99 protein-coding genes, 2 tRNA genes and 1 other RNA gene (1 of these 102 only partly in view) are annotated in these 112,645 nt (G+C 57.2%); 58 read left to right on the top strand and 44 right to left on the bottom strand.

The window, feature by feature from the left end:
* Positions 1-172 precede the first annotated feature (172 nt).
* The 5 genes from ACN0XM_RS14880 (at position 173) to ACN0XM_RS14860 (ending at position 5,444) form a co-directional block, all read left to right on the top strand.
* Entirely contained in the window at positions 173-1,642 is a 1,470-nt protein-coding gene (locus ACN0XM_RS14880) for a hypothetical protein (protein WP_417567719.1), read from the top strand.
* A 2-nt stretch (positions 1,643-1,644) separates the two neighbouring features.
* On the top strand, positions 1,645-1,908 hold the full coding sequence (locus tag ACN0XM_RS14875) for a hypothetical protein (protein ID WP_417567718.1): 264 nt from the start codon (positions 1,645-1,647) through the stop codon (positions 1,906-1,908).
* A 3-nt stretch (positions 1,909-1,911) separates the two neighbouring features.
* Positions 1,912-3,081: a zonular occludens toxin domain-containing protein gene (locus ACN0XM_RS14870; RefSeq protein WP_417567717.1), complete on the top strand. Its 1,170-nt coding sequence runs from the start codon at positions 1,912-1,914 to the stop codon at positions 3,079-3,081.
* A 117-nt stretch (positions 3,082-3,198) separates the two neighbouring features.
* Positions 3,199-4,464, top strand: a complete 1,266-nt coding sequence (locus ACN0XM_RS14865; RefSeq protein ID WP_417567716.1) for a hypothetical protein — start codon at positions 3,199-3,201, stop codon at positions 4,462-4,464.
* The gene (locus ACN0XM_RS14860) at positions 4,461-5,444 is read left to right on the top strand and encodes a tyrosine-type recombinase/integrase (protein ID WP_417567715.1); all 984 of its coding nucleotides are present in this window, start codon (positions 4,461-4,463) and stop codon (positions 5,442-5,444) included. The genes ACN0XM_RS14865 and ACN0XM_RS14860 overlap by 4 nt, the downstream gene beginning before the upstream one ends.
* A 13-nt stretch (positions 5,445-5,457) precedes the next feature.
* On the opposite strand, the gene ACN0XM_RS14855 is transcribed toward ACN0XM_RS14860, so the two are convergent.
* The 4 genes from ACN0XM_RS14855 to smpB all read right to left on the bottom strand — a co-directional run bounded on the left by ACN0XM_RS14855 (position 5,458) and on the right by smpB (position 9,114).
* On the bottom strand, positions 5,458-6,543 hold the full coding sequence (locus ACN0XM_RS14855) for a hypothetical protein (RefSeq protein WP_417567714.1): 1,086 nt from the start codon (positions 6,541-6,543) through the stop codon (positions 5,458-5,460).
* A 78-nt stretch (positions 6,544-6,621) separates the two neighbouring features.
* Positions 6,622-6,985: a transfer-messenger RNA gene (ssrA, locus tag ACN0XM_RS14850) on the bottom strand.
* Positions 6,986-7,075: 90 nt separating this feature from the next.
* Positions 7,076-8,494: a WS/DGAT/MGAT family O-acyltransferase gene (locus ACN0XM_RS14845; RefSeq protein WP_417567713.1), complete on the bottom strand. Its 1,419-nt coding sequence runs from the start codon at positions 8,492-8,494 to the stop codon at positions 7,076-7,078.
* A 140-nt stretch (positions 8,495-8,634) separates the two neighbouring features.
* Entirely contained in the window at positions 8,635-9,114 is a 480-nt protein-coding gene (smpB, locus tag ACN0XM_RS14840; protein WP_099617562.1) for an SsrA-binding protein SmpB, read from the bottom strand.
* A gap of 188 nt (positions 9,115-9,302) precedes the next feature.
* Between smpB and ACN0XM_RS14835 the strand changes: the two genes are divergently transcribed.
* From ACN0XM_RS14835 to ACN0XM_RS14825, 3 genes are all read left to right on the top strand, one after another.
* The gene (locus ACN0XM_RS14835; protein ID WP_417567712.1) at positions 9,303-10,928 is read left to right on the top strand and encodes a sodium-dependent transporter; all 1,626 of its coding nucleotides are present in this window, start codon (positions 9,303-9,305) and stop codon (positions 10,926-10,928) included.
* A gap of 74 nt (positions 10,929-11,002) precedes the next feature.
* Positions 11,003-11,449 (top strand): type II toxin-antitoxin system RatA family toxin, encoded by a 447-nt coding sequence (locus ACN0XM_RS14830; RefSeq protein WP_417567711.1) that lies wholly within the window; start codon positions 11,003-11,005, stop codon positions 11,447-11,449.
* The gene (locus ACN0XM_RS14825; protein WP_417567710.1) at positions 11,446-11,727 is read left to right on the top strand and encodes an RnfH family protein; all 282 of its coding nucleotides are present in this window, start codon (positions 11,446-11,448) and stop codon (positions 11,725-11,727) included. Before ACN0XM_RS14830 ends, ACN0XM_RS14825 begins: the two co-directional genes overlap by 4 nt.
* A gap of 2 nt (positions 11,728-11,729) precedes the next feature.
* On the opposite strand, the gene ACN0XM_RS14820 is transcribed toward ACN0XM_RS14825, so the two are convergent.
* Positions 11,730-12,056, bottom strand: coding sequence for an outer membrane protein assembly factor BamE (locus tag ACN0XM_RS14820; protein WP_417567709.1), 327 nt, complete (start codon positions 12,054-12,056; stop codon positions 11,730-11,732).
* A 122-nt stretch (positions 12,057-12,178) separates the two neighbouring features.
* On the opposite strand from ACN0XM_RS14820, the gene fur reads away from it, so the two are divergent.
* Positions 12,179-12,589 (top strand): ferric iron uptake transcriptional regulator, encoded by a 411-nt coding sequence (fur, locus tag ACN0XM_RS14815; protein ID WP_417567708.1) that lies wholly within the window; start codon positions 12,179-12,181, stop codon positions 12,587-12,589.
* 108 nt (positions 12,590-12,697) lie between these two features.
* On the opposite strand, the gene recN is transcribed toward fur, so the two are convergent.
* Entirely contained in the window at positions 12,698-14,377 is a 1,680-nt protein-coding gene (gene recN / locus ACN0XM_RS14810) for a DNA repair protein RecN (protein WP_417567707.1), read from the bottom strand.
* Between the two features lie 292 nt (positions 14,378-14,669).
* On the opposite strand from recN, the gene grpE reads away from it, so the two are divergent.
* The 7 genes from grpE to greA all read left to right on the top strand — a co-directional run bounded on the left by grpE (position 14,670) and on the right by greA (position 24,491).
* Complete coding sequence (gene grpE, locus ACN0XM_RS14805) at positions 14,670-15,269, top strand: nucleotide exchange factor GrpE (RefSeq protein WP_417567706.1); 600 nt, start codon at positions 14,670-14,672, stop codon at positions 15,267-15,269.
* Positions 15,270-15,359: 90 nt separating this feature from the next.
* A complete protein-coding gene (dnaK, locus tag ACN0XM_RS14800) occupies positions 15,360-17,285 on the top strand; it encodes a molecular chaperone DnaK (RefSeq protein ID WP_417567705.1) in 1,926 nt (641 codons plus the stop codon).
* A 79-nt stretch (positions 17,286-17,364) separates the two neighbouring features.
* On the top strand, positions 17,365-18,495 hold the full coding sequence (dnaJ, locus tag ACN0XM_RS14795) for a molecular chaperone DnaJ (RefSeq protein ID WP_417567704.1): 1,131 nt from the start codon (positions 17,365-17,367) through the stop codon (positions 18,493-18,495).
* A gap of 49 nt (positions 18,496-18,544) precedes the next feature.
* Positions 18,545-19,345: a 4-hydroxy-tetrahydrodipicolinate reductase gene (gene dapB / locus ACN0XM_RS14790; RefSeq protein WP_417567703.1), complete on the top strand. Its 801-nt coding sequence runs from the start codon at positions 18,545-18,547 to the stop codon at positions 19,343-19,345.
* Between the two features lie 233 nt (positions 19,346-19,578).
* On the top strand, positions 19,579-20,709 hold the full coding sequence (gene carA, locus ACN0XM_RS14785; RefSeq protein ID WP_417567702.1) for a glutamine-hydrolyzing carbamoyl-phosphate synthase small subunit: 1,131 nt from the start codon (positions 19,579-19,581) through the stop codon (positions 20,707-20,709).
* A 79-nt stretch (positions 20,710-20,788) separates the two neighbouring features.
* Complete coding sequence (gene carB, locus ACN0XM_RS14780; protein WP_417567701.1) at positions 20,789-24,007, top strand: carbamoyl-phosphate synthase large subunit; 3,219 nt, start codon at positions 20,789-20,791, stop codon at positions 24,005-24,007.
* A gap of 4 nt (positions 24,008-24,011) precedes the next feature.
* Complete coding sequence (greA, locus tag ACN0XM_RS14775) at positions 24,012-24,491, top strand: transcription elongation factor GreA (RefSeq protein WP_417567700.1); 480 nt, start codon at positions 24,012-24,014, stop codon at positions 24,489-24,491.
* A gap of 75 nt (positions 24,492-24,566) precedes the next feature.
* Here greA and yhbY read toward each other — a convergent pair whose 3' ends face one another.
* Positions 24,567-24,878 (bottom strand): ribosome assembly RNA-binding protein YhbY, encoded by a 312-nt coding sequence (yhbY, locus tag ACN0XM_RS14770; RefSeq protein ID WP_417567699.1) that lies wholly within the window; start codon positions 24,876-24,878, stop codon positions 24,567-24,569.
* 392 nt (positions 24,879-25,270) lie between these two features.
* Between yhbY and ftsH the strand changes: the two genes are divergently transcribed.
* The 13 genes from ftsH (at position 25,271) to pnp (ending at position 39,903) form a co-directional block, all read left to right on the top strand.
* Positions 25,271-27,214 carry an ATP-dependent zinc metalloprotease FtsH gene (gene ftsH / locus ACN0XM_RS14765; protein WP_417567698.1) on the top strand — a complete coding sequence of 648 codons (1,944 nt, stop codon included), beginning with the start codon at positions 25,271-25,273 and terminating at the stop codon, positions 27,212-27,214.
* Positions 27,215-27,309: 95 nt separating this feature from the next.
* The gene (folP, locus tag ACN0XM_RS14760) at positions 27,310-28,140 is read left to right on the top strand and encodes a dihydropteroate synthase (RefSeq protein WP_417567697.1); all 831 of its coding nucleotides are present in this window, start codon (positions 27,310-27,312) and stop codon (positions 28,138-28,140) included.
* Positions 28,140-29,483 carry a phosphoglucosamine mutase gene (glmM, locus tag ACN0XM_RS14755; RefSeq protein WP_417567696.1) on the top strand — a complete coding sequence of 448 codons (1,344 nt, stop codon included), beginning with the start codon at positions 28,140-28,142 and terminating at the stop codon, positions 29,481-29,483. Before folP ends, glmM begins: the two co-directional genes overlap by 1 nt.
* 75 nt (positions 29,484-29,558) lie before the next feature.
* Entirely contained in the window at positions 29,559-30,317 is a 759-nt protein-coding gene (tpiA, locus tag ACN0XM_RS14750; RefSeq protein ID WP_417567695.1) for a triose-phosphate isomerase, read from the top strand.
* A gap of 24 nt (positions 30,318-30,341) precedes the next feature.
* Positions 30,342-30,722, top strand: a complete 381-nt coding sequence (gene secG / locus ACN0XM_RS14745) for a preprotein translocase subunit SecG (RefSeq protein WP_417567694.1) — start codon at positions 30,342-30,344, stop codon at positions 30,720-30,722.
* A gap of 7 nt (positions 30,723-30,729) precedes the next feature.
* Positions 30,730-30,814: transfer RNA gene (locus ACN0XM_RS14740), tRNA-Leu, on the top strand.
* Between the two features lie 320 nt (positions 30,815-31,134).
* On the top strand, positions 31,135-31,596 hold the full coding sequence (rimP, locus tag ACN0XM_RS14735) for a ribosome maturation factor RimP (protein WP_099617543.1): 462 nt from the start codon (positions 31,135-31,137) through the stop codon (positions 31,594-31,596).
* Positions 31,597-31,650: 54 nt separating this feature from the next.
* Positions 31,651-33,144 (top strand): transcription termination factor NusA, encoded by a 1,494-nt coding sequence (nusA, locus tag ACN0XM_RS14730; protein WP_417567693.1) that lies wholly within the window; start codon positions 31,651-31,653, stop codon positions 33,142-33,144.
* 18 nt (positions 33,145-33,162) lie between these two features.
* Positions 33,163-35,721, top strand: coding sequence for a translation initiation factor IF-2 (infB, locus tag ACN0XM_RS14725; RefSeq protein ID WP_417567692.1), 2,559 nt, complete (start codon positions 33,163-33,165; stop codon positions 35,719-35,721).
* Entirely contained in the window at positions 35,721-36,146 is a 426-nt protein-coding gene (gene rbfA, locus ACN0XM_RS14720) for a 30S ribosome-binding factor RbfA (protein WP_417567691.1), read from the top strand. Before infB ends, rbfA begins: the two co-directional genes overlap by 1 nt.
* A complete protein-coding gene (gene truB / locus ACN0XM_RS14715) occupies positions 36,143-37,084 on the top strand; it encodes a tRNA pseudouridine(55) synthase TruB (protein ID WP_417567690.1) in 942 nt (313 codons plus the stop codon). Before rbfA ends, truB begins: the two co-directional genes overlap by 4 nt.
* Before the next feature lie 77 nt (positions 37,085-37,161).
* A complete protein-coding gene (rpsO, locus tag ACN0XM_RS14710) occupies positions 37,162-37,431 on the top strand; it encodes a 30S ribosomal protein S15 (RefSeq protein ID WP_099617538.1) in 270 nt (89 codons plus the stop codon).
* Between the two features lie 357 nt (positions 37,432-37,788).
* On the top strand, positions 37,789-39,903 hold the full coding sequence (gene pnp, locus ACN0XM_RS14705) for a polyribonucleotide nucleotidyltransferase (protein ID WP_417567731.1): 2,115 nt from the start codon (positions 37,789-37,791) through the stop codon (positions 39,901-39,903).
* 85 nt (positions 39,904-39,988) lie between these two features.
* Here pnp and ACN0XM_RS14700 read toward each other — a convergent pair whose 3' ends face one another.
* From ACN0XM_RS14700 to ACN0XM_RS14660, 9 genes are all read right to left on the bottom strand, one after another.
* A complete protein-coding gene (locus tag ACN0XM_RS14700) occupies positions 39,989-40,864 on the bottom strand; it encodes an alpha/beta hydrolase (protein ID WP_417567689.1) in 876 nt (291 codons plus the stop codon).
* Positions 40,834-42,699 carry a DUF4105 domain-containing protein gene (locus ACN0XM_RS14695; protein WP_417567688.1) on the bottom strand — a complete coding sequence of 622 codons (1,866 nt, stop codon included), beginning with the start codon at positions 42,697-42,699 and terminating at the stop codon, positions 40,834-40,836. The genes ACN0XM_RS14700 and ACN0XM_RS14695 overlap by 31 nt, the downstream gene beginning before the upstream one ends.
* Before the next feature lie 88 nt (positions 42,700-42,787).
* Complete coding sequence (locus tag ACN0XM_RS14690; protein ID WP_099617534.1) at positions 42,788-43,252, bottom strand: DUF3015 domain-containing protein; 465 nt, start codon at positions 43,250-43,252, stop codon at positions 42,788-42,790.
* A 241-nt stretch (positions 43,253-43,493) separates the two neighbouring features.
* On the bottom strand, positions 43,494-44,195 hold the full coding sequence (locus ACN0XM_RS14685) for an ABC transporter ATP-binding protein (protein ID WP_417567687.1): 702 nt from the start codon (positions 44,193-44,195) through the stop codon (positions 43,494-43,496).
* Between the two features lie 9 nt (positions 44,196-44,204).
* A complete protein-coding gene (gene livG, locus ACN0XM_RS14680) occupies positions 44,205-44,960 on the bottom strand; it encodes a high-affinity branched-chain amino acid ABC transporter ATP-binding protein LivG (RefSeq protein ID WP_417567686.1) in 756 nt (251 codons plus the stop codon).
* Positions 44,961-44,966: 6 nt separating this feature from the next.
* The gene (locus ACN0XM_RS14675; protein ID WP_417567685.1) at positions 44,967-46,238 is read right to left on the bottom strand and encodes a high-affinity branched-chain amino acid ABC transporter permease LivM; all 1,272 of its coding nucleotides are present in this window, start codon (positions 46,236-46,238) and stop codon (positions 44,967-44,969) included.
* A complete protein-coding gene (gene livH / locus ACN0XM_RS14670) occupies positions 46,238-47,161 on the bottom strand; it encodes a high-affinity branched-chain amino acid ABC transporter permease LivH (protein WP_417567684.1) in 924 nt (307 codons plus the stop codon). Before livH ends, ACN0XM_RS14675 begins: the two co-directional genes overlap by 1 nt.
* A 161-nt stretch (positions 47,162-47,322) precedes the next feature.
* A complete protein-coding gene (locus tag ACN0XM_RS14665; RefSeq protein WP_417567683.1) occupies positions 47,323-48,435 on the bottom strand; it encodes a branched-chain amino acid ABC transporter substrate-binding protein in 1,113 nt (370 codons plus the stop codon).
* Between the two features lie 75 nt (positions 48,436-48,510).
* Positions 48,511-49,419 (bottom strand): tetratricopeptide repeat protein, encoded by a 909-nt coding sequence (locus tag ACN0XM_RS14660; RefSeq protein ID WP_417567682.1) that lies wholly within the window; start codon positions 49,417-49,419, stop codon positions 48,511-48,513.
* Positions 49,420-49,584: 165 nt separating this feature from the next.
* On the opposite strand from ACN0XM_RS14660, the gene ACN0XM_RS14655 reads away from it, so the two are divergent.
* Positions 49,585-50,085, top strand: coding sequence for a MarR family winged helix-turn-helix transcriptional regulator (locus ACN0XM_RS14655; RefSeq protein ID WP_417567681.1), 501 nt, complete (start codon positions 49,585-49,587; stop codon positions 50,083-50,085).
* 23 nt (positions 50,086-50,108) lie between these two features.
* Here the strand turns inward: ACN0XM_RS14655 and ACN0XM_RS14650 are convergent, their stop codons facing one another.
* From ACN0XM_RS14650 to lon, 3 genes are all read right to left on the bottom strand, one after another.
* Complete coding sequence (locus ACN0XM_RS14650; RefSeq protein ID WP_417567680.1) at positions 50,109-50,450, bottom strand: c-type cytochrome; 342 nt, start codon at positions 50,448-50,450, stop codon at positions 50,109-50,111.
* Positions 50,451-50,514: 64 nt separating this feature from the next.
* On the bottom strand, positions 50,515-51,780 hold the full coding sequence (locus tag ACN0XM_RS14645) for a PQQ-dependent sugar dehydrogenase (RefSeq protein ID WP_417567679.1): 1,266 nt from the start codon (positions 51,778-51,780) through the stop codon (positions 50,515-50,517).
* 144 nt (positions 51,781-51,924) lie between these two features.
* Positions 51,925-54,375: an endopeptidase La gene (gene lon, locus ACN0XM_RS14640; protein ID WP_417567678.1), complete on the bottom strand. Its 2,451-nt coding sequence runs from the start codon at positions 54,373-54,375 to the stop codon at positions 51,925-51,927.
* A gap of 217 nt (positions 54,376-54,592) precedes the next feature.
* Here lon and trxA point away from each other — a divergent pair, with 217 nt between their 5' ends.
* Positions 54,593-55,456: a thioredoxin gene (gene trxA / locus ACN0XM_RS14635; RefSeq protein ID WP_417567677.1), complete on the top strand. Its 864-nt coding sequence runs from the start codon at positions 54,593-54,595 to the stop codon at positions 55,454-55,456.
* Between the two features lie 87 nt (positions 55,457-55,543).
* Here trxA and ACN0XM_RS14630 read toward each other — a convergent pair whose 3' ends face one another.
* A complete protein-coding gene (locus ACN0XM_RS14630; protein WP_417567676.1) occupies positions 55,544-56,908 on the bottom strand; it encodes a KamA family radical SAM protein in 1,365 nt (454 codons plus the stop codon).
* Between the two features lie 663 nt (positions 56,909-57,571).
* Between ACN0XM_RS14630 and aceE the strand changes: the two genes are divergently transcribed.
* Positions 57,572-60,235, top strand: a complete 2,664-nt coding sequence (gene aceE / locus ACN0XM_RS14625; RefSeq protein ID WP_417567675.1) for a pyruvate dehydrogenase (acetyl-transferring), homodimeric type — start codon at positions 57,572-57,574, stop codon at positions 60,233-60,235.
* Positions 60,236-60,245: 10 nt separating this feature from the next.
* Complete coding sequence (gene aceF / locus ACN0XM_RS14620; protein ID WP_417567674.1) at positions 60,246-61,916, top strand: dihydrolipoyllysine-residue acetyltransferase; 1,671 nt, start codon at positions 60,246-60,248, stop codon at positions 61,914-61,916.
* A 465-nt stretch (positions 61,917-62,381) separates the two neighbouring features.
* Here aceF and ACN0XM_RS14615 read toward each other — a convergent pair whose 3' ends face one another.
* Positions 62,382-63,503 (bottom strand): DcaP family trimeric outer membrane transporter, encoded by a 1,122-nt coding sequence (locus tag ACN0XM_RS14615; protein WP_417567673.1) that lies wholly within the window; start codon positions 63,501-63,503, stop codon positions 62,382-62,384.
* Between the two features lie 162 nt (positions 63,504-63,665).
* On the opposite strand from ACN0XM_RS14615, the gene ACN0XM_RS14610 reads away from it, so the two are divergent.
* From ACN0XM_RS14610 to astB, 6 genes are all read left to right on the top strand, one after another.
* Positions 63,666-65,138, top strand: coding sequence for an exonuclease domain-containing protein (locus ACN0XM_RS14610; RefSeq protein WP_417567672.1), 1,473 nt, complete (start codon positions 63,666-63,668; stop codon positions 65,136-65,138).
* Between the two features lie 99 nt (positions 65,139-65,237).
* The gene (locus tag ACN0XM_RS14605; protein ID WP_417567671.1) at positions 65,238-66,452 is read left to right on the top strand and encodes an aspartate aminotransferase family protein; all 1,215 of its coding nucleotides are present in this window, start codon (positions 65,238-65,240) and stop codon (positions 66,450-66,452) included.
* A 9-nt stretch (positions 66,453-66,461) separates the two neighbouring features.
* A complete protein-coding gene (locus tag ACN0XM_RS14600) occupies positions 66,462-67,481 on the top strand; it encodes an arginine N-succinyltransferase (RefSeq protein WP_417567670.1) in 1,020 nt (339 codons plus the stop codon).
* Between the two features lie 52 nt (positions 67,482-67,533).
* Positions 67,534-68,634, top strand: coding sequence for an arginine N-succinyltransferase (gene astA / locus ACN0XM_RS14595; protein ID WP_417567669.1), 1,101 nt, complete (start codon positions 67,534-67,536; stop codon positions 68,632-68,634).
* Positions 68,622-70,097 (top strand): succinylglutamate-semialdehyde dehydrogenase, encoded by a 1,476-nt coding sequence (astD, locus tag ACN0XM_RS14590; RefSeq protein WP_417567668.1) that lies wholly within the window; start codon positions 68,622-68,624, stop codon positions 70,095-70,097. The genes astA and astD overlap by 13 nt, the downstream gene beginning before the upstream one ends.
* Positions 70,098-70,111: 14 nt before the next feature.
* Positions 70,112-71,452 (top strand): N-succinylarginine dihydrolase, encoded by a 1,341-nt coding sequence (gene astB, locus ACN0XM_RS14585; protein WP_417567667.1) that lies wholly within the window; start codon positions 70,112-70,114, stop codon positions 71,450-71,452.
* Positions 71,453-71,474: 22 nt separating this feature from the next.
* Here the strand turns inward: astB and ACN0XM_RS14580 are convergent, their stop codons facing one another.
* On the bottom strand, positions 71,475-72,110 hold the full coding sequence (locus tag ACN0XM_RS14580; protein WP_417567666.1) for a TetR/AcrR family transcriptional regulator: 636 nt from the start codon (positions 72,108-72,110) through the stop codon (positions 71,475-71,477).
* A gap of 165 nt (positions 72,111-72,275) precedes the next feature.
* On the opposite strand from ACN0XM_RS14580, the gene ACN0XM_RS14575 reads away from it, so the two are divergent.
* Together ACN0XM_RS14575 and ACN0XM_RS14570 are read left to right on the top strand one after the other, a co-directional pair.
* Positions 72,276-73,355: an efflux RND transporter periplasmic adaptor subunit gene (locus ACN0XM_RS14575; RefSeq protein ID WP_417567665.1), complete on the top strand. Its 1,080-nt coding sequence runs from the start codon at positions 72,276-72,278 to the stop codon at positions 73,353-73,355.
* Positions 73,355-76,381, top strand: a complete 3,027-nt coding sequence (locus tag ACN0XM_RS14570; protein WP_417567664.1) for an efflux RND transporter permease subunit — start codon at positions 73,355-73,357, stop codon at positions 76,379-76,381. Before ACN0XM_RS14575 ends, ACN0XM_RS14570 begins: the two co-directional genes overlap by 1 nt.
* Here the strand turns inward: ACN0XM_RS14570 and astE are convergent.
* The 6 genes from astE to ACN0XM_RS14540 all read right to left on the bottom strand — a co-directional run bounded on the left by astE (position 76,341) and on the right by ACN0XM_RS14540 (position 81,420).
* The gene (astE, locus tag ACN0XM_RS14565; RefSeq protein WP_417567663.1) at positions 76,341-77,387 is read right to left on the bottom strand and encodes a succinylglutamate desuccinylase; all 1,047 of its coding nucleotides are present in this window, start codon (positions 77,385-77,387) and stop codon (positions 76,341-76,343) included. The two genes, ACN0XM_RS14570 and astE, sit on opposite strands and share 41 nt — an antisense overlap.
* Positions 77,384-78,106 carry an ABC transporter permease gene (locus tag ACN0XM_RS14560; protein ID WP_417567662.1) on the bottom strand — a complete coding sequence of 241 codons (723 nt, stop codon included), beginning with the start codon at positions 78,104-78,106 and terminating at the stop codon, positions 77,384-77,386. Before ACN0XM_RS14560 ends, astE begins: the two co-directional genes overlap by 4 nt.
* A gap of 3 nt (positions 78,107-78,109) precedes the next feature.
* Positions 78,110-78,814 (bottom strand): ABC transporter permease, encoded by a 705-nt coding sequence (locus ACN0XM_RS14555; protein WP_417567661.1) that lies wholly within the window; start codon positions 78,812-78,814, stop codon positions 78,110-78,112.
* A 67-nt stretch (positions 78,815-78,881) separates the two neighbouring features.
* Complete coding sequence (locus ACN0XM_RS14550; RefSeq protein WP_417567660.1) at positions 78,882-79,634, bottom strand: transporter substrate-binding domain-containing protein; 753 nt, start codon at positions 79,632-79,634, stop codon at positions 78,882-78,884.
* A 101-nt stretch (positions 79,635-79,735) separates the two neighbouring features.
* Positions 79,736-80,506 (bottom strand): ABC transporter ATP-binding protein, encoded by a 771-nt coding sequence (locus ACN0XM_RS14545; RefSeq protein WP_099617503.1) that lies wholly within the window; start codon positions 80,504-80,506, stop codon positions 79,736-79,738.
* Positions 80,507-80,661: 155 nt separating this feature from the next.
* Positions 80,662-81,420 (bottom strand): FCD domain-containing protein, encoded by a 759-nt coding sequence (locus tag ACN0XM_RS14540; RefSeq protein WP_417567659.1) that lies wholly within the window; start codon positions 81,418-81,420, stop codon positions 80,662-80,664.
* 373 nt (positions 81,421-81,793) lie between these two features.
* On the opposite strand from ACN0XM_RS14540, the gene dctP reads away from it, so the two are divergent.
* From dctP to ACN0XM_RS14500, 8 genes are all read left to right on the top strand, one after another.
* On the top strand, positions 81,794-82,819 hold the full coding sequence (gene dctP / locus ACN0XM_RS14535) for a TRAP transporter substrate-binding protein DctP (protein ID WP_417567730.1): 1,026 nt from the start codon (positions 81,794-81,796) through the stop codon (positions 82,817-82,819).
* 97 nt (positions 82,820-82,916) lie between these two features.
* Entirely contained in the window at positions 82,917-83,621 is a 705-nt protein-coding gene (locus tag ACN0XM_RS14530) for a TRAP transporter small permease subunit (protein WP_417567658.1), read from the top strand.
* Positions 83,618-85,153: a TRAP transporter large permease gene (locus ACN0XM_RS14525; protein WP_417567657.1), complete on the top strand. Its 1,536-nt coding sequence runs from the start codon at positions 83,618-83,620 to the stop codon at positions 85,151-85,153. Before ACN0XM_RS14530 ends, ACN0XM_RS14525 begins: the two co-directional genes overlap by 4 nt.
* 22 nt (positions 85,154-85,175) lie before the next feature.
* Positions 85,176-85,601, top strand: coding sequence for a GlcG/HbpS family heme-binding protein (locus ACN0XM_RS14520; protein WP_417567656.1), 426 nt, complete (start codon positions 85,176-85,178; stop codon positions 85,599-85,601).
* Positions 85,602-85,641: 40 nt separating this feature from the next.
* Positions 85,642-87,114, top strand: coding sequence for an FAD-linked oxidase C-terminal domain-containing protein (locus ACN0XM_RS14515; protein ID WP_417567655.1), 1,473 nt, complete (start codon positions 85,642-85,644; stop codon positions 87,112-87,114).
* Positions 87,107-88,174, top strand: coding sequence for a glycolate oxidase subunit GlcE (gene glcE / locus ACN0XM_RS14510; RefSeq protein ID WP_417567654.1), 1,068 nt, complete (start codon positions 87,107-87,109; stop codon positions 88,172-88,174). The genes ACN0XM_RS14515 and glcE overlap by 8 nt, the downstream gene beginning before the upstream one ends.
* Positions 88,175-88,176: 2 nt before the next feature.
* The gene (gene glcF, locus ACN0XM_RS14505) at positions 88,177-89,385 is read left to right on the top strand and encodes a glycolate oxidase subunit GlcF (RefSeq protein WP_417567653.1); all 1,209 of its coding nucleotides are present in this window, start codon (positions 88,177-88,179) and stop codon (positions 89,383-89,385) included.
* Positions 89,386-89,491: 106 nt separating this feature from the next.
* Positions 89,492-89,935 carry a DUF4124 domain-containing protein gene (locus tag ACN0XM_RS14500; RefSeq protein WP_417567652.1) on the top strand — a complete coding sequence of 148 codons (444 nt, stop codon included), beginning with the start codon at positions 89,492-89,494 and terminating at the stop codon, positions 89,933-89,935.
* A 12-nt stretch (positions 89,936-89,947) separates the two neighbouring features.
* Here ACN0XM_RS14500 and rhtB read toward each other — a convergent pair whose 3' ends face one another.
* A complete protein-coding gene (gene rhtB, locus ACN0XM_RS14495; protein ID WP_417567651.1) occupies positions 89,948-90,568 on the bottom strand; it encodes a homoserine/homoserine lactone efflux protein in 621 nt (206 codons plus the stop codon).
* A 3-nt stretch (positions 90,569-90,571) separates the two neighbouring features.
* Positions 90,572-91,540 carry a calcium/sodium antiporter gene (locus tag ACN0XM_RS14490; RefSeq protein ID WP_417567650.1) on the bottom strand — a complete coding sequence of 323 codons (969 nt, stop codon included), beginning with the start codon at positions 91,538-91,540 and terminating at the stop codon, positions 90,572-90,574.
* Between the two features lie 197 nt (positions 91,541-91,737).
* Between ACN0XM_RS14490 and ACN0XM_RS14485 the strand changes: the two genes are divergently transcribed.
* On the top strand, positions 91,738-91,893 hold the full coding sequence (locus ACN0XM_RS14485; protein WP_211285667.1) for a hypothetical protein: 156 nt from the start codon (positions 91,738-91,740) through the stop codon (positions 91,891-91,893).
* Between the two features lie 9 nt (positions 91,894-91,902).
* On the opposite strand, the gene ACN0XM_RS14480 is transcribed toward ACN0XM_RS14485, so the two are convergent.
* Positions 91,903-93,099, bottom strand: coding sequence for a hypothetical protein (locus ACN0XM_RS14480; protein WP_417567649.1), 1,197 nt, complete (start codon positions 93,097-93,099; stop codon positions 91,903-91,905).
* Between the two features lie 316 nt (positions 93,100-93,415).
* Here ACN0XM_RS14480 and ACN0XM_RS14475 point away from each other — a divergent pair, with 316 nt between their 5' ends.
* Entirely contained in the window at positions 93,416-93,856 is a 441-nt protein-coding gene (locus ACN0XM_RS14475; RefSeq protein ID WP_417567648.1) for a universal stress protein, read from the top strand.
* Between the two features lie 125 nt (positions 93,857-93,981).
* Here ACN0XM_RS14475 and ACN0XM_RS14470 read toward each other — a convergent pair.
* The 4 genes from ACN0XM_RS14470 to ACN0XM_RS14455 form a co-directional block, all read right to left on the bottom strand.
* A tRNA-Phe gene (locus ACN0XM_RS14470) sits at positions 93,982-94,057 on the bottom strand.
* A gap of 121 nt (positions 94,058-94,178) precedes the next feature.
* A complete protein-coding gene (locus tag ACN0XM_RS14465) occupies positions 94,179-94,451 on the bottom strand; it encodes an oxidative damage protection protein (protein WP_417567647.1) in 273 nt (90 codons plus the stop codon).
* 75 nt (positions 94,452-94,526) lie between these two features.
* A complete protein-coding gene (gene mutY, locus ACN0XM_RS14460) occupies positions 94,527-95,594 on the bottom strand; it encodes an A/G-specific adenine glycosylase (protein ID WP_417567646.1) in 1,068 nt (355 codons plus the stop codon).
* On the bottom strand, positions 95,594-97,756 hold the full coding sequence (locus ACN0XM_RS14455) for an AsmA family protein (protein ID WP_417567645.1): 2,163 nt from the start codon (positions 97,754-97,756) through the stop codon (positions 95,594-95,596). Before ACN0XM_RS14455 ends, mutY begins: the two co-directional genes overlap by 1 nt.
* A gap of 194 nt (positions 97,757-97,950) precedes the next feature.
* On the opposite strand from ACN0XM_RS14455, the gene ACN0XM_RS14450 reads away from it, so the two are divergent.
* The 5 genes from ACN0XM_RS14450 to hisF all read left to right on the top strand — a co-directional run bounded on the left by ACN0XM_RS14450 (position 97,951) and on the right by hisF (position 101,319).
* The gene (locus ACN0XM_RS14450) at positions 97,951-98,412 is read left to right on the top strand and encodes an SRPBCC family protein (protein ID WP_417567644.1); all 462 of its coding nucleotides are present in this window, start codon (positions 97,951-97,953) and stop codon (positions 98,410-98,412) included.
* 116 nt (positions 98,413-98,528) lie between these two features.
* On the top strand, positions 98,529-99,122 hold the full coding sequence (gene hisB, locus ACN0XM_RS14445) for an imidazoleglycerol-phosphate dehydratase HisB (protein WP_417567643.1): 594 nt from the start codon (positions 98,529-98,531) through the stop codon (positions 99,120-99,122).
* A 43-nt stretch (positions 99,123-99,165) separates the two neighbouring features.
* Positions 99,166-99,807: an imidazole glycerol phosphate synthase subunit HisH gene (gene hisH / locus ACN0XM_RS14440; RefSeq protein ID WP_417567642.1), complete on the top strand. Its 642-nt coding sequence runs from the start codon at positions 99,166-99,168 to the stop codon at positions 99,805-99,807.
* Positions 99,801-100,538, top strand: coding sequence for a 1-(5-phosphoribosyl)-5-[(5-phosphoribosylamino)methylideneamino]imidazole-4-carboxamide isomerase (hisA, locus tag ACN0XM_RS14435; protein WP_417567641.1), 738 nt, complete (start codon positions 99,801-99,803; stop codon positions 100,536-100,538). The genes hisH and hisA overlap by 7 nt, the downstream gene beginning before the upstream one ends.
* A 7-nt stretch (positions 100,539-100,545) precedes the next feature.
* Positions 100,546-101,319 (top strand): imidazole glycerol phosphate synthase subunit HisF, encoded by a 774-nt coding sequence (hisF, locus tag ACN0XM_RS14430; protein ID WP_417567640.1) that lies wholly within the window; start codon positions 100,546-100,548, stop codon positions 101,317-101,319.
* A 70-nt stretch (positions 101,320-101,389) separates the two neighbouring features.
* Here the strand turns inward: hisF and ACN0XM_RS14425 are convergent, their stop codons facing one another.
* From ACN0XM_RS14425 to gpmM, 4 genes are all read right to left on the bottom strand, one after another.
* Positions 101,390-102,205 (bottom strand): divergent polysaccharide deacetylase family protein, encoded by an 816-nt coding sequence (locus ACN0XM_RS14425; protein ID WP_417567639.1) that lies wholly within the window; start codon positions 102,203-102,205, stop codon positions 101,390-101,392.
* Positions 102,202-103,608 carry a S41 family peptidase gene (locus ACN0XM_RS14420; RefSeq protein ID WP_417567638.1) on the bottom strand — a complete coding sequence of 469 codons (1,407 nt, stop codon included), beginning with the start codon at positions 103,606-103,608 and terminating at the stop codon, positions 102,202-102,204. The genes ACN0XM_RS14425 and ACN0XM_RS14420 overlap by 4 nt, the downstream gene beginning before the upstream one ends.
* A 97-nt stretch (positions 103,609-103,705) precedes the next feature.
* Positions 103,706-104,839 (bottom strand): murein hydrolase activator EnvC family protein, encoded by a 1,134-nt coding sequence (locus ACN0XM_RS14415; RefSeq protein ID WP_417567637.1) that lies wholly within the window; start codon positions 104,837-104,839, stop codon positions 103,706-103,708.
* Positions 104,840-104,859: 20 nt separating this feature from the next.
* Positions 104,860-106,407, bottom strand: a complete 1,548-nt coding sequence (gene gpmM, locus ACN0XM_RS14410; RefSeq protein WP_417567729.1) for a 2,3-bisphosphoglycerate-independent phosphoglycerate mutase — start codon at positions 106,405-106,407, stop codon at positions 104,860-104,862.
* Between the two features lie 147 nt (positions 106,408-106,554).
* Here gpmM and ACN0XM_RS14405 point away from each other — a divergent pair, with 147 nt between their 5' ends.
* Positions 106,555-106,971 (top strand): rhodanese-like domain-containing protein, encoded by a 417-nt coding sequence (locus ACN0XM_RS14405; RefSeq protein WP_417567636.1) that lies wholly within the window; start codon positions 106,555-106,557, stop codon positions 106,969-106,971.
* A gap of 154 nt (positions 106,972-107,125) precedes the next feature.
* Complete coding sequence (gene secB / locus ACN0XM_RS14400) at positions 107,126-107,629, top strand: protein-export chaperone SecB (protein ID WP_417567635.1); 504 nt, start codon at positions 107,126-107,128, stop codon at positions 107,627-107,629.
* Between the two features lie 64 nt (positions 107,630-107,693).
* Here the strand turns inward: secB and trmL are convergent, their stop codons facing one another.
* The 5 genes from trmL to traF form a co-directional block, all read right to left on the bottom strand.
* The gene (gene trmL, locus ACN0XM_RS14395; RefSeq protein ID WP_417567634.1) at positions 107,694-108,158 is read right to left on the bottom strand and encodes a tRNA (uridine(34)/cytosine(34)/5-carboxymethylaminomethyluridine(34)-2'-O)-methyltransferase TrmL; all 465 of its coding nucleotides are present in this window, start codon (positions 108,156-108,158) and stop codon (positions 107,694-107,696) included.
* Between the two features lie 5 nt (positions 108,159-108,163).
* Positions 108,164-109,342, bottom strand: a complete 1,179-nt coding sequence (locus ACN0XM_RS14390; RefSeq protein WP_417567633.1) for an acetyl-CoA C-acetyltransferase — start codon at positions 109,340-109,342, stop codon at positions 108,164-108,166.
* Positions 109,343-109,458: 116 nt separating this feature from the next.
* Positions 109,459-110,205: a pteridine reductase gene (locus ACN0XM_RS14385; RefSeq protein WP_417567632.1), complete on the bottom strand. Its 747-nt coding sequence runs from the start codon at positions 110,203-110,205 to the stop codon at positions 109,459-109,461.
* Positions 110,206-110,214: 9 nt separating this feature from the next.
* Positions 110,215-111,336 (bottom strand): multifunctional CCA tRNA nucleotidyl transferase/2'3'-cyclic phosphodiesterase/2'nucleotidase/phosphatase, encoded by a 1,122-nt coding sequence (locus ACN0XM_RS14380; RefSeq protein WP_417567631.1) that lies wholly within the window; start codon positions 111,334-111,336, stop codon positions 110,215-110,217.
* 137 nt (positions 111,337-111,473) lie between these two features.
* Positions 111,474-112,645, bottom strand: the 3' portion of a protein-coding gene (traF, locus tag ACN0XM_RS14375) for a conjugal transfer protein TraF (RefSeq protein ID WP_417567630.1). It continues 85 nt past the right edge of the window; 1,172 of the gene's 1,257 nt are visible here — the last part of the coding sequence; the start codon falls outside the window, past its right edge; it ends in the stop codon at positions 111,474-111,476.

Here is a 112,645-nt window from a genome sequence, read left to right as displayed (position 1 = left end):
GGTGGCCTCGATTTCTCCGGTGAAATCACCGGCGTCATCGCCGTCGTGGGTGTTCTGGCCGGCTTCTACGTCGTGCGCAAGGGTGCCCGTCTCCTGCTGAGCATGATCAAGTAGGAGCGTGAATCGTGGCAGAGCTGTGGGATTGGACATTCTTCATGATGGGGGTGGCACTGTGCGTGTATCTCTTCAAAGATGTCTGATCCTGTGGCTCTGCCTGATGGTGTCGGCGCCTCTTCTGGCGGCGAAATCAACCATAGCCTCCCGTGTCTACTATGATCAGGGCACCTCCCCGGTAGCGTGTAACAGCGCGACGAAGTCTGAGGCGAGGGCGGTTGTTGAAGGTTTCATGGCGGCTGATTCATTGTGCAATCAGGACGGCTATTACTGCTGGATAGAAGATGCCCCCAATGAGGGCTGGTCTGCCTCGGACGGATGTTCCATACAAGCCGGGTATGTCACTGCTTATAGAGATACCGGCTCTTGCCCTGCCTATATTCATGAGAAAAACCACATCACTGGCGAACAGCCCGTTGGTGATTGCGGTTGTGAGGACGGTTGGACCGATGCGGGAGTGGGTGCAAATCCCCGCTGTGAACTGAACGACCAGCCTCCCGAAGAATGCAAAGAACACGGCCTCGCTCACGATCCCGTCAGTGGAATCTGCCAGCCTGAATGCGAACACGGCATGCTCAACGGCGCCTGCCTCCCGCCCCCCGAAGACGATAACGAATGCACTTCTGAAACGGACGACTATCGGGGCGAGATCGTCCTGGGTTACGGCAAACCGCCGGTGTCCTTCTGCGGGGATATCGACCAGTGCAGCGGCAGCGCCGACGGTCAGATTGGCATCGTAAATGGCAAGGTCCGTTGCCTGCCTAAGGACTATGGTGTCCCTGAGTGCAAGGGGGAATCCATTTCCGTAGTCGACGACTACGGCTTTGTCTGCGAACCCCTGACCAACAAACCGGAAGAACCGGACACCCCGGAAGCGCCCAACACCGACACAGACGGCGACGGCGAACCCGACGAATACCAGCGCGAAAATGACCCCGAATCGGTGGAGAAGGGCCTGGATAACGTTGAGAAAGCCATCAACGAAGGCAACGCCAAAACCGACCAGAGCAACGAGCACCTGGGTAAGATTGAAAACGCCGTCAAAAGCATCGCTGACAACGTTTCCTCCCTGGAACAGATGGGCAAAAACGGCGAACTGTCCGGCGGCGGTGGATCCGGTGGTAATGGCACCGGATTGGTGAATGACCAGGGCGAGGATTACCTGGGCGACCTGGCCGACATCAAGCAGAACACTAAAGACACCGCCGACACCCTGACGGAAATAAAGGACGGTCCGGACGACGGTTACTCCACCGACGGCCTCGGGGATGCGCCCACCTTCGCCGAAAGCAGCGAACGCCTGCAGCTGACCATCACCAACAACCCGACCATCCACGCGGTCACCACGGTCCCAAGCATTGCCAGCAACAACACCTGTCCAATCTGGACCATTCCTGCCACCGACTATTGGCAGGCCATGCCCATCGATAGCCACTGCCAGATCCTGGACGACCATCGAGGCCTGTTGTCCATGCTGTTCATCGCCGTGTGGACCCTGGCCGCCGTCTTCGTCTTCCTGAGGGCCTAACCATGATCCAGAAACTGATTGATGCACTGATCGATATTGTTCTGTGGATACCGCGCCAGCTCTACAGCCTCCTGGTCGATACGGTCGAACTCATGCTGAACTGGATACCGGAAATCGACATTGTCGACCTGCAGGGCATCTTCGACGGCCTTGGCGGCCAGCTCCTGTACTTCCTGACCATCTTCGAATTCGACTACGGCATCACGGCCATGATGACCGCCCTGATTGCCCGTTTCATTCTCCGCCGCATTCCGTTCATAGGCTAACCCATGTCCATCGTCGGTTACGCAGGTCTGCCCGGATCGGGAAAGAGTTACGGCGTTGTCGAAAACGTCGTCATTCCATCCCTCGAAGCAGGCCGACACATCATCACCAACATTCCCCTGAAGCTCGGAAGACTGGCCGACGACTACCCCCAGGGCAAAGTGACGATCTTCACCAATAAAGAAGCGGAAGACGACGCCACCTTCTTTGATATGGATCGCCACCCCGCCGGCGTCATCTGGATCATCGATGAAGCCTGGCGTTTCTGGAAAAGCGGCATGAAGTCCACGAACATTCCTCAGTGCCAGAAAGAGTTTTTCACCGAACACCGGCACAACGTCGGGGAAGACGGCCGAACCAATGAAATCGTGCTGGTCACTCAAGACCTTGCCCAACTCTGTGCGTTCGTCAGGGGCCTCGTGGAAGAAACCTACCGGGCCGTCAAACTCACGGCCATCGGCCAGAAGAACAAATACCGGGTCGATGTCTACATGGGAGCCGCCACCGGCCAGAAGCCCGGAAAGCCCATGCGCCAGCTCTACGGCTCCTACAAGCCCGACATCTACCAGTACTACAAGAGCCACACCCGGAACAAAACCGACTTCGCCGCCGGTATGGAAGAGAAAGCCGACGACCGCGCCAACGTCCTGAAACACCCGCTGATCAAGTACGGCATTCCGGTCTCGATTCTCATCATGGCGTTGGGAGTGTGGAAAGCGGTCGCTTACTTCACCCCGGAAGATCACACCGATGACCTCACGCCAGGAACGGCAACCGAACAAACAACACCAGGAACAAATCAGCAACCGGTCAGAGCCACCCAAAGCGCACAGACCGCCCAACGAACCCGGGCTGTCAAAGCCAGCTTAGAGGGCAGGGCACCGCACCAGGTCATACACGAAATAGAACCTGGCTGGCTGCCGCTCTCCAACAAGTGGCGGATCGTCGGGGAAGTGAATGAGGTCTATTGGATCTGGGGCGAAACCGGCACGAGAAAGATTCATTCCAGGAACTGCGCAACGTTCCTCAAAACGGGCGAACCCTTTTGTGTCATCCAGGGCCAGCTCGTGACCTATTACAGCTACCGGGAGCCGGAGAGGACAGAAGGGGACAAACAATCCCGGTCCTCCTATCTGCAAACAGCACTCCCCGAGAAGGAAGGCGACGGCGCGTGAGTGCGAGCGGAGCGACCACCACGCGCCGCGCAGCGGCTTGGAGACGTCCCTGTAACACGTCTCATAGAAAACGACGAAAGTCGTTGTTGAAACACATAGACCCACAGTGAGCCACAGATGAAAATCAGAGAATTCGAGCGCATCGATACCAACACCGGCGAAATCGGCAAAGGGGATCTCTTCATCGGTCCGGAAGGTCAACAGGTGAATCTTGATGGTGTAAATGTCCTCTGGACCGGCACCGACACGGTCCGACAACTCTTCCAGGGAAGACTGAAACCGGAAATCCTCGCCGAAATCGCCACCGAATATGAATCCGGCTACGACGCCACCCTCACCATCAGGAAAATCCCGTTCCGGCTCCAATCCGGCAGGAGAGGGGGCTTCAAGTACATCCTGCAGAATCGCGAATACGGCTTAACCATTCTCCTGCAGAACTTTTACGCCGAAGCCGACACACTGGGCACACACGTCAAGATAGAAACGTCCCCAAGGTGGCTCTATGAACGCTCCAGCCAGGAGATCCATGATGAGCTTGCCGAGTGGGGTATGTACTTCCTCACTAACATTAAGCCCGTTGGCATCGCGCTACACCTGGCCGTGGACGTCCAGGGATGGGAACCCCCGCAAGACTTTGCCCAGCAGTTCGTGACCCGGGCCCGAACCATCAGCGTCCATAACGGCATGAGCGACTTCCACTTCCAGGGCCTGGAAGGCTCAACCGTAAACGGTAGAGGTGAAACCTACACCTTCGGTAAGGCCAACAGCCTTCAGGTGTGTCTCTATGACAAATCCAAGGAAATCGACGTTTCTGACAAACGCGCCTTCATGGAATCCATCTGGGAATGCGCCAGCAACGAAGAGTGCTTCCCGGATACCTGCTATGACCCTGACAAACCCGTCTGGCGTCTCGAAATCCGATTCCATCACCGGATCGTGAACGAGATCTCCCAGGGCACACCCAACATGAACCCCATCTATACCTACATGGACGCGGTTCCTCACCTGACGGGCCTCTGGCAGTACGCTCTCCAAAGCAACCGCTACGAGGTCAAACGGGAATGGGTACACCCCATCTGGACCAAGCTCAGAGACGACATCGGCTTCGGCTACAGCGCCCCGGATCTGCTCTACAAACGCGCAAAAAAGGAACCCGGTTGCGGCAACGAAAAGAACGTTTCCCTGGCCTTTGGCAATCTCTTGTCCATTTATGCACGCAACCGTTTTAACCCGCGCCAGGCTTGGGACTGCCTCAAGAAATCCGGACTATGGGAGGATCTGTGCGCCTATTACCGACGACGGGAGATCTATGAAAACGAGCTCTTCCAGCTCGTCCAGGATGGGCTTATAAAACGACGACTACTGACCAAGGTGGCGGCATGATTCGCAAACTTCCATCAGGACGGTGGCAGGTAGATCTGCGCACGGATGGCCGAGGATCAAAGCGTATCCGTAAAAGCTTCGATTCAAAGTCAGAGGCGAAACGCTTTGAAACCTTCGTTCTGGCAAAGAGGGCAGAAGGGCGAGAGTGGAACCCGTCTAAAGCCGACAATCGAACCCTGAAGCAGTTGATCAAGCTTTGGTTTAACGCCAAAGGTGTCCACCTTAAAGACGGTGAACGCAGAAAGCGTTGTCTCGATGCGATGGCTGAATTCATGGGCAACCCAATTGCCAGGACCGTAACACCGGCGTCCTTCCTGGCCTACCGAGCCCATAAGATCCAGAAAGGGGCCAGCAAGAAAACGCTCAACAATCACCTTGGCTACCTCAACGCGGTCTATAACCAACTGAACCGGCTGAACGAAATCGAATTCGACAACCCGATCAGGAATGTTGAGATGATCCGTCTGGATGAAAGGGAGCTATCCTGGCTCACGGTCGAGCAGATTCGGCACCTTCTCAAAACCATCGAGGACTTCAGTCAGAATCCACACGTGCACCTTCTAACAAGGATTTGTTTGGCAACAGGTGCTCGGTGGGGAGAAGCTGAGAATTTGCAGCTACGCCACGTCCAGGAAGGAAAGCTTACGTTCGTGAACACCAAAAGCGGTAGGTCTAGATCCGTGCCCGTTAGCAAAGAGCTGTTTGGGGAAATCCGAAAGCACCTTAAAACGCATGATTGTTTTAGTTTTTCGCTCTCGGCTTTCCGGCGAGCGCTTGAAAAATCAGAGATCAAGTTGCCGTTAGGTCAGGCCGCTCATGTCCTCAGGCACACTTTCGCAAGCCATTTTATGATGAATGGAGGAGATCTGCTTGTCCTGCAGAGGGTGTTGGGCCATTCCAATATCCAAATGACCATGCGATATGCTCACCTGGCTGAATCCCACCTTGAGCAAGCGGTCAGGTTTCAGCCTTCTGTGTGATTGATAGCGATTGTTACGCCATTGCTGCTTGGATCGTTGCAGGGGCATTTTCCTTAAGCAGCCTCTGCTCTTTACTGTTGAAATAGTTAAAGATTACCTGTCTTAAGATCTCTGAGTCTGGTTGAATCCGTAGGTTCGTCTGCATCGCTGAAAGTCGTGACTTAAATCGGTCCTGAGCGCCGTCTTCATCGGCCTTAAATTTGTAATTTTTGTCGACATACTCGTCGAATGCCGCGCGGATCTCTTGATAGATACTCTGCTTGTGATGAAGGTTCTTGATAAGCGCTCCGTTGATTCTGTAGATTTCGACAATCCTTTCATAGTTGGAGGTTTCGGCCTTATCCATGTAATTTCTATGGAAGTTTGCGCAGTCAATAATCCCGTCTGCCACGACAACCGATTCCTTGAGCTTTCCAGCTACAATATTGAACAGCGCATGGTCTTTTAAAAGGTCTTCCCGGTTTGGTGGTTTTCCTGTGATTAATTGGAGCTGAACTTCGTAGCTATCTATCGCTTCCTCGCACTTATCGGATTTCAGCAGTATGTCGTTGCTATTGGCGGTTCCTTCGAGTTCTTCCTGAGCTGACTTGTTCAGTGCATGGACTTCTTCAAGCATCAAATCTATTTGCGCTTTGTCAGGCTCGAGTCCCCCATCGACAGCGCGAGGAAAGAGCTTCTCGTATAGCTTAGGAACGCTTATGTCTAGGTTGGTGAAGGGATTGAAGTCCTCGATGAACCTGAAAAAGTAGTTTCTGTGTTCGAGGTGATTGGAGAAGATATTCTGAGAATATTGCTCTTTTATCTGCCTGGAGGTTTGAACCGAACGGTGGATTGCTGCCGATAACGCGGCCAGGGGTATAGAAAGCCCCATCACCCCAAGTGGCATTTTGAAGTTTTTAATTATCAGGTTGTAAGCTTCAGGGGTGAACTGCCAGTAGACCTCGGCACATATCCCTGCATAGATCGCTAGTGATACTCCGCCTATCAATGGGGGCAGCAACAGAAGCCAGAAGACCACTGTTTTAATCAGATGTGTATCAGGTGATACCTCTCGATCTATTAGTCTTCTCATCCAACCTCGACGTCTCTCGGTGGACATATAGTGGACACCTTCTGCATTTCTGTTGGGCTGGAAACGAAAAAAGCCCCTGAAATCAGGGGCTTTCTGTTGGTTGTTTGGTGGAGACGGCGGGAATTGAACCCGCGTCCGCCAGCACTCAGCCTTGAGGTCTACATGTTTAGCGTCTCTCTATTGATTTAAGTTCAAGCGACCCGAGAGCCAGGGTGCAAGAACCGAGTTCTTTAAATCTTAGCCGCTAGCCAGTGAACTCTGGATAACGGAGCATCCCGTAAGCGATGACGTCCTGAGATGTAGCTCCGGGCTACGGGCGACCCGGTCAGGACGACTAGCAGCTTACGCTGCTAGTGCGTAGTTTTCGTCGTTTGCGACTATTGCGTTGCAGCTTTGGATTAACGAGATTCGCTGCCATCTCGACATGCACTCAAGGGATCGCCACCAGCGTCGAAGCCATGTCGTCCCCTTAGCTACAGTATATGTGTCCGGTTTGCCGGACTTCAAGGTTTGTTTGTTGCTGTTTTGTGTTGATGGGCCGGTAGATGTACCTACGGGCCTAGCTGGCCTTGCGTTCATGGGCGCCTTGCCGGCCGGCGAGGGCTGCGTGGCGCAGGGCCTCGAAGCTTTGCCGGAAATAGTCCATCACCGCATCTGGGTCGGCGTGGATGGCCTTGTCGACGGTAATGCCGAACTGAACGGTGCCAGCGTAACTGAGAATACTCATGCCAATGCCGATATTGCCGCTCTGGGGCACCCAGAACATGGGCTGGGTGAGTTTGCTGCCCGCAAGGTACAGGGCGTCTTTCGGCCCTGGCACGTTGGTCAGTACGGCGGAGGCTTTGTTGCTCAGAAGGTCCAGAGCCCGCCGTTCTATAACATCAGGACCTCGACCGAATATATCAAGCAGGCTGTAAGTGACCTGGGCCTGATAGGAGCGCTTTAGCCGGTTCATGTTCTCCTGTACCTGCCGGAAGCACATAAGCGGGTCTTTGACCTCCACCGGCAGGGTAACGAGAACAAGACCAAACTTGTTGCCGAGAGTTTCGATAGGCTGATCTAGAGGCCGGAGGTTAAACGGCACCGCCACACGGATTCCGCAATCGGGGATGGATTCCTTGTGTGCGGCAAAGTGACGCTGAAGCGCGCCGGTCACTGTACAGAGCAATGCATCGTTTATGGTGCCACCCAGAGCCTTGGCGCAGGCTTTTACGTCGGCAAGATCCAGAGGTTCCGCCCAGGCCACCTGCTTGCGCCCGGATAGTGGCTGCTTCAAACCGGTTTTGGGCTCAAATGGGGCCAGACCGAGTTTCAAGAGATCCATCGCCACACCACTGGCTGTTGAGGCCAGCTTAAGGGGGTAGTTAGGTTCTTCTCGAACGGACTGAATGAACAGCCTGGCCTGATGGCTGGCCGTTTGGGCGTTGTCTACAACACGGTGAAGCAGTCGTTGAATGGTGGATGTCTGGTGTACTTTTGGATGATGTTTTGAGGCGACTTTTTTCAGTCTGGGTTCGGGAGTTTTGTCCGTCAGAGACAGCATGACACGAACCAGCGATATGCCATCAGCAATGCAGTGATGGATACGAATCAGCAGTGCGCCACCACCATCGTAATTGTCTATGTAGTGCATTTGCCAAAGCGGTTGCCGGAAATCCAGTGAGGTACTGTTCATGTCGCTGACCAGTTTCTGGAGCTCCGCTTTGTCGGCCTTGCCCGGCAGTGCGATCTGGTGGAGATGGTTGTCCAGGTCAAACAGGGGATCCTCCTGCCAGTAAGCGCGGTCTCCTGTGTCCACAACCCGCTGACGGAACCGGCTGAAGCACAGGAATCGTGTCTCAAGTATGTTCCGCAGACGGCTCATGGAAATGGGGCGGTCCAGTGTCCATACGCCGCAGATCATCATGGGGTTTTGCGGGGTGTCCATGCGCAGCCATGCGCGATCAACGGCAGACATGGGTATCTGTTTAGGTGACATAAGCTCTCCCTTTGCCATGCACCGGGACTCCCGAGTATAGGCCTGTTGGATATCTGAACAAAGAGAGTGAGTATGCGACACACCGGTCGATCCTACCCATGACCGGTGTCAGTTATTCAGGAATTTGTGCGGAGCTGTGGTCAGATGTTGGTATCGCGCAGGATCCGCTGCTTCTGGCGGTTCCAGTCCCGCTCCTTCTCGGTGGCGCGCTTGTCGAACTGCTTCTTGCCTTTCACCAGGGCGATCTCGCACTTCACCCGGTTGTTTTTCCAGTAGAGTGCCAGCGGAATGCAGGTGTAACCGGCCTGGTTTACCTTGCCGACGATTTTGGCAATTTCCTTGGCGTGCAGCAGGAGTTTTCGGGTCCGGGTCGGGTCTGCAATAACATGGGTAGAAGCTGCGATCAGTGGCGTGATGTGAGAGCCGAGCAACCAGGCTTCGCCGTCCTTGAGGAGTACATAGGCATCAACCAGTTGGGCCTTGCCGGCGCGCAGGGATTTGACTTCCCAGCCCAGCAGGGCGAGCCCCGCCTCGAAGCGGTCCTCAATGTGATATTCGTGCTTCGCCTTCTTGTTCAGCGCGATGGTACTGCTCGGCGTTCCGGGCTTTTTCTTGCTCATGAATCAATAAATCCGGGGTCGGACGAATGAACGGGCCGGCGTTTGTGCAGCCGGAAAAAGGCGCATTGTAGCCCAGGAGTGCCGGATCGGTCACGAAATCAGCGACACGGCGCCTGTCCATTCGTGCGCAGCCGAATCCATCGGCTACAATACGGGGCCAGACTTGTTGAGGGGACTCAGGGGCTCGAATGCCTACGCCGTATCAGACACATGTCGGGTCCTTTACCCGAAAATCAACTTTCTTCTGGGCTGCGGTGGGTGCCACCGTTGGTCTTGCGAATCTGTGGCAGTTCCCGTATCTGGCCAGCCTGCACGGTGGCGGTCTGTTCATACTGCTCTATCTGGCGTGTCTGCTGCTGGTCACACTGCCGCTTATGGTTACAGAGGCCGCGCTTGGCCGTTATGCCCGCCACGGTATTGTGCTGGCGATGGACGGCCTGATTCGCAGTGCCAAACGTTCCCGTCTCTGGATGGCGGTAGGTCGGCTCAGCATTCTGGCGGCATTTCTGGTGTTGTCGTTTACGGCGGTGTTCGGTTCCATTGCACTGGCCTATGTGTTCTTTGGTGCATTGGGGCGGTTCTCCGGGGCGGGAAACTCTGAGGCAACGGCGATCCTGGCCGGGTTGGTTTCGGACCCTCGCGAGTACCGGATATTCATGGGCTGGCATATCTTTTTCCTGCTGCTGGTGATCTTGGTGTCAGCCCAGGGGGTGGTAAAAGGCCTTGAACGGACGCTGCGCGTCGTGGTGCCAGGAACTCTGGTGCTGATGCTGGTGTTGTTCGGACTTGCGGTCTGGTACGGGCGGATCGATGGCGCGGTTGGTCAGATTCTGGCGATGCACCCGGAAGACCTCAGTTGGGGGAGTCTGAGAGCGGCCCTGTTCCATGCGTTCTTCACCCTGGGGCTGGGTATGGGGGTCTGGGCCATTCTCGGCTCCTACACCACGCCTCATACCCGCCTCAAACGTTCGATTCTTGCCGTCGTCCTGATGGATACCCTGGTGGCAATCCTTGCCGGTCTGATGATTTTTGCCATCGCCACAGACGGCAACAGCTTTGATGGCGAGCGCGGATTCAGCCTGTTGTTCGTTTCCATGCCTGTGACTCTGGCTCAGTTACCGGCAAGCCAGTTCCTGATCGCTACCGTATTCCTGATGGTGGTGTTAATTGTCTGGACCACATCACTGAACCTGCTTGAGCCTGTTGTTGGCTGGTTCCGTGAATGGACGGGGGCGCCGAGGGGGCTGTCCGTGGTGCTGATCGGCCTGGCGGTATGGCTCGCCGGGCTGGCATCGCTGCTGTCCTTTAATCTGTGGGCACAGGAGCGTGTTGGCGGCGCCACCATGTTCCGGTGGCTGGAGTTGGTAACCGGTGGTTTACTGATTCCATTGGTCGCGATTCTGATCGCGTTGTTTACCGGCTGGTGCCTGACCCGTCATCTTGCCAGGACCATGCTGGGAGCGGCCCCGGGGCTGTTCGCCGGTATCTGGTTTTGGGTGATGCGGCTGGTGTTGCCACTTGTGGTCGCCTGGATTGGTGTTCAGTACACGGCGTTTTCACTGTCTAACCTTTGTGACAGCGGCAGCACAGCAGTGTGGTGCGAACAGCCTGCCACGCTGCTGTCGGGTGCCGGTGCAGATGCTCAGGAAGAGCCTGCAGATACCCCGCCATCGGGAGGGGCGTCCGGGGGTGGCTCCGAAGGCAATGAACCGGTGCCTGCTGTTGAACAGTTGCCGCCCGCAGAAAATAGCAGTAAAGGTAAGCCGGGCGAAAAAGCCCCACAAGAGGATGATATCCTTTATCATAGTGTGTGATTGAGACTGTCTTCCTTCTCAGAAGTCCGCAACCTTTTTTCGCAGCATGTTTGCAAGCAGGACAACCGGTTCCAATGCCCCATCAGATCGACAAAACAGCTTTGGTAATGCACTCGGCCGAGCGCATGTTTCACCTGGTAAACGACATCGCCCGTTACCCCGAATTTCTTCCCTGGTGTGCGGGCGCGGAGATTCATGAGCAGAACCCGGAGCAGATTACCGCTTCGTTGGAGATCTCCAAGGGTGGCATACGGCAAACGCTGACGACCCGGAATCAGCTGTTAATGCCCGAGGCGATAGAGATGAACCTGGTGGATGGTCCATTCCGCAATCTGACCGGTCGTTGGCACTTCAAGTCGCTGGACGACAATGCCTGCAAGGTAATACTGTCTCTCGAGTTTGAATTTTCCGGTTCCCTGTCCCGGATGACCTTCGGGCCGGTGTTCAGTCAGGCCGCAACCACCATGGTGGATGCCTTCTGCCGGCGTGCAGATGACCTTTATCGGAAGGAGGGCGCATGATTGAGGTGGAAGTAGCCTATGCCCGTCCGGACAGGCAGGCGATCGTTCCGGTGAAGGTTCCCGAGGGGACCACTGCCCTGCAGGCAGCGAAACTCTCAGGTATTACAGATATTTTCCCGGAAATTGATGTGGATGCCACCGATATGGGTGTGTTCGGGAAGGTGATCAAGGATCCTGCTGCCCATGAACTCCGGGACGGAGACCGGGTGGAACTCTACCGGCCGCTCAAGATCGACCCGAAACAGGCACGTCTGAATCGGGCGAACAAGAAAGCCTGATCTCAGTACGCCGGAGTTTCTTCCAGCAGCTGTGCTTCATAGTGGGCGTATTGATCGCCTTCGTAATAGACGATGATGCGCTGCTCCTTGATATCACCGCCTTCCCGTTGAAGCGTATACACGTAGTATTCCCGGGAGAGATCAACCGGGTTCAGCATGAGGGGGGTTCCCATTACTGCATGAACCTGGCTGCGGGACATGCCCTCGGACAGTTGCGACAGCTCCTCGTCGGTAACAATGTTTCCCTGCTGGACGTTGATTTTGTAAACGCCCGGGAAAACACAACCGGAGAGAACGAGAGTGAGAATGAGAGCTGTGAGCTTTTGCATCGCCGGGGGAAATCCTCTATCTTGAAATCGCCTGCCAGAGGCAGGTGTGACACGGGTTAACCGTTCAAAGGCGGCTTCATCATACCGGAAGCCGTGAGGCACACCAAAGAGTGAATAGTAACATGTCGTCTGAAAACGCCGAATTACGAAAAGTCGGTCTGAAGGTGACTCTGCCGAGAGTGAAAATCTTCAATATATTGGAGACGGCCGAGGAGCATCATCTCAGTGCCGAAGATGTCTACAAGAAGCTTCTGGAACAAGGCGATGACGTGGGGCTGGCGACGGTCTACCGTGTGTTGACGCAGTTTGAAGCGGCAGGGCTGGTGCTGCGTCACAATTTTGAAGGCGGTCATGCCGTTTTCGAAATGGCCGGAGATGATCACCACGACCATATGGTTTGCACTCAGACCGGTGAGGTTGTCGAGTTCTTCGATGAAGTGATTGAAGAGCGCCAGAGGAAAATCGCGGAAGAGCGCGGTTACGAAATCGTCGATCACAGCCTGATTCTCTACGTCAAGCCAATCAAATCCTGATTCGGTCTTGGCAAACTTGGATAAGGAAGCGGTAAAAAAGGGGCGGGCGATTAAGCCCGCCCTAACAGCTCTCAGGGTCGAGAGGGGTAGAGGTATCTTTGTTTCGGGTCAGTGGTGAGTTGCCTGCCCCTTAGAAAACATTTCTCTGGCATGAGCAATCGTATGGTCGGTCATGTCCACACCGCCCAGCATCCGTGCCACTTCACTGATTCTGCCCTGGTCGTCCAGCGCCTCGATTTTAGAGAAAGTGGCGTCCTGTTCTGTAAATTTGCTGACAAACAGGTGCTGATGACACTGTGCTGCTACCTGCGGCAGGTGGGTAACGCAAAGTACCTGACCATTGCTCCCTAACGTGCGCAACAGCCGGCCAACCACCTCGGCAGTGCCGCCGCCGATGCCCACATCCACTTCGTCGAAGACCAACGTTGGTGTGGTTGAGGTCTGGGCAACGACCACCTGAATCGCCAGGCTGATTCGTGACAGCTCACCACCGGAGGCCACCTTGGCCAATGGCCGTGCCGGTTGCCCCGGGTTCGCGCTGACCAGAAATTCAACCTCTTCCATGCCGTGGGCTGCAGGCTCTTCGCCAGCGTTGCGATTCAGGTGTGTGATGAACTGCATGTTGGGCATGCTTAGCTGGGCAAGCTCTGCCGCAACGCGCAGGTCAAGTTCGGTGGCAGCTTTGGCGCGTGAATCCGTCAGTTGGCCGGCCAGTTCATCGAACCGGCTGCGCTGGCTTTCAAGCTCGGCTTCCAGCTGTTCCAGGCTGCCTTCACCGCCGTCCAGTTCAGCCAGCTCGACGCTTAGGCGCTGGTGCAGCTCCGGAAGCTCTTCAGGGGTGATTCGGTGCTTCCGGGCCATCTGGTAGATCGCGCTCAGCCGCTCTTCGACTTCTGTCAGCCTGGCAGGATCAGCTTCGTAATCTTCGACAAAGTGGCGCAGGTTGTCACCGGCTTCGCTGACCTGAATCTGCGCCTCTTTTAGCATTTGAACCGTGTCGGCCAGTGCTGGTACGTCTACCGGCAGCTGCTCCAGCTGCTGCAGGGCCTGCCGGATCAGATCTGCAGCGCTGGTCTCGTCTTCGGTGCACAGCAGGGCGGCCTGATGGCTGTTGTGCAAAACTGTGTCTGCCTGACTCAGCTGCGCCTGCTCCTGTTCCAGTTGCTCCTGCTCGCCAGTTTCCAGGGCCAGGCGGTCTAGTTCTTCCACCTGGTAGCGTAGTAGCTGAAGCTTGGCTTCCGCTTCATTGGCATTCTGCTGCCGCTCGGTCAGGCGCTGGCGGATCTGGTTCCAGGCCTTCCACGCCTCCCGGGTATCGACGGCCAGGACCTCGACGGCGGCAAACTCATCCACCAGTTTGCGGTGGGTTTCCTTGCGCAGCAGGGACTGGTGCTGGTGCTGACTGTGGATATCCATCAGCACGCCTCCGAGTTCCTTGAGGTGATTCAGCGGGCAGGGTTGGCCATTGATATAAGCGCGGGAGCGGCCGTCTTTGCTGATAACGCGCCGGAGGATGCAGTTGTTGTCATCGTCCAGCTCGTTTTGGACCAGCCAGTCGCTCGCTTCGGCAATGTCGGAAACGTCGAAGGTCGCTGTTATATCTGCGCGTTTGGCGCCATGCCGAACCGCGCCTGCGTCGGCGCGACCGCCCATGGCCAGGCCCAGGGCGTCCAGTACGATGGATTTGCCGGCCCCGGTCTCGCCGGTAAGTGCCGTCATGCCTTTGCTGAACTGGAGTTCCACCCGTTCGGCGATGGCGTAATTGGAAACCGTGAGCTGGGTAAGCATGCAGATAACCTCCGCGACTTTCTGACAATTAGAGCTTCTGAAAACCTGTTGAGCAGTCTGGTCACTGCTCGATACTGTTGATGCATACAGTAACTGTGAATATATACAGGGTTTTTCCTGTTTGCAAACCTGCTGAGGTGAATTTCTGCAGGAATAAAGGTGTCGGTGGTTGAAACCTGAAAGCGGGACCCCATATCCGACCGCAACGACATTTTTCCGGCGCGCTGCGGCCGGGGCCCAAGTTCAACCGGCCACTGAAGAGTGGCCCGCTGACGACCAAGCAGGAGTAGCCATGAGCACTGACGAAAACCGCAACGAGCAAGAGGAACTGAACGAGGCCCTGGAGGCCGCCAAAGAAGAAGCTCAGTCTGCGGGCCAGGATGCTGGCGAGGGTGAAAGCTCTGAAATAGAAGCGCTGAAGGCGCAAGTCCAGGAGTTTCAGGAACAGGTGTTGCGTTCCCAGGCCGAGATGCAGAATGTGCGTCGCCGTGCCGAGATTGATGTGGAGAAAGCGCACAAGTTTGCCCTGGAGAAGTTCGTCAAAGAGCTGTTGCCAGTTGCAGATAGCCTGGAAAAGGCGGTTGAGAGCAGCGAGGGCCAGGAAAATTCCGGCGAGCTGTTAGTTTCCATTCGCGAAGGCGTGGAAATGACACTCAGCCTGTTCATGTCCAGTCTGAAAAAATTCAATGTTGAGCAGACCAATCCGGTGGGTGAGCCATTTGACCCCCAGCAACATGAGGCGATGTCCATGGTGCCATCCCCGGATGCCGAGCCCAACAGTGTGGTTGCCGTGGTACAGAAAGGGTATCTGCTGAATGGTCGTGTGGTGCGGCCGGCCATGGTGGTGGTCGCCAAAGCAGAAGATGCACCAAAAATTGATGAGCAGGCTTGAAAAGCCGATTAAAGCGCCAATATAGCCAGTAAATAGCAACAGCGGAGGTTTGGCCTCCGGAAAAGCATTCAGAAAATCTGGAGTGACTCAATGAGCAAAATTATCGGTATCGATCTGGGAACGACCAACTCCTGTGTGGCCATCATGGATGGTGACAAGGTCAAGGTTATTGAAAACGCTGAAGGTGATCGCACCACCCCGTCCATTGTTGCGTACACCGAAGATGGTGAAATCCTGGTAGGCCAGTCGGCCAAGCGGCAGGCGGTCACCAACCCGAACAACACTCTGTATGCCATCAAGCGCCTGATTGGCCGTCGGTTCGAAGACGACGTGGTCCAGAAGGACATCAAGATGGTGCCCTACAAGATCGCCAAGGCTGATAACGGCGATGCATGGGTGGAAGTGAAGGGTGATAAGATGGCGCCCCCGCAGATTTCTGCGGAAATCATCAAGAAAATGAAGAAGACCGCAGAGGATTATCTGGGCGAGAAAGTGACGGAAGCGGTAATCACCGTGCCGGCCTACTTCAATGACAGCCAGCGCCAGGCTACGAAAGACGCGGGCAAGATCGCCGGTCTGGAAGTCAAGCGCATCATCAACGAGCCGACTGCGGCTGCCCTGGCCTATGGCCTGGACAAGAAGAGCGGTGACCGCACGGTAGCTGTTTATGACCTGGGTGGTGGCACCTTTGATATCTCCATCATCGAAATTGCCGATGTGGATGGCGAGCATCAGTTCGAAGTGCTGGCTACCAATGGTGACACCTTCCTTGGTGGTGAAGACTTTGATATGAAACTGATCGAGTATCTCGCCGATCAGTTCAAGAAAGACAGCGGTATTGACCTGCGCGGCGATTCGCTGGCTATGCAGCGATTGAAAGAGGCGGCCGAGAAGGCCAAGATCGAGCTGTCCAGCAGTCAACAGACCGATGTTAACCTGCCATACGTAACGGCAGATGCCAGTGGTCCCAAGCACATGAATGTGAAAGTGACCCGCGCCAAGCTGGAGTCACTGGTTGAAGAGTTGGTCGAGCGCAGTCTCGCGCCTTGCCGTACCGCGCTGGATGACTCCGGCGTCAAGATCGGTGATATCGACGAAGTGATCCTGGTCGGCGGCCAGACCCGCATGCCGATGGTTCAGGAGAAGGTTAAAAACTTCTTCGGTAAGGAAGCCCGTAAAGACGTCAACCCTGACGAAGCGGTAGCCATGGGTGCTGCTATCCAGGCGGCCGTACTCTCGGGTGACGTGAAAGATGTGCTGCTGCTGGACGTGACGCCGCTGACACTCGGTATCGAAACCATGGGTGGTGTGGCGACCCCGCTGATCGAAAAGAACACGACTATTCCGACCAAGAAGTCGCAGACGTTCTCCACAGCGGATGACAACCAGACTGCGGTAACCATCCACGTGGTGCAAGGTGAGCGCAAGCAAGCAGCTCAGAACAAGTCTCTGGGCCGTTTCGATCTGGCGGATATTCCGCCGGCCCAGCGCGGTGTGCCGCAGATCGAAGTCACCTTCGACATCGATGCCAACGGTATCCTGAATGTGTCCGCCAAGGACAAAGCGACCGGCAAGGAGCAGTCCATCGTGATCAAGGCCTCTTCTGGCCTGAACGATGACGAAATCGAGAAGATGGTTCGTGACGCCGAAGCCAACGCTGACGAGGATCGCAAGTTTGAAGAACTGGTCCAGGCCCGCAACCAGGGTGACGCGATGGTGCATGCCGTCCGCAAGACCCTGAAAGACGCCGGTGACAAGGTCAGCGACAGCGAGAAGGAGTCCATTGAAGCCTCCATTAAAGAGCTGGAAGAAGCTCTGGAAGGCTCCAACAAGGAAGACATTGAGGCCAAGACCCAGAAGCTGACCGAAGCTTCGTCCGAGCTGGCCCAGAAGATGTACGCAGACCAGGCCGAGCAGGCGCAGCAGGCTGGCGGGCAGGAAAATGCCGAGGCCAAGCAGGCTGATGACGCTGTAGATGCCGAGTTTGAAGAAGTGAAAGACGACGACAAGCGATAAATCTGAAGTACATCAAGTAGTTGGAAAAACGCGGGGCTGTCCCCGCGTTTTCCGCGTTTAAAAACAGGGTTTTAACAGCATGGCCAAGCGCGATTATTACGAAATTCTCGGGATTTCCCGGGACGCGGACGAGAAGGAAGTCAAACGAGCCTATCGAAAGCTCGCGATGAAGTACCACCCCGACCGTAACCCGGACGACACGGAATCCGAGAACAAGTTCAAAGAGGCCAGCGAAGCCTACGAAATACTGGCGGACCAGTCCAAGCGAGCGGCCTACGACCAGTTCGGTCACGCCGGCGTTGATGGCCAGGCCGGTGGTGGATTCGGGGGTGGCGGTGGTGCCAGCTTCTCCGACATCTTTGGTGACGTATTTGGCGACATTTTCGGTGGTGGTGGCCGTGGTGGCCGCAACACCCGTGGCGCCGACCTGCGATACACCCTGGAGCTGGATCTGGAAGAGGCTGTCAAAGGCAGAACCGTACAGATCAAGATTCCCGGGCATCGCGAGTGCGAAGTGTGCGACGGCAGCGGCGCCGAAAAAGGCTCCCGCCCGGAGACCTGCGGGACCTGTAAGGGTATGGGGCAGGTACGGATGCAGCAGGGCTTCTTTACCGTGCAGCAGGCGTGCCCCACCTGCCGCGGTGCTGGCCAGGTCATCAAGAACCCGTGCCAGGCTTGTCGTGGCCAGGGTCGGGTTCAGGAAGAAAAGACGCTCTCTGTTAAAGTGCCGCCCGGCGTGGATACCGGCGACCGCATCCGTCTGTCTGGTGAAGGCGAAATGGGTGTCGATGGCGGGCCTCCGGGTGACCTGTACGTGCAGATCGCCGTCCGTGAGCACTCCCTGTTTACCCGCGATGGCCGCAACCTCTACTGCGAAGTGCCAATCAGCATCGTGGATGCGACCCTCGGTGGTGAACTGGAGGTGCCGACCCTGGACGGCCGCGTGAAGCTGAAGATTCCACCCGAGACCCAGACTGGTAAGCTCTTCCGGCTGCGCAACAAAGGCGTTAGCCCGGTTCGTGGCGGCCCCTCGGGCGACTTGCTGTGCCGGGTGATGGTGGAAACACCGGTGAACCTTACCAAGCGCCAGAAAGAGCTGCTCAATGAGTTCCAGAAGACCCTCGATGCCAGCAACGGAAGCGATCACGGCCCCAAAAAAACCTCCTGGTTTGAGGGTGTGAAGAGCTTTTTCGACGAAATGAAATTCTGAGCGGCCGAGCGCTTAGGGTTCGACAACGGTTAAAAAAGGAAAAGCGAGCATGAGGGTAGCAATCATCGGCGCCGCCGGGCGCATGGGAAAAGTGCTGATCGAAGCCGTTGACGGTACCGAAGGCCTTGAGCTCGGTGCCGCCGTCGTAGAGCCAGGAAGCAGCCTGATCGGTGCTGACGCCGGTGAAATGACCGGCCTCGGCAAAACCGGCGTCAAAATGGCTGGCAGCCTGGCCGAGGTGAAAGAAGATTTCGATGTCCTCATCGATTTCACTTTCCCGGATCTGACCTTGGAAAATGCAGAATTCTGCCAAGCTACCGGCAAGATGCTCATCATAGGCACAACCGGCATGTCTGATGCTGACAAGCAGCAGCTGGCTGTAACTGCAGAATCCACGCCCGTGGTGTTCGCGCCGAACATGAGTGTAGGTGTCAACGTTGTCCTCAATCTGCTGCGCACCGCCGCCGCCACCCTGGGCGACGACTATGACGTCGAAATCATCGAGGCTCATCATCGCCACAAGAAAGATGCGCCTTCCGGCACCGCCCTGCGCATGGGTGAAGTGGTTGCCGATGCCCTTGGTCGCGATCTGAAAGAGTGCGCCGTGTATGGCCGCGAAGGCTTCACGGGCGAGCGCACCCGCAAAGAAATTGGATTTGAAACCATACGTGCCGGTGACGTGGTGGGTGATCATACCGTGTTGTTTGCTACCGAGGGTGAGCGCATCGAAGTGACCCATAAGGCCAGCAGTCGGATGACGTTTGCCAAGGGTGCTATGCGAGCAGCATTGTGGCTTAAGGATAAGCCTGCGGGGCTTTATGATATGCAGGACGTTCTGAATCTGAAGTGAGGGGCTCCCCCCTGCCGATGTTTCGCTCATGCGCAGAGGCGGGTAATTCCCGTGGACACAAAGCGCCATATTTCTTACAATAAGGCGGTTTAACTGCACCAAGCGTACCTTTGAAAAAGTTTATAAGAAAGCGGGACCGAGCCAAGACTCCGTCTCGCTTTTTTGCAACCTGAATTTGCGCTTGCGTTCCTGTTCGTGACGAACCGATACGCCACTCGATGAGGATACAAGCCTTGAGCACACCAGCAATCCTTGCACTCGCAGACGGAACCCTGTTTTACGGCAGCGCCATTGGTGCTGATGGAGAAACCAGTGGTGAAGTGGTGTTCAACACCGCCATGACCGGTTATCAGGAAATCCTGACCGATCCGTCCTACTCTCGCCAGATCGTCACCCTGACATACCCCCACATCGGCAACACCGGTGTGAACGAAGAAGACGTCGAGTCAGACCGCATACAGGCAGCTGGCCTGATCATCCGCGACCTGCCTCTGATGGCCAGCAGCTGGCGCAGCAAGGGGAGCCTGGACGACTACCTGCGAAGCAACAACATTGTTGGAATCGCCGACATTGATACCCGTCGGCTGACCCGGATTCTGCGGGACAAGGGCTCTCAGAACGGCGCCATCGTTGCCGGCGAAAATGCCACCGCCGAGCGCGCACTGGAACTGGCCAAAGCCTTCCCTGGCCTCAAGGGCATGGACCTGGCAAAAGAGGTTACCTCCGACAAGATCTGGTCCTGGAGTGAAACCGAGTGGACCCTGGGCGAGGGTTATGGTGAGCGTACGGAGGCAAGCTTCAAGGTGGTTGCCTGGGATTATGGCGTGAAGTACAACATCCTGCGAATGCTGGCGTCCCGCGGCTGCGATATCACCGTAGTGCCGGCCCAGACCCCGGCCTCCGAAGTGCTCGCCATGAACCCGGATGGCGTGTTCCTGTCCAACGGCCCGGGTGATCCCGAGCCTTGCGATTACGCCATTACTGCCATTAAAGAAGTGCTGGAAACCGAAATCCCGGTCTTTGGCATCTGCCTGGGCCACCAGTTGCTGGCTCTGGCGAGCGGTGCCAAGACCATGAAGATGGGCCACGGCCATCACGGCGCCAACCATCCGGTGCAGGATCTCGCTAAGGGAACCGTGATGATTACCAGCCAGAACCACGGCTTTGCCGTCGACGAGGCAACACTGCCGGCCAATGTTGAGGCGACTCACAAGTCCCTTTTCGATGGTACTCTGCAGGGCATCCGCCGGACCGACAAACCGGCCTATAGCTTCCAGGGACACCCGGAAGCCAGCCCCGGTCCCCATGACGTGGCCCCCCTGTTTGACGAGTTTATCCGCCTGATGGAGGCGCGATCTGCCTGAGGGTGATCGCCGGGAAAGCTCACAGGCGCCGCGTGTTGCGCTGCCAGAATTCAAAAGTTGCTGACAGGTTTACCTAGAAATGCCAAAACGTACCGACATCAAGAGCATCCTGATCCTGGGCGCCGGCCCGATTGTGATTGGGCAGGCGTGCGAGTTTGATTACTCCGGGGCCCAGGCCTGCAAGGCTTTGAGGGAAGAGGGTTACCGGGTCATCCTGGTCAACTCCAACCCGGCGACCATCATGACCGACCCGGTGATGGCGGATGCCACTTACATTGAGCCGATCACCTGGAAAACCGTCGAAAAAATCATCGAGAAAGAACAACCCGACGCCCTGCTGCCGACCATGGGTGGCCAGACGGCGCTGAACTGCGCGCTGGACCTGGAGCGCCACGGCATTCTGGAAAAGCACGGGGTGGAGATGATCGGCGCTAATGCTGACACCATCGACAAGGCCGAAGATCGGGATCGCTTCGACAAGGCCATGAAACGCATTGGTCTGGAGTGCCCGCGGGCCACCATCGCCCATACCATGGCGGAAGCCTGGGAAGTGGCGGACGACATCGGCTTCCCGTGCATTATCCGCCCGTCCTTTACCATGGGCGGCTCCGGCGGCGGTATCGCCTACAACCGGGATGAATTTGAGGAAATCTGTACCCGCGGTCTGGACTTGTCCCCGACCAACGAGCTGTTGATCGACGAATCGCTGATCGGCTGGAAAGAGTTCGAGATGGAAGTCGTCCGTGACAAAAACGACAACTGTATCATCGTCTGCGCCATCGAAAACTTCGACGCCATGGGTGTGCACACCGGTGACTCCATCACGGTGGCTCCGGCCCAGACTCTTACCGACAAGGAATACCAGATCATGCGGAACGCCTCCCTGGCGGTTCTGCGTGAGATTGGTGTCGAAACGGGCGGCTCCAACGTTCAGTTCGGCATCAACCCTGATACCGGTCGCATGGTGGTGATCGAGATGAACCCGCGGGTGTCGCGGTCTTCCGCCCTGGCCTCCAAGGCCACCGGCTTCCCGATTGCCAAGGTCGCCGCCAAGCTGGCGGTGGGTTATACCCTGGACGAGCTGCGCAACGAAATCACCGGGGGCGTTACCCCGGCCTCGTTCGAGCCCAGCATCGACTACGTGGTCACCAAGATTCCCCGGTTCACCTTCGAGAAGTTTCCCCAGGCCGACGCCCGCCTGACCACCCAGATGAAATCCGTGGGTGAAGTTATGGCCATTGGCCGGACCTTCCAGGAATCCCTGCAGAAAGCCCTGCGCGGCCTGGAAGTGGGCGCCGACGGCTTTGATGAGAAACTCGAGGACCTGGATTCCGAGGATTCCCGGGAAACCCTGACCCGGGAACTGAACGTGCCCGGAGCCGAACGTGTCTGGTACATCGGTGACGCCTTCCGGGCCGGCATGAGTGTCGACGACGTGTTCGCCCACACTCATGTCGATCCCTGGTACCTGGTGCAGATCGAAGACCTGATCAAAGAGGAGCAGACCCTCAAGTCCGCCGGCAAGGCCGACATTGATCAGGCCACCCTGTTCCGCCTCAAGCGCAAGGGCTTCTCCGACGCCCGCCTGGCCAAGCTGCTGGGCCTCTCCGAAGTGAGCCTGCGCAAGCTGCGCCACGACCTGGATATTCGCCCGGTATACAAACGGGTGGACACCTGCGCCGCTGAATTTGCCTCCGACACCGCCTACATGTACTCCACCTACGAGGAAGAGTGCGAGGCGGACGCCAGCGACCGCGAGAAGATCGTGGTCATTGGCGGTGGCCCCAACCGGATCGGCCAGGGCATTGAATTCGACTACTGCTGTGTGCATGCGGCCCTGGCCATGCGTGAAGATGGCTATGAGACCATCATGATCAACTGCAACCCGGAGACCGTGTCCACCGACTACGATACCTCCGACCGGTTGTACTTCGAGCCGATCACCCTGGAAGACGTACTGGAAATCATCCACGTTGAAAAACCCAAGGGCGTGATCGTCCAATACGGTGGCCAAACCCCGCTGAAACTGGCCCGGGGCCTAGAGGCGGCTGGCGTGCCCATCATCGGTACCAGCCCGGACGCCATCGACCGGGCCGAAGACCGTGAGCGGTTCCAGCAGATGATTACTCGCCTGGGTCTCAAACAGCCGGAAAATGCCACCGTGCGCAGTCACGAGGAAGGCATCCTGGCGGCCCGGGAGATTGGTTACCCGCTGGTAGTGCGCCCGTCCTACGTGCTGGGCGGCCGCGCCATGGAAATCGTTTACGACGAAGAAGAGCTGGTGCGCTACATGCGCAACGCCGTGCTGGTCTCCAACGACAGCCCGGTGCTGCTGGACCACTTCCTGAACGCCGCCATCGAGGTGGACATCGACGCCATCTCCGACGGCACCGACGTGGTCATCGGCGGCATTATGCAGCACATCGAACAGGCCGGGGTGCACTCTGGTGACTCGGCCTGCTCGCTGCCGCCGTACACGCTGTCCCAGCAGGTTCAGGACGAGATGCGCGACGCAGTCAGGAAAATGGCCATTGAGCTTGAGGTCATCGGCCTGATGAACGTGCAGCTGGCCTGGCAGGACGGCGAGATCTACGTGATTGAGGTGAATCCGCGGGCCTCCCGGACGGTGCCTTTTGTGTCCAAGGCGATTGGTGTGTCCCTGGCCAAAGTAGCGGCTCGCGTCATGGCAGGCAAGACCCTGAAGGAGCTGGAGTTCACCCAGGAAATCATCCCGCGTTATTACGCGGTGAAGGAGTCCGTGTTTCCGTTCAACAAGTTCCCGGCAGTGGATCCGATCCTCGGGCCGGAAATGAAGTCGACTGGTGAGGTCATGGGCCTGGGTGACAGCTTTGACGAGGCCTTTGCCAAGGCCGCCCTCGCAATCGGTGAGCGGTTGCCGGCCAAGGGAACTGCGTTCATGTCGGTGCGCGACGTGGACAAGCCGGGTGCTGCGAAAGTTGCCCGTGATCTGGTTGAGGCCGGTTTCAAGGTGATTGCGACTACTGGTACCGCCAAGGCCCTGAAAGAGGCCGGAATTGAAGTTGATCGGGTGAACAAGGTCCGTGAGGGGCGTCCGCACATCGTGGATGCCATCAAGAACGGTCAGGTCCAGCTGATCATCAATACTACCGAAGGTCGCAAGGCGATTTCCGACTCGGCCCAGATCCGTCAGTCGGCATTGCAGACCAAGGTTACCTATACAACGACACTGGCGGGCGGCGAAGCCTTCTGCCGGGCCATCAAATTTGGCCCGGAGCGCACTGTACGGCGCCTCCAGGATCTTCACGCAGGAAAGTGAGACTATGGCTGACAGAGTACCAATGACCAAGGAGGGGGAGAGCCGCCTCCGCCAGGAACTTCAGAAGCTGAAGTCCGAAGATCGTCCCCGGGTGATTGCGGCAATCTCCGACGCCCGTGAGCATGGCGACCTGAAAGAAAACGCCGAATACCATGCCGCCCGGGAGCAGCAAAGCTTTATAGAGGGCCGTATCCAGGAAATTGAAGGCAAACTGTCCGGCGCTCAGGTGATTGATGTCACCACCATCGAAAACACCGGCAAGGTGATCTTCGGCACCACGGTCCATCTGCTGAACATGGACACTGATGAGCAGGTTATTTACCAGATCGTAGGTGAGGACGAGGCCGACATTAAGGCAGGGAAGTTGTCGATTTCCTCGCCCATCGCCCGGGCTCTTATTGGCAAGAGTGAAGGTGACGTGGTCGCGATTCGCGTGCCGTCTGGCACCGTGGAATACGAAATTGAGGAAGTTGAGTACATCTGACCTTACGTGAAGGCGAGAAAAAAAGCCGGCTCGGGGTGCCCCCAGCCGGCTTTTTTTAACAGATTCTGCGCCGGATCAGTGTTTGTGACGCAGCAGGTTCGACAGTTTCGGGTTGGGCTTCTTCGCGCGGCGCAGGATCACGGCGATTTTGCCGATGGACTGGACCAGTTCGGCACCGGAACTTTCGCAAAGTGCCGTGATGGCTTCCTGTCTCGCTTCGCGATCCGGGTTTGCCACTTTGATCTTGATCAGCTCGTGATCATTCAGGGCGCGCTCCAGTTCCTCCTGCAGCCCTTCGGACAGGCCTTTGTCGCCAACGATGATGACCGGCTTCAGATTGTGGGCAATGGCCCGGTATTCCCGGCGCTGTTCCGGTGAAAGACTCATGATGTAATCTCTTTATCGGTGCAATTAAAAAAAGGTCAGCGGCGCATGCGCAGACTTGAACGTATAATTTCGGAATTGTAACAGATCGCCTTGCCTTAGAAATGGCCGTTAACACGTATCGGAGTGGTTGTTGGCGGACTGGAGGAACCAAGTGGGGCGCGCTGGGTCAAAGAATATTGGAAGGTTGGGTGATGGTCTGTCTGGTGCCGCTGTTGTAATTTTAGATATGGGTCCCAATATGTGGTGTAAGGCCGCTTTTCATCACAATCCCTGTATGCCTCGTGTGGCCGATACGGATGGGCCGTTTCTGGTGGCAGGGCGTATAATTGGTGTAAGGTGTCAATAAAGGGTGCTTTCGAAAAGGTGGCCCTTCAATTCACAGGTGACGATCCTTGAACGATATGGCAAAAAATCTGGTTCTCTGGCTAATTATAGCCGCCGTGCTGCTGATGGTGTTTCAGAATTTCTCTCCCACCACCACCGGCCAACAAGTCAATTATTCCCAATTTGTGGAGATGGTCCAGCAAGGCCAGGTCCGTCAGGTCACAATTGATGGGTTGGAGGTTCAGGGTACCCGCGATGACGGTTCCCAGTTCCAGACAATTCGTCCCCAGGTGTCTGACAACAAGCTGATGGACGATCTTCTTGCAAACCAGGTCGAAGTTATTGGTAAGCAGCCTGAGCGCCAGAGCCTTTGGACCCAGTTGCTGGTGGCCGCCTTCCCGATTCTGATCATCATTGCGCTGTTCGTGTTCTTTATGCGTCAGATGCAGGGAGGTGGCGGCGGCAAAGGCCCGATGTCTTTCGGTAAGAGCAAGGCTCGTCTGATGAGCGAAGATCAGATCAAGACAACCTTCGGGGACGTAGCCGGTGTTGATGAAGCCAAAGAAGACGTGAAGGAGCTGGTGGACTTCCTGCGGGATCCCAGCAAGTTCCAGCGTCTTGGTGGCAGCATTCCCAAAGGTGTTCTGATGGTGGGTCAGCCGGGTACCGGTAAAACCCTGCTCGCCAAAGCAATTGCTGGTGAGGCCAAGGTGCCGTTCTTTTCCATCTCTGGTTCCGACTTCGTGGAAATGTTTGTGGGCGTGGGTGCATCCCGTGTTCGCGACATGTTTGAGCAGGCCAAGAAGCAGAGTCCGTGCATCATCTTTATCGACGAGATTGATGCGGTCGGTCGCCATCGTGGCGCCGGTATGGGCGGCGGTCATGACGAGCGCGAGCAGACCCTTAACCAGTTATTGGTTGAGATGGACGGCTTTGAAGGCAACGAAGGCGTTATCGTTATCGCTGCTACCAACCGGCCGGATGTTCTCGACCCTGCGCTGTTGCGCCCGGGCCGTTTCGACCGTCAGGTGGTTGTTGGATTGCCGGATATTATCGGCCGTGAACAGATTCTCAAAGTACACATGAAGAAAGTGCCCCTGGACGATGGCGTAGAGCCAGCTCTGATTGCCCGTGGTACGCCTGGGTTCTCCGGTGCGGATCTTGCCAACCTGGTTAACGAAGCCGCGCTGTTTGCGGCGCGTCGTAACCAGCGCCTTGTTTCCATGGAAGAGTTCGAGCTGGCCAAGGACAAGATCATGATGGGCGCCGAGCGCAAGTCCATGGTGATGAGCGAGAAGGAAAAGCGGAACACGGCTTACCATGAATCTGGCCATGCCATTGTTGGTCGGCTGATGCCCGAGCACGACCCGGTTTACAAGGTCAGCATTATTCCTCGCGGCCGCGCGCTGGGTGTGACCATGTTCCTCCCTGAAGAGGACAGGTACAGCCACAGCAAGCGGTTCCTGATCAGCTCGATCTGCAGTCTATTCGGTGGCCGTATTGCCGAAGAGCTGACTCTTGGATTTGATGGCGTCACCACGGGTGCGTCCAACGATATCGAGCGGGCGACCAGCCTGGCCCGGAACATGGTGACCCGTTGGGGGTTGTCCGAGAAACTCGGGCCGCTGCAGTACGATACCGACAGTGAAGAGCCGTTCCTTGGTCGTTCCGCTGGCCAGTCCCAGACAGTGTACTCGCCGGAAACCGCCCAGCGGATTGACGAAGAAGTCCGGAACATCATCGACACCTGCTACGAGAAAGCCAGGCAGATCCTGATCGATAACCGTGAAAAGCTGGACCTGATGGCCGACGCGCTGATGAAGTACGAAACCATTGATCGTCATCAGATCGACGACATCATGGAAGGCCGTGCGCCTCGTCCGCCGAAAGGCTGGGGAGACAGCGGTCCCGCAGGTGGCGTGAAAACCGACGAGCCTGAAGCGGCGCCAGAGCCCAAGGCCTCCGATGACGGCCGTCATCCCGGTGTCGGCCGTCCTGCCGGAGAGCACTGACGCTTCCGGCTTTCCGGTCAGAAAATCCTTGTAGTTCCCTGCGCCGCCCGGATCCCGGGCGGCGTTTGTTTTTGCCAGTCTGAAAAAGGTTTGCCATGAAAATGAAGTTCGCCGGGCGGGTGCTGGATATGTCCCATTGCCACGTAATGGGGATTTTAAACGTAACCCCGGATTCGTTCTCCGATGGCGGGAAGTTCAACCGCCCCGATGTGGCTCTGGAGCGGGCAAGGCAAATGGTGGCCGATGGCGCAGCATTTATCGATATTGGCGGCGAGTCGACCCGTCCGGGTGCGACGCCGGTATCGGTTCAGGAAGAGCTGGATCGGGTCTGCCCGGTGGTCGAAAGGGTTGCCCGGGAGCTGGATGTCGTGGTCTCGGTAGACACTAGTGCGCCGGAAGTGATGGCGGAAACGGCGAAACTCGGAGCAGGTCTGATTAACGATGTGCGTGCCCTCCAGCGGGAGGGCGCGCCTGAGGTGGCTGCCCGGACTGGTATACCTGTGTGTATCATGCATATTCAGGGCGAACCGGACACCATGCAGGATCGCCCAGAGTACCGGAGTGTCCGCCGGGAGGTGAGTTTGTTTCTCTCGGAGCGAATGCGTGTCGCCGAACTGGCCGGTGTTCGCCCGGAGAATATTGTTCTGGACCCGGGTTTTGGTTTTGGCAAGAGTCTCGACCACAACCTGCAGCTGATGGCTTGCCTTGAGCAGATGCACATCCTCGGGCATCCGCTATTGATCGGGGTTTCCCGGAAGTCCATGCTTGGCCATATCACTGGTCGCGATGTGAATGAAAGGTTGCCCGCAAGCCTTGCGGCCGCGACAATATCCGCCATGAAAGGTGCCAGTATTATTCGCGTGCACGATGTCAGGGAAACGGTAGACGCCGTCCGTGTGGTGACGGCAGTCAAGGAGGCAGGTTAATGTCCGAGAGAAAATATTTTGGCACGGACGGTATTCGCGGCCGTGTCGGCGAGTATCCGATTACCCCGGAATTCATGCTCAAGCTTGGCTGGGCCGCTGGACAGGCGTTCAAGCGGGACGGTCATCGCAACAGTGTATTGATTGGCAAGGACACCCGGCTTTCGGGCTATATGTTTGAGTCCGCTCTCGAGGCCGGGCTCGCAGCCGCCGGCGTCGATGTGAAGCTGCTTGGCCCAATGCCGACACCGGCCATCGCCTACCTCACCCGCACCTTCCGGGCCTCGGCCGGTATCGTGATCAGCGCCTCCCATAATCCGCATCATGACAATGGCATCAAGTTCTTCTCGGCCGAAGGCACCAAACTCGATGACGCCCTGGAAGCGGAAATTGAGCGATGGTTGGATATGCCAATTCAGGTTTGTGAGCCGGCGGAGCTTGGTAAAGCCTCCCGGGTAGACGATGCCCCCGGCCGGTACGTGGAATTCTGTAAAAGTACTGTCCCAAACGAATTCACCCTGGACGGCATGAAAATTGTGCTGGATTGTGCTCACGGTGCCACTTACCACGTGGCCCCCAAAGTGTTTCGTGAGCTTGGTGCGAGAGTATCAGTGATTGGCGCCGATCCCGATGGTCTGAACATCAACCTGAACGTCGGCTCAACCCATCTCGAAGCATTGAAAGCGGCTGTCGTTGAAAAGAGGGCGGACCTCGGCATCGCTTTTGACGGCGACGGCGACCGGGTCCTGATGGTGGACCGGGACGGCTCCGAAGTGGATGGCGATGAACTTCTCTATGTGATCGCCTCCCAGCGCTTTGCGGAGGGTCGCCTCAAAGGTGGGGTTGTCGGTACCCTGATGACTAATCTTGGCGTTGAGCTGGCGCTGACTGAAATCGGAATCGAATTCGAGCGCGCAAAAGTCGGCGATCGCTACGTAATGGAACGCCTCGTCGCCAACAACTGGGTGCTCGGTGGTGAAGGATCGGGCCATATGGTTATTCGTGACTGCACGAGTACTGGGGATGGGATTGTCTCGGCGCTGCAGGCTCTGTTGGCGATCAGGCGATCGGGGAAGACGCTTTCGGAGATCCGTCAGGGCATGAGCAAGTTGCCCCAGAAGATGATCAACGTTCGTGTGAGTCAGCGTTTCGATCCGTTCAGCCGCGAGGACATAGTGGCTGCAGTGCAAAAGGCCGAATCCGATTTGGGCAGCTCCGGGCGAATCCTGCTTAGAGCCTCTGGCACCGAACCACTGATCCGGGTTATGGCAGAAGGACAGGACGCAGAGGATATCCTGCGGGTAGTCGAAGAGCTGGCGAAAGTGGTGGAGAATTCTACCGCTTAATTTTGTGTTTTCAGGCGGTTGTCTGCAGGAAGGGAGTCCTGTATAGTTCGCCCTCCCTCACGTTCGGGAACTGTTATGCGTCGTAAGATCGTAGCCGGAAACTGGAAAATGAACGGGTCGAAAGACCTGGCCCAAACGCTGGTAGGCTATGTGCGATCCCAGGTTGAGTCTCTTGATAATGGCGTTGAGGTTGTTATTATGCCTCCCGCAATTTATATCGGAGATGTGGCCGCCCAAGCCGGTGATACATTGGCATTGGGTGTTCAGAACGTTGGGCAGTGGGAGTCCGGAGCCTACACCGGTGAGATTTCCGCTGAGATGGCAAAGGACCAGGGTTGCCGTTACGTTCTGGTCGGGCACTCTGAGCGTCGTCATATCTTTGCTGAAAGCGACGATGAGGTGGCCGCGAAAGTTGAGCGCATTGTTGGTAGTAATCTGAGTGCCATAGTTTGCGTCGGTGAAACGCTTGAAGAGCGTGAGGCGGGCGAGGCGGAGTCGGTTGTTGCAGGTCAGGTCCGGAACGGTCTGGCAGCGGTGGCGCCGAGCCAGTGGTCGCATGTTATTGTCGCCTACGAGCCTGTATGGGCGATCGGTACCGGCAAAACCGCCACAGCACAAGATGCCCAGGCCATGCATGCATCGATCAGAAAGGTGCTGGCAGAGATTGGCGCCCCGGCCGAAGAAGTATCCCTGCTTTACGGGGGGAGTGTAAAAGCGGATAATGCAGCCGCGCTTTTTGCCGAACCGGATATTGACGGTGGGTTGATTGGCGGAGCGTCACTGGTAGCAGAAGAATTTGTTAGTATTTGCCGGGCTTCTCCGGCAAGTGCCTAAAGTTAAAGGTTCGCGAGAGTCGTTATGGATTGGTTAGAGACACTGGTAGTCGTTGTGCACGTCGTGATCGCGGTGGCGCTGGTGGGTCTGGTGCTGATCCAGCAGGGCAAGGGTGCTGACGCAGGGGCTGCCTTTGGTGGTGGCGCCTCTCAGACAGTTTTCGGTAGCCAGGGCAGCGGCAGTTTTCTGACCCGCTTCACTACCCTGCTCGCCATCGTATTTTTTGTAACAAGTTTCTCGTTGGCGATCTTTGCCAAGCAGCGCGCTGAGCTGGCCGGGGAAGCAGGAATTCCTGTCGTTGAGGAATCTGCGGCCCCCGCACCGGCTGACAGTGCTGCTGGAAATGGCGGAGCTTCCTCCAGCGAAACCGGGGGCGGGGAGTCTGGTCTCCCTGAACTCGAGTAAGAATGTTGCCCGGGTGGTGAAACTGGTAGACACGCTATCTTGAGGGGGTAGTGGCGAAAGCTGTGCCGGTTCGAGTCCGGCCCCGGGCACCATATAGAAGAAAGACGGCTTGGACTCTCCAGGCCGTTTTTTTTGGTCAGTCCTTGACCACTCTGCCTGGCGTCTCTATACTCCGGCGGATATTGGGACCTGCCGCGTGGTGCTGGCGGGTTTCTGGCAGGCCAGGTGTCTGTCAGCAGGAAGCGGTACACCGGTTTGCTTCCTGCGAGTTCTTGCAACAAAAGGCCCCATTGTTCGGGGCTTTTTGATTAAGGGGCCTGGCGCAAAGGGCCCTGGTGCATAAAAAGGGCTGATAAAACAGCCCTTTTTTTGTTTTTGGGGCCGGTAAATCTGATAACGGAGAAGGCGTAACTTGTCAGCCAAGATTAAACAACTGGAAGACATTCTCCGGCCTGTAATTGAGGGGCTGGGGTATGAGTTCTGGGGCATTGAATTCCGCTCACAGGGCCATCATTCCCTGCTGCGAGTATTTATTGACGATGCCGAGAACGGCATCGGTATTGAGGACTGCGAAAAAGTCAGTCGCCAGATCAGCGGTGTGATGGATGTGGAAGATCCCATCCAGACCGAGTACACACTGGAGGTTTCATCCCCGGGTATGGATCGCCCGCTGTTTCGTCTGGAACAATACGAAGCCTTTGCCGGCCACCAGGTGCAGATTCGTCTCCGGATGGCATTTGAAGGGCGCCGGAAGTTCCAGGGGCTGATTAAAGGCGTCGAAGGTGATGATGTGGTGGTGGTCGTTGATGACCACGAATATCTTCTGCCTTTCGACAGCATCGAAAAGGCCCACATCGTACCGGTATTCGAATGAACGATATTAAAAAGTCAGTGGACGCACAGTTTATGTTGAGGGCAGGGCAATCCAATGAGTAAAGAGATCTTGCTGGTGGTTGAATCCGTCTCGAACGAAAAAGGTGTCGAGAAGGATGTGATTTTTGAAGCGATCGAGTTGGCACTGGCCACCGCTGCCAAAAAACGCTTTGATGACGAAGAGGCGGATATCCGGGTTTCGATTGACCGGAAAACCGGCGAATATGAAACCTTCCGCCGTTGGCTGGTTGTAGACAACGACGCGGTTCCTGCGCTCGGAACAGAGCTCACGCTGCAGGAAGCTGAGGAAATCGACACGGCGCTGAAGCCGGGCGATATTCATGAAGAGAAAATTGAGTCCGAGGCGTTCGGTCGGATCGGTGCCCAGGCCGCCAAGCAGATAATCTTCCAGAAGGTCCGTGAAGCTGAGCGCATGAAAATTGTCGACAGCTATCGCGACCGTGTTGGTGAGCTGGTGTCTGGTACGGTCAAGAAAGTGACTCGTGACAACGTGATAGTTGATCTGGGCAGTAACGCCGAAGCGCTGTTGCCCCGGGAACACCTTATTCCCCGGGAAACCTTCCGTATGGGCGACCGGGTGCGCTCCCTGCTTCTGGAGATCCGTACCGATCATCGCGGCCCCCAGCTGATCCTGAGCCGCACCGCATCGCAGATGCTGATTGAGCTGTTTCGCATCGAGGTTCCGGAAATTGCGGAAGAACTGATTGAGATCCGTGGTGCCGCCAGGGATCCCGGCTCCCGGGCGAAGATTGCCGTCAAAACCAATGATCGCCGTATCGACCCGGTTGGCGCCTGTGTTGGTATGCGCGGTTCACGCGTTCAGGCCGTTTCCAACGAGTTGGGTGGTGAGCGAGTCGATATCGTGCTCTGGGACGATAACCCGGCCCAGCTGGTGATCAATGCCATGGCCCCGGCGGAGGTTGCCTCCATCGTAATGGACGAAGACCGGCACACCATGGAAGTGGCAGTGGCGGAAGACAATCTGGCCCAGGCGATTGGCCGGAACGGCCAGAATGTTCGTCTGGCTACGGAACTGACGGGCTGGACCCTGAACGTGATGACCGAAGAAGAAGCCGGCGAGCGTCAGGAACAGGAGTACAATCGACTCGTAGAGCACTTCACTGGCAACCTGGATATTGATGAAGAGTTCGCTGGCGTGCTGATTGAGGAAGGGTTTACCTCGATCGAAGAGGTGGCCTATGTGCCAATGGAAGAAATGCTGTCGATCGAAGGTTTTGACGAAGAGACCGTCTCAGAACTGCGTCGCCGTGCCAAGGATGTCCTGCTGAACCAGGCCCTGGCAAGCGAAGAGGCACTTGAGGGTGCCGAGCCGGCAGAGGATCTTCTTGGTATGGACGGCATGGACCGTAGCCTGGCCTTCAAGCTGGCAGGCATGGGTGTGCGCACCATGGAAGATCTGGCAGAGCAGTCGGTTGGCGATCTGCTCGATATCGATGGTATGGATGAAGAGCGTGCCGGTCAGCTTATCATGACCGCACGTGCCCCCTGGTTTGAAGACCAGGCTTAATTCGGGAGGAGGACCAGTATGGCTGAAGTAACGGTAAAACAACTGGCCGAAGATGTAGGCGCTCCCGTGGATCGTTTGCTGAAGCAGATTGTGGAGGCCGGCCTGAAGGCCCGCTCCGAGAGTGATTCTGTCTCCAGCGATGAGAAGCAGCAGTTGCTGGCCTATTTGAGAAAGACTCACGGCGAGGCCGATTCCGAGCCGCGCAAGATTACCCTGAAGCGCAAGACCACCACGACGCTCAAGGCGGGCAAGGCAAAAACCGTCAATGTTGAGGTTCGCAAGCGCCGCACGTACATCAAGCGGGCTGAAGCGCAGCCGGAAGCTGAAGCGTCGAAACCGGAAGAGCTGGTAGCAGAACAAGCGCAAGAGCAGCCGCTGGTGGAAGAGGCGCCAAAGGTACCCGCCGAGCAGGCGCTACAGGCTGAGGCTGAAAAGCCGTCTACGGCTGAGGCAGCGACATCGGAAGAGGCTGCACAGCAGGAACCGGCCGCGAAAGCAGAGCCGAAGAAAGCGGCAGAGCCAGCGCCAGTTACCGCTCCGGAAGATATCCCGATGCCACCACCTGAGGGTGACGGCAAGGATCGCAAGCCGAAGAAGAAGAAAGAAAAAGTTCGCGAGCGTGGCGACGAGGTCGAAGAAGGCAAGCCCAAGAAGAAGCAGGCTGGTCATCGCGGTCCTCGCGCCCGTCCGGTGGATGAGCCGCTGGTTATCTCCGAGGACGAGGAAGAGACCACGCTGCGTAAGCCGCTGCGTGCGAAAAAGAAACCCAAAGAGAAGCGTCATGGCTTCGAGAGGCCGACCAAACCAATGGTCAGAGAAGTAGAGATTCCGGAAACGATTACTGTCGGTGACCTTGCCCAGCGTATGGCGGTCAAGTCGGGTGACGTAATCAAGACCCTGATGGGAATGGGCGTTATGGCCACCATCAACCAGGCACTGGACCAGGAAACTGCCGTTCTGGTGACTGAAGAGCTGGGTCACAAGGCGAAGACAGTCAGCGACGATGCGTTTGAAGAGGAGGTTCTGAGCGAATTCTCCTTCGAAGGCGGCGAGAAGACCAAACGTGCTCCGGTTGTGAGTGTGATGGGTCACGTTGACCACGGCAAAACCTCACTGCTGGATTACATCCGTCGTACCAAGGTGGCTTCCGGCGAATCCGGTGGTATCACCCAGCACATTGGTGCCTACCACGTGGAAACTGACCACGGCATGGTGTCTTTCCTTGATACCCCGGGCCACGCGGCATTTACTGCGATGCGTGCCCGTGGTGCCCAGTGTACCGATATCGTGGTTCTGGTGGTTGCCGCCGATGATGGTGTGATGCCCCAGACCCGGGAAGCTGTCCAGCACGCCCGCTCAGCCGGTGTGCCCATCGTGGTTGCGATGAACAAGATGGACAAGGAAGAAGCCGACCCTGATCGCATCAAGACTGAACTGGCCGGTATGGAAGTGATTCCGGAAGATTGGGGCGGTGACGTCCAGTTTGTGCCGGTCTCAGCTCATAGCGGTGAGGGCATCGATGATTTGCTTGAAGCCTTGCTGCTACAGGCCGAAGTTCTGGAGCTGGAGGCGGTTACAGACGCCCCGGCCAAAGGGGTTGTGGTCGAGTCCAGTCTTGAGCGTGGGCGCGGTTCCGTTGCTACCGTACTGGTACAGAACGGCACTCTGCGCCAGGGCGACATGGTTGTGGCTGGTTCCTACTTCGGTAAGGTCCGGGCCATGACTGATGAAGCCGGCAAACAGGTGAAGGAAGCAGGGCCGTCCATCCCGGTTGAAATCCTCGGCCTGAACGGTACGCCGGACGCCGGTGACGAGTTCTTCGCGGTTGCCGACGAGAAGAAGGCCAAGGAGCTGGCCGAGTTCCGCCAGGTTCGCGAGCGGGAGCAGCGTCTCCAGCGTCAGCAGGCGGCGAAGCTTGAGAATCTGTTCGAGAATATGGGCAAGGATGAGGTCAAAACCCTCAATGTTGTGCTCAAGACCGACGTTCGCGGTTCTCTGGAAGCCATTACCAAGGCCCTGCAGGATCTTGGCAACGACGAAGTTCAGGTGAAGATCGTATCTTCCGGTGTGGGCGGTATTGCCGAGACCGACGTCAGCCTGGCGATGGCGACCAACGCGGTTATCTTCGGTTTCAACGTTCGTGCCGACACAGCGTCCAAACGACTGGTTGAGCAGGAAGGTCTGGACCTGCGCTACTACAGCATCATCTACAACCTGATTGATGATGTGAAAGCAGCGCTGACCGGGATGTTGGCACCGGAATTCCGCGAAGACATTGTCGGTATTGCCGACGTTCGCGACGTTTTCCGTTCGCCGAAGTTTGGCCAGGTGGCCGGCTGTATGGTGATCGAAGGTACGGTTTACCGTAACAAGCCTATTCGTGTTCTGCGGGACAACGTGGTTATCTTTGAAGGCGAGCTGGAATCCCTGCGCCGCTTCAAGGATGACGTACCTGAAGTCCGTAATGGCATGGAATGTGGTATCGGCGTTAAGGGTTACGATGTGAAAGTCGGTGACCAGATCGAAGTATTCGATCGCGTCCGGGTCGAGCGCAAGCTTGAGTCTACGGGGGCCTGATGCCTAGAGAGTTCAGTCGGATTGATCGCATTGGCGATCAGATGCAACGGGAGCTCGCCCAGCTCATCCAGCGGGAAGTCAAAGATCCCCGGGTGGGCATGGTTTCGGTGAATGCAGTCAAGGTCAGTCGTGACCTTGGCTACGCCGATATCTATGTATCCCTGCTTTCCACCGAAGAGCTGACGGAGGAGTCTCCGGAAGTTAAAGAGTCTATCGCTGTTCTTAACAAGGCGTCGGGCTTTCTTCGCGGGCAGGTGGGGCGTGCCATGAAGCTTCGGGTTATTCCGCAGCTCCGGTTCCACTTTGACGCCCTGCAGGGCTACAGCCGCAAGATGGACAGTCTCATTCGGGAAGCGGTTGGCGACAAGCCCGCCGTGGACCGTGATGAGGACGAAAGCCAGGACGATCCGGAGCGGAACGCTTGAGTCGCAGACGCAAGGGCCGTGAGGTCAATGGCATTCTGGTGATCGACAAGCCGCTCGGCATCACCTCCAATGGCATCTTGCAGCAGGTCAAGCGCCTGTTCGGGGCGGCCAAGGCTGGTCACACCGGCGCGCTGGATCCATTGGCCACCGGGGTGTTGCCGCTGTGTTTTGGCGAGGCCACCAAGTTCTCCCAGATGATGCTGGACAGCGACAAGGCCTACATCGCCACAGCACGGCTCGGAATCAGTACCGAAACCGGTGACAGTGAAGGCGCCATCGTTGCCGAGAAGCCGGTACCTGCCGGTCTTTCCCCTGAGGTGCTGGAGCCGGTTCTGGACAGATTCCGGGGCGATATCCAGCAGGTTCCCTCCATGTATTCGGCGCTCAAGCATAAGGGGCGCCCGCTCTACGAATACGCCCGGGAAGGCATTGAAGTGGAGCGACCGGCCCGGCCAGTCACCATTTACGAGCTGACGCTTCTCGACATCCGTGAGAATGAGATGGATATTGCCGTCAGTTGCACCAAGGGTACGTACATTCGCTCACTGGTTGAGGATATTGGCGAAGCCCTCGGTTGTGGTGCCCATGTGACGGCACTGCGTCGTACCATGGCGTCGGGGTTTACCCTGGCCGATGCCCGTGTGGTCACAGACCTGGAAGAGATGCGAGAGCGCGACGAAAGCCTGGATGGCCTGCTGGTCGCCCCGGATGCTGCGCTATCCATGTTCCCGGAGCACTTCCTGGCGGGGCCAGCGCTGGTATCGATATTGAATGGACAACCGGTTAGAATACCGGGTCAAGCCCATGAAGGCTTCGTGCGACTCTATGCGAAAGAGAACCGCAACGAAGGTTTTGTCGGGCTGGCAGAAGCATTCCCGGAAGGTGAGGAGACCAATCTGGTCCCCCGCCGACTGGTGAAGAGCAGCGGGAAGCCATAGGCGCATCGCTGTTTAGCCGGGCTGTAGAGATGCGCGGTTCGGCCGGATCTGAAAGCATCGCAACAATGAGGTGAGTTATGGCACTTTCTGCCAATGAGAAAGCACAGATCGTTAATGATTTTCAGCAAGGTGATGGCGATACCGGTTCTCCTGAAGTTCAGGTTGCACTGCTCAGCGCCAACATCAACAAGCTGCAGGATCACTTCAAGGTCAACAAGCAGGATCACCATTCCCGCCGTGGCCTGATCCGGATGGTAAACCAGCGTCGTAAGCTGCTGGATTACCTCAAGCGCAAGAACGCTGACCGTTACCTGGAACTCATCCAGCGTCTGGGTCTGCGTCGCTAATCCGGGTCTATACGACCTGAGGGCTGCGCCGGTAACTCCGGTTGCAGCCATCAACCAGCAGGTTCTTTCCGGACCTGCTGGTTGTGCTTGTCTCTAACTGCAGTTGTATTGTCTGTGTCACCGAAGGATTCCTTGTCGTAATGGAAAGCTGAAATTGATAGCAGGTTGTTGAAAAACCCGGGCCCGGCGGCCTTTGGAATTGCCGCCCGACAGACCGGGGTTTTGCAACAGCCTGTTAGCTTTCAGGCGGGTTGTCTTTCGGATCACAGAGCAACACCTGCAGATAGTCGATCCAGCGCGCAGGGGCGTGCTGGATGAATCAATCTGGAAAAGATAGAACTGGAGTTATTTGTGGATCTGAAACCTGTAAAGAAAACGTTTGAGCTTGGCGGCAAGACCGTCACTCTGGAAACCGGCCGTATTGCCCGCCAGGCCACCGGTTCCGTGCTGGTAACCGTTGATGATATTTCTGTTCTCGGCACTGTTGTTGGTGCCAAGGAAGCAAAGCCGGGCCAGCCATTCTTCCCGCTGACCGTGAACTACTTCGAGAAGACCTACGCTGTTGGTAAAATCCCCGGTGGCTTCTTCAAGCGCGAAGGTCGTCCTTCCGAGAAAGAAACCCTGACTTCACGTCTGATCGACCGTCCGATTCGTCCGCTGTTCCCGAACGGCTTCATGAACGAAGTTCAGGTCATTCTCACCGTGATGTCCTCCAGCAAGAACCAGGATCCGGACATTGCGGCGATGCTTGCCGCCTCAGCGGCGCTGTCCATTTCAGGCATCCCGTTTGACGGCCCCATTGGTGCTTCCCGTGTTGGTTACACCAACGAGCGCGGTTATTTCCTGAACCCGACTTTCGAAGAGCTGCAAACGTCCCTGCTGGACATGGTCGTTGCCGGTACCGAAGACGCAGTTCTGATGGTTGAATCCGAAGCCAAGGGCCTGACTGAAGATCAGATGCTGGGTGGGGTTCTATACGCCCATCAGGAAATGCAGGTGGCTGTCGCCGCGATCAAGGAATTTGCCGCTGAAACCGGTAAGCCTCGGTGGGATTGGCAGCCAGCGGCAGAGAACACCGAGCTTCTCAATGCCGTCAAGACCGAAGCGTCCGCGGCCATCGAGGAAGCCTACGGCATTCGCGACAAGATGGAGCGCTACTCCCGTCTGGGCGAAATCAAGACTGCGCTTGTCGAAAAACTGGCCGGTGAAGAGGAAGGTCAGCCTTCCGCCGATGAAGTCAAAAAGTATTTCGGCAAGGTGGAGAAAGCCATCGTTCGGCATCAGGTTATCGAGGGCAAGCCCCGTATTGATGGCCGGGACAACAAGACCGTTCGCCCGATCGCAATCGAAGTGGGCGTTCTGCCCAGCGTTCACGGTTCCGCCCTGTTCACCCGGGGCGAGACCCAGGCCATCGTGACCACCACGCTGGGTACCTCCCGCGATGTGCAGATCATTGATGCCCTGGAAGGCGAGCGCAAGGATCCGTTCCTGTTCCACTACAACTTCCCTCCGTATTCGGTTGGTGAAGCTGGCCGTGTTGGCAGTCCGGGCCGCCGTGAGGTTGGTCATGGTCGTCTGGCCAAGCGTGGTGTTCTGGCGGTTATGCCGACCCTGGAAGAGTTCCCGTATGCAATCCGTGCGGTTTCCGAGATCACCGAGTCCAACGGTTCAAGCTCAATGGCGTCTGTCTGTGGTTCCAGCCTGGCACTGATGGATGCGGGTGTGCCCATCAAGGCACCGGTTGCCGGTATTGCCATGGGTCTGGTCAAGGAAGGCGACAAGTTCGCGATTCTGACCGACATTCTGGGGGATGAAGATCACCTGGGTGACATGGACTTCAAGGTTGCGGGTACCCAGGAGGGCGTAACTGCCCTGCAAATGGATATCAAGATCAACGGCATCACCGACGAAATCATGGAGCTTGCCCTTGAGCAGGCCCATGCAGCGCGTCTGCACATTCTGGGCGAGATGAACAAGGTTATCTCTGCACCCCGTGCCGAGCTTTCTTCCCGTGCGCCAAGCATCACCACCATCAAGATCAACCCTGAGAAGATCCGTGACGTCATCGGTAAGGGCGGCTCCATGATCCGCTCCATCTGTGACGAGACCGGCGCTTCCATTGATCTGGATGACGACGGTAACGTGAAGATCTATGCCGATAACCAGGAAGCGGCCCAGGCGGCGGTGAACCGGGTTAAGGAAATCACTGCGGAGATTGAGGTTGGTGCCATCTACAAGGGTCGCGTCGAGCGCATTGTGGACTTCGGTGCCTTCGTCAACATCCTGCCTGGCAAGGATGGTCTGGTTCACATTTCCCAGATCTCTGACCGCCGCATCGAGAATGTGACCGACGAGCTGAGCGAAGGTCAGGAAGTTCTGGTGAAGGTGCTGGACGTGGATAACCGTGGCCGCGTCAAGCTGTCCATGAAGGAAATCAAGGAAGGCGACGAGCCGACCGATTTCTCTGCCTGAAGCTTCCGCTTGAGGTAGGCCGGATTAGCCGCAGGCGTGATCCGACAAAAACCCGCCACTCTTAGGAGATTGGCGGGTTTTTTTATTATGATCTTGCCATAAACCGAAGCACCGCCTCCTTATACCCCGGAATCACAAACGTCGCGCCGTGAGGTGTATCCGTTTGTAAAAACTCCTTCGGCTCCTCTGCCGCTTCATAAAGCGCCTGGCCATGGTGAAACGGAATAATCCCATCCCGAACACTGTGAATAATCATCACCGGAACCGGGCGAATGCCGGCGATGCGGTCCAAACCTTCGTATTCCTCAGGAATGGTCCAGCTGAGGGGAATCTGGAACGGCCAGGTTAGCCAGAAAGCTCCCAGTTTTTCCCGGGCAATTTGGCGAAAGCCGGAGAAGGTTCCGTCGAGTATCAGGCCGTTCAGCCGCGGCCGCTCTTCTCGCTGAGCCCATTCGCTGGCCAGTGGTATTGCCAGTCCGCCCCCGAGACTTTGGCCGAAGATGTATACGGGTTTGTCTGCTACGTCTGGTTTGGCGACCAACCAACGCAGCCCGGTTTCCGCGTCATGAAGGGCGCCTTCGATGTCCGGGTCGCCGGTGGATTTGCCGTAGCCGCGGTAGTCGATAGTGAAGACGTTGTAGCCTTTCTCGGGCAGCCAGGTGACGTTGAGGATGTGGCTGCTGATGTTCTGGGCGTTGCCGTGGAGAAAATAGACGGTGCCCTTGGCATCATTCTCAGGCACTTCTGCGGGCAGCCACCAGCCGTGGAGGGTTTCGCCATCGGCGGTATCCAGGTAGATGTCGTCGTAGGCGAGATTCAGGCGGTCCGGGGTGATGTAGGTGACCCGGTCCGGGTAGAAGAATACGTTGCTGCACCCCGACAGCAGGAGAGCGGCGACCAAAAACCCGCTGAGCGTTTTTGTGCGAGGGGTCAGAAGTAGGCGTGGAGTCCGGCTTGCCATGTGCTTTGGTACCTGTCGAAGTGGTCTTCCCGGCTGAATTCGGCAAACAGGCTGAATTCGCGTCCGATGTGCCAGTTGGTTTTGGCGTACAGCTGGTCTTGACGGTGCTGGCTGCTGACAATCCAGGCTTTGGTTTTCGCGCCCACAAGCACGCTGAAGCGGTTGTTCTGGTGCAGCAGTCCAAGGTCGGCGCCCGGGGCTGCGTCGTAGCCATGGCCCAGGTCGTCATCGATTTCCAGGTCGGCGGTGGCGATGGCAAAGGCCTGGGTATTACTGCCGAGCCCCCAGCTTCCCCCAGCGCCCCCTTCCAGGTAAGGGGTCAGCACCCGATCGTTTCTGGTGTCGGTTCGGCGCCCGCCAAAGCCAACCTGCCAGGAAATGGGGGAGAAGAAGGCGTTTCGTAGGCTCAATGAGCGAATCTCTACACCGGTAAGCTGTTCCAGCTGGACTTCGTTGTTGCCTGTGTACAGGCGTGCATCCAGTCTCAGGAACTGCAGCTGGGCGCCGGTGCGGTAGCCCGCAGGCGGATCCAGTAAGTCATGGTAAGCCGGCCGCAGTGTGACCTGGGTGAATTCCCTGTGTGCCTGCTGGCCGGCACCAAGACTCAGGCGGAAGGTGTCGTGGCCCTGGTCGTCCCGTACCAGGGGCTCAGTCGGCTCCGGTGGGGCCGACACACCGTTGATATGGCTACGCTCTCGCAACAACTCGTGGGACAGGGGTGCGGCGATTTCCCGGGGCCAGCCGTCCGCCTCGCTTTTATAGCGCACGTAATCGTAGGTGGCGTCGAGCACGTGGGCCCGTAGCTCTTGTGGCAGGTCCGATACTTCATTGGCATCGGCAGCGACATAACCATTGGCAATCGCGGCCGCGAGGGTCTGCTGGTCATCGGGCAGGGCGGCGAGGCTATAAGCGACTGTTGTGGCCGCCGAGGGGCGGTAATACACGTCGCTGACCAGGTCTTTGTCCACCACCCAGCGCACCGTGTCCGAGGGGATTGCGTGAGTGTTCACTTCGCCCAGAAGGTCTGTGCCCGGCCTGGCGATATCAATCAGCGCCAGCAGACGATAGGCGCAATTTTCGTCAAAGAAGTAGTAATCGAAGTTCCGGTCCCGGATCTCCCAGGCGTGGGCGACCATCATGTCCACTTCGCCCTGGGTAAGGTTCAGTTTGTATTCCCACAGATCCCGGTGTTCGATGTCCGAATACAAGCGGATCTTTTCGTAATAGGGCTGGATCGTCGTAATTCCGGGGTAACCGCCGAAGATGCCCTTGTAGGCAAAGAGAATTTCGCTGTCATGAGCGGCAGCGTCGGCGGCATAGGAGATCGTGTTGGCCAGTAACAGGTTGGTTTCCTCGTCGTCCTGGGGAGGGTCCAGCCTCAGGAAGGTATGGCCGAACATGGAAGACGGGCTGTTCAGGTAGGATGCCGCGAACACCAGTGTCACGGTTTCCGTGTTCAGCGTCTCCGACCATTGCTGGTAGCCCGGGCAATCGATATCCGGTAATGACAAATTCAGCTTTTTCTGCAGCCAGGTTGCCCTTGCAGGAAACTGGCAGCGGGCGTGGTTATCGCCTTCGCCGGGCCGCTGGATAGCATCGAGGGTTGCTTCCAGCTCCGCCCTGGGTGAGTGCTTACCCTCCTCGCTGAGAAAGAATGCCGGGTCGTCGGCCTGGCTGGTGTAGCCTCCACCAAAAGAGTCCGGCTGATAGCTGACAAGCGCGAGCCAGGCCGGGTCAAGATGAGGGGCGGGGTGGTCGGCGGGCATTTCCGCCTCGGTTGGCAGGCTGACTGCAAGCCAGATCAAAGCTGGCCCAATACGAAGCATATTGCCCATGGGTTTTGCTGTATCCGGGGTTGAACAGGGTGGAAGGTGAAGCAATGCGCCGTCCCTGGCGCACGAACGTCCGTTTAATAGACCAGGATCAGGCCGCTACGTACTTGCTGAGCGACTCGTTCTTTTCCAGCAGGGCGACGATGGCATCGACGGCTTCGCCGGAGGTGGTTTCGGAGTTCGGGAAAATGGTTGCGAAGTTGTCCTGCAACACCTTACGGAAGGTGTCACGATCAGCCTGGTCTACACCCAGCAGGACTGCCAGGGTATCCAGGTTTTCACCAGCACCGCGGGACATGTCCCGGGCCACCTTGTCGATGTTGCTGTCCATGTACATCGCCATGGACTGAACAGCCTCGTTGGTCTGGCAGCCCAATGTCCCCGTGGTCATACCAAAAGTCTGGTTACCAAAGGTCCCGTTTGTGGTGGCAGCCAGTACATGGGGGGCAATGCCGGACTGTCCTTTCCAGATCATGGCACCCACACCACACCCCGGTTGTGCAAAGGCCATGGAGGAGGCCCCCAGAAGAATTGCACCTGCGATCAGTTTTTTCATTATCCACTCCTTTACGTTTTTTAAAGCTGTCGTCGCAAAACACAATGCTGCCCCTGACGGAGGACAGCATTGCAAAAACGGCCCTGACTGGTCTTGTGGAGACAAGATGACCGTTGGCTTGAGTATAGTTCAAATCTTGCGAACGCAAGTTTACGGATTGGTGACTATTTGATTTTGCCCAAAAAAACCGGAGCCTGTTGCTACGCTCCGGTTCTTGGTTTGCCGATGAATGTCCGCCTCTTCAGCCGCCCAGATAGGCGTTCTGAACATCCGGATTGGCCAGCAGGTTCTTGCCGGTATCGTGCAGGCGAATCTTGCCGGTTTCGAGCACGTAACCACGGTCGGCCAGGTTGAGGGCCTGGTGGGCATTTTGCTCGACCAGGAAGACCGTGATGCCTTCTTCGCGCAGGTGCCCAATGATCTCAAAGATCTGTTTGATCACCAGCGGGGCCAGACCCAGGGAAGGCTCATCCAGGATGATCATATTCGGCCTGCTCATCAGCGCACGGCCGATGGCAAGCATCTGCTGCTCACCGCCAGACATGGTGCCGGCGCGCTGGTGTTCACGTTCCTTGAGGCGGGGGAAGAGCTCGTAGACATGGTCCTGGCTCTTGCGGATCTCGGCCTTGGTGTTGAAAAACCCCCCCATATGGAGGTTTTCCTCGACAGTCAGGCCCGAGAAGACTCGCCGGCCCTCGGGGACAATGGCAATGCCGGAGCGCATGATCTGCGCCGTTGGCTCGCGAGTGATATCCCGATCGTTCAGGATAACCCGTCCCGAGCTGGCTTGGGGGTGGCCGCAGACAGTCATCAGTAGCGTTGTCTTGCCCGCACCGTTGGCGCCGATGAGAGAAACAATCTCCCCTTTTTTGACCTCGACAGAAACCCCGTGCAGTGCCTCGATTTTGCCGTAGTGGGTATGGACATCTTCTAGTACTAGCATGGTTTTCCCTCAGGCCTCGCCCAGATAGGCTTTGATCACGTCGTCGTTCTGGCGGATTTCGTCCGGCGTACCACAGGCCAGGGGCCTGCCCTGGTTGATCACATTGATGCGGTCGGAAATATCCATAACCAGGCTCATGTCGTGCTCAATCAGCACTACGGAAACGTTGTAGTCCTCTTTCAGGCTGACGATCAGCTGATTGAGTTCCTTGGTTTCCGCCGGGTTGAGGCCTGCGGCTGGCTCATCGAGCATCAACAGCTTGGGTTCGGTCACCATGCATCGGGCGATTTCCAGCCGGCGCTGCTGGCCATAGGCCAGGTTGCCTGCTTCCCGGTTGGCCAGGTCCATCAGGCCGACGCGGTCGAGCCAATAGGCGGCACGGTCCAGTGACTTCTGTTCCCGATCCCGGTAATTCGGGGTTTTCATCAAGCCAGCAATCAGGTTCGTATTCAGGTGTCGGTGCTGGGCAACCAGGAGGTTTTCCACCACGGTCATCTGGTTGAACAACCTGACATGCTGGAAGGTTCTTACCATCCCCAGGCGGGAGATCTTGTGGTCCGGTTTGCCCTGGACTTCCTGCCCCTCGAACAGGATTTTCCCGCCGGTGGGTTTGTAGAAGCCGCTCATACAGTTGAATACGGTGGTTTTGCCGGCGCCGTTAGGGCCGATGATGGACACGATTTCGTGTTCCCGAACGTCCAGAGAGACCTGGTCTACCGCCAGCAGGCCGCCAAAGCGCATGGACAGATTCTGTACTTCAAGCATCGTCCGTCACTCCTGCTTTTTCAGTTCAATGTGGATGCGGCGCATGGGCATGAGGCCCTGCGGGCGCCAGACCATCATCAGCACCATGGCGGCACCGAAGATCAGCATGCGGTATTCGGAAAATTCACGGGCCAGCTCCGGCAGGATGGTGACGGCAATTGCCGCCAGAATCACACCGAGCTGGGAGCCCATGCCCCCGAGTACAACAATTGCCAGGATGATGGCCGATTCCAGGAAGACGAACGATTCCGGGCTGATAAAACCCTGTTTGGACGCAAACACAGTACCGGCAAAGCCGGCAAAGAAGGCGCCAATGGTAAACGCGGTCAGCTTGACTGCAGTGCGATTGAGGCCAAGGGACCGGGCCGCGATTTCATCCTCCCGCAGCGCTTCCCAGGCACGGCCCACCGGCATTCGCATGAAACGTCGAATCACCAGCGCAGTGAATACGGCCAGTACCAGCGAAATCAGGTACAGGAAGATAACCTTGTCTTCACCACTGTAGGCGATTCCGAAAGTCTCATGGAAAGAGGTATTGCCCTCTTCCTTGACGCGCCGGCCGAACTCCATGCCGAAGAGTGTCGGTTCCGGAATGCCGCCGATACCGTTGGGGCCCCCAGTCAGGCTGGTCCAGTTGTTGAGCAGAATGCGGATAATCTCGCCGAAACCGAGCGTGACGATAGCCAGATAATCCCCTCGGAGTCGCAATACCGGGAAACCCAGTACCAGCCCGAACAGCGCCGCGAGAAGCGCCCCGAGGGGCAGTGCCATCCAGAAGGAAATACCGAAATACTCGGAAAGCAGAGCAAAGGTATAGGCGCCTACGGCATAAAATGCCACGTAGCCGAGGTCCAGCAGGCCAGCCAGGCCAACCACCACGTTCAGGCCAAGAGCCAGCATGATGTAGATGAGCACCAGAGTGGCCAGATCCACAGAGCCGCGGGATACAAAGAAGGGCCAGAACAGGGCTAAAACAACAATGCCGGTAAGTACCCAGGATTCAATGCGTGCCCGCTTGTTTTCAGCCATCGGCTCTTTTTCGGTCTGTGGCAGCGGCTTTGGAATGCTTTTCAGCGTCGCCATGATGCTTTCACGAAACAGCTGGAACAGGAAAACGACCACTGCAGCCAGGAAAACCGTCACGATGGTGGAGGTCTCGGCCCCGTTAAGGATGACATTGATACCCTCTGCTTCCAGGTTAAAGCCAAGAATAGGGTACGAAATAATCAGGGTGATAACGGCGCAGAAAAGCGCATGTTTCAGATTTTGAGCAGCCATCAGATCTTCTCAACCTCCGGTTTGCCAAGCAGGCCGGTGGGTTTGAACAGCAGAATGAGGATTAGCAGGCCAAAAGAGACCACATCCTTGTATTCACCGCTGAGGTAGCCGGAGGTCATGCTTTCGGAAACGCCCAGGATAAGCCCACCCAGCATGGCACCGGGAATGCTGCCGATACCGCCAAGGACAGCGGCGGTGAACGCCTTGAGCCCAGCGATAAATCCGAACAGCGGATCAATGGAACCGTAGTACATGCCCAGGAGAAGGCCCGCGACTGCAGCCAGGGCTGCACCGATCACGAAGGTCGCCGAGATGATTCGGTTGGTGTCGATGCCAAGCAAGTTGGCCATGCCCAGATCCTGGGAAACTGCCCGGCATGCGCGACCGGTACGAGATCGCGAGATAAACAGGGACAGTGCGGTCATACAGATCAGAGTGGTGATGAAAATGGTGATTTGCATGTAGGAGAGTGACATCGCAAACGCACCCTCCGAGCCGAACTTGAAGCCACCGTCAATCAGGGCGGGAAATCCGATGTTACGGGAGCCTTGGGCGAGGTGGACATAGTTCTGAAGGAAGATTGACATGCCAATGGCGGAAATGAGCGGAATCAGGCGGTGACGTCCGCGGACCGGCCGGTAAGCAACCCGCTCCACCGCCCAGCCCATCGCGCTGGAGACGATCATGGCGCAAACCAGTGCAACGATCAGGATTACCGGAAGCCAGCCGATGCCAAGGGTGGCAAGGCCGGTGATGGCAATCAGGGCCGTATAGGCACCGATCATATAAATTTCACCATGGGCGAAGTTGATCATGCCGATGATGCCGTAAACCATCGTGTAGCCGATGGCGATCAGGGCGTAGGCGCTCCCGATCGTCAGCCCGTTGATGAGCTGCTGGGAAAAATACAGGAGGTCTTGCATTGTTTTGGAACTCCGAAAGCCTGCTCCCTCCGCTACCACACCACGGGTGCGGGATTTCCGAACCGCAGGTGGGGGAGGTTCAACAGGAGCCTAGAAAAACACCTCCTCCCGGATCTCGGTGAGAAGGTGCTCTCAGTATTACCGTTTTTTAACGATTTGGCTTAGTTTACCGGAGTTTTACTGCCATCTAAATGCCATTCGTAAACAACGAACTCGAATGACTTCATGTCACCGGCCTTATCGTACTCAACCTTACCGATTGGTGTTTCGAAAGAGCCGCTGCGCAGAGCTTCTGCTACTTCGAATGGATCGGTGGATTCCGCTTGCTCAATGCCATCCGCTATGAGTTGAACGGCGGTGTAGGAGGTGAGCACAAACGGACCGGAGGGGTCCTCACCCTTGGCTTCGAAGGCCTTGACCAGTTCCTGGTTCGCAGCTTTTTTGTCAAACGCCGGTGGCAGGGTTACCAGCAGGCCTTCGGCAGCTTCGCCGGCAATAGTGTTGATGTCCTTGTTGCCCACGCCTTCCGGGCCCATGAAGGTGGTGTCCAGATCAGCCTGGCGAGCCTGACGCAGGATCAAGCCCAACTCAGGATGGTAGCCACCGTAGTAAACGTAATCGACATTTGCCTGCTTCAGTTTGGTCACCAGCGAAGAGAAGTCTTTGCTGCCAGCAGTGATACCTTCAAACATGGCGATTTCCACGCCTTTGTCCTTAAGGGTGTCACGTACAGCGGTGGCAATGCCTTCACCATACTGCTGTTTGTCGTGAATGATTGCGACGCGCTCGGGATTCAGGCTGGCAAGGTAGTTGCCGGCGACAGGGCCCTGCATACTGTCCAGACCGATGGTGCGGAACACCAGCTCATAACCGCGCTCGGTAATTTCCGGGCTCGTGGAGGCCGGTGTGACCATCAGGATGCCTTCATCCTCGTAAATGTCCGAGGCGGGCTGGGTGGAGCTGGAGCACAGGTGGCCGACGACAAAGCGAACGCCATCATTGACCAGGCTGTTGGCCACGCTGACGGCTTGCTTGGGGTCGCAGACGTCGTCGTATTCAACGGCGACCAGTTCCTCTCCCATCACGCCGCCATTGGCATTGATCTGTTCAATAGCCATGCGGGCACCGGAAAACTGCATGTCACCGTATTGGGCGACGGGGCCGGTCATGGGACCGGCGATACCGATCTGAATTTCAGCGGCGGCGTGGCCGGCGCCCATAAGAGCTACGGAAGTGCTTACAGCGGTTACGAGTTTCTTTACTGAAGTTCTCATTGAGTCTGTCCTGTTTTGTTCAGGGTTATTCTTGTGTTCTCAGCGAGTTAAACAAACACTACACATCGCTGGTTGTCAAGCATCCGTGCCGTCGTCCTGATCCGGGTATACCAGTGTGCGGAAGCTTTCGTGGTCGCGCAACTGTTGGAAACTGACGTCCACGGAGGCATCGTCCCGGTATGCCTCGGAAATATCAATCGCTTTTTGCAGGGTGCTGACAGCGTCCTCCCAGCGCCCGATCTCAGCATAGGCGCATGCCAGCTGATAGTGCGCATGGCCATTATCTGGTGCAAGTTTCAGGGCCCTCTGGCAAAGGCTGATGGCCCACAGCGGTTCCTGCATTTCCAGAACGGCGTCGGCTTTATAGCTGAGGGCTTCCACGTCGTCCGGGCGAAGATCCAAAATGGTGTCGTAGGCGGAAATCTTGTTTTGTTGTGAGGTTTCCTGGCTGGCTTTCAGCCACAGCGAGTGCACTTCATTGGTGCGCTCAATCTCCGCCTGGTTCTGCTGGATGATGTCGGATTTCTGCCGAAGCTGGTCCTCGATAAATTCCAGGCGGTTCTCATACTCGACCACCAGTTCGTTCACCCTTTTTTCCGCCAGCGTGGTGAGCTGGTTGCGCATGTCCCGGATCGAGTTCCACCCGATAACCACCAGAATCGAAGTCGCACCAGCGATCAGATAGAAGAAGTAAGTCACGGTGTCGGTCGCGTAAGACATGGTCTTGTCCGCAACGGACAGTTCCTTGTCTACCACCTTTTCGATCAGTTCCGCGCGGGTGTTCATCATCTCCTTGCGCAGGGCTTTGCTTTCCTCCAGCAGGTATAGCTCCACGAACGGCGTGTACATGGGCTTTTCCAAGGTTTTGATGCTCTCCCTGAGGTCTTCGGAGGTAAGTTCTTCTTCCGGGCCGAGGCTATCCTGGCCATAGGCGGTGCCGGCAAATGCCATCATGAAGAGGAGGGGCAGCAAATACTTGATCATCGGGCTCAGTCCGTCGCTCTGTCGGAAATGGAACAAGTTCGTGACCTTAGCATAGTGGCTGGCGGAAAAAATGCCGGGAATCTCCCTGACTTGCATTTACCTGTGCAAAGACCTCTAATAGTTAGTGGTATAAGCAAATTGTCAGTCCCGACTCGGAGTAAGGTTGTGAGCAGCTATGAAGATGTACTGGTGGCACTGAGGCGTGTGATCCGGGCAACGGATCTTCATTCCAAACGTCTCAGCAAGCACGCAGGGCTTACCGGCCCGCAGCTGTTGATCATGAGAACGATTCGGGCCCTCGGGGAAGTCACCATCGGAACCATTGCCGAAAAGGTGAGCCTCAGCCAGGCGACGGTGACAACGATTCTGGATCGCCTGGAGCATCGCAAGCTGGTCTATCGGGTGCGCAGCACCCAGGACAAACGCAAGGTGCATGCCCATCTGACGGACGAAGGCGCCGAGCTCCTTGCCCGGGCACCGAATCCGCTGCAGGAGGATTTTATCCAGAAATTCCAGAGCCTGGCTGAGTGGGAGCAGACCATGATTCTGGCCTCACTCCAGCGGGTGGCCAATATGATGGATGCCGACGATATTGATGCATCGCCGGTGCTGACCGTCGGGTCTGTTCTGAAGGACGATGGCTGGAAAGCCGATGCCACGTCCTGAGCGATGGCATCCGACGCCAATCGTTATTCGGGCATTTTGGCGGTGATCTCAATGGATTGGTACCAGGCCGCCAGGTCTGCTATTTGCTGATCGGTCAGGTTCTTGGCCACCACTGACATCATCTCATGTTCGCGTTTGCCACTGCGAAAGGCTTTCAACTGATTCTGGATGTAAATCTGGCTCTCGCCGGCAAGGTTGGGCGCGATGGGGATTTTGGCGATTCCGTCCAGGCCGTGACAGACCTTGCACTGGGAGGCCAGTTTCCGACCCTCGGCGGGGTCTGCGGCAAAGGCGGTGGAAGAAAGGGTCAGGATAGAGGTTGCGAGTATCACAGCGGACAACACAGGGTTGCTCATTTTCAACATGCAGGCTCTCCGGTTAGCCGGGGAAGGATGACTCCCCGGCCCTGAAAGGGATGTGCGTTCAGGCTCAGGAGCCGGAACCGGTGTAGGCGATCCGATAGACGGCACCGGCCAGATCGTCAGAGACCAGCAGTGAGCCATCTTTCAGCTGGGCCACATCCACCGGGCGCCCCAGATACTCGCCATTTTCATCCAGCCAGCCTTCCGCGAAGGGCATGGTTTCCCCGGCAATGTTGCCTTCCGCATCCACCGGCGTGAACATCACCCGTGCACCGATAGGCGTGGTCCGGTTCCAGGACCCGTGCTGAGCGGAGAAGATCCCGCCCTGGTATTTTTTCGGGAACATCTTGCCGGTATAGAAAGCCATGCCCAGATCTGCAGCGTGGGCCACGGTTTCGGAAACCGGGAAGACCACGTCGACCGGAACCTCTTCTCCCTTGTATTCATTGGTTCGGACGTCACCCCCGCCATACCACGGGAACCCGAAATTCTGGCCCATGGCAGTTTGCCGGTTGATTTCACCGGGGGGAATGTCATCGCCCATGCCATCCACCTGATTGTCGGTGAACCAGAGGTCTCCAGTGGTGGGGTTAAAATCCTGGCCGACAGAGTTGCGGATACCGCGGGTATAAACCTCACGCTCGGTGCCGTCCTGGTTTACCCGGATAATGCCGCCGATACCCCATTCGCTGAATGTGTCCAGGTATTCCCGGGGTGGCACGTTGTAAGGTTGGCCCAGCGAGATGTAGAGCTTATTGTCTGGCCCGATATCGCAAACCCGCGCGGTGTGGTTATAGCTTACAAACTCCTCGGGAATCAGCTCGCCCTGGGGGATGACTTCGGACGCGACCACATCGCCGCCTTCATAGAAGAACTCGGCGGCGGGGTAAGCCAGCACCCGGTTCTGTTCGGCAATGTAGAGCACGCCGTCTGGCGAGAAGCAGGGACCATTGGGCACGGCCTTGGCCAGGGAAGGCGCGAAGTTCTTGACCTCATCGGCCACCCGGTCCTTGTCGCGGTCAGTGACCGCCCAGACTTCTGTTTTCCGAGTGCCGACAAAGGTGACCACACCCTGGGGGCCTACTGCCATGTGGCGGGCATCCGGTACCAAGGCATACAGGCTGATTTCAAAGCCATTGGGAAGCTGGATTTTTTCCAGCGTTTTCCGGATGGCATCAGCGCTGTCACTGTTCTGGTCAATGACGGTGAACTCAGCCTTTCCCGTGGTCTGGAAACTGCCCAGCTTTTTCAGGGTGTCGTCGGATTGGCTATGGGCATAAGGAACCATGGCGAGGCTTGCGGCCACGCAGACAATTGAGGCTTTCTTTTTCATTGTTTTACCATCCTTGTTATCAGCCAGTAGTATGCCGGTAGCCTTGGGGCTACCGGTCGTTTACTTTTTGATCAAACTCAAGTCGAGTAAAGACAACGGCCCAGAACGCGTCAATGTCATTGCTCACTGGTTAGACCAGTTATTTCAATGGACGCTGGATCCTCTGCGGGGTTTGTTGCCGAAGCAGACCTGAAATACATCGCTGTAGTGCCGGGCAAAATTCACTGTCAGGCCCTCTTTCAGATACTCCGGTAGCTCCTCGTAATCGCCGCGGTTTGCCTCGGGCAGAATCAGGTTGTTGATTTTTTGCCGGCGCGCGGCAATCACTTTCTCGCGGATACCGCCCACTGGCAGCACCTGGCCGGTCAGCGTCAGCTCTCCGGTCATGGCAAGATTCTGCTGCGGGGCCTCTTTGCGGGCGATGGACAGTAGCGCAGTGGCCATGGTGACGCCAGCGCTGGGGCCATCCTTTGGCGTTGCACCTTCTGGCACGTGCAGGTGCACGAAGGATTTGTCGAAAAAGGTGGGGTCGCCCCGGAAGCGTTTGAGGTTTGAGGATACGTAGCTGTAGGCGATTTCGGCGGACTCCTTCATCACATCCCCGAGCTGGCCGGTCAGTTTGAAGCCGCGTTGGGTGCTGTGGATGCGCGACGCTTCAATGCTCAGGGTGGCGCCGCCCATGGCGGTCCAGGCCAGGCCGGTGACAACGCCGGTGCCCTTGAGGGATCTCTCCTTCCGGAACGAAGGCTGGCCGAGATAGGATTGCAGGTCGGAGACCCCCACCTTCACCGGCCGCTCCGGGTTTTCCAGCAATTTCACAATGCCTTTGCGCAGAATCTTGTGCAGCAGCTTTTCGAGATTTCGCACACCAGCTTCACGGGCATAACCTTCAATCACCTGCTTGATGGCGGCGTCGGTGATATTGAACTGCTTTTTTAGTAGACCGGCCCGCTTGAGCAATCTTGGCAACAAGTGATGCTTGGCGATGGCCAGTTTTTCTTCACCGATGTAACCGGACAGGCGAATCACATCCATACGGTCCAGCAAGGGCCGAGGGATGGTGTCCAGCTGATTGGCGGTGCAGATGAAGAGCACCTTGGACAGGTCCATGCGGACATCCAGGTAGTGGTCGAGAAACTCGCGGTTCTGTTCCGGATCCAGGGTTTCCAGCAGTGCCGAGGCCGGGTCGCCATGGTAGGAGGCACCGATCTTGTCGATTTCGTCGAGCATGATCACCGGATTTGCCACTTTCGAATCCTTCAGCGCCTGGACGAACTTGCCGGGCATGGCGCCGATGTAGGTGCGGCGATGGCCCTTGATCTCGGCCTCATCACGCATGCCGCCGACGCTGAAGCGGTAAAACTTCCGCCCGAGAGCGTCTGCAACGGAATGGCCGATGGAGGTCTTGCCAACCCCGGGCGGGCCCACCAGAAGCAGGATGGAGCCACTGACTTCGCCCTTGAAGGTGCCCTCGGCCAGAAACTCGACAATGCGGTCTTTCACGTCGTCCAGGCCATCGTGATCCCGGTCCAGAATCCGACGTGCTTCGGTCAGGTCGAAATGATCCTCGGAATGAACGCCCCAGGGCACCTGGGTCAGCCAATCGAGATAATTGCGAGTAACACCGTATTCCGGCGAGCCCTGTTCCAGCACCTGCAGTTTCTGGACTTCATCGTTGAAGCGCTCGCGAACGGCCGCTGGCGGATTCAGTTCGGCCATCCGTTCCTCGAACCGCTCCACATCTGCGGTCTTGTCGTCCTTGGCCATGCCCAGCTCGCGCTGGATAACCTTCAACTGCTCTTTCAGGAAGAATTCCCGCTGGTGCTTCTGCACCTTGGCGTTGACCTCTTCGCTGATTTCCGACTGCAGGCGGGCCACTTCCTGCTCCTTACGCATCAGCAGCAGGACTTTCTCCATGCGCCGCAGCAGGGGAACGGTGTTGAGCACATCCTGCAGTTCGCGGCCTGGTGCGCTGGTCATGGAGGCACCGAAATCGGCCAGTGGCGAGCTGTCCTCCGGCCCGAAACGGGACAGGTACTGCTTCACCTCCTCGCCATACAGTGGGTTGGTGCGCAACAGTTCCTTGATCGAACTGATGATGGCCAGGGTGTAAGCCTTGAGTTCATCGGCCTCTTCTTTCGGCTCGGCGGGGTACTCCACCTCCACCAGGTATGGCGGCTTGCGGCGTAACCATTGAACAATTCGGAACCGCTGCAGGCCCTGGGCAATGAACTGGACCTTGCCGCTTTCGTTCTGGGCATGATGAACGCGAACGGCGCAGCCCGTGGTTTCCAGCTGTTCACTGGCGGGTATGCCGTCTTCCCCATCCTGCTCCGCTACAAAACAGATGCCCAGTACCTTGTGGTCGGTCTCACCGACCCGTTTAAGGGTTTCCTGCCAGGGGTTCTGGTTCACCACCACAGGCTGTACCTGTGCCGGAAAGAAGGGGCGATTTGACACCGGTAGCACATACATTCGCCGGGGCATCATTTGCTGGGGCAGGGCAAGGCTTTTGCTGTGTTCGTCCTTGCCGATGTATTCAGTCACGTCCTCTTCGAATTCCTCGAGTGAGTCTTTGTGCGCGTCATCGTTCATGCCGTGAAGTATCCATCCGGAAAGGTTGGGGGTCGCCCGGGTGCGTAATCAAAGCCATTCCCCGAAGCGCTGCTTAATAGCCTATGTAACGGCAGATACGGTAATTTCAAGGAGTTGGCTTTTCCCGAGTTGCAGTTGATTTTCCGGCATCCGGCCCCAAGTCCTCTGACAGTTCCTAACGATTCATTCGACTTTTCGACTTTTTCAGGTGCCCTGCATGAGCAATTCCCCCTACATCTTTGAAGCCACCATGGAAAACTTTCAGCAGAAAGTCATGGAAGCCTCAGCCACCACGCCCGTCCTGGTGGATGTCTGGGCCGAGTGGTGTGCTCCCTGCAAGCAATTGACGCCTGTGCTCGAGAAACTGGCCAATGATTACGAAGGTGGCTTCATGCTGGCCAAGGTCAACGCCGATGAGCAGGAGCAGCTTACCTCTAGTCTGGGTGTGCGCAGCTTGCCAACGATAATACTGGTGAAGGATGGCCAGGCCGTGGATGGTTTTAACGGCGCCCTGCCGGAGAGCGAGATCCGCAAGGTCCTGGACAAGCACGTTGAGGCTCCGAAGGAAGACCCTTACGACAAAGCCCACCGGATCTGGGAAGAGGGGGATGTGGAAGGTGCCCTGGCCATCCTCTCGGAAATGAACCAGAAAGACCCCGAAAACCTGAAAGTGCTGATCGATCTGGCTCAGCTGAAGGCGGAAATGGGCGATATCGAGACTGCCGAGCAGGTACTCGAGAGCCTGCCACCGGAAGAGAAAATGCAGCACCAGGCCAAGCAGCTGGCGGCCCGGGTGAAGTTCCTGAAGCAGTCAGCGGAGCTGCCACCGGTCAAGGACCTGGAAATGGCGCTGGAGCAGGACCCGAAAGACCCGAACGCACTGCACCAGTTGGCGCTTCACCACGTATTACAGGAAAACAACGCCGAAGCCATGGACCTGCTGATTCGCCTGATGAGGGTGGACAGCAAGTACAAGGACGAAGTTGCCAAGACCACACTGGTTGAGCTGTTCGACAAGCTGGGCAATAACAACCCGGATGTGCGGACTTATCGGCGCAAGCTCTATACCCTCATGCACTGAGTGTGAATTCCGTGGTCGCGTGAACTCGGGGTCAGATGAATGTTTTCATCTGACCCCCGTCGACGTGTGAGGGCGAGCAATCAGGTTTCAGCCGTTGCCCTTCTTCATTTCCTCGAATTCATCCTCGAAAAAGAATTTCTCTTCACCGAAAGCCGGCTCCAGTTCGTGCAGCCAGGTCGCGGTTTCGCTGTACTTGGCAAAGAACGGGCGCTGAACCCAGTCCGGGTTGCGGCCCTGCAGGAAGCGCAGGACGAAGGCCTTTTCGCCGTGGATTTCGGTAATACCCTGGATTTCCACCTTACCCGGACCGGCGCTCATGGAGGGGCCTCGGGCTGTGCGCGCCAGACCGCTGACCTTCTTCATGGCCTCCCGGTAAATCTGGAAGGCCTCGGCAAGCGGCACTTCAAAGTAGTTCTTGGCGCCGGTGTCCCGTTCTACGAACATGTAGTAGGGGATAATGCCCAGCTGCACTTCCTTCTTCCACAGTTTGGCCCAAGCATCGGCGTCGTCGTTTACATGCTTGATCAGCGGGCCCTGGGCGCGGATCTCGGCGCCGGTGGCACGAATCCGGCGAATCGCCTCCTCGGCAATCCCGGTCGTAATTTCCTGCCAATGGTTGTAGTGGGCCATGATGGCCACGTGCTTGCCGGCATCCACCAGGCGGGCGAACAGGTCGATCAGTTCATCCGCATCCTTGTCGGTCACAAAACGATACGGCCAGAAGGTGAGGGCCTTGGTGCCGATGCGGATGGTCTGGATATGATCAAACTCCGGCTGCAGCAGCGGTTCCAGATACTGCACCAGGTTCTTGGTTTTCATCACCATGGGGTCGCCGCCGGTCACCAGCAAGTCGGTTACCTCGGTGTGCTCGGCCAGATAACCGTGCAGTTTTTCCGCTTCGGTGCTGGACATCTTCAGGTCCTTGTCACCGACAAACTGCGCCCAGCGGAAACAGAAGGTACAGTAGGAGTGACAGGTCTGACCCTGGGCAGGAAAGAACAGAACCGTTTCCCGGTATTTGTGCTGAACGCCGTCCAGTACCTCGCCGTCCAGCTCCGGCATGTTCATTTCCATCTGGCCGGCCGGATGCGGGTTCAGTTCATCCCGAATTTCCTTGGCAACGGCCTGGATCTCTTTCTTGTCGCCACCGTCCCGATGCATTGTTGCCATGCGCTCGTAATGCTCGTCCTTCAACATGCCTTTTTGAGGGAAGACAAGTTGATAGATCGGGTCGTTCGGCACCTTGTCCCAGTTGATCAGTTCGTTGATCACGTATTCGTTTACCCGGAACGGCAGCACACTGGCGACCACTTTCATTTCAAACAGGGTCTCTTCAGGGAGATTCTGGATGACTTCGATCTTGTCAAGCTGGCGGTCTGTGTAGACCTTGAAACGCCGTTCCTCGAATTCCGCGGTGGGAATCCGGTTAGGAAAGGTGACGATGGAGTTCATAGATCGCCCTCTGTCAGTGTTAATGTCTGAAAAAGTGGTCTGACCACTTTTTCGGTGGTTAAAAAACGGGCACGCAAGTATACATAAATCGAAATTCATTTTCAGGTCTAACAAAAAAGTGTCAGAAACTCAGGCTCTTGCCGGGCTGGATCTCTTTGAAAATGCAGAAAATAGCGTTAAGAGCCGCGAAATAGCTATTAAAAGCAGGAAGGTGATCGTTTAGCGTGGTAATGAAATTGAGCCTTGATAAGAATGCTACGACATTGGTCGCAGTCTGGTTGTCTGATGGCCCGAAAACCGTCATTCTTCCGTAAGTAACCGTAATGATGCAGTCCGGAGAGGATTTAAATGCGGCTTGAATTGAATTTAACGGCAAAAATGTAGTAAAAATACTACACAATCAGGTGGGCAGGCCCATGCACTTCACCAGAATGCCGGTCAACCAGGGGCCAAAAGCCCGTGATTCGCGGGCGATCAGGCAGGAAAAGTGTGAAAGCTGTTCTATGCTTTATACAGGTTCTGTGTACTGCAAGCCGGTACACCTGTCAGGCTGACAATACCCATAACAACATACTGCATTTCATCGCAGCTTACCGACACCGCAACGCGCCAGGCTGCTGATCGTGGCCGCGCTGCACTTTTTGATGCCAAGGGGAGGGTTTGATGTACCAGGACGATGATCCCATTGAAACCAGTGAATGGCTGGACGCGCTGGAATCTCTGATTGAGAACGAAGGCGTAGACCGGGCCAAGTACATACTTGAAAGGCTCTCCGAGCGAGCCAGTCGCGATGGCACCCAGCTGCCTTACTCCATTACCACGCCATTCCGGAACAGCATTCCTGTTGCCCAGCAGGCGCCCATGCCTGGTGATCTGTTTATGGAGCGCCGAATCCGTTCGTTGATCCGCTGGAACGCCATGGCCATGGTCATGCGTGCCAACCAACGGCCCGGAGATCTGGGTGGACACGTGTCGTCGTTCTCCTCCGCCGCCACACTTTACGATGTGGGCTTCAACTATTATTTCCATGGTGGCGATGAAAAGCGCGAATCCGATCTGGTCTATTTCCAGGGTCACTCCTCGCCGGGCATCTATGCCCGCTCCTTCCTTGAAGGCCGTTTCGAGGAAAAGGATCTCGACAAATACCGGGAAGAAGTAGACGGCACTGGCCTGTCCTCTTACCCGCACCCCTGGTTGATGCCGGATTACTGGCAGTTCCCGACGGTGTCGATGGGGCTTGGTCCCATTCAGGCCATCTATCAGGCTCACGTCATGAAGTACCTGGACAGCCGGGAGCTCATAGAAATGGGCGATCGGAAGGTCTGGTGCTTTGTCGGTGATGGTGAAACGGACGAGCCGGAAACCCTGGGTTCCATTTCCATGGCTGGTCGGGAAAACCTCAGCAACCTCATTTTCGTGGTGAACTGCAACCTTCAGCGCCTGGACGGGCCTGTGCGTGGCAACGGCAAAATCATTCAGGAGCTTGAGGGCGTGTTCCGGGGAGCCGGCTGGAACGTGCTGAAGGTGGTTTGGGGGCGTCACTGGGATCCCCTGTTCGAGAACGACAAGGACGGCAAAATGCAGCGGGTCATGGACGAGGTCTGCGATGGCGAGTTGCAGAACTACAAGAGCAACGGCCCTGCCTATACCCGCAAGCACTTCTTCGGCAAATACCCCGAAACAGCGAAGCTGGTTGAAAGTCTGTCTGATGAGGAGATCAACAAGCTTAACCGCGGTGGCCACGACCCCTACAAGATTTACGCGGCCTACCACCACGCCATCCACAACAACGGCGGGCGCCCGACCGTTATCCTGGCTCATACCATCAAGGGCTATGGGTTCGGCGAGGCCGGTGAGGCGCAGAACACAGCGCACTCCCTGAAGAAGCTGGACATCGAGCAGCTGAAGTCGTTCCGGGACCGGTTCGCGGTGCCGCTGAAGGACGAGGAGCTCAAGGACGTTCCCTATTACCGGCCAGCGCCGGATAGTCCGGAAATTGTCTACATGAAAAAACGCCGTCAGGAGCTGGGTGGTTTCTATCCAAAACGGCGCAAAGACTGTCAGCCTCTGAAGGTTCCCGAGCTGGATATCTTCAAGGCGGTGCTGGACGGTTCCGGTGAGCGGAAAATCTCCACCACCATGGCCTTTGTCCGCATACTGACGGCCCTGACCAAAGATAAGCGTATTGGCAAGCGGGTAGTTCCGATCGTGCCGGACGAAGCCCGCACCTTCGGTATGGAGGGTATGTTCCGTCAGCTGGGTATTTATACGGCTGAGGGTCAGAAGTACGTTCCGGAAGACCGTGATCAGATCATGTACTACCGGGAAGACAAAAAGGGCCAGATTCTTGAGGAAGGTATCAACGAAGCTGGCTCCATGGCGGCCTGGATGGCGGCTGCCACTTCGTACAGCACCAACAACTTCCCGCTGATTCCGTTCTATATCTTCTATTCCATGTTCGGCTTCCAGCGGGTGGGCGATCTGGCGTGGGCATCCGGTGACATTCAGGCTCGTGGTTTCCTGATTGGTGGTACTGCCGGGCGAACCACCCTCAACGGTGAAGGCCTGCAGCACCAGGACGGGCACAGCCATGTTCTGGCCAACACCATTCCAAACTGCAAGGCCTATGATCCGGCCTACGGCTATGAAATGGCCGTGGTGCTTCGTCATGGTATGAAAGAGATGTTCGAGGACAACCAGAATGTCTTCTACTACCTGACAATAGAGAATGAAAACTACGAGCAGCCAGCGATGCCCAAGGGTTGTGAAGACGGGATCATCAAGGGCATGTATCTCTACGAGTCGGTTGAGACCAAGGGCAACAAGAAAACGTCCCGGGTCCAGTTGCTTGGTGCTGGTGCCATCCTGAATGAGGTGCGTGCGGCAGCCCAGATGCTGAAAGACGACTGGGGCGTGGCCTCTGATGTGTGGAGCGTGACCAGCTTCAATGAGCTGGCCCGTGAAGGCCAGCACGTGGAGCGCTGGAATCGTCTGCACCCGGATGACAAACCCAAGAAGGCCTATGTTACCCAGTGCCTGGAAAAGCATGCAGGGCCGGTAGTGTCGTCTACCGATTACATCAAGCTGCACTCCGAGCAGCTCCGGGCGTTCATTCCCAAAACCTACCTGACTCTCGGTACTGATGGTTTCGGCCGCAGTGATACCCGGGAAAAGCTGCGCAGCTTCTTTGAAGTGGATCGTTACTATGTGACGGTAAGCGCGCTGTCTGCCCTGGCCCAGGACGGTGAGGTGAAGAACGATGTGGTTCTCGAAGCCATGCGCAAATACGGAATCGATCGCAACAAAACGAACCCGGTGCTGAGCTAAGGAGACCGCCATGAGTGAACAGGAAATCAAGGTTCCGGATCTCGGCGGTGCGGATGAGGTCGAGGTTATCGAAATCACCGTCAGCGCAGGGGATACCGTTGAAGAAGAAGATCCGATTCTGACCGTTGAGTCAGACAAAGCCTCTGTTGAGCTGCCGGCACCCGGTGCCGGCAAGATCACCAAGATCACCGTGAAGGTGGGTGACAAGGTGAAGGAAGGCGATGTGGTCGGGATGATGGAGCCCAGCGGTGAATCCGGTGGCGCTGATGATTCCGGCAGTGAAGCTTCTGAAAAAGCCCCTGACGAGAAACCCGAACAAAAGGACGAAGGCAAAAAGGAAGAAAAGCCAGAAGAAAGCAAACCGGCCCCAAAGAAGGCTTCCGGTGGCTCCCGCAAGGAAACCGTCTCGGTTCCTGCGCTGGACGGCTTTGACAATGTTCCGATCATCGAGATCAATGTCTCCGAGGGCGACACCATTGAGGTCGACGATCCGCTGGTAACGGTGGAATCCGACAAGGCTACCATGGAGATTCCCTCGCCCTATGCAGGCAAGGTGGGCAAGATCCTGGTATCCGAAGGCGATAAGCTTTCGGAAGGCAGTGAATTGCTGGAAATGACCGTTCAGGAAGACGGTGGCGAGGAGGAAGAGGCCTCTGAGGATTCCGGTAAGGAAGAGAAAGAGAAGGCTGAGCCGAAATCCGAAGATAAGCCAAAGCCGGCGGAGCCAGCGCCCGAACCACAGGGTGCAACCTATGAGCCGCCCACACCGGGTGCCAAGGTTCATGCTGGTCCTGCCGTGCGTAAACTGGCCCGCGAGCTGGGCGCGGATCTGGCCCGGATCAAGGGCTCTGGTCCGAAGAGCCGGATTATCAAAGACGACGTCCAGGCTTACGTGAAGAGCCAGCTGAAGCAGGCCCAGCAGGGCGGTGGTGTTGCTACCGGCTCTGGTATCCCTGGCGTCAAGCTGCCGGACTTCAGCCAGTTTGGTGAGGTCAAGCGCGAGGCTATGTCGCGCATGATGTTCGCAACCGCGAATAACATGCAGCGCAGCTGGCTGAACGTGCCTCACGTGACCCAGTTCGAAGATGCGGACATCACCGATATGGAGGATTTCCGCAAGGCCCAGAAGGCAGCCGGCGAGAAGAAGGGCGTGAAGATGACGCCACTGCCGTTCCTGTTAAAGGCCTGTGCTACGGCGCTGGCGGAGCTGCCCCAGTTCAATGTGTCGCTGGATATGGAGCGCAAGGAGGTGGTTCGCAAGAATTACATCCACATCGGGATTGCGGTGGATACGCCCAACGGACTGATGGTGCCGGTGATCCGGGATGTGGACCAGAAGGGCCTGTGGGAGCTCGCTGCCGAGAGCGCCGAGCTGGCCCAGAAGGCCCGGGACAAGCAGCTGAAGCCGGCAGAGATGCAGGGTGCCTGTTTTACCATCACCAGTCTGGGTGGTATTGGCGGCACGGCATTTACGCCGATTGTGAATACGCCGGAGGTAGCAATTCTGGGGGTTTCCAAGGCGGCCATGAAGCCGGTTTGGGATGGCAAGGCCTTCCAGCCCCGGTTGATGTTGCCGTTGTCGCTGTCTTACGACCACCGGGCGGTGAACGGGGCCGATGCAGCCCGATTTACCACGGTGCTCAGTCAGCTTCTTGGGGATATTCGTACCCTACTGCTGTAACCGTTTAGCCCTGTGCTATGTGCCCTCCCAGCCTTCGAGCTGAGGGGGGCAACAAAGGCGGGCATACCTTTTCAGAACACGCTACAAGCACATCCATGTGGGCTTGTTTCGGGCCGTCCCTGGCCCTCAACAGTTCTGAAAAGGTATGCCCGCCTTTGTCGTTCTGGCGCCTCAGATATCCATGCAATGCTCGAAAGGTCAAATGTGGTCGGGTCCGGGGTCAGAAGAAAGCCTTCTTCTGACCCCATTCCGGGACTGATCCCCAAAGCTTTGGCGCTGACCTCGAAAATGGCGTCAGATGGAGGTTTTCATCAGACCCCTGAGCTGCGTCAAATTCCAGAGGTAGCCTAAGGATTTCGGGTCCATGCAAGGCAGAGCAAAGCAACGAAACCTGGCTCTCTCCCAGAAACGAAAAAGCCCCAGCAATTGCTGGGGCCTTTCCGAGTTAACTTCTAATAGGAAGGGTTAGAAGTTGTACTGTGCTGCAAATGCCACGCTGCTGGCATCGCCGTCATCACCGTTCTGGGTTTCACGCATACCGTACTTGTATTCAACACCCATCATGACGTTTTTAACAGGAGTCCACTGATAGTTCGCCATCACGGCTGAAACAGTTTCAGTAGTGGTTGCTGCGATTACACCATCGTTAACGCCATCATCAAGATCCACCTGAGTCATGCCGTAGCCTACGTTGATGCTACGACCACCACCGAGGTTGATGCCGGTACCAACTGTGCCGCCATAACCAGAGATCGTCTCGACGTCACCGTTAGGTGCAATGTAGGCGCTGTCAGCGCCAGAGCGATACAGGTAGCTGTTCGCGCCGTCGGTGTAGCTCAAAGAACCCTGAAGCGTAACCATGTCTGTCAGAGCCATTTGGGCAGCTACGAAGGTAGCAAAACCAAAGGAGCTGTCATCGGCGGTTCCAGTGTCATAGCCAACTTGCTGTGCAAGCACGGCGGCAGAGTAGGACAGGCCGCCGGCAGAATCTTCCAGGCGAGCGGTGAATGCTGGCATGCCATTTTTGGCAGCGCCGCCATCGTTGGTAATTGAATTCTTTGGATCTTCTGCCGAAATAGACAGAGGGCCTGTGGTATAGCGAATCTGCGGAGTACGGCTCTGGTAGCCGGCTGCACCTGGCAGGGAGTCGAAGTCGAGAGTCGAGGTATTACCTACGAAGCTGGTGAAGTTTGACCAGGTCTGACCGGCCAGAACACCGTTGTAAGAACCGTAAGCATGGCGCAGACGAAGGGTGCCTCCACGGAAATCGCCTTCCACATTAACCATTACGCCTTCTGGGGAGGTTGCCTTCACACCGATACGGCTCTGTACGGCGTCCGCGCCAAAGTAGCCGGTCGCCTCGTTGTCTTCCGCTGCGCCAACGTTGATTGCGCTGTAGTCAAACGAACGGGTAGAAGTTGATACGTTCTCATCAATATCGTAACTGGCGTTGAACCGTGCATAACCGTAAACGGCCATGTCATAGTCGCCAGCAGTAAAGCTAACTGCGCCGGCCTGTCCGGCTACGCCAAATACTGCCGCAGCTGCCGTCGCACGAATTGCCAATCTCAGTTTGTTGCTTTGCATCGTTGTTGTCTCCACACATTTTTGTTGTTGGACCCAAGGACAAGGTAGTTACGAATCTGTGACAATTCAAATAATTTCGTGCATAAGTTAGACGAATGTCTATGGCGGGTTTTCGTTCATAGTCAGACATCTGCAGTTGCCAATAAGGCGTAAACTTGTTCCATGACCTCCAAAAGTACAATTCTCGACACTGCCACCTTCGCGCTTCTTGATATTGAAACCACTGGCGGCAATTCATCCTGGGACCGGATTACCGAGATTGGTATCCGGTTTTGGCGGGCGGGTGAGATTGTGGGCGAGTGGCAGACGTTACTTAACCCGGAAACCCGGATTTCGCCGTTTATCGAGCAGTTGACGGGTATATCCAATGACATGGTCGCTGAGGCGCCGCTGTTTGAGGAGATTGCCGATGATCTGGAAACGCAGCTCAAGGGCACGGTGTTCGTCGCCCACAACGCCCGTTTCGATTACGGCTTTATCAAGGCGGAGTACCGCCGTCTGGGTCGGCTTTTCTCGGCGAAGGTGCTGTGTACGGTCAAGCTTTCCCGGCGTCTGTACCCGGAGTTTCGTCGGCACAACATGGATGCGCTGATTGCCCGGCACGGCCTGGCCCAGGTTCAGCGGCACCGGGCCATGGGGGATGTCTCCGCCATGCTGGCGTTTTTTGAGCATGCTCGGGGTGAGAAAGGGGATGAGCGGTTCGAGAATGCTATACGCGAACTGCTGCAGTGCCCGAGCATTCCGTCCCATCTACCACCGGATACGTTGCAGGATCTGCCCCGGGGACCGGGTGTGTACCGGTTTTACGGCGAGAAGGATGTGCTTCTGTACGTGGGCAAAAGCACCAACATCGCCCAGCGAGTGGCCTCGCATTTTTCCGGCGATCACAACTCCGCCCGTGGCGTGCGAATTTCCGAGAGCCTTCGGCGTGTCGAATGGACAGAGACTGCCGGTGAGCTGGGGGCGCTGCTGCTGGAGCTCCAGCAGATCAAAACCCTGAAGCCGATGTTCAACCGGCGCTCCCGGGCCGCCAAGAACCTGGTCAGCATCGGGTTGTCAGAAAACGATGCCGGCTATTTGCAGGCTCGGCTGGTCCGTGAAATCGAGCCCCATCGGCTGGGCGATTATTTCGGTCTGTTCCGGAGCAAGCGGGATGCGCAAAGGGCGCTGAGTGGAATTATGGCGAAGAACGAATTGTGTAATAAGTTGCTGGGTCTTGAGCCGGATCATGAGGGCGCGTGTTTTCAGCGGGCACTGGGGCGCTGCAAGGGTGCCTGTGAAGGGCTGGAGCATGTGGAACGGTACAACCTGCGGGTGCAGATTGCGTTCCATGGCCTGCGCCTGAAAACCTGGCCCTGGAAGGGGCCCGTGGGCATTGTCGAGGAAGATGTCCGGTCGGGGCGGGCAGACATTCTGGTGGTGTACAATTGGATGCATGTGGCCACCCTTCACGAAGAGGAAGAATTGCATGATCTCTCTCTGCAGGGGCAGGCGGTCACCTTTGACCTGGATTCCTACAAATTGCTGATCCGTGCGCTGATGGATAGGGGTAGCGATACTGGAAATGTTAGAGAGAAACAACCGAGGGTCATCGAACTGCCGCCAATCGGGGAACCGGATGTTCTTATGCCCTGAGTGGCGTATTATGAAGAAAGAGTCCGCATACCTACGTACTTGCCTGGTTCGGTAACTCTACTATTTTTAAACGTTTAGCCGCTTTCCCGAGAGAGAACTATGAATAAAGAACCCGTCAGCCGCGAACTGTTCGATCAAGTCATGGTGCCTAACTACGCCCCCGGTTCCATCATCCCGGTGCGAGGTGAGGGCTCTCGGATCTGGGATCAGGAAGGCCGCGAGTTTATCGATCTCCAGGGTGGCATTGCGGTGACCTGCCTTGGGCACTCTCATCCTGGACTGATCGGGGCGTTGCAGGATCAGGCAGGGAAAATCTGGCATCTGTCCAACGTGATGACCAATGAGCCGGCTTTGCGTTTGGCGAAAACCCTGTGTGATCTTACCTTTGCCGAGCGGGTGTTCTTTGCCAACTCCGGCGGCGAGGCGAACGAGGCCGCCTTCAAACTGGCCCGCCGTTACGCCTGGGAGCACTTCGGCCCGGAAAAAAACGAAATAATCTCGTTCAGGAATTCCTTCCACGGGCGCACTCTGTTCACCGTCAGTGTCGGTGGCCAGCCCAAATATCTGGAAGGTTTTGAGCCGGCTCCAGGTGGTATTCACCACGCCGAATTCAATAATCTGGAGTCGGTAAAAAAGCTGATTTCCAAAGCAAAGACCTGCGCCGTGGTGGTAGAGCCCATTCAGGGTGAAGGCGGTGTTATGCCGGGCGATCAGGCCTTCCTCGAGGGGTTGCGCCAGCTGTGTGACGACAACGACGCCCTGCTGGTGTTCGACGAGGTGCAGTCCGGTGTTGGAAGAACCGGCCACCTGTACGCCTACCAGATGTACAACGTGGTGCCGGATATTCTCTCCAGTGCCAAGGGCCTGGGCGGTGGTTTCCCGATAGCGGCCATGCTGACAACCGCAAAGGTGGCCTCCAGCCTCGGCGTCGGAACCCACGGCAGCACCTATGGTGGTAATGCTTTGGCTTGTGCCGTTGGCCAAAAGGTGGTGGACACCGTCAGCCAGCCGGAGATTCTCAAGGGGGTGAAATCGCGCTCCGAAAAGCTCCGCAAGGGCATGATGGACATTGGTGAGCGCTATGGCGTGTTCAGTGAGGTTCGTGGGGCTGGCTTGTTGCTCGGCTGTGTGCTCACCGAGCAGTGGCAGGGCAAGGCCAAGGATTTCCTCAATGCCGGCCTTGATGAGGGCGTGATGGTTCTGATCGCCGGCGCTAACGTGATTCGCCTGGCGCCGTCCCTGATCATTCCCGAGCCGGATATCGACGAAGCCCTCGAACGTTTTGAAGCGGCGGTTAAAAAACTGACGGCCTAAGGAGTTCCTATGTGGCTGGTACGTCCGGCTCAGCCGGATGATCTGGACCAGATTCTTGCCATCGCGGGTACCCAGGGTGCCCGCCTTTCCTCCACCCTGCCCAAACAAGGCGATGCTCTAGCTTACAAAATTGAGCAGTCACTGGCGTCCTTCGCCGGCAAAATCAGCACAGAGGATGACCCACCGAGGTTCCTGTTTGTGCTGGAAAACACCGAAACGGGAGAGATTGTCGGCACCGCCGGTATCGATGCCCGTGCCGGCAATGGTCAGCCTTTCTATAGTTATCGGCGCGATGCCCTGATCCACGCGTCCCATGAGCTGGGCGTATCAAGGCGGGTAGAGGTTTTGTACCCCTCTCATTCACTCACAGATAACACTTTGCTGTGTTCGTTCTCGATCCGGCCAGAACTCCGGGGCAGCGATGCGTTCGAGCTGCTGTCGAGGGCACGGATTCTATTCATTGCCGATCACCGGGAATGGTTTACCCAGCGTGTGACGGTAGAAATCCAGGGTGTTCAACTGGACAGCGGCAGCGTACCGTTCTGGGATAGCCTGGGCCGGCATTTCTTTGATATGGATTTTGAAACGGCGGATCAGTATTCCGGCCAGCTGAGTAAAACCTTCATTGCAGAGCTGATGCCGCCCAATCCGATCTACGTCACCCTGCTGAGCGAGGCTGCCCAGAAAGCGCTGGGGCAGCCGCACCCCATGACAGTGGCCAATTTCGAATTGCTCCAACGTGAGGGGTTCCAGCCAGGCTGCTACCTCGATATTTTTGATGCGGGGCCGGTACTGGAGGCGCGCACCGACAGTCTGAGAACGCTGGTGACCAGTGCCCCGAAATCCCTGCATGCTGCCAACCATGACTTTGGCGAAACCTGCCTGATTGCGGCCGGGGAGCGGGACCAGTTCCGCTGTACCCTGGCACCGGTTTCGGAAACTCTGGAAGACAAGCTCAAGGTGCCGGTAACTACCTGGAAGGTGCTGAACAAGACCGCGGGTGACCGGGTAAGGATTGCGCCGTTATGACAGTGATTTGGATAACTCTTCAATTATATTGGGGAAACAGAGAGGCGACACCATGCTGGTAATTCGCCCACTGCAGGAAAACGATCTGGACGATCTTTACACCATGGCTCAAAACGCCGGTAAGGGCCTTACCACACTGCCAGCGGACCGTGAGCTTCTGGAGAAAAAGATCAGCCACGCCCGGGAAACCTTCAATCAGCGCTGTGCTCCGGAGGCCGGCCTTTATCTTTTTGCCCTGGAGGATACTCAACGCAAGAAGACCGTCGGAATCAGTGGTATCCAGGCTCGTGTTGGTCTGGATGAGGTGTTCTACAACTACCGGCTGAGTGTTGCAGTAAACGCCTCGAAGGAGCTCGGAGTGCACGTGCGCACCCCGACGCTGCATCTGTCTAACGACATGACCGATACCAGCGAAATCTGCTCGCTGCTGCTTTCTGACGAGTACAAGGGTGGGGGTAATGGTCTGCTTCTGTCCCGTTGCCGGTTCATGTATCTGGACGACTTTCACAAGCACTTTTCGGAAAAGGTCTTTGCGGAAATGCGCGGGGTTTCCGATGCCCAGGGGCGCAGCCCGTTATGGGATGCCCTTGGTGCCAAGTTTTTCGACATGGAATTCAGTGAGGCGGACATGCTTTCGGGGCTTGGCAACAAGTCGTTTATCGCCGAGCTGATGCCCAAATACCCGATCTATCTGCCCATGCTGCCGGATTCGGCCCGGGCGGTGATCAGTCGAGTGCATGGCAACACGGCACCCGCACTCAGGATGCTTCAGGCGGAGGGGTTCAATTTCAACGGCCTGGTGGATATCTTTGATGGCGGTCCGGTGGTCGAAGCCTTTGTCAATAATATCCGCACCATCAGAGAAAGTATCAACCGGCATGCCATGGTTGTCCGTAGGCCAGTAAATCTGGACGTTCCGACCGATGAGCGTGTCATGGTGTCGAATCGGTCCTTCTGGGATTTTCGGGTGACGACCTTGCCTATGGATTGTATAGGACCGGATACGGTCAGTTTGCCACCGGAAGTTGCTGACGCCCTGCAGGTCGAGTCCGGTGATCCGGTTCGTCTCGCCCCCTTGAAAGATTCGGGCGTGCAGACCAAACATATGTTCAGAAGTTCAGTATCTGGAGGTGCATCGAAATGGCAAAGCTGACAGGCGAATTGTTTATTGACGGGCTATGGATCCAGGGTCACGGTGGTCCCTTCGAATCTGTCCAGCCGGTTACCGGCGAGACGGTCTGGGATGGTGAGAGCGCAAACCTGGAAGACGTCGATGCGGCGGTTCGTGAGGCACGCAATGCCTTCGTGAAGTGGCAGCGGAAAAGTTTTGCGGAGCGCCAGGCTGTTGTCGAAGCGTTCGGCGAATTGCTCGAGGCTCACAAGGAGGACCTGGCCCACCAGATCGGCCTGGAAACTGGCAAGCCCCTTTGGGAATCCCGCACGGAAGTGGCCGCCATGGTTGGCAAGATCGGTATTTCGGTGAAAGCCTATAACGACCGCACTGGCCACTCCGAATCGGACGTTGCCGGCGGCCACGCGGTGCTGCGGCACCGTCCCCATGGTGTAGTGGCGGTATTCGGCCCCTACAATTTCCCGGGGCATTTGCCCAACGGGCATATTGTGCCGGCAGTGCTGGCGGGTAATACCGTGGTGTTCAAGCCCAGTGAGCTGACCCCCGGGGTCGCGGAATTGGTCGTGAAGCTCTGGGAGAAGGCAGGCATACCAGACGGTGTGATTAACCTGGTGCAGGGCGCCGCAGCTACCGGGAAGTCGCTGGCCAGCCATCCGATGGTCGATGGTCTGTTCTTTACCGGCAGTTCAACCGTCGGTCACCTGCTGCACAAGCAGTTCGGCGGCCAGCCGGAGAAAATCCTGGCCCTGGAAATGGGCGGCAACAATCCGCTGATTGTCCAGGATGTGCATGACGTGGACGGTGCTGTTCATCATGCCTTGCAGTCGGCGTTTCTATCGGCGGGCCAGCGCTGCACGTGCTCCCGGCGGCTGCTGGTTCCCAAGGGCAAAAAGGGGGATGCGTTCCTGGATCGGCTGGTGGAGGTCGCCTCCCGTATCAAGGTGGGTGAGTTTGATGCTGATCCCCAGCCGTTCATGGGCTCGGTAATTTCGGCGGAAGCGGCGGACAAACTCCTGGCGGCTCAGGCCAGCATGGTGGAGAAGGGTGGTGAATCGCTGCTGGAGATGAAATCCCTCAAACCGGATACCGGCCTGCTGTCGCCAGGTATTATTGATGTAACAGGGCTTGAACTGACCGATGAAGAATTTTTCGGGCCACTGCTCACGGTCCACCGCTACAAGAGCTTTGATGATGCCCTGGAGCTGGCCAACGATACCCGGTACGGGCTCTCGGCCGGTATTCTGACTGACGACCGGAAGCTCTATGACCGACTGGCGGAAGAGGTGCGGGCCGGTATTGTGAACTGGAACCGGCCGCTCACGGGCGCCAGTAGTGCGGCGCCTTTCGGTGGTGTTGGTGCCAGCGGCAACCATCGCCCCAGCGCTTATTACGCTGCCGATTACTGCGCCTGGCCCATGGCGTCACTGGAAGCCAGCAAGAGCGAGCTGCCAGATACCCTAGCCCCCGGCCTGAACTTCGATTAACGGAACCGACTGCCATGGCTAAACACGCGGTAGAAGCAAACTTCGATGGCCTGGTTGGCCCCACCCACAATTATGCCGGGCTTTCCTGGGGTAACGTGGCGTCCAAGTCCAACGTGCGCTCGGCGTCCAACCCGAAAGAAGCGGCGTTGCAGGGGCTGGCGAAGATGAAGCGGCTTGCGGACAGGGGCTATGTGCAGGGAATTCTGCCGCCTCATGAGCGACCGCACATTCCGACACTTCGGGCTCTGGGCTTCGAGGGCCGAGATGCCAGGGTGTTGGAGCAGGTGGCGAAAGCCAGCCCGTCGATTCTTGCGGCGGTATCCTCAGCCTCGTCCATGTGGACGGCTAATGCTGCCACGGTGTCGCCGAGTGCGGATACCGCAGATCATCGGGTACATTTCACCCCGGCGAACCTGAGTGCCAAGTTTCACCGCTCCATTGAGCACACGGTCACCGGGCGTTCTCTGAAAGCGATCTTTGCCGATGAGAGCTATTTTTCCCATCATGCTGCACTGCCCTCAGTCAGTCATTTTGGCGACGAGGGCGCGGCCAATCACACCCGGCTATGTGCTGGTTATGGAGACCCCGGGGTGGAGCTCTTCGTCTATGGTCAGGTTGCCTTTAACGAGCAGGCGCCGGCCCCGAAGAAATACCCCGCCCGACAAACCCTGGAGGCCTCGGAGGCGATTGCACGACTGCATGGCCTGAAGGATCAGCATGTGGTGTTTGCCCAGCAAAACCCGGAAGCGATCGATGCTGGCGTGTTCCATAACGATGTCATCGCGGTGGGCAACGGCAACACCTTGTTCTATCACGAAATGGCGTTCCTGAACGAAGACCGTGTGCTGGCGGATATTCGTGAGCGTCTGAGTAGCACAGAGCTTGAGGCCGTGCGGGTCAGTAGTGCCGAGGTACCCGTTGCAGATGCGGTGGCCTCTTACCTGTTCAACAGCCAGTTACTGAACACGCCAGACGGTATGTTGCTCGCGGTGCCCGGTGAGTGCCGGGAAGTGGCTTCGGTAAGCCGGTATCTGGATGACCTGATGAAATCCGGGGGGCCGATCACGTCGGTGGAAGTGTTCGACGTCAAGCAGTCCATGCGCAACGGCGGTGGGCCCGCCTGTTTGAGGTTGCGGGTGGTTCTTAATGATGACGAGCTCAAGGCCATGCATCGCGGCGTGATTCTCACCGATGCACTCTACGAGCGTCTGACTACTTGGGTGGAAGCCCATTATCGGGATGAGCTGAGCCAGGATGATCTGGCAGACCCCATGCTGCTGGAGGAAGTCCGCAAAGCCCTGGACGAACTCACCGGTATTCTGGGGCTGGGCTCAATTTACGATTTCCAGCTTTAGTGCTGGTGTCCCGCCGGGAGCCCTAGGCTGAAATCGATGAAGTCAGCATGTCCATGGTGTGACGGATCAGCTGCTCGGCCGGAAACTCCGCGTTGCCTTCGCCCATCTCTGACTGGCACAACAGAATCACCCCATGGAGTGCGCCTCGAAGATACAGAGCGGTTTGTACCGGGTCGGCAATCCGCTCCCGGTTCATAGTGCCGTCCCGAAGCCCCTGTTCAATCGCCCCCACCATCAGCGCCATCAGATCCGACTTGGAGCACAGCATTTCCGTGGCCTGGTTTTCGTCGGCCTCGGCCATGGCCGTGGATGCCTTGGTGAGCGCGGAGAAGTAATCCGGCTCATCCAGATAGAAGCGGTAGTAGGATTCTCCCATCGCCCGGATCTGGGCGAGGCCGGTGTCTGCGGTTAGCCGCGCCTCCTCAAAGCGCCGGAACAGGCTGTGGCCGGCCCTGAGCATGATGCCCCGCTGTATTGCCGCCTTGTCCTTGAAGTACACATACAGCAGCGCACGGCTGAGACTGGCTGTGCGGGCAATGTCATCCATGGAGGTGCGGTCGTAGCCCTTTTCTGAAAACACCCGTTCGGCGGCATCCAGGATGGTGTCGTAACGGGCCTGTTTTTCCCGCTCCCGGCGGGTTTTCAGCGGTTCGCTCATGCAATCATCCGGTTAGTTGGCAACAGCCAACACATGATACCTGAATCTCGATCAAACCCGATTATTGACATAATGTCAAAGAATGACATTATGTCTAAAACAATCATCGGGTCTCCCATGGACCGGGCCCCGCCAACAACATGAGCATGGATGAAAGGATGAATCATGACGCCACTTCGTATTCCCGTTGCAATAGCAGCCCTCTCGCTTTTTATACTGATCCTGTCCGGCTGCAAAGCCAGTGGGGTGTCATCGGAGCCTGAGCAGCGAGCCGTGTCCGTACGAGTGTCTGGGGTTACCGGTGGCGACAGCCGGGATATGCCGCTTCGGTTTTCGGGCATTGTCCGCGCCACCCAGAGGGCAACCCTGACCTTTCAGGTCAGCGGCACCCTGAAGGTGAGGGCGGTGGAATTGGGCCAGAAGGTGCAGGCTGGTGAAGTTCTGGCCCGGGTTTACAATCCTGGCCTGGAGCCGGCGCGGGATTCTGCCAGAGCCCGACTGGAGGAGCTGACTACCGGGTACGAACAGGCCAAGCGTGAGTGGGACCGCTCCAGCCAGCTGCACGAGCGTGGTGTGGTTTCCGAACAGACCCTGGAGCAGATTGCCGCCCGGCGCGATGCCCTGAGCGCCAGTGTCGCCACCGCCCGGGCCTCCCTGGCCCAGGCCACGCAAATGTTGGAAGAAAGTACGTTGCTGGCGCCCTTCTCCGGGCGTGTGGAAGCCCTGCTGGTGGAACAGGACGAATTTGTGGCGTCAGGCCAGCCGGTGATTCGCCTGTCTTCGCCGGAGGGCCGGGAAGTGGAAGTGCGAATGCCGGCTTATCTGCTGGACCACGTACAACTGGGGCAGACCCTGCCGGTCTGGTCGGTGCAGGACCGCAGCCTGCCTCCGCAAACCGGTTCCGTGGTGGAGATTGCTCAGGCCGGCGCCATTCGCGGTGAGTTGCACCCGGTGCTGGTCAGTCTGCCGATCAATACCCTCGAACCGGGGGAGCCGGTAGAGGTGGGTATTACGCCGGTACGCGAATCGGCTCTCAGCGTTCCCCTGCTCTCAGTAATTCGGAATGGCGATGGTACAAGCGTGTTTCGGGTCCGTGAGACAATTGCCCGCAGGGTTCCGGTCGAAGTGGCTCGTGTGGTGGGCGAACGGGTCGTGGTCAAATCCGGCGACCTGGCTCCCGGTGATCAGGTGGTGTATGCCGGCATGACCCGCCTGGCGGACGGTGATGCCGTGGAGGTGCGCTGATGACTCGCCGGCTCCTGAACTGTCAGCGACTTCTCGGAATGGTCGTCACCATGCTCTGCCTTCTGGGCATCGCTGCCTACAGCACCATGCCACGCCAGGAAGACCCGTCATTTCCCTACCGGGCGGGGCTGATCAGCATTAACTATCCGGGCGCCAGTGCCGATGCCGTGGAGCGGCTTGTATTGCAGCCCCTGGTGGATGAACTCCGACAGGTGGAGGAAGTGGATTTCTCCCAGGCAACGGCTCGCACTGGTGTCGCCATTGTTCGGCTGCGATTGAACGACGCGATTTACGACACGGAACCCGCCTGGGACCGTGTGCGCCAGGCCATGGAGAGGGCGAAGCAGGACTTTCCGGACGATGTAGGCCGGATGGTGCTCGATGATCGCCTGATTGATATTCCTGCTATTGTCCTGGCCGTGAGTGGCTCGCCTTCGGTCACTGAACTGTCGGGCGTCGCTGAACGGCTGAAGCAGAACCTGTCCGATATTCCCGGTGTGTCCCGAATTGTGCTGGAGGGCGATGCCGATGAGCAGATAACCCTGGCACTGGATGATGCCGCCCTGTTCCGGCTGGGGGTTTCCCCGGCCCGGGTGATGGATACCCTGGCCATGCGAAACCAGACCATTCCCGGCGGCTTTGTGGTAGTGAATGGTCGCCGGCTGTCGGTGCTTCCCAACAGTGAATTCGCTGATATCGATGCCATCCGTGCTACGCCCATTGAGTTGCCCGATGGTTCCCAAGTGCCGCTGGCAGCGGCAGCGCAGGTCTGGCGAGGGCCGGCCGAACCCCGGCAGCCGGAAACCTGGTATGACGGTGAGCGCGTGGTGCTGGTTTCCATCATCATGGAAGAGGGCACTACCGATGCAATCCGGTTCGGTGAGCGGGTACGGGGACGCATGGAGCAGATTCGCGGGGATTTCGAGCCCTACGACATCCGGGAAATGTTCTTCCAGCCAGACAAAGTACAAGAGCGGCTGGATGACCTGGCCTGGAGCCTGGTGCTGTCGGTTCTGATTATCGTTGCAGTGGTGTTCACCGGCATGGGTATGCGCATGGGCCTGTTGGTCGCCTCCATCCTGCCCATGGTGGCGCTGATCAGTGTCGGGCTCTATGATCTGGGCGGCGGCGTTCTGCACCAGATTGCCGTGATCGGTATGGTGATTTCCCTTGGCATCCTGATCGATAACGCGATTGTGATAGTGGAAAACATCCAGGGTCATCTGGATGACGGAATGCGCCGCCTTGATGCCCTGCGCAAGGCAGTGAGTGAACTGGCCGGGCCTCTGGGGGCCTCCACCGGGACAACGCTGGCAGCGTTTGCGCCCTTGCTACTGTCCAAGGGTGGTGCCGCAGATTTTACCCGGGGGGTGCCGGTGATGATCATGCTGACCCTTTCGGTCAGCTATCTGTTGGCGATCTCCGCTGTTCCCCTGTTGGCGGCCAGGTTCCTGAAGCCCCGACGTAATGCCGGAGAGGACCGGTTAATTGGCCTGGCCCGGTTCCTGGGTGGCCTGGTATCCCGTTATCCCGGCCGTCTTATAGCTGCCGGCGCCATACTGGTGGGGGTAAGCCTGGCCATGACGCCGTTTATGGCCCAGCAGTTTTTTCCGAATGCTGATCGGCCCCGGGTCATTGTGGAAGTGTATTTGCCGGAGGGCACTGATCAATCCCGCACCGCCGAAGCAACGGCGAGCCTTGAGAGGGCCATTCGCACCCAGCCCGATGCCCTGGAAGTGCATCGGTTTGTCGGGTATACCGGACCCGCCTTCTATTACAACCTCCAACGGGCACCACAGGCTCCCAACCGGGCCCGGCTGGTGGTGACCACGCCCACCCTGGAGGACACAACGGAGATGATCCGTTGGATCCGTGCCCATGCGAACGAACAGATGCCCGAGCTGGATGTAACCGTCGGTATTCTCGGGCAGGGGCCACCCCGGGCGGCGCCGGTGGTTGTCCGCGTCTATCATGCCAGCGAAGACATCCGGATCCGGGCAGTGGAACAGGTATTCAGCATTCTGCGGGGCGTCGAAGGTACGGTTGATGTCCGGCATGACCTCGACATCGGTGTGCCGAGCATCGCGATCAACGTGGATGATGCCACCGCGGCCCGTTACGGACTGACCCGGGCCGACGTAGCCCGCAGCTTGTATGGCCAGAGTTTCGGCATCGTTGCCGAGCAGTACCGGCAGGAAGACGATCCGATACCTCTGGTGCTCAGATCCCGCGAAGGCACCTCGCTTTCCCTGTCGCGTCTGCTTTCCATCAACATCTACAACGACCGTGGCGATGCCGTGCCCCTGGCAGCAGTTGCCAGCGTTGAAACCACCTGGGAACCGGCGGTCCGTTACCTGAGGGATGGAGTCCGAATGAATACGGTAACGGCCAACCTGGAAACCGGTTACAGCTTCAGCCAGGCCCTCGGCGGGCTCTACGCGGCGCTTGAAACGACTCCCTTGCCACCGGGCACTCGCATGGAGATGGGCGGCGATGCCGAAGGCTCCGGCGAGGCCAACAGCGCCCTGCTGACGGCCGCGCCCATTGGCATGTTGCTACTGCTGTTTTTCCTGCTGCTGCAGTTCAATTCGTTCCGCCGGGTTGGGATTATCCTGCTGACGGTGCCACTGGCTACCGTCGGTATCTTTCCGGGGCTGGTACTGTCCGGCTCGCCCTTCGGCTTCCAGTCCCTGCTGGGTGTGATTGCCCTGGTGGGGATCGTGGTGAACAACGCCATCGTACTGCTGGATGTGATGGACAGGGAGCTTGAGAAAGGAAAGGAAATCCGGGAGGCCATACGTATTGCGGTAGAGCAGCGCACCCGCCCGATACTGCTGACGACGGCAACCACCGTGGCCGGCCTTCTGCCACTGGCGTTCTCCAGCTCCACCCTGTGGCCACCCATGGCCTGGGCCATTATCTCAGGCTTGCTGGCTTCCACGATGCTGACTTTGCTGGTGATACCGGCGGTGTGCACCCAACTGATCAGGGTCCGCGTTCCGGAACCTGAAAACGCCCCGGCCTGACCATCAAACCCACCCGGTGGCCCACAGGAACCTCCGGGTTGGGAAACACAATCGCCTCCGGCGAATGCCCGACCCGGTAGCTGGTCTCGTCGTCTTCCCAGATCACGGTGCCGGGTTGGTATTCGGCAAAGTTGGCGACGTCATCCGGTATGTGGAACCGGAAATGCTTCCCGGTATTGAGAATCTCATGCACCACCTCAAACACTGTGAGGTGGTCAAAGGGCGGCTTGCGTGACGGTGCGGGTTGCCCCCGGAACCTGCGTCGCAAGGCGTCCCGGATGCCAGAAAAACGCCCCAGATCATTCTGGCCGAATGGCCGAACCTTACCCAGTTCCACCGTAAAGCTCTCCGCATTCAGCAGCGATGCGGAAAAGGACGAAAACGTGGTGCCGGCTTTGTGCTGCAAGAGCAGGGTTTCCACCTCCGCCTCCAGCAGGAAATCACACTCGTTGACCGGAACCTTCCGCCCCTCGACAAACGGATAAAGCGCAAACCGCTCCCGGTGCGAAGGCCGGATCGCTGTGTGCAGATCGTAATGGGAAAGCGCCTGCGGGTTTGCCATGGCAAACTGCCGGCAAGCCTCTTCCAGAAATTGCGCGCGCTGTGCTTCTGCAAGTCCCGAATACTCGGCTCGCCCATGGGCCCCGTTGAACAGCCGGTTCAGATTCACTTCCATGAACCGCTCCCCGGCCACCATCGCCGGCGGATTGCCCAGAATTAGCAGCAACGGGCAAGACAGTCTCCACTCGCCGGCGTGCAACTCATTGACCAGTCCGTTCAACACCTCAATCGGTGCGGTTTCATTGCCATGCACTCCTGCCGACACAATGATTGCCTCGGAATTCGGATTGGCTCGGCTGGCTGGAGGCGCAATATCCAGCACCCCCACAGCCTTCCGGCTGATTCGGGTGCCATCGGGGAGATGGGTTTTGATTTCGGGAAGAGCCACCCCGGCATTGGCGAGGGTGTGGGTGAGCCAGTCCGGGTGAGATCCGAAAAGACTCATGATGTGACTGGCCTCTGGTGCCTGAGGAGGTGGTTTTCGAGTTGGCGGAAAGCAAACACGAGGATAAACGTCAGAGCCATGTAACACAGCGCCACAAAGATGAAGGCGTCAAACGGGGCATAGAACCGCGAGTAGATATTCCGAGCCGCCCCGGTGAGGTCAACTATGGTGACTACACTGGCAATCGCGCTGGAGTGCAGCATGAAAATCACTTCGTTGGAGTAGGCCTGAACCGCCCGTCGGGCAGCGCTCGGCAGCACCAGGCGCCGCATACGCATCATCCAGTTCATACCGTAGGCCTTGGCCGCCTCAATCTCACCGTGGGGCGTGGAGACAATCGCGCCTCGGATAATTTCGGTGGTGTAGGCTGCGGTATTCAGGGCGAAAGCCAGCAGGGCCGGGTAGAAGGGCTCCCGGAATATTTCCCACCAGAAGGTGTCCTGAATGCCGGGAATCTGCGCAAGCCCGTAATAGATGATGTAAAGCTGAATCAGCAATGGCGTGCCCCTGAACACATAGGTGTACAGCCACACCGGGCCAGAGACGAACGGGTTTCTTACCGTCCGCAGAATGGCCAGGGGCACCGCACAGACCAGACCAATTATCAGCGACAGAAACACCAGTTGCACGGTGTTCACCAGGCCGTTCCAGTATTCCATGATGGTCATGGCGGTGAAGATTTCGTTCTGGTTCAGCCATTGGGCGATAAACTCAGGCATCTCTTATCCCCCCTGGATGACGCCAACGTTGGCGCGCTTGTCGAGCCATTTGATAAACAGCTCGGAAATGGCGGTCAGCGACAGGTACACGAACGCCACCGGAATAAAAAAGTGAAACGGCATGCGCTCGGCCTTGGCAGCCTCTTCGGCCACCCGGACCATGTCGGTCAAGCCGATAATCGAGACCAGGGCGGTGGTTTTGAGCAATACCTGCCAGTTATTGCCGATACCGGGCAGGGCATGGCGCATCATCTGAGGAACCATGATGCGCCGGAAGGTGTGCAGGCGGGTAAAGCCATAAGCCCGGGCGGCTTCAATCTGGCCGGCTTCCACGGCGAGGAAGGCGCCCCGGAAGGTTTCCGTCATGTAGGCCCCGAAAATCAGTCCCATCGTCATGACGCCGGAGATGAAAGGATCGAACTGGAAGAAAAAATCGATTTCGTAAGTGTCCCAGATATAATCCGAGAGCATGTTTACCACCACCTGGCCGCCGTAGTAGAACAGCATCATCATCACAAGGTCGGGGACACCCCGGATCAATGTGGTGTATGTGGTCGCGATAGCGGTGGCAACGCGGTTGCCGGAGAGTTTGGCAGACGCGCCTATAAGGCCGAGGGTCAGCGCAAGGGCCAGGGAAAGAAATGCGAGTTCGATGGTAACCACCGCCCCGTCCAGCAGTTCCGGTCCATAGCCTTTCAGATCAATCATGGGAATGTCCGGTAATCGAAAATCCGGTGATCAGGGGCGGCTCCGAAGAACCGCCCCGAGCAGGTCTTTACATCTTGACGTCGTACTTGAAGTATTTCTTCATGATTTCGTCGTAGGTACCGTCTTCCTTCAGCGTCGACAGGGCAGCGTTGACGTCTTCAGCCAGATCCGCATCGCGCTGGCGCATGGCTACGCCCACGCCCTGACCCAGCTTGACGGGCTCGCCAACTTCCTTGAAGCCTTCTTTGGAAAGGATGGTCTGCTCGCCGACCGGGTAATCGACAAAGACCGCATCCAGTCGCTCGCCTTCAAGGTCCAGAACCATGTCATCAGCGGTAGTGTAACGCTTGATGGTCACGATGCCGCCCATGTTCTCAGTAACGAAGGTGTCCATGGTGGTGCCGCGCTGAACGCCCACGGTTTTGCCCTTCATGGCATCCATGTCGGTTACGTCGGTGCTGAAATCGTTACGGGCAAACCAGCCACCCGGGGTGTTGTAGTACGGTTCGGAGAACAGAACCCGTTCCGCACGCTCTGCGGTTATGGACATGGAAGACATGATCAAATCGAACTTGCGTGCCAGCAGGCCCGGAATCATTCCGTCCCACGCCTGGATTACGAATTCGCAGTTGGCCTTCATTTCTTCACACATGGCTTCGGCCAACTCGACTTCAAAGCCGGTCAGTTCGCCGTTTTCGTCCTTGTACTCGAATGGCTCGTAGGGTACGTCGAAGGCAATGCGCAGATTACGTTCCTGAGCGCTGGCACCGCCGGCGATCAGGGCCAGGGCACAGCTTGCTGCAACAATCAGTTTTTTCATGTGTCACTTCTCCAGTGGTTTGCCTTGTGGGCTTTATTTTTTGTGGATATGGATTTATCCAACATTTTCTTGTCTGCACCGGTTCAAGATAGCACCGAGTGTCAGAAGTTGGGAGCCAGGAAGTGCTTCATGCGTTCCGAATCAGGGTTGTCAAACACCTTGTCCGGCGTGCCCTGCTCCTCAATCACGCCCTGATGCAAGAACAGGACCTGAGTAGATACATCTCTTGCAAATGCCATCTCGTGCGTGACCACAATCATGGTCCGGCCTTCCTCGGCCAGGCTTTGCATGACCTTGAGCACTTCACCTACCAGCTCCGGATCTAGGGCCGAGGTGGGCTCGTCAAACAGCATTACTTCCGGCTCCATGGCGAGGGCCCGGGCAATGGCGGCTCGCTGCTGCTGCCCGCCCGACATCTGGGCCGGGTAGTAGTCTTTGCGTTCGTAAATGCCTACCTTATTCAGGTAGGCCTCGGCGCGCTCAATGGCTTCTTTTTTGGGAACCTTCAGCACATGGATGGGTGCCTCAATGATGTTTTCGAGCACGGTCATGTGAGACCAAAGGTTGAAGCTCTGAAACACCATGGAAAGTTTTGCCCGAATCAGTTCAACCTGCTTGTTATCTGCCGGGATGCGCTCGCCCTTCCGGTTGGTGGTGAACCGTATTGGGTCGCCGTGCACGATTATGTCGCCGGATGTGGGTGTTTCGAGCAGATTGATGCAACGCAGGAAGGTGCTCTTGCCGGAGCCAGAGCTGCCGATCAGGGAAACTACGTCGCCTTTGCGGGTCTCCAGTGAAATGCCCTTGAGCACTTCAAGCTGATCAAAGGTCTTGTGAATATCCCTGCAGATCAAAGGCGCTTGGTCCGCCATGGGTGACTCCCGGAGCTGAAATTCAAAGGCGCAAGTTTTACGGACTGTGGATGCGGAAATCAATACCTTAAGCAGGGTGTTTTACCGCTTTTCACCGCCGTTCGGTGCATATCATTGTGGGCGAATGAGTGATCAATGCAAGCTTTTTGCCATTCTCAAGTGGTGGCTTGTGGGTACTGTGCGCCGGTCTCCTGGCCTACGGGCAGGCGGATCAGCGGACTGCCTTCCTTTTCCATCTCCCGCATGGCTTCGCTGACGAACCGCACGTGGGCCGTGGCGGCTTTCTGGGCAGCGGCGGCTTTTCCGGAAATCACCGCTTCGTATAGTTGCCGGTGCTGGCGGACAATTTTTTTCCGCATCTCCTCCCTCGGGTTCAGGTTGGCAACCGATGCCTGAACGGTCAAGAGCATCATCTTTTTCAGGCTGTTGAGCACATGCACCAGAATCGGGTTGTGAGAGGCCTCCACAATGGCCAGGTGAAACCCGTGGTCAGCGCGGGCATTGCTGAGCGGATCGGTCTCTTCAAGAGCCCGGAACGACTTGGCGATCCGGTGCCGGTCGAGTCGGGTGGCTCGCTGTGCTGCCAGATAGGCTGCCTGACCCTCAAGTTGCTCCCGCACTTCCAGCAAGTCGTAGAGCGTTCGGGGATGGCCTTCGAAAAGGTGCATCAGCGGGCTCTGTTCGCCCAAATCGTTGGCGCCGGGAACCATGCTGGCAACAAACGACCCTTTACCGTGCCGGGTTTCAATAACCCCACGGCCCTGAAGTTCGTGCAGGGCTTCGCGAATGACCGCGCGAGAAACACTCAGCCGCGCTGCCAGTTGCCGCTCGGAGGGTATTTTATGCTCAGGGGCGAGCCCGCCATCAAGGATAAGGCGTTCCAGCCGGTAAGAAATTTCCTGGGAGATTGCCATTTGGGTGCCTGTTTGTGCGCTGTGGTCTGACCAGTGAATGGTTCTATTTGTTGTTGGTTAATCTGCCAACGGATTCGCGTCCGAGCCCGTTAAATATGGCTGATTCAGAGTATTTCGTCCATTTATAATGCCTAAAAAACTGGTCTGACCAGTGGTCACGGAACTGGACTAAATGGGAAATGGCTACGAATATCTTCTTAATGCCGGTCTATGCCGGCGTTGCTATGACGCTCATAACAACAAAGCCAACGGAGACGTTTCGATGAATTCGAAGAATAACATCCGGAAAATATGTGACTCTGGCGAGACTCCACCTCGCAGAAGCTTCCTCAAAACTGCTGCTGTCGGAGCGGCCTTCGCCGGCGCGATGCTGATGGGCGCAGGCCAGGCTCAGGCGGCAACAACCTGGAAAATCCAGTCGGTCTGGGATGCGGGCACGGTCGGTTATGACCTGTTTGAGGACTGGTGTAATGGCATGGAGGACAAGTCCGGGGGTGAGCTGATTTTCAAGTGTTTCCCTGCCAAGGCTGTTGCCGCTGATAGCAACTCACTGTTCGACTCGGTTCGCAGTGGCGTTCTTCAGGGCATGAACCCTTTCACGCTGTACTGGTCCGGCAAGATTCCCGCTTCGGTCTTCCTGTCATCCTATCCAGGCGGTCCCGATCAGCCTCACCAGTGGGACACCATGTTCTACTCACTGGGAATGCTTGAAAAGACCCGGGAAATCTACGAGAAGTTCGGCCTGTTCTACGTGGGTCCGATCCAGCATGACGCAAATATCATTCACTCCAAGAAGCCGATCAACAGTCTTGACGACCTTCAAGGCCTGAAGCTCCGGGTTCCCGGAGGCATGGTATCAGAGGTGTTTCAGGCGTTCGGTGCTGCTACCGTGAGTCTGCCGGGTTCTGACATCTTCCCGGCTCTGGAAAAAGGCACCATCGACGCAGCGGATTACGTGGGCCCGGCGGTGAACTGGGAACTGGGCTTTTCTCAGGTGACCGATTACATCATGTTCGGACCTCCTGGTGTAATGTCGATCTACCAGCCGGTGGACCTGATGGATCTGACCGTTAACCTGCGTGCCTGGAAAGCTCTCGATCCGAAGCTCCAGCAACTGGTTGAGGATGAAGTGCGCATCTATTCCCAGAAGCACTACCTGACCATTCAGAAGCGCAACGTTGAGGCCATGAAGAAGTTCAAGGATGCCGGTGACACCGTGACTCGCTTGAGCCAGGAAGATCTGAATGAATGGCGCCGTAAGGCCATCCCGATCTGGTACAAGTGGGCTAACAAAGACGAGAGTGCCCGTGAGATCTTCGACATGCAGGTCGAGTATATGATGAACGATACCGTCGGCTATATCACGGAGTCTGATCTTGAAGGCGTGCCGGGCCGGTAACACCTTCCATTAATAAATAAGAAACAGGGGGAAGGTCAGGGACGACTCCGTACGAGGAGTCCCGCCTTCCCCGTTTTGTGGCTGAGGAAGTAACAACATGTCTGATCTTGAAGGTTTCGGATTCGTAATGCCGCACTGGTTCTACTGGGGCTGGCTTGCGGTCATGCCGCTGATCATGATGGCCTGGGACAAGTGGAGTAGTGGTCACGGAGGAGAGAGTGCCGAGCCGGAATTGACACCTGGGGAATTACAGGCGGAAGAGGACGATCCACTGATCTATCTCCAGTTCGAAGGGAACTGGTTTACCAAGATAGTGGACTGGATGTGCGACAAATCCGGTTTGTTTGTGTCTTTTTGGACAATCAATGCCGTCGTGTTCTATTTCTTTGGCGTGATTATGCGCTACATCTTCAACATGCCCACCATCTGGGTCCATGAAGCCAGCTTCCTGCTGCTGGGCATGCAGTACATGCTGGCCGGCGCATTTGCCATGCTTCATGGTGCTCATGTGCGTGTGGATGTGATGTACAACTTGCTGCCGCCGCGGGGAAGAATTGGCCTGGATATCTTCACTTCCATGTTCTTCTTCATTTTTGCCCTGATTCTGCTGGTGACCTCCTGGACCTTCTTCCTGGATTCCTACGCCATGAATGAAACCACGGTTGAGACCTGGGGCATCCAGCACTGGCCGGCCAAAGGCATGATGGTTCTGGGTTCAATACTTCTTTTACTCGCAGGCACATCCAAACTGATCAAGGATATTGTCCTGTTTGTCCGTCTTGGCCGGGAGCGCACCGCATGACTACGAATACAACAACTGCGCCGGGTAGTAACCTCGTCGGGAAGCTGAGTACCTGGCTGATGATTATCGCCACAGTGGCACTGGCGTTTGTCATCTGTGTCGAAATGATTAACATTCTTTTCTACGATCCGTGGAGCGATGAGCAATTCCTGTTCAAACTCTCCGGTAGCCTTTCTGACGTCAAGATCGGGCCTTTGACCTATCTGATGTTCGGTTCCCTCGCCGTGGCTCTGATGATGGGGCTGCCGCTGGCTTTCGTGACCGGTGGTTTAGGGGTGATGTTCATCTATCTGGTGGGTGACTCACTGATGCTGAACCTCGTGCCGGGACGCATCTTCCCGATGATGACCAACTCTGACCTGGCGGCGATACCGCTGTTTATCTTCATGGCTTCGATGCTCGAGCGCGCTGGCCTGATCGAGGAAATGTTCAGTGTGGTCTACAAGTGGATGGGTGGCCTGAGCGGCGGTCTGGCGACAGCAACCATTCTGGCCTCTACTCTGCTTGCCGCCATGGTGGGTGTAATCGGTGCTGCGGTTGTCACGATGGGCATCATCGCTCTGCCGGCGATGCTTAAACGCGGTTACGACCAGAAGATTGCGCTGGGCTCAATTATGGCTGGCGGTACTCTGGGCATACTGATTCCCCCTTCAATCCTGGCCATTCTGTACGCGGTTGTTGCACAGCAATCGGTCGGTGAGTTGTATCTCGGCTCCGTGGTACCGGGCCTGATGCTGTCTTCCATGTACATTGCCTATGTGCTGATCCGCAGCTGGATTAATCCGAAGCTGGGGCCACCCGTACCGGTGGAAGAGCGGATTTCCCTGAAGGAAAAGCTCCTTCTAACGAAAAACCTGATTGCCCCACTGATCCTGGTGTTTCTTGTGCTGGGTCTGCTGTTCGGTGGCATCGCAACGCCCGTGGAAGCGGCGGGTATCGGCTCCTTTGGCGCCATCGTGGTGGCCATGATGCACGGCAGGTTCTCCATTGCCGGACTGCGGGAAGCATCCGTAACCACGACCAAGGCATCCGCCATGGTGCTGTGGATCATGTTCGGTGCCTCGGTCTTTGTTGGCTTCTACATCCTTCAGGGTGGCCAGGAGTTTGTCACGAATGCCATCCTGGGTACCGGCATGTCGCCTTACGGCATCCTGTTCCTGCTGATGTTCCTGCTGGTGGTGCTGGGTATGTTCCTCGACTGGGTGGGTATTCTGCTGCTGGCAGTTCCTATCTTCATTCCTATTGTCAAAGCGCTGGAGTTCCCGGGGTTGCTGGGCTTCCCGCCGGTGGCAGGGGATGACGTTGTGCTCTGGTTTGGTGTGCTCTATCTGGTCAATATGCAGATGTCGTTCCTCAGTCCGCCATTCGGTTACGCATTGTTCTACCTCCGCGGCGTATGCCCGCCGGAAATATCCATGGCCACGATTTTCAAGTCGTCCCTGGTGTTCCTGGCGATTCAGGCGCTCGGTCTGTTCATGTGTATCCTGATCCCCGGCCTCGTGACCTGGCTGCCAGGACTGGTTTACGGTTAATCAATTCAAGGAGTAATGCGTTATGTTGACAATCAAACGGCTGGATCTGGCCGAAGCACGAATTCTCATTGAAGGCGCTGCGACCAAGGCCCGCGAAATCGGTGTGCCCATGTGCATCGCCATCGTGGATGAGTCCGGCAATCTGGTGGCATTCGAGCGCATGGACGGTGGCAAGATCACCAGTGTGACCATCGCCCAGGACAAAGCCTTCACAGCGGCGGCGGCCAAGAAAGCCACCCACGACTACAACAAGGTGAATGTGCCCGGTAGCCTGGCCTTCGGTATTCATACCGAAGTGGGCGGCCGGATCAGCTCTGTTGGTGGTGGTTTGCCGGTGATCGTTGACGGCGAAGTGGTGGGTGGTATCGGTATCAGTTCCGGTACCCCCCAGCAGGACATGGATTGTGCCCAGGCCGGTCTTGACCACTTTGAAACAAAACGCGGTTGATGACTGTCAAACTTGACGTAATTCATACCCAGAGAACGTTATGACTACCAAGCCGAAAGTCAGCAAAGCCGAACTGGCGGAACAGTTCCGGGCGTTTATCGACCCGGACTATGTCATCACTGATGACGAAACCATGAAGCCCTACGAATGCGACGGCATGTCCATGTACTGCGAGATGCCGTTGCTGGTGGTGCTGCCAGAGACGGTGGAACAGGTGCAGCGGGTGATGCGCATCTGCAACGAGAACGCGGTGCCTGTGGTGGCCCGTGGCGCCGGAACCGGGCTCAGTGCCGGCGCCATGCCCAACAAGGAGGGCGTGGTGCTGTCGCTGGCCAAGTTCAATCGCATCATCGAGATTGATCCCCTGGCACGAGCGGCACGGCTTCAGCCCGGAGTTCGTAACCTGGCGATCAGTGAGGAAGCGGCGCAGTACGGTCTCTATTACGGCCCGGATCCATCCTCCCAGATCGCCTGCACCATCGGCGGCAACGTGGCGGAGAATTCCGGCGGTGTGCATTGCCTCAAGTACGGTCTGACCGTTCACAACATCCTCAGCGTTGAAATGGTCACCGCTGAGGGTGACGTGGTCACCGTGGGCAGCGACGGGCTGGACAGTTGTGGCATGGATCTGCTGGCACTGATGACCGGCTCTGAAGGTTTGCTCGGGGTCGTGACGGAAGTGAAGGTTAAGTTGTTGCCCAAGCCGGAAGTGGCCCAGGTGGTCATGGCCGGTTTTGATGACGTGCAGAAGGGCGGTGATGCCGTGGGTGGCATCATTTCCCACGGGATCATTCCCGGTGGCCTGGAAATGATGGATGGCCACGCCATTGTCGCGGCCGACGACTTTGCCCAGGCTGGCTACCCAAGGGATGCCAAAGCCCTGCTGCTGTGTGAGGTAGACGGCACCGAAGAAGAGGTGCATGAGCACATCGCCCAGGCTGAGGAAGTGTTCCGCAAGCTCGGGGCAACGTCGGTGCGTACTTCCCAGAGCGAGGAAGAGCGAGCGCTGTTGTGGAAAGGCCGCAAGTCTGCCTTTCCGGCGGTCGGCCGGATCTCTCCGGACTACTACTGCATGGACGGTACCATTCCCCGCCGTGAGATCGCCTACGTTCTGACAGAAATGGAGAAGATGTCCGAAGAGTTTGGCCTGCGCGTGGCCAACGTTTTCCATGCGGGTGACGGTAACCTGCACCCGCTGATTCTGTTTGATGCCAACGTTCCGGGTGAGTTCGAGCGCACCGAGGCGTTCGGTTCACGCATCCTGGAAATGTGTGTCGAAGTGGGTGGCTGCATCACCGGCGAACATGGCGTTGGCGTGGAAAAGATCCGCCAGATGGCCGTTCAGTTCAACGATGAGGAGCTGCAGCAGTTCCACGATGTGAAAGCAGCTTTTGATCCCGCCGGTATTCTCAACCCGGGCAAAGGCGTGCCGACACTGAAGTTCTGCCAGGAATACCGCTCCCTTGAGCACAAACAACACACGCACAAACCTACGGAAGCCGCCCATGGCTGATATTTCCCAACAATTGAAGGAGCAGGTGCTCCAGGCCCGGGACAGCGGGCACAAACTCAATATTGTCGGCGGTGGAACCAAGGCCTTCATGGGCCGGGAAGCCGACCCTGATGCCGGAACCCTCAACGTGGGCGAGCACACCGGCATCGTGGATTACCATCCGGTGGAACTGGTACTTACGGTTCGTGCCGGCACGCCCCTGAGTGAAATCGAGGCGACCCTGGCAGAACAGGGACAGTGCCTGCACTTTGAGCCGCCCAGATTTGGCGCCGCCTCGACCATTGGCGGCACCTTGGCCTGCAACCTTTCCGGCCCGGGTCGCCCGTGGGCGGGATCAGTTCGGGACCAGGTGCTGGGCATCCGTTTGCTGAACGGCAAGGGCGAAAATCTGCGCTTTGGGGGGCAGGTCATGAAAAACGTGGCCGGCTATGATGTGTCTCGCCTGCAGGCCGGCGCCCTGGGTACGCTCGGGCTAATCACCGAAATCAGCATGAAGGTCATGCCCAAGCCTGCAGCTTCTCTTACTCTGGTCCAGGAAATGGGTATGGACGAGGTGGTTCATTACATGAACAGCCGCGCCGCTGAACCCAAGCCCATTACCGCCGCCTGCTGGGTAGACGGCAAGGTATACCTGCGACTCGCTGGTGCAAAATCCGCCGTTGAAGCAACCGCTGAGAAATGGTCCGGTGACGTAATGGAGCAGGGTGACGAGTTCTGGCAGCAGGTGCAGGACATGCAGCACGATTTTTTTGCCGGCAACGATGTGCCCTTATGGCGTTTCTCGGTTGGCTCAACGGCCGCAACGCCAAAACTGGACGGCAACTGGTTCATCGACTGGGCCGGTTCCCAACGCTGGTTCCGGGGTGCCGGTGAGCTGAAAGAGCTGGAGCCGATGGCGCGCTCTGCTGGCGGCCAGGTAAGCCTGTTTCGGGGTGGCGACCGCTCCGGTGAGGTGATGCACCACCAGCCGGAGGCCCTGAAGGGTATTCAGCGCCGAATCAAGAACGCGTTTGATCCGGACAACATCTTCAATCCCGGACGTCTATATAGCTGGTTGTAACTATGCAAACTAATCTGGTTCAACAATTTGCCAATACTGCGGAAGGCCAGGAAGCCGAGTCGATTCTGCGTGCCTGCGTGCACTGTGGCTTCTGCACCGCAACCTGCCCCACCTACCAGGAGCTGAACGACGAACGTGACGGTCCCCGTGGCCGCATCTATCTGATGAAAATGTTCCTGGAAGGTGCGGAAGTTACGGAAAAAACCCGTGAACACCTGGACCGCTGCCTCACCTGTCGCAGCTGCGAGACCACTTGTCCATCCGGCGTGCAGTATGGCCGCCTGGTGGATATAAGCCGTGGCCTGATGGAGAAGGAACTGCCCCGGAACCCGAAAGACAAATGGCTGCGCTGGGCCCTGGCTCGGGTCATTCCCAACCGCCGGTTGTTCGGCATATTTCTGCGCCTCGGCCAGATCTTCCGTCCGGTACTGCCTGAAAAACTGCGCACCAAGGTACCGCCCAGAAAGCAGGCGAGTCCCTGGCCGGCGGCCAGCCACAGCCGGATCGTACTGGCGCTGGCCGGCTGTGTGCAGCCTTCAGCCACACCCAACACCAACGCGTCTGCCGCTCGGGTATTGGACCGGCTGGGCATCACCATGGTAGAAGCTCCGGAAGCCGGCTGTTGTGGTGCTGTGAACTACCATCTTTCCGAGCACGAGAAGGGCCTGGAAAGAATGCGCCAGAACATTGATGCCTGGTGGCCCGCCATCGAAGCCGGTGCGGAAGCGATCATCATGACCGCCTCCGGCTGCGGTGCCATGGTTCAGGATTACGGCCACCTGCTGAAAGATGACCCGGTCTACGCGGCCAAGGCGCAGAAGGTCAGCGAGCTTTGCACAGATATTGGGGCCTTCCTGCTGAAACAGGACCTGGACAAGCTCAAGGTGCGCCAGAACCCGGGCAAAGTCGCGTTCCACTGCCCCTGCACCCTGCAGCACGCCATGAAACAGAATGGTGTGGTTGAACAGGTACTGACCCGGGCGGGTGTAAACCTCGCCGCCACAAAGGATAAACACCTGTGCTGTGGCTCTGCCGGAACCTACTCGGTAACCCAGCCGGAGATGAGTCAGAAGCTGCTGGGCAATAAGCTCAAGGCTTTGACCATTGATAGTCCGGACCGCATCGTCACCGCCAATATCGGGTGCCAGATGCATCTGGAGACCAAATCAACGGTGCCCGTGCAGCACTGGATTGAGCTTCTGGATCAGTAAAGCCTGTCACACCGGGGCCCGGTGATCCGTTCATCAGGCCCCGGTACCATCGAACTTTTCGTTATACTGCCGCACCAAATGACCGAACCACAGGGAGTGGATCCTCATGCCAAGGATACTGGCGAGTCTTGTTGTTTCTTTTGCAATCACCACTGGCGTCCAGGCCGATGTTTACACCTGGATAGACAGCCGGGGCGTGGCCCACTTCTCTGACTACCCACCCGGGGAGATTCCCCACAAGCAGATTCAGGTGCAGGCGCCTGCCACCGTGCCGATGTCTGAAAATCTCAGGCAGGAAGAGCGTGTTTCCCGGATTCGTGAGGATGTGACGGGCCTTTTGTCTGCCTCCGGCCGCCCGGATAAATCCGGAAACAGCGCCAAAGAAAGAGCCGACGCCAAGCTGGCGAAAACCTGTGGAAAGTATCGACGCAAGCTGGACCAGATTCAGTCCAGGTTACGGGCCGGCTACAGCAACGACAGGGGTAACAGCCTCAGGCGTCAGCGCCGGACCGTAAGTCAGAAACTCAGCCGGGAATGCATTCTGCGCTAATGCGCTCGCCTGCTAGGCCCGCTTGAAGCTGGCCAGCGCCACGGCGGCGGTGACGAACAGGCCGCCGAACACCCGGTTCATCTGCCGTTGGCGCCGGGCCGTGGTCATAAACCGGAACAGCTGGCTGGCCAGCAGGGCATAGCCAAGCATCACCAGGCAATCCACCAGTATCAGCGTGGTTCCCATGGTGATCAGTTGGGGGCCGTGGGGTGCGCTGGCCTCCAGGAACTGGGGAAACAGGGCAACCAGAAAGACCGTTGCCTTGGGGTTGGTAAGGTTTACAAATGTCGCGTTCCAGAACCTTTTGCGTCCGCTCACCGGCTGACGGTCATCTTCCATGGATTCCATCACCGGCTCCCGCCATTTGGAAATTCCCAGCCAGATCAGGTAGGCGACACCCAGCCACTTGATCACCGACAGGGCGATGTTCGAGGAGGCAATGATGGCGCCCAGCCCGGCACCGACCAACAGAATCTGGATGCCGAACCCCAACTGCAGGCCCATGATGGCGGGCAGTGAACGGCGAACACCGTAGCGCATGCCGTTGCTCATGGTATTGATGGCCCCGGCGCCCGGGGAAACGCTGATCAGCACGGCTGCAACCAGGAAAGTGAGCCAGGCAGTAAGTGGCATAACTTAAGCTCCTGAAAACCCTAAGAGATACACCGTATAACCCACGAAGGCAAGCAGGAGAGCCGCACCCTCCAACCGGTTAATCCGCCCTGGACGACGGAAACCATAACCCATGGCAAACAGGACCAGGGTAAGTGCTGCCATTATGGGGAAATCCCGTGAAAGGACTTCCGGCGCTACCGGCATTGGCGCAATCAGTCCGGCAATACTCACAACCGCGAGTGTGTTGAACAGGTTGGAACCGAGGATATTGCCAAGGGCCAGGTCATGCTCACCCTTGCGGGCCGCGATAATGGATGAGGCCAGCTCCGGAAGGGACGTGCCAACCGCAACAATGGTTAGCCCGATGACCAGGTCACTGATTCCGAATGCGGTCGCCAGATCCACTGCTCCCCATACCAGGATGCGGGAGCTGGCAATCAGAAGCAGCAGGCCGATAACCAGCCACAGTATTGCTCTCCGCAGGGGCATGGCGTGGGCCTTGAGCTCATCTGCCATATCATTGGCCATGGCATCTGCGGGCTGCTTGATGCCCTGGTAGATACTCCAGGCAAGCAGCGCCGCGAACACCACGATCAGGCCAATGGCGTCCACTCGGGAGAGCTCGCCGTCCCACAGCTGCCAGCCGGCAAAGGCCGTCACCAGAATCAGAATGGGCAGCTCTTTTCGCATAACTTGCGAATGCACCGCAATCGGGGCCAGCAACGCCGTGATACCGAGAATCAATGCAATGTTGGTGATGTTTGAACCGTAGGCATTGCCCAGCGCCAGCCCGGAGTTTCCCTGGGAAGCCGCCAGAGCTGAAACCGCCATCTCCGGCGCGGAGGTGCCGAAGCCCACCACAACCATACCGATCAGCAACGGCGGCATCCCGAAATGGCTGGCCGTGGTGGCTGAGCCCTCCACGAACTTGTCCGCACTCCACACCAGTAGAACCAGACCCGCAATAATTGCCCCAATGGCCATGAGCATTTCAAGAACTCCTTATCGTCAATCGCCGTCTCGGCGGCACAAGAATCGATGGTGCCACAGGTTCGGGCAATAGGTATAAATGCCCTGGTGGCGTGGGTGATATTCCGTATGTCGCCCGCGCCGAAGTATTGACGGAACCTGTTAAACTGAAAGTGGTCAACTAAATCCAATAAAACGCCAAAGGAGGCGCAACTGCCATGGCCAAAAAACGGGCAAAGCCCACGCAGGAAAGCGCCATCAAGCGCGACCTGAAAACCCCGAAGTACCAGATGCGAGTGGTTGAGGACAAAACCAGGTATAAGCGCCAGCGAGGCAAAGCCGTTCGAGCCGAGGATTTTCGCAAGGCCGCCTGATGGGTGGTTTTACGAAAATCCTTGGTGAGGGTTTGCTTCCAATTGCCGCAATAGCTCATCACGGGAACGGTCTCGGGCAACGATGTTGTCAAGCGTAATCCTACCGGCCACGATGTCTACCTCACAGGGAAAATGCTGCTCTACCAGGTAGCTCATAAAAGCGTCCCGGGCGACGGAATCGAAAGAGAGCTCCTCCGGCGCCGTTAGGTAATCTGACAGCTCTTCACGTGATCGCACTTTGGTGGCTAATTGGTCGAACGCATAGAATGCATGGCCAAGAACGAGGACTGGCTTCTCGAAAAAGAAGCTTTCAAGACCTACTGAAGAGTTAACGGTAAGCACGGCTCGAGACGCTGCAACCTGCTCGAAAGTGTCAGTTTCATTGTCCAGGATGATCCGGTGTCTCGTTGCTCCTGAGAGTCGCTCCGTAAAGGAGACGCGGGCACTCGGATGTTCCTTCACTCGCAAATGCCAGCCTTCAGGCAAACAATCTGCCGCTGTTTCCAGGTGATCAACAAAATCTTCCATCGATTTTACCCAATCCCCGTACACCGTAATTTGGCTGTCTCCGGGCACCTGGAGTGGGCAGAAAATGTACATTTGTCGGGACAGTTCGGTATCAGCCGGTCTCTGCTTTACCTTTTGCCGCCGGGAAGGTTTCCTGGCGCTCAACCCGGATCGCATTACTCGCCATGCAGTCGAATCAATAGCAGGATTCTCGGCAAGCCATCGTTGGTAAAAATCAGACCTGCGGGGCAGGCTACCGCCATAGTTGATGCCTGCGAAATCGACAGTCAACCTGCCGGGTAGAGGTGCTTCTTCAAGATAAAGCGTTGAATGGCGTTGGCGTTGTGCTGCTACGAGCGCCAGGAAACGGTGACCTTTCACCCCATTCCAGCATACTACGATTCCAGGGCGCGTAGGCTGAAGGCGCCGGTAGCACCAGTTGTATTGCCATCGCAGGAAAAGACGCTTGGCCGTATGCATCAATCCATTAATTGGGCGCTTCTGCGCGGAGAATACTGCCGAGCGTAATTCATGCTCGGAGAGAGGGGCCGAGCGCGGATCCAGTCCGACAGACTCGAACACTGTGAGCTTGCGTTGGCTTGCAAGGCCTCTCAGTATCGCTCGCACACGCTTTTTGCGAGGGTTGAAGGCAATAATGTCGGCGTTTTCAACAGAGTAGGCAATGTGATGGGTGGCCATCCGAGAACGACCTTTCCTGTTTTGGTTTCGCATATGGGCGCATTGCTCTGACTCAAGCCGACTGTTTGCATCCTGCCTAAAGCGGGTATGAAAGGATAGCATCGACCCGGCACTTGTCATAACTGCTTCCAGGCTATGTGCATGGACTTTAGAGCACAGTAATCTAAACTCAGACTGAGTAGTCAAAGGAATGAATTGAGTCCATCAGAGTTTAGAGCTCTTAAGGATTCATCCGGGGGTATGACTTACGTCAACCATCCGGCTTTCGCATCAATGGTATGTTGATTGCACATCCAACACAAAAGGAGAGGAGACCATGGCCAAAGGGACTCCGAGCATTGTGGTCGCTTGTGACGGATCAGAGCATGCGTTACATGCAGCAAAAATGGCAGCCGAACTGGCTAAAGTTACAGGTCAACCGCTCAAATTGTTAGCGGTGTTTCCGGGCACACGGTTAGAGAAACTGGTTGTCAGCGGCGTATGGCCGAGTGAGCTTGAGGAAGAGGCAAACAGTTACGGGCGCAAAGTATTCGATGGCGCGAAGGAGGCTGTGAGTGGGGTAGCAGACCCTGCGGAAGAGGTTCTTCTCAAAGGTGATCCTGCCAAGGAAATCATTGAATATATGGAAAACAATCCGGGCACTCACCTGTTTTTGGGGAGACGCGGTCATTCCCTGGTCCGTAGCCTTACTTTGGGCAGTATCAGTGAAAAGGTTGTGCGGCACGCCTCTGGACCGGTGACCGTTGTAAGCGAATAACAGCGTTTCTGCTGGCTAGAAAAAAAACCGCGACTTTGATCGCGGTTTTTTTCTGGCCCAGTACCCCACGAAAGGCCCAGACACAACAAAGCCCGCACAAGGGCGGGCTAAGTCGTTGAATCTGATGGTGCCCGGAGGCGGAATCGAACCACCGACACGGGGATTTTCAATCCCCTGCTCTACCAACTGAGCTATCCGGGCGCGTTGCGCGACTGCTGTGCAACGGGGCGCTATTAAACCGGTTTCGATGTTTTGAGTCAAGGCCGAGCCACAAAATTTTCTCATTCTTTTCAGGGTTGCTCAGGCTTTGATCAATCCGGCTTTACTGCTCTGGCGGCACGTAGCCTTCGGCCTTGTCGAAAGGCTCATTGTTGAAGAAGTGCTGCATTTGCGCCTGCAGGTATTTGCGGGTGTTCGGGTCCATCAGGCTCAGGTGTTTTTCATTGATGAGCATGGTCTGCTGGGCCTGCCATTCTTCCCAGGCCGCTTTGGATACGTTCTCGAAAATGTCCTGGCCCTTGGCGCCGGGCATGGGCGGGAAATCCAGGCCTTCCATCTCTTTCTGGTATTTGCGGCAGAATACGGTACGGCTCATGGTGGCTCCTGTTGGCAAATGTTACTGGCGGTGATGATAACAGATCGTGGCGGGTGAGGGCGCCGGTCGACCCCCTTACAGCAGGGTCGCCTGCTCAGGTTCGGTCAGCAGAGAACGAATGGGGGCGGGCAGTCCCAGGTTCAGCGCTTCCTGCCTATGTAGCCATTTCAGGTGATCCTGGTCTGCAATGCTTTTGGCGTTGCCGGTCACGTTCAGCCGGGCGGGCTGGATGTGTAGGTGGTAATGGGAGAAAGTGTGCCGAAAGCCGGTGATCAGCTCCGGCTCGCCGCAATCTATGCCCAGATTGCGCTCACAAACTTCCTGAAGTTCGTCCGCCCCGTAAGCCGGGTCCAGTTCCGGCAGACTCCAGAGGCCGCCCCATATGCCGGTGGGTGGCCGTCGCTCAAGGAGGATTCGGCCTTCGCCGTCTTCCAGGATCACCATCCAGGTGACCTTCTCCGGTTTGGTTTTTTTCGGCTTGGAGCCAGGGTAGAGGGCAGTTTCGCCTTGGGCAAAGGCGGTGCAGCCGAATTGTAGAGGACAGTTGTCGCAGGAAGGGCGGCTGCGGGTGCACACCATGGCACCCAGATCCATGATGCCCTGGGTGTAATCGCGCACCCGCTGTTCCGGAGTATGTTGCTCGGCCTTTTTCCAGAGTTGGTTCAGCACGGTGGTCTGGCCAGGCCAGCCGGGGATGGCATGATAGCGGGCCAGCACCCGTTTTACGTTGCCGTCCAGGATGGTGGCGCGAATGCCGAAGGCCTGGGCCAGTATCGCGGCTGCGGTGGAGCGACCGATGCCGGCTAAAGACTCCAGTTCTTCCTGGGTTTGGGGGAACTCACCACCGAAGTCATGAACGACCGCTTGTGCGGCTTTCTGCAGGTTCCGGGCCCGGGCGTAATAGCCAAGGCCAGACCAGTGGCTGAGCACGTCGTCTACCGGTGCCCCAGCCAGGGTGTGTACGTCCGGGAAACGTTTCATAAACGCTTCATAGTAGGGAATGACGGTGGTTACCTGGGTTTGTTGCAACATGATTTCCGAAACCCACACCCGGTAGGCAGTCCGGTTGTGGTGCCACGGCAGGTCATGCCTGCCGTGGCTGTCGTACCATTGCAGCAGTTTTTCGGCGACGCGGTCGGGCATCAGTTGAACAGGCCCTTGAGTTTGTCGCCAACCTTGTCCTGCAGCTTCTCTTTCACCTTTTCCTCGGCTTTCGTCTTGGCCTCGTCTACTTTTTCATCGACTTTGGCTTTGGCGGCGTTTTTGGCGATCGTCTGCAGGGTGTCACGGAAGCGGGAGCCATCGAAGGAGCACAGGCTGGCGGGGTCTTCCGAGAAGTTGCCACGGCATTCCACCGGTATAACAACATTTTTCACATACTCGGTCACCCGGCAGGCGTTATCCCGGTGAATCTCACCCACAATGCGAAGCCCGGCCTCGTAATCCAGCAGGCTTTGCTGCATGTCGATGGTGCCTTCGCCTTCGAGGCGCATACCTGCCAGTGAGGCCAGCAGGTCAGTGTTATTCAGGGTGTTGCCATTGATGTTGAGCGTTCCGCGCATGTCATTGAACGGTGTACTGGTACCCCAGTCTGTTGTGGTCAGCTCTTCCTGGTTGGCCAGGGCAATACCCTGGCAGGCCATCCGGGTCAGGTTCAGCCGGCGGAACTCGCCCTCTGCCAGGTTGAAGCTGATCTGGCCATCGGCATTGCTGCGCAGGGCCGAGATGCGGTTACCGGTGGTGGTGGCGTTCACCTTAAGGTTGGCGCCGCCGGCAAGCATGGTCACTTCGGCAAGATCGGCGAGCAACGGCAGGGTTTGTACATTGGTAACGTCTGAGCCCATGGTCCACTTCGGGTTGTCGCTCCGGGCATCGATGGTGACGTTGGCGCCGAAGCTTCCCTCGTAGAGTTTGCCGCTGAACTCATCCACGTTCAGGAGTCCATTCTTCGCCGTGGTGCTGGCTTTGATCTCGTTGATGGTCAGGTTGCTGACAACCAGCTGGCCAAGCCCCAGATCAATGTCCAGCAGCAGGCTTCGGAGTGTTTCCAGTGGCAACAGATCGCTTTCGGGGCCGGCTGCGGTTTCTTCCGTGGCGGGCGCCTGCTCGGCTCCGCCCTCTGCTGCGGGCGGGAGGTAGCGGTCAGCGTTCAGCTGGTCGCCCTGAAGATTGAACACGATGCCAGTATCGGCGAGGGTGTAGCTGCCCGAGCCTTGGAAGGTAGTGTCATCCAGCTTGAAGGTCAGGTCGGACAATTCCACCTTGCCGGCCGGGCCGCCAATTTTGGTGGAGAAGGCAAGCGCCTTCAGCACTTCCGGGTCGCTGGTTTCAACAGCCGGCTGGCCGAGATTGTCGAGCAGTTCCCTGAGGGAAAACTCCGCGATCGATACTTCACCACTCAGGGTCGGCTTGTCACCGAATCCGTTAACGTTTAACGACGTATTGAGTGACAGGTTGGCGAGGCTGGCTGTGAAGTCAGTCAGGGTTGCGGTCTCGGATTCGAGGTTTGCCTTGGCAGAACCGCCGAGTTCAGCCGTGACCTCTTTGCCACCGAATGGTTCGCCGGTCATATCGAATACGGCTTTCAGGCCGGATACGGCAAATTCGTTAAGCGCCTCATTGGCCGCGAGGCGAGCGCTGATGCTGCCATCGACCTCTAGAGTCGGCTTGGTGGTGGCTACCCGGAATCCGATCTCCAGTGGAAACTCGGAGCCCAGGGTAATGTTGCTGGCATTGACGGTGAAGTCCTTCAGGGTCACGGTCTGGCCCGTGGTTTTGTCGGTGTAGCTCACCTGGGCGTTGCTGATCTGAACATTTTCCACATTGAAGTTGAGAGGCTCCCCGCCGGCGCCCGTATCTTCCTGGGGCTGCATTTCCGGCGTACCCGCAGGTTGCCCGGCTGCCTCATCCGAACTCTTCTCGGGCATGACCCGGGTCCAGTTACCCACACCCTGTTCATTAACCACCAGACGAGCATCCAGACCATCGAGCAGAAAGGTGTCCACCCGCGGGGACATGGCGATCAGCGACCAGAAATCCACCTGTGCCACCAGTCTGTCCAGGGCAACCAGTCGGTCGCCCTCCAGGTTGGCTTCCACATTGTTCAGCTCCAGGCCGAGAGGAATGAAAGACCAGCCGATGTCACCCTCAAGAATCAGGTCGAGGTTGGTTTGTTTCTCAACGGCCTGTTCAATCTGAGGTTTGTAGTCGTTGGGGTCGATCACGGCCATGGCGACAGCGATGGCGGCCACGGCAAGTATGACCAACGCAGCGATGGCGATCAGCACATAACGGACGGCTTTCATAATTCAGGCTTCCTTCCTATTGTTGGGAGCTTGCAGGCATTCGTTACGAATCCTGACGCTAATTCCCTAGAGGATAACGCAGGGTTAACAAATTAACAGCGCGGGACTATGACAATGCCTTAGTGTTGGGCCAAAATACACGTCCTCAATTTTCCGACTACATTGATACCAATAAACACAATAAGGAGTTGGCTGTGGCTATTACCGTTTCGATTGAGCTGAACCGGGAACTGGAAATTCCGGGAAGCTACGATGAAGTGTTTGATTTGTTGGCGGATGTGCCACGCTCTGCCAGCCATTTTCCGAAAGTCCACCAGCTGACCGATCTTGGCGACAACGCCTACCGGTGGGAAATGGAAAAAGTGGGCGTGGACAAGCATGCCATTCAGTCTGTATATGCCTGCAAGTATCACTCAGACAAAGACGCCGGCAAAATCACCTGGCAGCCCGTTAAGGGTGAGGGAAACGGAGTTGTCAGCGGCTCCTGGGCCATTAAGCCCAAGGGTGACAACACCACTGCAGTGAAGTTCCACACCAGCGCTGAGCTTACATTACCACTTCCCAGCCTGCTGAAGCTGGCCATCAGCCCGGTGATCAAGCACGAGTTCAATGGCCTCGTGGATACCTACATGAGGAACCTCAAGAAGGCGTTCTAACCGCGCTTTGCTATCGGAGCGATTAAACCGGTTGTGGGACTCAGGCGGACATAAAAGGTATAATCGCCCGATAGATTCTTTCCGGCATTATGCCGCTCAATTGTCACGGAGTCCCCATGGCCGAACGTAAGGCTCGGGTAGAACGAAATACCCTTGAAACCCAGATAACCGTTGAGATCAACCTCGATGGCACCGGCATATCCAGCTTTGATACCGGCGTGCCCTTTCTGGAGCATATGATGGACCAGATTGCCCGTCACGGCCTGGTGGATTTGAGCATCGTTTCGAAGGGCGACCTGCATATTGATGATCACCACACAGTGGAAGACATCGGCATCACCCTGGGGCAGGCCTTCAAGCAGGCGGTGGGTGACAAAAAAGGCATCCGCCGCTATGGCCACTCCTATGTCCCCCTGGACGAAGCGCTTTCCCGTGTTGTGATTGATCTGTCCGGCCGTCCCGGCCTGATGATGGACGTGCCCTACACTCGTGGTGCGGTAGGTGGTTTCGATGTGGACCTGTTCGAGGAGTTCTTCCACGGGTTCGTGAACCACTCCATGGTGACCCTGCACATCGACAATCTGAAAGGCAAGAACACCCATCACCAGATTGAAACGGTGTTCAAGGCCTTTGGCCGCGCCCTGCGCATGGCTATTGAAATGGACGAGCGCATGGCGGGTATTACTCCCTCCACAAAAGGCTCGTTGTAAAAAAAATCGCAGCAACCGGTCACGCAAGGACACCGCAGCAACCATGAAAACCGTTGCCATTATCGACTACGGCATGGGCAATCTTCACTCTGCCAAAAAAGCGGTAGAGCACGTCGCCCCGGGCACCACCGTACTGGTCACCGACAACGCCGACAAAATCCGTGAAGCCGACCATGTGATACTCCCCGGTGTCGGCGCCATTCGCGACTGTATGGCTGAAATTCGCCGCCTGGGTGTCGACACTCTGGTTCGCGAAGTCTCGAAGGATCGCCCCTTCCTGGGCATCTGCGTGGGCATGCAGGCCCTGATGGCCCGCAGTGAGGAAAACGGTGGCGTTGACTGCATCGGCCTGTTTCCCTCGGAAGTGCGCTATTTTGGCGACCACCTGACGGAAAATGGTGAACGCCTGAAAGTGCCCCACATGGGTTGGAACCAGGTGCATCAAACCATTGATCATCCTCTGTGGCACAACATTCCGGATGCTGACCGTTTCTACTTCGTGCACAGCTTCTACGCTGAGGCTGAGGGCAATGCCGATATGGCCGGCCGCACGCGTTATGGTGTAGACCTTGCCGCCGCGGTGGCGAGAGACAACATATTTGCAGTGCAGTTCCACCCGGAGAAAAGTGCCCGGGCCGGGCTGCAGTTACTGAAGAATTTTACTGACTGGACCGGAAAATGCTGATAATCCCCGCCATTGATCTGAAAGACGGCAAATGCGTACGCCTGCGCCAGGGCCGGATGGACGACTCCACCGTCTTCGGTGACGACCCGGTAGATATGGCCACCCGGTGGGTGGATGCCGGCGCGCGCCGCCTGCACCTGGTGGACCTGAATGGCGCCTTTGCCGGTGAGCCGGTGAACGGCGAAATTGTTCAGGCCATCGCCCGCAAATACCCGGACCTGCCAATCCAGATTGGCGGCGGTATCCGCTCGGCGGAAACCATTGAGGCCTACCTTAAAGCTGGTGTGCAGTGGGTCATCATTGGCACCAAGGCCGTGAAAGAGCCAGAATTTGTCACCGATATGTGTAAGCGCTTTCCGGGCCACATCATTGTCGGTCTGGATGCCAAAGACGGACGCGTTGCTACGGACGGCTGGGCGGAAGTTTCGGAAGTGATGGCCACCGACCTGGCGAAGCGATTTGCGAATGACGGCGTAGACGCCATTGTTTACACCGACATCAGCCGTGACGGCATGATGCAGGGCGTTAACGTGGAGGCCACTGCGGCGCTGGCGGAAGAGGGCGGTATTCCCGTTATTGCGTCCGGCGGCGTGACTAACATGGACGACCTCAAGCGCCTGGCCACAGTGGCAGACAAGGGCATTCTCGGTGCCATTACTGGCCGTGCCATCTACGAAGGCACCCTGGATGTCGCCGAAGCCCAGGCCTTCTGTGACAGCCTGAAGGGGTAATAGACTTATGGCTCTGGCTAAACGCATTATTCCCTGCCTGGACGTCGACAAAGGCCGCGTTGTAAAAGGCGTTAACTTCGTGGATATCCGCGATGCCGGTGACCCGGTCGAAGTGGCTCGGCGTTACAACGAGCAGGGCGCTGATGAAATTACCTTTCTCGATATAACAGCCAGCCACGAAAGCCGTGATACCACCTACGAAACGGTCGAGCGGATGGCAGCGGAAGTGTTTATCCCGCTCACCGTGGGTGGCGGCGTGCGTACTGTGGACGATATCCGGAAGCTTTTGAATGCTGGTGCCGACAAGGTGTCGATCAATACTGCAGCGGTTTTTAATCCGGAATTTGTACGGGAAGCGGCGGAGCGTTTTGGCAGCCAGTGCATCGTAGTGGCCATTGATGCCAAGCGGGTAAGCCCGGAAGGTGAAGCGCCTCGCTGGGAGATTTTCACCCACGGGGGCCGCAAGCCAACCGGCCTGGATGCCGTTGAATGGGCCCGTAAAATGGTACAAATGGGCGCCGGGGAATTGCTGCTGACCAGCATGGATCGGGATGGTACCAAGATCGGATTCGATCTGGGCCTGACCCGGGCCATCAGCGATGCGGTGATCGTGCCGGTGATTGCCTCCGGCGGTGTCGGCGAGTTGCAGCATCTGGCGGATGGAGTGACCCAGGGCGGTGCCGATGCGGTGCTGGCGGCCTCCATTTTTCATTTTGGCCAGCACACTATTCCGGAAGCAAAGGCCTTTATGAAGGCTCAGGGCATAGAAATCCGGGAATGAATTTCGACAATGGGGTCAAATGAGGGCTTTCATCTGACCCCATGTTCATTACGCTGAACCCTCGCGAAACCTACTCTTTCTTCGCAAAAGCAGGTCGAATGGCCTGCTTCTCGCCCTCTGCAAACATCTCCCGGTTGCTGTTGCGCATGGCCCAGAGGCCGCTCACGGTCGCGATGGCTATGCCCTGCGCGTCCAGTGTCGGAAGGTGCTTTTCCAGGTAGTCCACGGTGATTTTGTGTGGATGGCCAATCCCGACGGCGCTGCCGTTTTCCCGAGCGCGTTCAATGAGCAGTTTAAACTGACTGTCAATATACTCCTCGGTTTGTTCGTGGTCGAGAAACACGTCCCGGGACAAGGTGGGGATCCGGTAAGCGGCAGCCACATCACCGGCGACTGATGAAGCAATGGTGCGGCTGTCCACAAAGTAGACCGGGTAGCGAAAGAGCTCCTTCATTACCCAGTCCATGGGCTGGAGTTGCTGCGTCAACAGGCTGCCCATGTGGTTATTCACTCCCTGTACGTGAGGAATGGACTGAAGTGCCCGCCGAAGCGTCGTTGTCATGCTCTGCTCGTCCATGTCGGGTGTCAGCCCGCCGGAGCCAAGCCCGAAGTTTCGCGTGTTGGCCATTGGGACGTGGAGCATGATTTCCTTGTTTTGCCGATAGGCAAGACGGGCAAGGACATCGGTATGCCTGCGGTATGGCAGGAAGGCGAGGGTCAGCGGCTGGTCCAGGTTGGCCAGGCGCTTGCCCTCGTGAAGGCTATGACCCATGTCATCAATAATGATGGCGATGGTAGGAGGCAGCACCTGCTTGGCTGGCTCGGCGGCCACCAGGGTGGCCGCTACCGAGAGAGCAAGCGCCAGCAGGGAGCATACGGCTTTCACTGACTGCTTCCTTCTGCCTTACCTTTGTCTTGGGGGCTCAAAATCCGGATGCCCTTGAGCAGGTTGAGAGCCGAGCGCAGCTGGTAGTCCTTGTTGACCAGGGATGTGGTCTCGTCTTCGGCCTGGGCGTTGCTGCTGTCCTGCTGCTTCTCGTTTTTACCTTCGAGGTGTCCGCTGAGGTCTGCCTCAGTAAAGAAGGGTTTGCTGTCCAGCTCCGTTAGCTCTGCCGGGCGAACTTCAATGTCCGGCTTTACGCCGGTTGCCTGGATGGAGCGGCCATTCGGCGTGTAGTAGCGTGCTGTGGTCATCTTGATGGCGTGAGTCTCATCCAGCGGAATGACTGTCTGAACACTGCCCTTGCCGAAGGACTGGGTGCCCATGATCACAGCGCGCTCATGGTCCTGCAGGGCGCCGGCCAGGATTTCGGAGGCGGAAGCGGAGCCTCCGTTAATCAGTACCACAATCGGAGTGCCTTCTATCACGTCGCCAGCTCTGGCGCTGAAGCGCAGGCGCGAACTCTGGATGCGGCCCTCGGTATAGACAATCAGCCCCTCATCAAGGAGAACGTCTGCGGATTCCACGGCCGCCTGCAGCACACCACCCGGATTGTTGCGGAGATCAATAATCAGACCGTCGAGATCCTGGCCGAGTTGGTCTTCAAGTTTGCCGAGGGCGTCTCTGAACTGAGAGCCGGTATCCGCCTGGAACTGGGTAATCCGGACATAGCCGTAGCCATTCTCAAGCATCCGGGATTTGACGCTGGTGACCTTGATGATGTCGCGCTCGACTTTGATCTCAATGGGGCCCGTTTCGCCCTCACGCATGATAGTCAGCGTGAGAGTGGTGCCTGGTTTGCCGCGCATCAGCTTGACGGCTTCTTCGAGGCTCATGCCTTTCACCGGCTTTTCATCAAGTTTGATAATCAGGTCCCCGGCCTCGACGCCAGCTTTGTCCGCCGGGGTGTCATCAATGGGCGCGATGACTTTAACGAAGCCGTTCTCTATGCCAACTTCAATGCCGAGTCCGCCAAATTCTCCGGATGTGCTTTCTTCCAGATCCTCGTAATCCTTGGGCGCTAGATAGGTAGAGTGGGGGTCCAGATCTGACAACATGCCCTTGATGGCGCTTTCAAGCAGCTGCCGATCATCCACCTCCTCTACATAGGCGTCTTTTATCCGACTGAACACCTCGGTAAATTTCCGGAGGTCTTCCAGGGGCAGTTGTTTTTCTGGGTCAGGGAGGCTGATTTCGACCCGCTCGCCATTCTGGATGCCCTCCAATAGCTGTTCGGAAGCGGTGTCTTCGTCCTGGGCCCAGGCCAGACCGGATGCGGTGGCGAAACAGGTAGCGAGTGCAATGCTGCGTAATGGAAAGGCGTGGAGTGTATTTCGGACCCGTTTCATTCACATATCCCGTTTTTATTCCGATAGTTGGACTGGTTTCCCTGACTCTGGACAGTATGGCGCTACCCGGAGCGTTTGTCAGCCCTCCTGCAGGTTGTCAGTTTGCCAGCCACCGGCCCGGATTGTCGGGTTTTCCGTTGTGCCGAACCTCAAAATACAGGGCCGGGGAATCCGTGCCGCCGGTGCGACCTGCCAGAGCAATGGGTTCGCCAGCTGCCACCCAGTCTCCGGGGCTGGTAAACAGACTGCTGCTATGGCCATAGAGTGTCATGTAGCCGTCTCCGTGATCAATGATGGTGATCAGGCCGAAGCCGCGAAGCCAATTGGCAAAGACCACCCGGCCATAATGAATCGCGCGTATTTCCGCTTCTTCCCCGGTGCGGATGAGAAGGCCGTTGCGCCGCAATTTGCCATCGGCGTAGCTGTCTCCGTAGCCGCTGAGGACCTTCCCCTGTGCCGGCCAGGGCAGCTTGTCCCGCAGTGAAGCGAAGGGCTGTGATTCATTGGGTGAGGGAATGTTATTGATCGCCTGCTGAACTTCCTCAAGCAGTTTTTCCAGCCGTTTGCGGTCGGATGCCAGTTCATCCCGTTCGCTGAGTCGATTCTTGATGTCGGAGTTGAGTGATGCGAGGGTCTGCTGCCGTTGTTCTCTGGATGCCGCCAATTCCTGCTGGCGCCTAGCCACGTTTTCTTCCGTTTGGGTCAGTTCTACCTGTGTTGCCTGCACCGCGGCCCGGGTGTTTTTGAGTTCCTGCAGGCTTTCTCTGAACGCCTCAAGGCGGGTGACCGTATCCTTGCTCAGATACTCGTAGTAAGTCATGGTCCGGGCAATCCTGTCCGGATCGATCTCATTCAGCAGAACTTTTACCGCTGGCGCATCGCCCTCCATCCAGGCAGCCCGGATCTGCTTCTTCAGGCTCTCCCGTTGCCGGTCCAGGGTACGGGTAAGCTCCTGTTCTTCTTTTTGCAGTTCTTTGAGTCGCTGTCGCTGTTGCTCCACCTGCTGGCGCAGGGCTCGGCGCTCCCGGGTCAGGCGGCTGATGGTGCGTTCGGTCGCGGCAAGCTGCTGCTCCTGGGCGGAGCGATCGTCCTCGGCATCTGCCAGCCAGTCATCGATGTCCTCAATACGTTCCTTGAGTTCTTCGATCTGGGCCGGGGTGACCTCTTGCTGGGCGAGCACCGGCGCTGCACTTAGGGCAAGGGTCAGCGCCAGGATCCTGGAAAGTCGCAAGGGTTGGGTCCGCGCCGGGATCAACCGATCTTAACCAGGCTGTGCCCGGTCATTTCTTTCGGCGGCTCCAACCCCATCAGCGCCAACAGCGAGGGCGCAACGTCGCTCAGGCTGCCGTCGTTGCTCAGGGTAACCTTGCGGTGGCCAGTGTAAACCAGGGGTACCGGGCCGAGGGTGTGGGCGGTATGAACCTGGCCGGAATTCGGATCGGTCATCTGCTCGCAGTTGCCATGGTCGGCCGTAATCAAGGCTTCGCCGCCAACCTCATCAAGCGCTTCAACCACACGTTTTACGCACTCATCGAGGCACTCCGCGGCCTTGATGGCAGCATCCAGCTTGCCAGTATGACCAACCATGTCGCCGTTGGCGTAGTTGCAGACAATCAGGTCGTATTTGCCACTCTTGATGGCCTCCACCAATTTATCCGTCACTTCCGGCGCGCTCATTTCCGGTTGCAGGTCGTAGGTGGCAACCTTTGGCGAAGGCACCAGAATCCGGTCTTCGCCATCGAACGGTGTTTCCAGACCGCCGTTAAAGAAGAAGGTGACGTGGGCGTATTTCTCGGTTTCCGCTATCCGGAGCTGGGTCTTGCCCAGGCTGGCCATGTATTCGCCGAGACCGTTGGAAAGCTGCTCCGGAGGGTAGGCGCAGGAGGCTTTGATGTCCGCCGCGTACTCGGTCAGCATCACAAAATCCGCGAGTTCGGGGTGTTTGCGACGTTCAAATCCGTCAAAGTCGTTTTCCACGAAAGTTCGAGTCATTTCCCGGGCACGGTCGGCGCGGAAATTCATGAACAGAACCGTATCGCCGTCACTGATGGTGCCTTCCGGCTCTCCCGGTGCGCGAATGCGAGTGGGCATCACGAATTCGTCGTTCTCGCCGCGCTCGTAGGCCTGTTCCAGGCCAGCAACCGGGTCGGCGGCGGTGAATTCTGCGGTGCCCTGGGTCATCAGGTTGTAGGCAGCTTCAACGCGATCCCAACGGTTATCACGGTCCATGGCGTAGTAGCGGCCAACGATGGAGGCGACACGGCCAACACCAAGGTGTTGCAACTTGGCGGCTGCTTTTTCCAGGGAGGCTTTGGCACTGCGGGGCGGCATGTCCCGGCCGTCCAGGAAGGCATGTAGGTAAACTTCCTTCGCGCCACGAGCGGCGGCCAGTTCGGCAGCGGCGAGAATGTGATCTTCATGGCTATGCACGCCACCCGGAGACAGCAGCCCCATCAGGTGAACGGCGCGACCACTCTGAACGGCTTTATCGATGGCTGAGCAAAGCACTTCGTTGCTCTGGAAAGTGCCTTCTGCCAAATCCTTGTCGATCCGGGTCAGGCTCTGATAGACCACGCGTCCTGCGCCGAGGTTCATGTGGCCGACTTCCGAGTTACCCATCTGCCCCTGGGGCAGGCCAACAAACATGCCTGAGGTGTTGATCAGGGTCTTTGGCTGAGTTTGCCAGAGCTTGTCCCAAAACGGGGTGTTGGCGTTGCTGATGGCGTTGTCGTCAGCCGGGTCACGGTAGCCCCAGCCGTCCAGGATAATCAGTGCAGTGGGCTTGCGCATTGCAGTCATCATTCAATCCGGAGGTAAAATGTTAGTAAGTTTACTAAAGCGAAAATGGAATTAATCTATTCTCGCATTTACTGGCCAGTTTCGTCACCTTCTGTCCGGGGAGCAGGCTGTGTATAATCCCGCCAAACTCATCATCAGGGTAAATTCATGGACCGGTTGTTTGAATTTGTCGTTAATCACTACATTCTTGTGTCGCTGTTTGCGGCATTACTGGTCGCGATTCTTTTTCTGGAGTCCCGTCGTGGCGGTGCCAAGATCTCGGCCCAGGGGGCAGTCAACCTCATTAACAGGGATGAGGCTGTTGTGGTGGACATCCGGGACCGGAAGGAATTCGGTGAGGGCCGCATTACCGGTTCCATCAACATTCCGCTGAACAGCCTCAAGAGCCGGGTTGCCGAGCTGAACAAGTTCAAGGACAAGCAGATTATCGTTGCTGACAAGATGGGCCAGCATTCAGCGATGGCAGTCAAACAGCTGAACGCCGAAGGCTTCAGCAATGTTGTGCGTCTCAACGGTGGCGTCTCGGACTGGAAGGCCAGCAATCTTCCGCTTGTGAAGAAATAAGGCGGCTCTTGATCTGAAGGTCAAACTGCCGCACTGTTTCACATAAGCTGGCGTAGCGTCGACGTAAACTGTTCCGGCAGCAGACTCAATAACGCTCCATAGCGCTCCATAACAACGGGCCCCTAGCCCATGATCGAGAACGAAAGGATTGAACATGGCTGAGAATCAGCAAGCCGCAGCAGGCAGTGACAACCAGAACCAACCCCAGTTTTCCCTTCAGCGCATCTATGTGAAGGATCTGTCTTTTGAATCACCCAATTCACCGGTGATGTTTCAGGAGCAGTGGAAACCGCAGGTAAGCCTGGACCTGAACACTTCCCACAACAAGGTCAGCGACAACCAGTATGAGGTCGTGCTTTCCCTGACCGTCACCGCGAAAGTGGGCGAGAAGGTTGCCTACATCGTCGAGATCCAGCAGGGTGGGGTGTTCCTGGTTCAGGGCATTGAAGGCCCGCAGCTGGGGCAGATGCTGGGCGCCTACTGCCCGACTATTCTGTTCCCATATGCCCGCGAAGCGATTGACGGCGTCGTCAACAAGGGCAGCTTCCCGGCCCTGATGCTGGCGCCGGTGAACTTTGATGCCATCTACGCCCAGGCTCTGAAGCGCAAGCAGGAAGAAGCTGCGGGTGAGGCAAAGGAAGAGCCGCAGACTCACTGAGCCTGACTCTTCTCGATAAAAAAAACCGGCGCGCGCCGGTTTTTTTATGCATCTTGTCCCAGTTTTAGACCGCCCCATTGAATCCCAGTTGTCGCCAGGCTTCGTAAACGACCAGCGCTGCCGTGTTGGAAAGGTTCAGGCTGCGGCTTTCCGGGCGCATAGGAACCCTGAGCCTGTGTTCCGGGAGCAGGGATTCCCGGATTTCAGCAGGCAGGCCTCGCGTTTCCGGGCCGAACATCAGGAAGTCGCCATCCTGATAGGTCATCTCATGGTAATGCCGGCTGCCTTTGGTGGTCAGCCCGAACAGCCGTTGAGGCTGCTCGCTATCCAGAAAGCTCTGGTAGTCCTTGTGGACCTTCACTCGGGCGTACTCACTATAATCCAGCCCGGCTCGCCGCATCTGCTTGTCTTCCAGGTTAAAACCCAGAGGTTCGATCAGATGCAGCTGGCAGCCGGTGTTGGCACATAGCCGGATGATATTGCCGGTATTGGGCGGTATCTCCGGCTCGTACAGCACCAGGTTGAGCATGCAGACTAGCGCTCAACGGCCAGGGCGACACCCATGCCGCCGCCGATGCACAGGGTGGCGAGGCCCTTGTGGGCATCCCGCCGCACCATTTCATGGAGCAGGGAGACCAGGATACGGCAGCCGGAGGCGCCGATCGGATGGCCCAGGGCGATGGCGCCGCCATTGACGTTCACCTTGCCAGTATCCCAGCCCAGATCCCGATTCACCGAAATGGCCTGAGCCGCGAAGGCTTCGTTGGCTTCCACCAGGTCCAGGTCGTCAACGCTCCAGCCGGCCAGCTTCAGGCAGCGCTGGCTGGCGGGAATCGGTCCCGTGCCCATGATGGTCGGATCCACACCGGCGTTGGCGTGTGCCCTGATGGTGGCCAGTGGTGTCAGCCCCAGTTCTTTGGCCTTGTCGGCGCTGCACACCAGAACGGCAGCAGCACCGTCGTTCAGTGAGGATGCGTTGCCAGCGGTGACAGTACCGTCTTTCTTGAACGCCGGGCGCAGTTTTCCGAGGCCTTCGGCGGAAACGCCCTCTCGGGGACCTTCGTCCTGGTCAACGACAATCGGGTCGCCTTTGCGTTGGGGGATGGAGACCGGAACGATCTGACCGTCGAAATAACCGGCTGTGCGGGCGGCGACGGCTTTCTGCTGGGAAGCCGCGGCGAACTCGTCCTGCTCTTCCCGGCTGATGCCGTACTTCTCCACGATGTTCTCTGCGGTAACCCCCATGTGGTAATCATTGAAGGCATCCCAGAGGCCGTCGTTGATCATGGTATCCACCATGGACCAGTTGCCCATGCGCTGCCCATTGCGGCTGTTGGGTAATACGTGGGGGGCTTGGCTCATGCTTTCCTGGCCGCCGGCGATCATCATTTCGGCATCGCCGCAGCGAATGGCCTGAACCGCCATGTGGACCGCCTTCAGGCCGGAACCACAGACCTTGTTGATGGTCATGGCGGGCACCGATGCCGGAATGCCGGCGTTGATGGCGGACTGGCGAGCCGGGTTCTGGCCGCAGCCCGCCGTCAGGACCTGGCCAAGAACCACTTCGTTGATCTGGTCGCCGGCAACGCCGGTTTCCTCCAGCAGGGCCTTTATGACGGCGGTACCGAGCTGGTCTGCGCGCAGGCTGGAGAGACCTCCGCCAAAGGTCCCGATGGCTGTACGGCGGGCGGCAACAATAACGACATCACGCATGGAAATTCTCCGGATCAGAGTCGCACGAAAGTGTAACCGTCGTGCAGGCAGTATTGAAAACTGGCTGCATTGTATCCGGAAAGCGATGGTTGGCCAAAGGTAGCCCCGGTGAGGCGCTACATGTTCAGGCTGCGGCCGCCGTCAACAGCTACGATTTGTCCGGTAATGAACGGTGCGTCGCAGATCAGGAAAGCGATGGTTCGTGCGATGTCGTCCGGGTGTCCAGTACGGGCGAGCGGGGTCTTGTCGAGAATCGCCTGCTGGGAATCTTTGTCTATGTCGCTGTCACCCTCCGGCCAGAGAATGGCTCCCGGCGAAACGCCGTTCACCCGCACCTCCGGCGCGAGGTCTTTTGCCCAGGAGCGGGTCAGGGCGGCCAGGCCCGCCTTGCTGGCACAGTACAGCGGGTGGTCCGCAAGAGGCCTCTCACTGTAGATGTCTATCATATTGACCACGCTGCCGCCGTTGTTTCGCAGGGTCGGAAGGCAGGCCTTAAGGAGAAAGAAAGGGGCCCGGAGATTTGTGTTTAGCACGGTGTTCCAGTCCCCCTCCGTAACTGCCTCCGTCGGGTTGGGGTAGAACACTGAGGCATTGTTTACCAGTGCGTCAAGCCGACCCCAGCGGGCAGTGGTTTCCTGTGCCAGTCGTTCCACATCGGCAGTCAGGCTGAGATCTGCCTGAACCGAGTGAGCGGAATCCGGGCGCTCCCGGTTGAGGTCCTCAACCAGTGCCCGTGCCTGCTCTTCCCTGCTTCGGTAATGAATCACCAGATTCCAGCCTCGTTGATGAAGCGTTTTCGCCGTTTGTGCTCCCAAGCGATGAGCTGAGCCGGTGATCAGTACGACGGGAACAGTGGATGTCATGGCAACTCCTCAGTGATCGTCTCGGGTTACGGTGTCGACAATGCGTTTCAGGCGTTCGCTGCGGATGGCCTCCCCCAGTGCTTTGCCTTTGTAGCCCTGAGCCAGAAGAGCTTTCGGGTCGACGCCGCTCGCGGCATAGGACGCTGTTTGAAGCATTTTCAGGCTGTCCCCTTCATCCGGGAGTGCGCACCGGATAACGCTGAGCAGCTGTGTAAAGCGCTCGGGGCGGCGCCAGAAATCCGCCTGGTCGAGCAGGTCCAGCAATGCGTCGCCATCGGGATTCTGTGGATCCATTTTCCGCAGCTGAGGTACAAATGCTGTGGCCAGGCGCGTGAGATTCTGGCAGTCATTGGATGCCTTCAGAGCCTTTGCCCGGGCGATGGCGGCGTTCTCCCCAAGAGGCGAAAGCAAGGCAGCGAAGCGTTCTTCCGTGCTGGTGTCAGGCTCTTCATGGATGCACAGAAGTGCCTTCATTGCCGGCTGGAAAACCTCCGCCGAATCGAGTTCCGGAATCAGCACGGAAAGCGCGCCACTGTCCCTCAGGACCTCAAAGAACCCGTCCGGGGCTCGCTCATGCAATGCCCGCTGCAGTTCCTGCCAGACCCGTTCTGGCACCAGATGGTCGACTTCACCCTCGTCGACCATCTTGCGCATTAGAGCCATGGTCTGGTCGCACACGGTAAATCCCAGGGGCCGGAACCGTGCTGCAAACCGGGCTGTACGCAAGACTCGCAAAGGGTCTTCGGCAAAGGCTTCGGATACGTGGCGAAGTTTTCTGGCTTTGATGTCCGTCTGGCCATGGAAGGGGTCCACCAGAGCTCCGTCTTCGGTCTTGGCCATGGCATTGATGGTCAAGTCCCGGCGTTGGAGATCTTCTTCCAGGGTGACATCCGGCGCGCTGTAAACCGTGAAACCATGGTAGCCGCGCCCCTGTTTTCGCTCCGTGCGGGCCAGCGCATATTCCTCACGGGTTTCCGGGTGCAGGAAGACCGGAAAATCCGCGCCAACCTGTTTGAAGCCTTTGGCGAGCATGTCTTCCGGGGTTGCCCCTACCACGACCCAGTCCCGGTCCTTCACCTCAAGGCCGAGTAATTCATCGCGGACGGCACCGCCAACCAGATAGGCTTGCATAGGAATTCTGATTCCTTTCGGGAAGAGTATCGGGGGATTATCCGGTTCCGGGGGAAGGCAGGCAAACCTGTGACGGACTGGCGAACAAAAAAAGCCCGACCGGGCAATCCCGGTCGGGCTTTTTCAGCCGGAGGGAGTCAGAATGCGGTGCCAATCTCCAAAGCTGCGCCGACATCGGCATCGCTGTAAAGAGCACCAAGATCGAGGCGGGCGCCAAGAATGTTCAGGCCGACACCCGCGGTGAATTGGGTTGATTCCTCAACGCCGTCGTTGTCCTCATTGCTGGCCAGGTTATGACGAACCCCGATACGCAACTGGGCATAGCGGAAGGCATCGAATTCCGCGCCCAGGGCCAGCCATTGCGTATCGTCCTCAAAGCCAAAAGCTTCTTTCTTGGTGAGATCAATTTCCGCAGTGACCACATGGAACTCGCTCTTGTGGGCAATGCCGGCGGTCGCCATCGGGTTGAGTTCGAGTGTGCGGATTTTTTCGCCCAGCAGTGGTCGGCTGGCGGCGGAGTCCAGTTCCATGGGGATGAGGTTTTTAACGACGATCCCGGCATTCCACTGTTGCTCTTCGCCGAAAGCGTAGGTCGCACCGATATCCAGGTTGAAGCCGCTCTTGTCGGTCTGGTACTGATCGCCATCGAACTCGTCGTCTTCGAAGCCTGAAATTGTCTCGGTATACTGAAACGTCTGTAGGTTTACATACTTGGGTGAAACACCAAGCTGCATGCGCTGACCATTGGATAATTCGAACTCCCGCGCGAAGCTGACGCCAACCTCGGTAACGGCAGAGGCGAGAATCTTGCCGCGGGATTGCAGTGTATCCGTGACGCCCGGTGCTGCCAGTGCTCCGTTTTCAATAGCTGCGAGGATGGCGTCGTCGTTCGGGTCGTACTCGCCCCGAACGGTCGCGGTCAGGTTGCCGTTGGTGAAAACGCCCACTGACAACTGCTTGCCGGGGAAGGCAATCGACAGTCCGAGGCCGGCGTTAACACGGGCGGTATCCTGATCAAAGGCCTGCAACTGGTAGCGGAGCTTTCCGGCCTGGTTCTCTGCTTCTGTCTGGTTCAGGTTGTTGATGGCTTGTTCGAAGTCATCAATGGTGTCCTGAATATCATCAACTTGATCAACGGTATCTTCTTCATCGGCAACCTGGGCGTTGACAGACAGCAGTTGCAGGCCGAAATCGTCAGCCCAGTCATGGTGATTGCCGGCCATCAGGGCGGGGTTGGTTGCTGCCGCATCGGAGGGGTGCGCAACCGCAACGCCGGTGCCGCCCATGGCAAAAGATCGGGCAGACATAA

The sequence above is a fragment of the Marinobacter sp. genome (genome assembly GCF_048269445.1).
GTDB lineage: Bacteria > Pseudomonadota > Gammaproteobacteria > Pseudomonadales > Oleiphilaceae > Marinobacter.
This window is presented reverse-complemented; position numbering and strand designations above follow the sequence as displayed.

Coding starts and splice junctions, on each gene's coding strand:
- ACN0XM_RS14665 (WP_417567683.1), bottom strand. CDS start 48,435: ATGAGAACTTCAGTAAAGAAACTCGTAACCGCTGTAAGCACTTCCGTA.
- glcF (WP_417567653.1), top strand. CDS start 88,177: ATGCAAACTAATCTGGTTCAACAATTTGCCAATACTGCGGAAGGCCAG.
- ACN0XM_RS14525 (WP_417567657.1), top strand. CDS start 83,618: ATGACTACGAATACAACAACTGCGCCGGGTAGTAACCTCGTCGGGAAG.
- ACN0XM_RS14520 (WP_417567656.1), top strand. CDS start 85,176: ATGTTGACAATCAAACGGCTGGATCTGGCCGAAGCACGAATTCTCATT.
- greA (WP_417567700.1), top strand. CDS start 24,012: ATGGCTGACAGAGTACCAATGACCAAGGAGGGGGAGAGCCGCCTCCGC.
- ACN0XM_RS14845 (WP_417567713.1), bottom strand. CDS start 8,494: ATGTCACCTAAACAGATACCCATGTCTGCCGTTGATCGCGCATGGCTG.
- ACN0XM_RS14630 (WP_417567676.1), bottom strand. CDS start 56,908: ATGAACTCCATCGTCACCTTTCCTAACCGGATTCCCACCGCGGAATTC.
- ACN0XM_RS14825 (WP_417567710.1), top strand. CDS start 11,446: ATGATTGAGGTGGAAGTAGCCTATGCCCGTCCGGACAGGCAGGCGATC.
- ACN0XM_RS14385 (WP_417567632.1), bottom strand. CDS start 110,205: ATGACATCCACTGTTCCCGTCGTACTGATCACCGGCTCAGCTCATCGC.
- ACN0XM_RS14650 (WP_417567680.1), bottom strand. CDS start 50,450: ATGTTGAAAATGAGCAACCCTGTGTTGTCCGCTGTGATACTCGCAACC.
- secG (WP_417567694.1), top strand. CDS start 30,342: ATGGATTGGTTAGAGACACTGGTAGTCGTTGTGCACGTCGTGATCGCG.
- ACN0XM_RS14605 (WP_417567671.1), top strand. CDS start 65,238: ATGAATAAAGAACCCGTCAGCCGCGAACTGTTCGATCAAGTCATGGTG.
- ACN0XM_RS14865 (WP_417567716.1), top strand. CDS start 3,199: ATGAAAATCAGAGAATTCGAGCGCATCGATACCAACACCGGCGAAATC.
- ACN0XM_RS14555 (WP_417567661.1), bottom strand. CDS start 78,814: ATGATTGATCTGAAAGGCTATGGACCGGAACTGCTGGACGGGGCGGTG.
- ACN0XM_RS14545 (WP_099617503.1), bottom strand. CDS start 80,506: ATGGCGGACCAAGCGCCTTTGATCTGCAGGGATATTCACAAGACCTTT.
- ACN0XM_RS14530 (WP_417567658.1), top strand. CDS start 82,917: ATGTCTGATCTTGAAGGTTTCGGATTCGTAATGCCGCACTGGTTCTAC.
- hisB (WP_417567643.1), top strand. CDS start 98,529: ATGGCCGAACGTAAGGCTCGGGTAGAACGAAATACCCTTGAAACCCAG.
- dapB (WP_417567703.1), top strand. CDS start 18,545: ATGAGGGTAGCAATCATCGGCGCCGCCGGGCGCATGGGAAAAGTGCTG.
- ACN0XM_RS14860 (WP_417567715.1), top strand. CDS start 4,461: ATGATTCGCAAACTTCCATCAGGACGGTGGCAGGTAGATCTGCGCACG.
- ACN0XM_RS14830 (WP_417567711.1), top strand. CDS start 11,003: ATGCCCCATCAGATCGACAAAACAGCTTTGGTAATGCACTCGGCCGAG.
- ACN0XM_RS14695 (WP_417567688.1), bottom strand. CDS start 42,699: ATGGGCAATATGCTTCGTATTGGGCCAGCTTTGATCTGGCTTGCAGTC.
- ACN0XM_RS14615 (WP_417567673.1), bottom strand. CDS start 63,503: ATGCAAAGCAACAAACTGAGATTGGCAATTCGTGCGACGGCAGCTGCG.
- tpiA (WP_417567695.1), top strand. CDS start 29,559: ATGCGTCGTAAGATCGTAGCCGGAAACTGGAAAATGAACGGGTCGAAA.
- mutY (WP_417567646.1), bottom strand. CDS start 95,594: ATGCCCGACCGCGTCGCCGAAAAACTGCTGCAATGGTACGACAGCCAC.
- astB (WP_417567667.1), top strand. CDS start 70,112: ATGGCTAAACACGCGGTAGAAGCAAACTTCGATGGCCTGGTTGGCCCC.
- ACN0XM_RS14820 (WP_417567709.1), bottom strand. CDS start 12,056: ATGCAAAAGCTCACAGCTCTCATTCTCACTCTCGTTCTCTCCGGTTGT.
- ACN0XM_RS14465 (WP_417567647.1), bottom strand. CDS start 94,451: ATGAGCCGTACCGTATTCTGCCGCAAATACCAGAAAGAGATGGAAGGC.
- hisA (WP_417567641.1), top strand. CDS start 99,801: ATGCTGATAATCCCCGCCATTGATCTGAAAGACGGCAAATGCGTACGC.
- livG (WP_417567686.1), bottom strand. CDS start 44,960: ATGCTTGAAGTACAGAATCTGTCCATGCGCTTTGGCGGCCTGCTGGCG.
- ACN0XM_RS14690 (WP_099617534.1), bottom strand. CDS start 43,252: ATGAAAAAACTGATCGCAGGTGCAATTCTTCTGGGGGCCTCCTCCATG.
- ACN0XM_RS14390 (WP_417567633.1), bottom strand. CDS start 109,342: ATGCGTGATGTCGTTATTGTTGCCGCCCGCCGTACAGCCATCGGGACC.
- ACN0XM_RS14480 (WP_417567649.1), bottom strand. CDS start 93,099: ATGGCCACCCATCACATTGCCTACTCTGTTGAAAACGCCGACATTATT.
- ACN0XM_RS14875 (WP_417567718.1), top strand. CDS start 1,645: ATGATCCAGAAACTGATTGATGCACTGATCGATATTGTTCTGTGGATA.
- ACN0XM_RS14580 (WP_417567666.1), bottom strand. CDS start 72,110: ATGAGCGAACCGCTGAAAACCCGCCGGGAGCGGGAAAAACAGGCCCGT.
- ACN0XM_RS14835 (WP_417567712.1), top strand. CDS start 9,303: ATGCCTACGCCGTATCAGACACATGTCGGGTCCTTTACCCGAAAATCA.
- ACN0XM_RS14515 (WP_417567655.1), top strand. CDS start 85,642: ATGACTACCAAGCCGAAAGTCAGCAAAGCCGAACTGGCGGAACAGTTC.
- rpsO (WP_099617538.1), top strand. CDS start 37,162: ATGGCACTTTCTGCCAATGAGAAAGCACAGATCGTTAATGATTTTCAG.
- trxA (WP_417567677.1), top strand. CDS start 54,593: ATGAGCAATTCCCCCTACATCTTTGAAGCCACCATGGAAAACTTTCAG.
- ACN0XM_RS14870 (WP_417567717.1), top strand. CDS start 1,912: ATGTCCATCGTCGGTTACGCAGGTCTGCCCGGATCGGGAAAGAGTTAC.
- ACN0XM_RS14490 (WP_417567650.1), bottom strand. CDS start 91,540: ATGCTCATGGCCATTGGGGCAATTATTGCGGGTCTGGTTCTACTGGTG.
- ACN0XM_RS14685 (WP_417567687.1), bottom strand. CDS start 44,195: ATGCTAGTACTAGAAGATGTCCATACCCACTACGGCAAAATCGAGGCA.
- ACN0XM_RS14405 (WP_417567636.1), top strand. CDS start 106,555: ATGGACCGGTTGTTTGAATTTGTCGTTAATCACTACATTCTTGTGTCG.
- ACN0XM_RS14380 (WP_417567631.1), bottom strand. CDS start 111,336: ATGCAAGCCTATCTGGTTGGCGGTGCCGTCCGCGATGAATTACTCGGC.
- ACN0XM_RS14550 (WP_417567660.1), bottom strand. CDS start 79,634: ATGAAAAAACTGATTGTTGCAGCAAGCTGTGCCCTGGCCCTGATCGCC.
- dnaJ (WP_417567704.1), top strand. CDS start 17,365: ATGGCCAAGCGCGATTATTACGAAATTCTCGGGATTTCCCGGGACGCG.
- glcE (WP_417567654.1), top strand. CDS start 87,107: ATGGCTGATATTTCCCAACAATTGAAGGAGCAGGTGCTCCAGGCCCGG.
- smpB (WP_099617562.1), bottom strand. CDS start 9,114: ATGAGCAAGAAAAAGCCCGGAACGCCGAGCAGTACCATCGCGCTGAAC.
- ACN0XM_RS14540 (WP_417567659.1), bottom strand. CDS start 81,420: ATGGCAATCTCCCAGGAAATTTCTTACCGGCTGGAACGCCTTATCCTT.
- ACN0XM_RS14855 (WP_417567714.1), bottom strand. CDS start 6,543: ATGTCCACCGAGAGACGTCGAGGTTGGATGAGAAGACTAATAGATCGA.
- folP (WP_417567697.1), top strand. CDS start 27,310: ATGAAAATGAAGTTCGCCGGGCGGGTGCTGGATATGTCCCATTGCCAC.
- ACN0XM_RS14570 (WP_417567664.1), top strand. CDS start 73,355: ATGACTCGCCGGCTCCTGAACTGTCAGCGACTTCTCGGAATGGTCGTC.
- ACN0XM_RS14475 (WP_417567648.1), top strand. CDS start 93,416: ATGGCCAAAGGGACTCCGAGCATTGTGGTCGCTTGTGACGGATCAGAG.
- fur (WP_417567708.1), top strand. CDS start 12,179: ATGTCGTCTGAAAACGCCGAATTACGAAAAGTCGGTCTGAAGGTGACT.
- ACN0XM_RS14645 (WP_417567679.1), bottom strand. CDS start 51,780: ATGAAAAAGAAAGCCTCAATTGTCTGCGTGGCCGCAAGCCTCGCCATG.
- dnaK (WP_417567705.1), top strand. CDS start 15,360: ATGAGCAAAATTATCGGTATCGATCTGGGAACGACCAACTCCTGTGTG.
- nusA (WP_417567693.1), top strand. CDS start 31,651: ATGAGTAAAGAGATCTTGCTGGTGGTTGAATCCGTCTCGAACGAAAAA.
- ACN0XM_RS14610 (WP_417567672.1), top strand. CDS start 63,666: ATGACCTCCAAAAGTACAATTCTCGACACTGCCACCTTCGCGCTTCTT.
- ACN0XM_RS14485 (WP_211285667.1), top strand. CDS start 91,738: ATGGCCAAAAAACGGGCAAAGCCCACGCAGGAAAGCGCCATCAAGCGC.
- livH (WP_417567684.1), bottom strand. CDS start 47,161: ATGCAAGACCTCCTGTATTTTTCCCAGCAGCTCATCAACGGGCTGACG.
- astD (WP_417567668.1), top strand. CDS start 68,622: ATGGCAAAGCTGACAGGCGAATTGTTTATTGACGGGCTATGGATCCAG.
- ACN0XM_RS14600 (WP_417567670.1), top strand. CDS start 66,462: ATGTGGCTGGTACGTCCGGCTCAGCCGGATGATCTGGACCAGATTCTT.
- gpmM (WP_417567729.1), bottom strand. CDS start 106,407: ATGACTGCAATGCGCAAGCCCACTGCACTGATTATCCTGGACGGCTGG.
- ACN0XM_RS14660 (WP_417567682.1), bottom strand. CDS start 49,419: ATGATCAAGTATTTGCTGCCCCTCCTCTTCATGATGGCATTTGCCGGC.
- ACN0XM_RS14420 (WP_417567638.1), bottom strand. CDS start 103,608: ATGAAACGGGTCCGAAATACACTCCACGCCTTTCCATTACGCAGCATT.
- glmM (WP_417567696.1), top strand. CDS start 28,140: ATGTCCGAGAGAAAATATTTTGGCACGGACGGTATTCGCGGCCGTGTC.
- aceF (WP_417567674.1), top strand. CDS start 60,246: ATGAGTGAACAGGAAATCAAGGTTCCGGATCTCGGCGGTGCGGATGAG.
- carB (WP_417567701.1), top strand. CDS start 20,789: ATGCCAAAACGTACCGACATCAAGAGCATCCTGATCCTGGGCGCCGGC.
- rhtB (WP_417567651.1), bottom strand. CDS start 90,568: ATGCCACTTACTGCCTGGCTCACTTTCCTGGTTGCAGCCGTGCTGATC.
- ACN0XM_RS14675 (WP_417567685.1), bottom strand. CDS start 46,238: ATGGCTGCTCAAAATCTGAAACATGCGCTTTTCTGCGCCGTTATCACC.
- aceE (WP_417567675.1), top strand. CDS start 57,572: ATGTACCAGGACGATGATCCCATTGAAACCAGTGAATGGCTGGACGCG.
- ACN0XM_RS14700 (WP_417567689.1), bottom strand. CDS start 40,864: ATGGCAAGCCGGACTCCACGCCTACTTCTGACCCCTCGCACAAAAACG.
- trmL (WP_417567634.1), bottom strand. CDS start 108,158: ATGCTCAACCTGGTGCTGTACGAGCCGGAGATACCGCCCAATACCGGC.
- ACN0XM_RS14455 (WP_417567645.1), bottom strand. CDS start 97,756: ATGAAAGCCGTCCGTTATGTGCTGATCGCCATCGCTGCGTTGGTCATA.
- secB (WP_417567635.1), top strand. CDS start 107,126: ATGGCTGAGAATCAGCAAGCCGCAGCAGGCAGTGACAACCAGAACCAA.
- astA (WP_417567669.1), top strand. CDS start 67,534: ATGCTGGTAATTCGCCCACTGCAGGAAAACGATCTGGACGATCTTTAC.
- recN (WP_417567707.1), bottom strand. CDS start 14,377: ATGCTTACCCAGCTCACGGTTTCCAATTACGCCATCGCCGAACGGGTG.
- infB (WP_417567692.1), top strand. CDS start 33,163: ATGGCTGAAGTAACGGTAAAACAACTGGCCGAAGATGTAGGCGCTCCC.
- grpE (WP_417567706.1), top strand. CDS start 14,670: ATGAGCACTGACGAAAACCGCAACGAGCAAGAGGAACTGAACGAGGCC.
- ACN0XM_RS14500 (WP_417567652.1), top strand. CDS start 89,492: ATGCCAAGGATACTGGCGAGTCTTGTTGTTTCTTTTGCAATCACCACT.
- lon (WP_417567678.1), bottom strand. CDS start 54,375: ATGAACGATGACGCGCACAAAGACTCACTCGAGGAATTCGAAGAGGAC.
- dctP (WP_417567730.1), top strand. CDS start 81,794: ATGGGCGCAGGCCAGGCTCAGGCGGCAACAACCTGGAAAATCCAGTCG.
- hisH (WP_417567642.1), top strand. CDS start 99,166: ATGAAAACCGTTGCCATTATCGACTACGGCATGGGCAATCTTCACTCT.
- yhbY (WP_417567699.1), bottom strand. CDS start 24,878: ATGAGTCTTTCACCGGAACAGCGCCGGGAATACCGGGCCATTGCCCAC.
- astE (WP_417567663.1), bottom strand. CDS start 77,387: ATGAGTCTTTTCGGATCTCACCCGGACTGGCTCACCCACACCCTCGCC.
- hisF (WP_417567640.1), top strand. CDS start 100,546: ATGGCTCTGGCTAAACGCATTATTCCCTGCCTGGACGTCGACAAAGGC.
- rbfA (WP_417567691.1), top strand. CDS start 35,721: ATGCCTAGAGAGTTCAGTCGGATTGATCGCATTGGCGATCAGATGCAA.
- ACN0XM_RS14560 (WP_417567662.1), bottom strand. CDS start 78,106: ATGCCTGAGTTTATCGCCCAATGGCTGAACCAGAACGAAATCTTCACC.
- ACN0XM_RS14575 (WP_417567665.1), top strand. CDS start 72,276: ATGACGCCACTTCGTATTCCCGTTGCAATAGCAGCCCTCTCGCTTTTT.